Below are 81,116 nucleotides of genomic sequence, written 5' to 3'. Positions count from 1 at the left end.
ATTGGGTGCGAGGATAACCGGCCCGGTTCGGGCCCGGTGCTCAGCCGCGGCCGGCCATCCGCTTGAGCCCGAGCCATTGCTGGGCCCAGAAGCCGCGCCCGTAGTCGCGCACGCGGCCGTCCGCGTCGGGCTCGACCTGGTCGCGGATGCCGGTGGGATCGAAGCGGTGCTCGAAGTTGGCGGTGCCCAGCAGCACGTCCCACCAGGGCAGGAGCACGCCGAAGTTGTGGCCGCCCATCGATCCGCTGCCGCGGCGCTCGTGGCCCAGCCCGATGCTGTGGTGCGGGCGGTGGAAGCGCGGGCTCACCCACAGCCGCTCGCCCCAGCGCCCGAACGCCAGCCGCAGGTTGGCGTGCTGAAGGCTCTCGGACAGCTGGGTGAGCGCCACCAGCGCGACGAACTGGCCCGGCGCCACGCCGATGACCTGGGCCACCAGCACCAGGATGCTGTCGCGCAGCAGGTCGTCCAGCAGGTGGTTGCGGTTGTCGCTCCACATGGTCATCTGCCGCTGCGAGTGGTGCAGCGAGTGCAGGTTCCACCACCACTTCAGGCCGTGCTGGCCGCGGTGGATCCAGTAGTCGACGAAGTCGAAGACCACCAGGTACAGCATGAAGCTGAGGAACGGATGGTCGGCCACGCCCGCCACGTACTGGTCGATGTGCACCGTGCCGAAGCCGTGCACCCGCAGCCAGCCGAACATGTCGTCGAAGAGCGGCTCGACGCTGAAGAACAGCGCGACGCGGAACAGCCCCAGGCGGTGCAGCAGCGTATAGAGCACGTCGGTGCGGATGCTCGCGGCGTCCACCACCGGTTCGACCGGCCGCCAGCGCTGCAGCGGGCCGATGATGGCCAGCATCACCGCGATCTGCATCAGGCCCACGAGCAGCCAGCCCGTGGCCGTATAGCCGTCCTCGAGGAAATTCCCGAAGCCGAAGGAGAACATGATCGGCTGGATGGCCGTCTCGTACAGCCATTGCTGCGCGGCGGCGAACAGGTCCTGGATCCACTGCATGGTCGTCTCTACTACTACTTCCCCCCGCGCAGGATCCACGCCCGGTACGTGGGGTGGTCGCGCAGGGTCGCAAAACAGAATCCCCGGGCCTTCAGGCCGGTGACGAGGGGTTCGAGCACCTCGGGCGCCCACGGTTCCTTGCGCGACCAGATGCCGAGGTGGGCGACGAGGATGTCGCCCGGCTTGATGTCGCGCAGCGCCTTTTGCAGCAGCTGCTTGTTGCTCGCCGCTTCGCTGGGCAGCTCGTCGCCGAGGAAGCCGGCCGGCGCCCAGCCCACGTGCATGTAGCCGCAAGCCCGCGCCGCTGCGAGCAGCTTGGGCGAGGTCTTGCCGCCGGGCGCGCGGAACAGCGGCAGCGGCGGCTTGCCGGTGAGTTCCTCGATGCGCAGCGCGGCGCGCTCGATTTCGCGGCAGTATTCGCCGGCCGTCCAGGTGACCGTCTTGCCCGCATCCGGACCGGAAGTCGCGCGCACGCGAAAGCGCGCCGGCTTGCCGGGCTCGTCGGCCATCCAGTAGGTGTGGTGGAAGGTGTGCGAGGCGAACTCGTGGCCTTCGGTGGCGCGGGCGCGCCACCACTCGCCCCAGTCGCGGCTGAGGCTGCCGTCGCCCGTCTTCGTCTTCTCGTTGGCGGCGAAGAAGGTCACCTTCACGTCGTGCTTCTTCAGCACCTCGGCGACCAGCTTCGCCACGCCCATGTGCCCCGTGTCGAAGGTGAGGTACACGGGCTTGTCGCAGGCGGGCTGCGCCATCGCCGCCGGGAGCGCGGCAAGGAGGGCGAGCGCGACCAGGCGTGCGGCCATGCGCTCAGAACCTCGGGGCGTGGTCGAGGGTCCAGACGCCGTGCGGCGACTTGCCCACCTTGACCTCCTTCACCACCTTCTTCGTTTCGGTGTCGATGATGGTCAGGCGCCTGGCCCAGCGCGAGGTGGTGAGCAGGTAGCGGCCGCCCTGCAGCACTTCCATGCAGTCGGGGCCGCCCGGCGCCGCATAGTTGTCGACCACCTGCAGCGTCTGCAGGTCGATCTTGCTGATGGTGTTGGCGACGCGGTTGCTCAGGTAGACGTGGCGCTTGTCCCCCGCCGCGCGGAAGGCATGGGCGCCGGCGCCGGTCTTGATCTTGCGCACGCTGCGCGGCCCGTCGCCGCCGACGTCGAAGACTTCCACGGAGTCGCTGCCAGTGAGCCCGACCAGCACCGTCTTGTCGTCGGGCAGCACGAAGATGTCGGCCGGCATCGGGCCGGTCTTGATCCGCCAGCGGATTTCCTGCCGTGCGAGATCCACCGCGACCAGTTCGTCGCTGTCCTGCATCGTCACGTAGGCCACCGTGCTGCGGCTGTCGATGTAGATGTGGCTGGGCGTCTTGCCCGTGGAGATGCGCCTGGCGAGGATCAGGTTGCTGCCGTCCCAGCGGTAGATGTCCACGTGCTGCAGCCGGTTGCCGGCCGTCACCAGCCACTTCATGTCCGGCGAGAAGCGCAGGTGGTAGGGGTCGACCACGCCGCGGACCGTCTTCTGGACCTGGGCGGTGCGCGGATCGATGAAGGTCAGCGAGTCGGCCAGCGCGTTGGCGACGATGATCGACTTCTCGTCCGGCGTCATGTAGAGGTGGTGGGGCTCTTTTCCGGTCGGGATGCGCTGGACCTCGCGCCAGCTGGCCGGGTCGATCACGCTGACGTCGGCATCCAGGGAATTGAGGACGAAGACCGGCGCACCCTGCCCGAAAGCGAGGACAGGGGCCACCAACAGGGCCGCGGCGAGGGACCGCCGGCACAGGGGAAGTAGGTTCACGAGAGAGAAAAGTCGGGCTGCCAGGCGTCACAACGCGCCAGGCAGGCCGGTGGAGGACCCGGCGGCCGCTATTTTCCGCGATCCGCAGCCATTCCTAGCTCATCCGCAGAAAGCCATCGCCATTCCCCCTGACGCAATTCACGGGGAAGCTCCAGCCGGCCGATGCGCGAGCGGTGCAATCCGGTCACCCGGTTGCCGACCGCGGCCAGCATCCGTTTCACTTGGTGGTACTTGCCTTCCGTGAGGGTCAGGGCCAGCGAATGGCTGCCGGTCTGGACGCAGGCGGCAGCACGCACCGGCTTGGGATCGTCGACCAGCACCACGCCCTCCAGCAGCCGGCGGACCTGGCGCTCGTCCACCGGATCGGCCGTCTCCACCTGGTATTCCTTGGGCACGTGGTGCTTCGGGGAACTCATCCGGTGAATGAACACGCCGTCGTCGCTCAGGACGAGCAGGCCGGTGGTGTCCTGGTCGAGGCGGCCGATCGCCTGCACGCCGGGCGTGCTGCCCTTGTTCGGTCGCTGCCGCAAGGGCGCGGGCAGCAATGTGTAAATGCTCGGCCACGCCGAGGGCTTCTGCGATGTCTCGTAGCCGGCAGGCTTGTGGAGGATGACGTAGGCCTTGGCGTGATAGGTCCAGGGCTTGCCTTCGACGGTGAACGCGAGTTCGTCGGGATCGAATTCCGCGAAGGGATCGTCGACGCGCGAGCCTGCAACGCTCACCAGTCCGTGCTCGACCAGGCCGAGGCAGACGCGGCGCGGGCCGAAGCCCTGGCTGTAAAGAATCTCTTGCAACTGCATGGGGCGGGCGAGTATCCCATGCAGGGATTGTGATTACGATGGCGCTCCCTCACGGATCGGGAGCAGCGATGCGGGACCTCCTCGGGCGCCTTCTTGCGGCGCTGGCCCTGGTGATGGCTTCAACCTTCGCCGGCGCGCAGACCGCCGGCGCGCCGGGTCCCGATCCCCTGTCGATCGTCAGCAACGGCCGCGCGGTCGCCAGCGTGATCGTGGCCGACGATGCGGGCGAGCAGGAGAAGCTCGCGGCGGCGGACCTGGTGAAGTACGTGGAGATGATGAGCGGCGCACGGCTGCCGGTCCACGTCGCCGTGCGTGGCGCCGCCCTTCCGGCCGGTCCCGCCATCGTGCTCGGCAAGGCAGCGCTGGCACAGGACGCCAGTCTGGCGGGCCGGCTGCGCGCCGCGGCCAGGCAGAAGCCGGTCGTGCAGGCCGACGCGATCGTGTTGCGCCGTAGCGGCGAGCGCCTGTACGTCGCCGGCAACAGCGACAGTGCGCACTACTTCGCGGTGTCGCGCCTGCTGCAGGCCTGGGGCTGCCGCTGGTACCTGCCGACGCCTTTCGGCGAAGTGGTGCCGGAACAGCGCGACCTGTCGGTCGGAACGCTCGACCTCGCCTACGGATCGCCCTTCGAGATCCGCAACTTCTGGCTGGCCTGGCTCGGCGATCCGACCGGCAGCCAGGACTTCAGGCGGCGCAACTTCGCCAGCACCGCCACCCTGCCCGGCGCCGGTCACACGCTGGCGAAGTACACGAAGAGCCTCGTGCCGCCCGGCAAGTCGGCGCTGAACGTGCCGCTGTCCGATCCGGCCACGGCCGCCGAGGTGGCGCGCCACCTGGAGGCGGACTACGCCAAGGGCGTGCCCGGCATCACGCTGGGCATCGAGGACGGGATCTACCGCAGCGACTCGGAAAGCGACGCGGCGCTGCAGGCCGGCATCTTCGACAAGTACATGCTGGCGCCGTCGCAGACCGATGCGGTGATCACGCTGTACAACAACGTGGCGCGCATCCTTCGCGAGAAGTACCCCGCCAGCCCGACACTGATCGGCGGCCTCGCTTACTCGAACGTCACGCTGCCACCGCAGCGCGTGACGAAGATCGAGCCGCACGTGGCGATGTGGCTGGCGCCCATCGACATCGATCCCAACCATGGCATGGACCATGCCGACTCGCCGCCGCGGCAGGAGTACAAGGCGATGATGTACCGCTGGGCCGAGCTGCTCGGCGGCCGGCTCGCGATCTACGACTACGACCAGGGGCAACTGGTGTGGCGCGACCTGCCGAATCCGTCGCACCATGTGTTCCGCCAGGACGTGCAGCACTACCGCAAGGCCGGCATCCTCGGCGTCGGCACGGAAAGCCGCGGCGCGTTCGCCACGACCTTCCTGAACCTGTTCTTCCGGCTGCAGCTGTTGTGGGATCCGGATGCGGACGTCGACGCCATGCTGGCGGAGTTCTATCCCAAGTTCTACGGTCCCGCCGCCGCGCCCATGGCGGCGTACTGGACGGCGATCTACAACGCCTGGCGCGACACGCTCGCGACCGAACACGAACACTACGTCGCGCCGGTGATCTACACGCCCGAGCTCATCGATGAGCTGCGGCGTCACCTCGCCGCCGGCATGCAGGCCATCGAGCCCTTGAAGGCGAAGGCCGCGCCCAGCCGCAACGAAAAGCTCTACCTGGAAAGGATGGAGTTCACGCGGCTGTCGTTCGCCGTGATCGAGAACTATCTCGCGATGGTGCGCGCGGCGGCCCGCGAGGCGGACTATGCAGCGGCAGTGGCCGCGGGAGAACGCACCCTCCTGGCACGCGAGCAGCTCACCGCGCTGAGCCCGATCTTCACCACTTACAAGAGGATGGGCGAGAAGGGTTACGCCTGGCTGCCGGGCGAAGTGCAGCAGATGCGCGAGCTGGCCGCGTTGACCGACGGAACACGCGGGAAGCTGGTGACGCGTCTTCCCCTGGCCTGGTCGTTCCGGCGCGATGCACACGACACCGGCCTCGCGCGCGGATGGGCATACACGCGCGCGGACCTGTCGCAGTGGCAGGCGAACGGCGCGCGCATGTCGCTCGCGGCGCGCAAGGACTATCCCGATGCGTGGGAACTGTTGCGCACCGACGTCTACGCGCAGGGCGAGGGCATCCGCCATGCGGACGGCCAGAGCTTCAACGGTTTCCTGTGGTACCAGACCGAAGTCGAACTCACCGCCGAGCAGGCCGCGAGCGGCCTGCACATCCATTTCCCCGGCGTGTTCAATGGACTGTGGCTCTATGTGAACGGCTACCTCGTTGCCACGCGAACGGCGCAGGAACCCTGGTGGAAGACGGACTACCGCTTCGAGTGGGACGTCGATCTCGCCGGACAACTGAAGAGCGGCCGCAATCTCGTGGTCCTGCGCGCGGTGAACGTGCACCACTTCGGTGGCATGTTCCGTCGTCCCTTCCTCTATCGCGCGGTCACGCGCTGATGCGCTGATGCGCTGATGCGCTGATGCGCTGACGAGCAGCGCGAATCTTGTTTAGATAGTTCCCCTAGATGAGCCCCTTTTTTCGGGGGGCGGATCAAGAATGCTCACCACTGAGCAATCGACTCTTGATCGCGGGAATTCCTAATGTCCAGTCGGCGCTCGCAGCAGGAAGACGACCTGCACTTCCGTGTGCTTCGTCAGCTGCAGGACAAACCGGACGCTTCGGAGCGCGAACTGGCGGCGATGCTCGGGGTGAGCAACGGCAAGCTGCATTACTGCATGAAGGCGCTGATGGAGAAGGGGCTCGTGAAGCTGGGGAACTTCGCGCGATCGAAGCATCACCTCGGCTACGCCTATCTCCTGACGCCGGCGGGCATCGCGCAGAAGGGACGCATGACGGCCAGCTTCCTCAAGCGGAAGATGGCCGAGTACGAAACCCTTCGGGCGGAGATCACCGCGCTGCAGTCGGAGATGGCCCGCGAAGACGGGTCACAGGCTCGACGACGGACTCCATGGAACTCGGAGGAAGCAGGACATGGACCTGAATGAAAAGACCGCCATGACCGCGTACGAGGAAGTGCGCGAGCGCCTCCGGACGGAGCCTCGCAACTGGCTCGTCACCGGCGTGGCCGGATTCATCGGCTCGAACCTGCTCGAGGCCCTGCTGCGGCTGGACCAGCGCGTGGTCGGCATCGACAACTTCTCGACCGGCCTGAAGCGCAACCTCGAGGAGATCCGCGACCTCGTGACGCCGGAGCAATGGGCGCGCTTCACCTTCCATGAAGGCGACATCCGCCGCCTGGACGACTGCCGGCGCGCCTGCGAAGGCGTGGACCACGTGCTGCAGCAGGCCGCGCTCGGCTCCGTGCCGCGCTCGCTGGAGGACCCCGTCACCACCAATGCCTCCAACATCGACGGCTTCCTGAACATGCTGGTGGCCGCGCGCGACAACCGGGTCCGCAGCTTCACCTATGCGGCGAGCAGTTCCACCTACGGCGACCATCCTGCCCTCCCGAAGGTGGAGGACCGCATCGGCAAGCCGCTATCGCCGTACGCGGTGACGAAGTACGTCAACGAGTTGTACGCCGAGGTATTCGCACGCAGCTACCGCTTCGACAGCATCGGCCTGCGCTACTTCAACGTGTTCGGCCGGCGGCAGGACCCCGACTCCGCCTACGCGGCGGTCATCCCCAAGTGGACGGCAGCCCTGCTCGCCGGCGAGACGGTGATCATCAACGGCGACGGCGAGACCAGCCGCGACTTCTGCTACGTCGACAACGCCGTGCAGGCCAACCTGCTCGCGGCGGTCGCGACGGACCCGCAGGCGCTGAACCAGGTCTACAACGTCGCGGTAGGCGACCGCACGACGCTGAACACCCTGTTCGGGTTGCTGCGCGAGAACCTGGCGCCGAGCGGCGTCGCGGCGGACACCCGCCCCGAGTTCCGCGATTTCCGGGCCGGCGACGTGCGCCACAGCCAGGCGGACATCGACAAGGCCCGTCGCCTGCTGCGCTACGAGCCCACGCACCGCATCGCGGAAGGCGTCGCCGAGGCCATGCCCTGGTACGTTCGCTCCCTCGGCGTGGCCGCGCAATGACTTCATGGCGGCCACGTTCCCCACCCGCACTGCAGGGCTTCGCATGCCGCTGATGGCCCAGCTGCGCGCACGTGTGTGGCCGGTGGGCGCCGATGCCGACCGCTCCTTCCTGCACGCGTCGGCGATCTATTTCGCGTCGAACGTCCTCAGTGCGGCCATCCCTTTCGTGCTGCTGCCGGTCCTGACACGCCACCTGAGCCCGAGCGAGTACGGAGAAGCGGCGATGTTCCAGACGCTCGTCTGGGGCGCGGGAGCGCTCGTGGGACTCGGCACTGCCGGGGCGGTCAGCCGGAAATACTTCGACAAGGGCACCACCGACGACGTCCTGCGGCAATTCGTCGCGTCCTGCCTCCAGATCCTCCTGGCCAGCGGCGCCTTCTTCTTCCTGCTCGCGATCTTGCTCAAGGACCGCATCTCCGGCTGGCTCGGGCTCGACGCAGCGTGGGTGCCGTGGGCGGTCGTCGTCGCGATCCTCGCGGTACCGGTGCAGCTGCGATTGGGCCAGTGGGAGATGCGGCGCAAGCCCCACCAGTACGGGGCCATGCAGAACTCGCAAAGCCTTCTCAACATCACGCTTTCACTGTTCCTGGTGGTCGTGCTCCTGAAGGGTGCGGACGGCCGCGTCATGGCGCAGATCGTGACCACGGGGACCATCGGAGCCGCGGCGCTGCTCCTGCTGCATCGCGACCGGCTGCTGTCGATCGCGAGCTGGCGGCCGGGGTACATCAGGGAAGCTCTCGCATTCGGCGTCCCCATGGTGCCCCACCTCCTGGCTTCGTTCGCGATGGCAGCCGCCGACCGGCTGCTCGTGGCCAAGGAGCTCGGGCTCGAAGAGGCCGGCGTCTACATGGTTGCCGTGCAGATCGCCGCCGCCCTGCTGATGGTCTTCGATGCCGCTGCCCGCTCGTTCACGCCCTGGTTGTTCGAGCAGCTGAGCGCGGGCGATGCGGCAGCCCACCGCAACGTCGTCCGCCGGACCTACATGGTGCTCGGGTTCATGCTTGCCGCAGGCCTGGCGATGGTCGCCGCGGGGCCGACCTTCGTCGAGCTCGTCGCAGGCACACGCTACCGCCGCGCGGGAGAAGTGATCGGCTGGCTCGCGATGGGCCAGGTGTTCTTCGGCATGTACCTGGTCTTCAACGCCTTCATCGTGTACCAGAGAAGGACGGGCACCCTTTCCTCGATCACCATCGCCAGCGGCGCAGTGGGCATCGTGCTGCTCGTTCTGGGGATCCGCATCCTGGGACTGCATGGGGCAGCCATCGCGTTCTGCACCACCATGGCACTCCGGGCCGCGTGGACATGGTGGGCTGCGCAGAAGTGTCAACCAATGCCCTGGCTGGGCTCACAGGACAAGAATCATGTTTGACGACAAGACCCTCCTCGTGACCGGCGGTACCGGCTCGTTCGGCAACACCTTCGTGCCGATGACCCTGGCCAGGTTCAACCCCCGCAAGATCATCGTGTTCTCGCGCGACGAGATGAAGCAGTGGGAGATGGCGAAGAAGTTCCAGGGCGACCCGCGGGTGCGCTTCTTCATCGGGGACGTGCGCGACAAGGACAGGCTGTACCGGGCGCTCGACGGCGTCGACTACGTGGTGCATGCGGCCGCGACCAAGATCGTTCCGACCGCCGAATACAACCCGTTCGAATGCATCAAGACGAACGTGCTCGGCGCGATGAACCTGATCGACGCGTGCATCGACCACCGCGTCAAGCGCGTCGTGGCCCTCTCCACCGACAAGGCGAGCTGCCCGGTCAACCTCTACGGAGCGAGCAAGCTCGCTTCGGACAAGCTGTTCGTCGCCGGCAACTCGTACTCGGGCGACCACGACAGCCGCTTTTCGGTCGTGCGCTACGGCAACGTGATGGGCTCCCGTGGCTCGGTGATCCCGTTCTTCCTTTCGCAACTGGAAGCGGGAGTCCTGCCCATCACGGATGCGCGCATGACGCGCTTCATGATCTCGCTCGAACAGGGCGTCGAGCTCGTCTGGCACGCCTTCGAGGACATGGAAGGGGGCGAGATCTACGTCAAGAAGATCCCGTCCATGAAGATCACGGACCTGGCGCGCGCCGTGGCGCCCCGGGCGGAGCACAAGATCGTCGGGATCCGGCCGGGCGAGAAGCTTCACGAGCAGATGATCAGCGCCGAGGACTCCCACTACACCTACGAGTACGCCGAGCACTACAAGATCCTGCCCGGCATCAACGGATGGGCGGAAACGCAGGAGCGCATCAAGGACGGGAAGAAGGTGGCGGAAGGATTCGTCTACTCCAGCGACACCAACACCGAATGGATGACGAGCCGCGACCTCCAGTCCTGGATGGAACGCAACATGCAGAAGATCGGGAGCATCTGATGAACCCGATCCCGTACGGACGCCAGGAGATCACGCGGGACGACGTCGAGGCCGTCACGGCCGTCCTGCAGTCCGACTTCCTGACCCAGGGGCCCATGGTCCCCGCGTTCGAGCAGGCCCTCACCCGGCATACCGGCGCCCGCCATGCCCTTGCCGTGAACAGCGCGACTTCGGCCCTGCACATCGCGTGCCTCGCACTGGAGCTGGGTCCCGGGGACCGGCTCTGGACCAGCCCGGTGACCTTCCTGGCATCCGCCAATTGCGGCCTGTACTGCGGCGCCGAGGTGGATTTCGTCGACATCGATCCCGACACGTACAACCTCTCGCCGGTCGCACTCGCGCACAAGCTGCAGCGCGCCGCGAAGGAAGGCAAGCTGCCCAGGATCGTCGTCGCGGTGCACCTGGCGGGCCAGTCCTGCGACATGAAAGCCATCCGCGAGCTGTCGCGGCAATACGGCTTCAAGGTGATCGAGGATGCCTCGCACGCGATCGGAGGGAAGTACGAAGGCCGGCCGGTCGGCGACTGCCGGTACAGCGACATCGCGGTGTTCAGCTTCCATCCGGTGAAGATCGTCACGACTGCGGAGGGCGGCGCGGCGCTCACCAACTCGGACGAACTCGCCGCGAGGATGGCGCTGCTGCGCAGCCACGGCATGACCCGGGACCCCGGACAGATGGAGCGTGCGCCGGAGGGGCCCTGGTACTACGAACAGGTCGCGCTCGGCTTCAATTACCGCATGACGGACCTGCAGGCGGCGCTGGGCGTCAGCCAGATGCAGCGGCTCGAGGCGTACGTCGCGCGTCGGCAGGCCATCGCGGCCCGTTACGGGCGGCTGCTGGCCGGGCTGCCGCTCCGGACACCCCGGCTCGACGAGAACGCGTACTCCGCATTCCACCTTTACGTCGTCCGGCTGGAGGTTTCCAGGACCAGGCGCAGCCAGCGCGAGCTGTTCGAGTTCATGCGCGCCAGCGGGATCGGCGTGAACCTGCACTACATCCCCATCTACCGGCAGCCTTTCTATGCGCGCATGGGGTTCGACCGCGGCGCCTTCGCCGAAGCCGAGCGCTACTACGCGGAAGCCATGAGCCTGCCGATGTTCCCCCTTCTGCGCGACGAAGAGATCGACTTCGTGGCGGCGACCCTGAAGGAAGCGCTGGGATGACGAACATCGCCATCATCCCGGCCAGGGGCGGCAGCAAGCGGATCCCGCGCAAGAACGTCCTGGAGTTCGCCGGCCAGCCGATGATCGCGTACGCGATTTCCGCGGCGCGCTCCTCCGGGCTGTTCCAGCACGTCGTCGTCTCCACGGACGACGACCAGATCGCCGAGACCGCGCTGCGCTACGGAGCGGAGGTTCCGTTCTCGCGGCCGGCGGAACTGGCGGACGATCACACGCCGACCGTGCCGGTGATCGCGCACGCCGTTGCGGCTTGCGCGGCACTCGGGTGGGACTTCGGGAACGTCTGCTGCATCTATCCAGCCGTCCCCTTCCTGCAGACGGACGACATGACGGCTGCCCTGAACCTGCTCGAAAAGAGCGCGGCCGACTACAGCTTCCCCGTCGCGGAGTTCCCGTCTGCCCCGCAACGTGCACTGTCCCGGGCGGGCGACGGCACGCTTTCACCGTTGTCCCCCGGAAACGAGCTGACGCGCACGCAGGACCTTCCGAAGGCCTATCACGACGCCGGCCAGTTCTATTGGGGCCGCAAGTCCGCCTGGCTGACGAATCCGCGGATCCATAGCGCGGGCGTCGGCCACGTGATTCCGTCCTGGCGAGTGGTCGACATCGACACCCCGGACGACTGGCGGCGCGCCGAGGTCATCCACCGCGCACTTTTTTCCCGCAGCAACCAACGAGGAAGCGAGAAATGAACGAGCAGCAGAACTTCTGGGCGCGCGACTATGCGCAGCAGTACATCGAGAAGAACAGCCGTTTCGAAGCCGACTTCGGCGTCGAGGCCTGGCGGCAGATGCTCGCGCAGGCCGCCGACGTGAAGTCCTACCTCGAATGCGGACCCAACATCGGCCGCAACATCGATTTCCTCCAGCAGGTCCTGCCGCAAGCCCGCAAGAGCATCGTCGAGATCTCGGCGCCGGCGTTCGACTTCGTCACCCGGAAGCATGCGTTCGAGCATGCGTTCAACGGATCGATCGAGGAGTCGGCGCTTCCCCAGGGCGCCTTCGACCTCGTCTACACCATCGGCGTGCTGATCCACGTCCACCCGGACAACCTGCTGCGGGTGATGAAGAAGATGTTCGACTACTCGTCGCGCTACGTCCTCTTCGGGGAGTACTTCAACCGGACGCCCGTCATGATCGAGTACCAGGGCCAGCAGGACAGGTTGTTCAAGAGGGACTTCGGGAAACTGTTCATCGAGAACTTCCCCGTTCGGGTCGTCGACTACGGCTTCCTGTGGGGACACCTCTACGACCAGGCGGGCTTCGACGACATCACCTGGTGGCTGTTCGAGAAGAACGGCACGGCCTGAGCATCGCCAGAGGCCGCGCGGGACCATGACCATGAAAACGCTGGCGATCAGGGTTGACGCTTCGTCCCGGATCGGGACGGGCCACGTCATGCGCTGCCTCACGCTCGCCGACCGGCTCCGCGGCCGTGCCGAATGCGTGTTCGTCACCCGCGAGCGCCGGGGGAATCTTGCAGACCTCATGCGGCAGCGCGGACACGGCGTGGTCTGCCTGCCGCCGACGCCTTCCGAAGACAACGGGGAGCGCGCGGGACACTCTGGATGGCTCGGTGTGGATTGGGAGACGGACGCGCAGGACACCCTGGCAGCGCTGGCTCCGGTCGTCGCGGACTGGCTCGTCGTCGACCACTATGGGCTCGACGGCCGATGGGAAACCGCGGTAGCGGGCGGACGTCTCCGCGTCATGGCCATCGACGATCTCGCGGACCGACCGCACGCGGCACGGATCCTCCTCGACCAGGGCCCGGGGCGCAACGCGGCCGACTACGCGGCACTGGTGCCGGGCGACTGCACCGTGCTCGCGGGGCCCGAGTACGCCCTGATCGGTCCCCGTTTCAGCGCTCTCCGACCGGCGAGCCTGCAGCGGCGTGGGCAGGCAGCCCTCCGGCAGATCATGGTTTCCCTCGGCGGCGTCGATGCCACGGACGTGACTTCGAAGGTTCTCCGTGTCCTCCGGACATGCGCCCTGCCGCCGGATATCGGCATCGTCGTCGTGCTGGGACCGCATGCCCCCTGGATCGATGCGGTACGTGCGGAGGCCGGGCGCATGCCGTGGCTCACGGAGGTTCGCGTCAACGTCGCCGACATGGCCGCACTGATGTCCGAAAGCGATGTCGCGATCGGCGCGGCCGGGACGACCGCGCTCGAGCGCTGCTGCCTCGGACTGCCCGCGCTGACCGTGGTGCTCGCGGAGAACCAGCGACGCGGTGCGGAGGCGCTCGCGGCCACAGGGGCGATCCTGCCAGTGGATCTCGACAAGCTGCCGGAAGACCTGCCCGGGAAGTTGAAGCTCCTGCAGGACCCCGAGAGGCGCCACGACGTCGCGATCGCGGCCCGTGATATCGCGGACGGCGAGGGTGCGTCCCGGGTTGCGGAGGTCCTGCTCGATGCGTGAACCGTCCGAGTCCATGGCCAGGCGCATGCGCGAAGAGGATCTCCCGCAGGTCCTCGCGTGGCGGAATGCACCCGACGTCCGCCGGTTCATGCTGAGCCAGCATCTCATCTCGCCGGAGGAGCATCGCGCCTGGTTCGAGCGGATCCAGCGCGAAGGAACGCGGGAACTGCTGATCGTGGAATCGGGCGAGCGGCCCATCGGGTTTGCCCAGTTTTCCGCGCGCAGTGCCGGCGGCATCTCGGAATGGGGTTTCTATGCCGCGCCCGATGCTCCCAAGGGAAGTGGCCGGCTCCTTGGCACCGCAGCGCTGCGGCACGCGTTCGAGACCCTGGATCTGCACAAGGTCTGCGGACAGGCCTTCGCATTCAACGAGGCCTCCATCCACATGCACCGGACGCTCGGCTTCGCGCAGGAAGGCGTGCTGCGGGAGCAGTGCCTCCTGGAAGGCAGGCATCACGACCTGCTGTGTTTCGGGCTACTCAAGCGGGAATGGATTCCTCGATGAACGGAGCCGGCATGCATTCCATCCAGATCGCGGGACGGACCATCGGCGCCGGTGCCCCGCCCTATGTCATCGCCGAGCTTTCGGCGAACCACAACGGCTCGCTGGAGACCGCGATGCGGCTGATCACCGAAGCGAGCCGGGCCGGCGCCGATGCGGTCAAGTTGCAGACCTACAAGCCGGACACCATCACGCTCAATTGCGATGCGCCGGAGTTCCGCATCCAGGGAGGCCTCTGGGACGGCCGCACCCTTTACAACCTGTACGAGCAGGCACACATGCCGTGGGAGTGGCATGCCCCCTTGTTCGAACATGCACGCGCCAGCGGGATCACGGTCTTCAGCACGCCGTTCGACAAGACGGCGGTCGACCTGCTCGAGGACCTGGAGGCCCCCGCGTACAAGATCGCATCGTTCGAGGCGGTGGACCTGCCCCTGATCCAATACGTGGCTGCCACGCGCAAGCCGATGATCATCTCGACCGGCATGGCCGATGCGGACGAGATCCAGGAGGCGATCGACGCCGCGCGTTCGGGCGGCTGCACGCAACTCGCCGTGCTGCATTGCGTCAGCGGGTACCCGGCACCTGCTTCCGACTACAACCTGAGCACCATCCCCGACATGATCGGCCGGTACGGCCTGGTGACGGGCCTGTCGGACCACACGCTCGACAACACGACGGCGATCGCCGGCGTGGCGCTGGGCGCCGCAATCATCGAGAAGCATTTCACCCTCGATCGCAATGGCGGCGGTCCCGACGACAGTTTCTCCCTGGAACCTCCCGGATTGCTGGAGCTGTGCCGCGGCGCGCGCACGGCCTGGGAGGCATTGGGCAAGGTGGACTACGGCCGCAAGTCGAGCGAACAGGGGAACGTGCAGTTCCGCCGCTCCCTGTACTTCGTGCGGGACGCGGCCGCCGGCCAGACCGTCACGCCGGAGATGGTCAGGAGCATCCGCCCGGGATTCGGCCTGGCACCCAAGTACCTGGACGAAGTGCTGGGCGCGACCCTGCGCGTGGACGTGGCTCGCGGTACGGCCGTACGTCGCGAGCACCTGGAGCGATGACAGAAATGCAAGCGGACGACCATCGCGTTCTCATCGTCGGCTGCGGCAACATTGCCGGCGGTTTCGACGCAGCGCGCAATGCCGATGCGGAGCCGCTCACCCACGCGGGTGCGTTCGTCCGGGAGCCAGGCTTCCGTCTCGTGGCGTGCGTCGACCCCGACGAGGACAGGCGATCGGCTTTCCAGCGCCGCTGGAAAGTGGAGGAGGCATTCGCCGACGTCGCCTCCCTCGGCGACCGAACCGGGGCGTTCGACGTCATCAGCATCTGCTCGCCGACCGGCATGCACGGCGGGCACCTCGAGGCGGCCCTCGCGCTTCGCCCCCGGCTCGTGTTCTGCGAGAAGCCGGTGACTCCGTCGCTGGCAGAGACCCGCCATTGGGTGGAACGGTTCGAGCAAGCCGGCATCCACCTGGCGGTCAACCACACCCGCCGCTGGGCACCGGACGTCGCAAGACTGCGCGTCGAGCTGCAGAGCGGCAAATGGGGCAGTGTCCGTTCCGCGCACGGCACGTACGGAAAAGGCGTCCTCAACAACGGCAGCCATCTGATCGACCTGCTGCAGTTTCTCCTGGGTCCGCTGAGGCTCGTCGGCGCCGGCGCGCCCCTGTGGGATTTCTGGGAGACCGACCCCACGGTGCCGGCCTTGCTGGCGGCGGGTGAGGTGCCCGTGCAGCTCGCGGTGTCGAATGCCCGCGACTACTCGCTCTTCGAGGCGCACCTGGTCACCGAACGTGGCGTGATCAGCATGGAAGACGGTGGCCTCGCGTGGCGGATCCGCCATCCTGTCCCCAGCCCGCATTTCTCCGGATACACGGGGCTCGACCGGGGCGTGGATCTGCCGGGTGAGTACCGGCAGGCCATGCGATCGGCCGCGATCAACATCCGTGAATGCCTGCGGACGGGTGCGCCGCTCCATAGCACCGGGCGCACGGCCGCGGACGCCCAGCGTCTATGCGAACAGATCAGCGCCGCCGCGGCGCAGTCAGTTTCAGGAAACCGGTAGGAGTCCCATGGACCATCAACTTGCGATCTTCGGCGGAGCCCCTGCCATTGCACGCCCCCTCCAGCCCTTCAGGAGCCTGGGGGAGGACGAGGTCGATGCGGCCGCGCGCGTGATCCGCAGTGGCGTGCTGTCCGCGTACATCGGCGCTCCCGGCGAGGGATTCCTCGGGGGCAAGGAAGTCCGCGCCTTCGAGCAGCAGGCGGCCTCGTATTTCGGGGTGAAGCACGCGATCGGCGTGAACTCCTGGACGTCCGGCCTCATCGCGGCCGTGGGCGCCATCGGCATCGAGCCGGGCGATGAGGTCATCACGACACCGTGGACCATGGCGGCCACGGCTACGGCGATCCTGCACTTCAACGGCATCCCGGTGTTCGCGGACATCGATCCGGAGTCTTTCAACATCGATCCCTCCAGCGTGGAGCGGCTGATCACCCCCCGCACGCGCGCCGTGATGGCGGTGGACATCTTCGGCCAGTCCGCGGACATGGAAGCCCTGCGGGCGATCTGCCGGCGGCACGGCCTCAAGCTGTTGTGCGACACGGCACAGGCCCCCGGCGCGAAGTACTTCGGCGAGTACGCGGGGACGCTCGCCGACATCGGCGGCTTCAGCCTGAATTACCACAAGCACATCCACTGCGGGGAAGGCGGCATCCTCGTGACGAACGACGACGCCCTCGCCCATCGCCTGCGCTTGCTGCGCAATCACGCGGAAGCCGTGATCCAGAGCGACGACCCCGCGGAGCTGTCGAACATGGTGGGCTACAACTTCCGCATGGGCGAGATCGAGGCGGCGATCGCGTCCACGCAGCTGCGCAAGCTGGCCAAACGCGTCGAAGGCCGACAGGCGATCGCCCGTCTCCTGGATGCCGGCCTCGGCGATCTGCAGGGACTTGCCACGCCGCGCGTCAGCGAGGGCTGCACCCACGCCTACTACGTCTACGGCATGAAGGTCGATGTTCCGGCACTCGGGGTGTCCCGGGATCGCATCGTCGCCGCGTTGCGCGCCGAAGGCGTGCCGGGCATCGTGAACGGCTACCAGAACCTGCACCTGCTGCCGATGTTCAGGCACAAGATCGCCTATGGCACGCGCGGGTTCCCGTGGAATTCTCCGTACTGCACTTCGGACGTGAACTACGGGCCGGGCCTTTGTCCGGTCGCCGAGGATCTGCACTCCAGCCGATTCCTCGGCCTCAACCTGTGCATGTTCGAGTACCCGCCGGAGGACGTGGAGCTCCTGGTCGCCGCGTTCCGCAAGGTGTGGAGCAACCTCGACCAGGTGCGGCAAGGCTGAAAGCCATGGCAGCGCAAACCATCGGCCCCCTCGCGCAAGACTTGCCACTGCAAGGCGAGCTGGTGGAAATCCGTGCGTTCGGTCCGGAGGACCTCACTCCGGAATACGTCGGCTGGTTGAACGACCCCGAGGTGGTGCGGTACAGCAACCAGCGGTTCCGCCGCCATGACGCCCGCAGCTGCGCCGCCTACCTCGAAAGCTTTCCCGGCACCGGCAACCTGTTCCTGAGCGTGCGCCGCAAGGATGGCCGCCACGCGATCGGAACCATGACCGTCTATCACGCGAGCCACCACGGGACGGCCGACGTCGGCATCCTCATCGGCGACCGGAATGCCTGGGGGCGGGGCTACGGCCAGGACGCCTGGAACACCGTGGTGCACTGGCTCGCAAGGCATCCGGCCGTCCGGAAGGTCACGGCGGGCACGGTGGCCTGCAACGCAGGGATGCTCAAGTTGATGGAGCGCTCCGGGATGAAAAGGGAGGCCGTGCGCGAACGGCAGGAACTCATCGATGGCGAGCCCGTGGACATCGTCTACTTCGCGAAGCACCGTGATGACTGAGGCCCAAGCCCCGTTCGCTGCCGTCTGCCACGATGCCGGCGCGGCCAACCAGGTCATCGCGTGGATTCGATCCGCCGGCGCGGGCGACGCCGTGCGACCGGTGATGCGCGGGCCTGCCGAACGCCTGTGGCGCGTCGCCTTTCCGGATCGGGCGCTCGTCGACGATGTCGAGTCCGCGCTCGAAGAGGTCGCCCTGCTCGTCAGCGGCACCGGCTGGGGGAGCGAGCTCGAACATGAAGCGCGCGTGCTGGCACGGGCCAGGGGAGTCCGCAGCATCGCGGTCCTGGACCACTGGGTCAACTACGGTCAGCGCTTCGAACGCGGCGGCACGCAGGTCCTGCCCGACGAATTCTGGGTCTTCGACGAGCATGCGTACCGGCTCGCACGGGAGACCTTTCCCGGCGGCGCGATCCGCCGCATGCCCAATCGCTATCTCGAGGACCAGGTGCGCGCCATCGGCCCGGTACCGGCACACGGCGCCGAATGCCTTTACTTGCTCGAACCGATGCGCACCGACTGGGGCCGCGGCGTGCCCGGTGAATTCCAGGCGCTCGACTATTTCGTCGAGAAGCTCCCGTCGTTGAAACTGCCGCCGGAGACCGTCATCCGGTTGCGCCCGCACCCCTCCGAATCCGCATCGAAGTACGCAGACTGGATCCGGCAGCATCCCGATCTGCGGCTTGCCGTCGACGATGCCGGCTCGCTCGCAGACTCCCTCTCGCGCTCGGCGTGGGTCGTGGGCTGCGAGTCCTTCGGCCTGGTGGTCGCCCTGGCTTCGAACAGGCGGGTCCAGTGCGCGCTCCCGCCCTGGGCACCCCCGTGCCGCCTTCCGCACGAAGGCCTGGTGCATCTCTCCCGGCTCGCAGGAACACCATGAAGTACTGCAAACGCTGCCTTCAACCGGACACTCGCCCGAACACGCGCTTCAGCGACGCGGGCGTGTGCCCGGCGTGCGAATATTTCGACAAGCTCGCCGACGTGGACTGGCAGGAGCGCTCAGAGATCCTGGAAGACCTGTTGCAGACCTTCCCCCGGCGCGGTGGCCAGGGCTTCGACTGCATCATCGGCGTCAGCGGCGGCAAGGACAGCACGCGCCAGGCGCTTTGGGTACGCGACAAGCTGGGGCTCAAGCCGCTGCTGGCGTGCCTCAGCTATCCGCCGGAGCAGGTCACCGAGCGCGGAGTGAACAACCTGTCGAACCTGATCAACCTCGGGTTCGACGTCGTGATCTCCGCGCCGGCACCCGCCACCTGGCGTCGCCTGATGCGGGAATCGTTCCTGCGTTTCACGAACTGGGCCAGGTCCACGGAGCTCGCGCTCTTCAGCTCCGTCCCGCAACTGGCGATCCAGTATGGAATCCCGCTGATCCTCTGGGGCGAGAACCCCGGCCTGCAGCTCGGCGACCTCAAGACCCTGGGACGCACCGGTTACGACGGCAACAACCTGCGGTACATGAACACCTTGTCCGGAGGCGCCCTGGACTGGATGCTCGAGGCCGGCATCGCCCCCAGCGATCTCCTCCCCTACCGGTACCCGACGCCGGAAGAGTTCGATGCCCATCGCCTGCAGATCGTCTACCTCGGATGGTTCCTGGGGGACTGGTCGCTCGCGAACAACGCGATGTACTCCGTCGCCAGCGGGCTCGAGATCCGGGACGACCACGTCGGCAACACGGGCGACCTCATGGGAGTGACCTCCCTGGACGAGGACTGGGTCACGCTCAACCAGATGATCAAGTACTACAAGTTCGGATTCGGTCGCGTCACCGACTACGTGAACGAGGAAATCCGCCTTGGAAAGCTGACACGCGGCGAAGGCATCGAACTCGTTTCGCGCTACGACGACGCGTGCTCGCCGGACTACATCGCCAGCTTCTGCGAATACATCGGGCTGTCGGTCGACGAGTTCTGGACCCAGGTGCGCAAGTCGACGAACCGTGAACTGTTCGAAGTCCCGGAGAACGGCAGGATCAGGCGCAAGTTCCAGGTGGGGGTCGGCCTGTGACGCGACTCACCATCGGCATCGTGGACTACGGCGTCGGCAATCTCGCCTCGGTTCGTCATGCCCTGCGCTCCATGGGATACAGAAGCCGTTCCAGCAGCGACCGCGAGATCCTCGCCGCATCCGACCTCCTGCTGCTGCCCGGCGTGGGCGCGTTCCCGGCAGCGATGCAGGCGCTGCACGCGATGAAGCTCGTCGACTTCATCCGGCAGCAGGCCGGCGCGGGGAAGCCGGTCCTCGGCATCTGCCTCGGCATGCAGCTGCTCGCGGAAAGTTCGACGGAGTGGCAATCCACCGCCGGCATCGGCCTGATCCCGGGGGAAGTGCTTCACCTGAGCCACGCAGACTGGCATATCGGATGGAACACGCTCGAGGTCACGAGCGACGATCCCATGTTCCGGGTCGCCGACAGGCGCGCGATGTACTTCAACCACTCGTACGCGTTCCATCCGCCGTCCGAGTACCGCGTGGCCGTCGCCCGCATCGGCAGCCGGAACGACCCCTTCACGGTTGCAGTGCGCCGCAAGAACGTCGTCGGGCTCCAGTTCCACCCGGAAAAGAGCCAGGCCGACGGCCGCATCCTCCTGTCCAACGTGATCGAGGGCCTGTGCCATGCTTAGGAAGCGAGTCGTGGGTGTGGTCACGGTGCGCGGCGGATGGGCGGTGCAGTCGTTCGGCTACGGGCGCTACCTGCCGGTCGGCCGGCCGGAGGTCGTCGCCGAGAACCTCGACCGCTGGGGCGCGGACGAGATCCTGCTTCAGTGCATCGATCGTTCCACCGGCAACGCCGGGCCGGATCTCGCGTTGCTCGGGCGCGTCGCGAACATGGGCCTCGGCACCCCGCTCATTCTTGCGGGGGGCATACGCGACGAGGCGGATGGCGTCAGCTGCATCCACGCCGGCGCCGACCGTGTGTGCGTGGACGCCCTCCTGCACGAACGGCCCGAGGGAGCAAGCGAGCTTTCCGGTCGTCTCGGCGCGCAAGCCGTGATCGCCGCCCTGCCCTTGTCCATCGAACCGGGCGGCATCCGATGGTTCGACTACCGGAACCGGAAGAGCGGTCCGATCGGCGAACGCGTTCTGCAGCTGTTGCGCGACAAGATCCTGTCGGAGGCCCTGGTCATCGACTGGAAGAACGAAGGAACGCACGGCGGCTTCGACATGGGCCTCCTGTCGCAACCCGAGCTCGCGGGCATTCCGCTGATTGCATTCGGTGGATTGGCCGATCCCGCGGCGATGCGCGCCGCGCTGGAGCACCCGCAGACGGTAGCGGCCGGCGTGGGGAATGCGCTCAACTATCGTGAGCACGCCATGCGGCTGCTCAAGCAGGAGCTCGGGGGCGTCGCGGTCCGCTCGCCGTCCTCCCAGCCGGGAGCTGCCTGAGATGCTGCGAATCTGCAATCGTTGCCTGTATCCCGAAAGCCATCCGCTCGGCTTGGTTCTCGACGAAGAGGGGATCTGCTCGGGGTGCCGGATCCACGAGGAGAAGGACCGCCTCGACTGGAAAGCCCGCTGGAACAAGCTTCGCGAGATCGTCGCCCCCTATCGGAGCGCCAGCGGCAGGACGTACGACTGCATCGTCCCGGTGACGGGCGCGAACGACTCGTACTTCATCGTCCACCTGGTCAAGAAGAAGCTGGGATTGAACCCCCTTCTCGTGACCTACAACAAGTACTTCAACACGCCGCTGGGGATCCGGAACCTGGCGAACCTGCGGATCCGCTTCGACTGCGACATCCTCACGCAGAACGTCGACCCGCGATCGGTGAAGAAGATCACCCGCACCACGCTTCGCCAGTTCGGAAGCATCTACTGGCCGTGCCTTGCGGGCCAGACGGTGTTTCCCGTGCAGACGGCCGTCAGGCTGCGCGTTCCATTGATCATCTGGGGCGCGCACCAGGGCCTGGAACAGGTGGGGATGTTCTCGCACGAACACGAGGCCGAGATGACCCGCCGCTACCGGAAGGATCATGACCTTCTCGGACACGAGGCGGACGACCTGCTGTCGATCTTCGACACCCTCGGCGAAGACGACGTCTGGCAGTACCGCTACCCGGACGACGCGGACCTGCAGGCCGCGAACGTTCGCGGGATCTATCTCGGCAACTTCGTGCGCTGGGACCCGAAGGCCCAGCACGAACTCATGATGGACGACTACGGCTACCGGACGGCCGGATTCCCGAGGACGTTCGACTGCTACGACCATGTGGATTGCTTCAACTTCATGGGCCTGCACGACACGCTGAAGCTGTGCAAGCACGGCTACTCCAAGGTGCTGGACCACGCCTGCAGGGAGATCCGGCATGGCCGGCTGACGCGCGCCCAGGGGCTCGCGCTGGTGCGAAAGCACGAACGGGCCGCGACACCTCATGTGGACCTGTTCTGCGACTGGCTTGGCGTGGACAGGCGCAGCCTCGACTTCATCCTGGACCAGCACAGGAACGCCAGGTTCTGGAAACGCTCCGCGCCCGATGCGTGGGAGTTCGAAGGCATCAGCGCCCTGGCGATGGAAGCGGGCGCCCGGGGCAGCGAGGAGGTGGCACGCCGCTGCGCCTTCACCGCGACGGACCCGCCCGGGGACCGGGAGACCTACGTCACCGTCGGAAAGGGATATCCGTGAGCGACCTATCCCCTGTCCTGGGTTCGGAAGAAATCATCGAGCCGGTCACCAATCTGGATCGGTACGGCTTCTCGCATGTGCTCGCCGCGTATGCAGGCCTGAAGCAACCGCGGCGCCCCTTCTGCTCGTGGATCCATGGCTGGATCTGGTGGGACGAACTGGTGAAGCCCGAGGATCTGCTGGGTCCGCGGAACATGCCCCGCGACCTGTCGATCGTGGTGGGCTCCTCGCAGCAGGTGGACATGATGCGTGCCGCGGGATACACCAACGTCCTCGCGGGCGGGGTGCCGCTGATCTACGTGCCCGCGCAGCACGTCCGGAGGAGGCCGGACACCCTCCTCGCCTTCCTCGCTCACTCGGCGGAAGCGGAAAGGTTCGACGTTCTCCACGGCGACTACCTGGACCATCTCGCATCCATCCGGCACCATTTCGAGCGCGTCTACGTCTCGGTCTTCGCCCTCGACAGGAACGACAAGCTCAACGCCGAGATCACGCGCAGGGGACTGTTCGTTCTCGACGGAGCGAATCCGGCAGACCGCAATTCGATGCGGAGGACCCGCAGGTGCCTGGAGTACTTCGGGCACGTCTCGACCAACACGATGGGCAGCCACGTCGCGTATGCATTGGCGGCTGGATGCAGGACCTCCATCTGGTCCCCGATCTTCAGGTACGACTACGACGTGCTGGCGAAGTCGGCACACGGGCTGAGCCGGGACTATGTGGACCGGATGTCCCTCGTCCACGACGAGCCGTACCTGAGGAATCGGTTTCCGGGGCTGTTCGACACACCGCCGCTATCCGGATATCTCGATCCGGCGCTCGGCTCCGAGCTGCTCGGCGCGCGCCACCTCCTCACGCCGGACGAGGTGATGCAGGCGGCGGGTTGGACGATGGGTGTGCAATTGAGCGGCTATCTCGCAGGCGCCGTGCGGCGCTCCCACCGTCAATTGCGTTCGCTGTTCGCGCCGGGGGCGCCATCCGGAACCCGGAGGTGCGGATGACCGGCCAGATGTTGCGAGAGGAGCTTTCGCCTGCTCACGCGAGTGGCACATCCAGCCACGGTCGGTCCGGACGCCCGGCGCGCACCGGTCTCGTCTGCATCCTGCTCCCCGATCTGCGTGGGGGCGGGGCCGAACGGCTGCACGTCAACCTGGCAAACGACTGGGTCGCCAGGGGCCTGGACGTGCAGTTTGCCGTGATGTGCAATCGCGGCGACCTTCATGGAGCCATGGACCCCGGGATCGGGGTCCACGACCTTCGGGTTTCGCGCCTCAGGTCGCTCCTGTTTCCGCTGGCGCGTTACCTGCGGCGCACGCAGCCATCGGTCACCCTGGCAGCCATGTGGCCGCTGACCTGCGTCGCCATTGCCGCGTGGCGGCTCGCGGGGCGGCCGGGTCGCCTTGTCGTCAGCGACCACTCGCAGCTGAGCATCTCCGCGGTCAGGGAGATGAACGTGCCACGGTGGCTCCTGCGGCAAACCATGCGGCACACCTATCCGCACGCCACCGGGGTGATCGCTGTCTCGAACGGCGTGAAGCAGGACTTGTGCGCCATCGCCGGCCTGGACCCGGCGATCGTGCGGGTGATCTACAACCCCACCGCCGTGGGGATCCCGAACGCAAGAGGTGACGCCGATGCCCGAATCCGGTTGTGGGGGCGGGACGGTGGCAACAACATCCTGTCCGTAGGAACCCTCAAGCGCCAAAAGGACCACGCGACGCTCATCGATGCCTTTGCGCGGCTACCGGCCGGGCTCGATGCCAGGCTGACGATCCTCGGCGAAGGTCATCTGCGCCCGGACCTCGAGAAGCAGATTCGCAGCCTGGACCTTGGCGATCGTGTTCGCCTCCCGGGGTTCGTGCTCGACCCGTATCCCTGGTACCAGACCGCGGACTTGTTCGTTCTCTCGTCGCGGTGGGAAGGCTTCGGCAACGTCCTCGTGGAAGCGCTCGAATGCGGCGTTCCCGTCGTCAGCACGGATTGCCAGAGCGGGCCGGCGGAGATCCTCGACGGCGGCCGGTTCGGCAGGCTGGTGCCCGTGCAGGATCCCGCCGCCATGGCCGCCGCGATGTGTTCCAGCTTTGCCGGGAAACACGATACCGGCCTGTTGCGCAGGCGGGCGCAGGACTTCTCGGTGGCAGCGATCTCCGATGAGTACCTCCATTACCTGGATCTGAAGCCATCGATCACCGAGGAGACGCCGAATGTCTAGCCTGAGAAGAACACGCAGCTGGCAATACCTCATGAAGATGGCGCGCCCCTTCGGCGGGCTCATGCCGCAGCGCCTGTATTCGCACCTGTGGTTCCAGGGACGCTTCAGGACGAAGGTGCACGGAGTCGAGTTCGCGATGCACCACACCGGACTCGCGCTGGAAAACGAAGTGTTCTGGCGCCGCACTTTCGAGCACGAGCGCGCCACGGTCGCGCTGATCCTGCCCTATCTGCGCAACACGCAGTACATGTTCGACATCGGCGCGAACACCGGCTTCTTCTCCCTGCTGGCGAAAGCCGCGAATCCCGCCGCGCGCGTGGTGGCGGTCGAACCCTCGCTACCCAACTTCCAGGCGCTGGAGAATAACATCCAGCTCAATGCGTTCGACATCTCCGCCGTCCGCGCCGCGGTGACGGCCACGAAAGGAGAGGTCACGCTGTACGACTTCCCGACCATCTCGTACTCGGCCAGCCTGGATGACGGATGGCGAGCAGGCGCGCAGCCGAACAAGGTGCAGGGCGTGACGCTCGACGCATTGGCTGCCGACTACGGCGCGACGGGACAGCGCGTGCTGGTGAAGGTGGACGTCGAGGGCCACGAGGTCCAGGTGCTGGAGGGCGCGCGTCAACTGATCGCGTGGCGCCCGACCTTCCTCATCGAGATCATCCGCGACCATATCGCCCGCGGCGTTACCCGGCTGCTGCCGCCGGACCAGTTCCGCTACGACTTCATCGACGAAGCGTCGATGAGCACGAAGGACGTGACCGGTGACGCGCTCGCTGGAGGAACCCTGCCTTTCGGCAACTACCTGATCCGGCCGATGGATGCAGGAAGCGGGCCGTCGTAGGCCCGTCGAGCACGTCGCAGCTTCACCGGACATCAACGTCGCCGGATCGCATTGCATCCATGGTCGAACAGCACAACCGTCGTCGAGCCGCCGATACGCGTTCGGTGTTTCCCCCAGAACGGAGGATGCCCTTTTTCGCAGGCGCGGATGCAGAATGCTCACCCCTGAGCAAAGAGCACCTCATCAAGATGAAGTCGCTGATGCAACTCGTGCTCGTCCATGCGCGGCAGCCTGCGCCGCGTGCCCGCGACGACATCCACGCGATCTGCGTGCCGTCGGGCAAACGCGATCCCACGTCCCCCCGTCACTCCTGCGCGCGCATCGACCATGCGCACGTCCAACCATGAGCACCACGGAAGCATCGACCCATCGCATCTGTCCGCTCTGCGGCGGCGGGGGGCGCCGCACGGCGTTTCCGTTCGCGACCCGCTTCAACGGGCGGGAGTTCTCGTATGTCGCGTGCGCGCAGTGCTCATGCGTGTACGTCGATCCCGTTCCCGATGCCGAGACCTTCTCGCGCATGTACGCGAAGGCGCACTACCACGATGCGCACTATGCCGACGCGGACCAGGCCGCGTACCTGGACTCCGCGCGCATGTTGCGTGGCCTGCTGCCCCCGGGCGCACGCGTTCTCGACTACGGGTGCGGGACGGGCGCCTTCCTGCAAGCCGTGCGGACCGTCGGGCTCGAGCCCTTCGGCGTCGAGTTCGACCACGAAGCGGCGCAGGCGGCGAGCCGGCGCTCGCAATGCGAAGTGCAGACGGTCGACGCGTTCTGGGCCGGCCAGGCTTCGGGCTTCGATGCAATCCATCTCGGTGACGTGCTCGAGCACCTCCCCGACCCTGGAGCCGTGCTGCGGCAACTGCTCGCCCGGCTGCGACCCGGTGGCGTGCTGTTCGCCGAAGGTCCGCTGGAGGTGAATCCCAGCCCGGTCTACTGGTGCGCAACCGTGTTCGGCTGGGCCAAGCGGCTCGCGCGGCCCGGCTTCATGGCGTCGCATCCACCGACCCACCTGTACCGGGCGAACGGCAGGCAGCAGCTCGCCTTCTTCCACCGGGTGGAACCCCGCCTGGCCTTGCGCCACTGGGAACTCTACGAAACGGGATGGCCGTATGCACGCGGCGGGCGGATGCAACGCACGATCGCGGGCGCCGCCGTCGCGTTCAGCGGCCTGCGGCGATCGCTGTTCGGCAATCGCTTCCGCGGGCTGTTCCTCTTCGACCCGGCCCGGCAGGTCCAGCCAGCTGCGGTCGCCGAGCCCATCGAGGAGGTTCAACGCGCATGAGCTCGGTGCTCTACGTCACCTACGACGGCCTGCTGGAGCCGCTGGGGCAAAGTCAGGTACTGGCGTACCTCGCGCTGTTGGCGTCGGAGCACCGCATCCACGTGATGTCCTTCGAGAAGAAGGCCGACAGCAGCGATGCGGGGAAAGTGCGCGCGCTGCGCGGCAGGCTGCACGAGCTCGGCATCGGCTGGACGCCATTGCGTTACCACAAGACCCCCAGCGCACCGGCCACGGCCTTCGACATCGCGGTCGGCATGCTGGTGGGCAGCTGGCTGGCCCTGCGCAACCGCGTCACGATCGTCCATGCCCGCTCCTACGTACCGGCCCTGATCGCGATGCCGATCCGCTTCCTCGCCGGTGCGAAGCTGCTGTTCGACATGCGCGGATTCTGGGCCGACGAGCGCGTCGATGGCCGCCTGTGGCTGGCTTCGGGGGCGCTGTACCGCATCACCAAGCGGCTGGAACGCTCCTTCCTGCGCGCCGCCGACCACATCGTCACGCTCACGCGGGCGTCGGCCCGCGAGCTCGAGCGCTTCCCGGTGCTGCGCCAATGGCCCAGGCCGATCACGGTGATCCCCACCTGCGCCGACCTGGCGCGCTTCCGTCCGTCCGCAGGGCGCGCGGACGACGGCTTCGTCTTCGGCTACGTGGGGTCGGTCGGGACGTGGTACCTGTTCGAGGAAACGCTGCTGTTCTTCAAGGCCCTGCTGCGGCGCCGGCCCGATGCCCGTTTCCTGGTCGTGAACCGCAACGAGCACGCGCCGATCCGGTCGATGGCGGACCGGCTCGGCATCCCCCGCGAAACGATCGAACTCGTTTCCGCGGCCCACGCGGACGTGCCCCGTTTCGTGCAGCGCATGCATCTCGGCGCCGCCCTGATCCGGCCCTCGTATTCGAAGATCGCCAGCGCTCCGACGAAGCTGGCCGAGTACCTCGGCTGCGGCGTTCCCTGCCTGGGCAACGCCGGCGTCGGCGACGTGCAGGAGATCCTCGAGCAGGAGCAGGTGGGCGTGGTCATGCGGGGTTTCTCGGCGGCCGACATCGACGCAGCCGTCGATGCGAGCCTGCTGCTCATGGCCGACCCCGCGCTCGGCGCCCGCTGCGCCGCCGTGGCGCGCAGGCTGTTCTCCCTCGACGAAGGCGTGGCCTCGTACCGCGCGATCTACCGCTCGCTTTCCACCGAACTGCCGCAGGGCCAGCCGCATGAACACAGAAGCTAGCAACATCGACCGCGAGACGGTGGCCTCGTTCGGCAGCGAGTGGTCCCGCTTCGACCAGTCGCGGCTGCGGGGCGAAGAACTGCAGTCGCTGTTCGACACCTACTTCGACATCTTTCCGTGGGGCACGCTGCCAGCTTCGCCGGAAGGCTTCGACATGGGCTGCGGTTCGGGGCGGTGGGCCGCGCTGGTGGCCGGGCGCGTGGGACGCCTGCACTGCGTGGATCCTTCGGCCGAAGCGCTCGCCGTCGCCGAAAGGCGGCTGGCCGCCACGCCCAACGTGCACCTGGTGCACGCCTCCACCGACACGGTGCCGCTGGAAGCGGCCAGCCAGGACTTCGGCTACTCGCTGGGCGTGCTGCACCATATCCCCGACACGGCGGCTGCACTGAAGGCCTGCACCCGCCTGCTCAAGCCGGGCGCGCCCTTCCTGCTTTACCTGTACTACCGTTTCGACAACCGTCCGTTGTGGTTCCGCGCGCTGTGGCGCGCTTCGGACCTGCTGCGCGGCGGCATCAGCCGCCTGCCCGAGCGGCTCAAGTTCGCCGCCACCGACGCACTCGCGGCCTTCGTGTACTGGCCACTGGCGCGGCTCGCCGGTCTCGTGGAGAAACTGGGCGGCCGCCCCGCTGCGCTGCCGCTGTCGTTCTACCGGAACACGTCGTTCTACACGATGCGCACCGACAGCCGCGACCGCTTCGGCACGCCGCTGGAACGGCGCTTCACCCGCGAGGAGATCCGTTCGATGATGGAAGGCGCGGGCCTGCGCGGCGTCCGCTTTTCGCAGGGCGAGCCCTATTGGGTTGCCGTGGGAGTGAAAGCCGCATGAGCCGCTCCATGCTCGTGCTGTGCCCCTATCCCGAGGGCGTCGCGGCAGGCCAGCGCCTGAAGTACGAGCAGTATTTCGACGACTGGCGCGCGCGCGGCTGGACCATCGACGTGTCGCCTTTCATGGACATGGGGACCTGGAAGGTCGCCTACCAGCCGGGACGCGTCGGCGCCAAGGCGCTGGGCGTGCTGCGCGGCCACCTGCGCCGCCTGCGGGACCTGGCGCGCGTGCGCCGCTACGACCTGGTCTACGTGTTCATGTGGGTGACGCCCCTGGGCACCTCGTGGATGGAGCGCCTGGTACGGCGGCTTGCGCGCCACGTCGTCTACGACGTCGAGGACAACGTCGTCGTCGGCCAGGCCCTGCCGCGCGGCTACAACCCCAACGCGCTTGCCAGCCTGCTGAAGGGCCCGCACAAGGCCCGCTTCCTCATCCGCAACGCGGACCACGTGATCGCATCGTCGGCTTTCCTGCGCGACTACTGCCTGCAGGAGCTCGGCGCCCGGGCGTGCACCTACGTGTCGTCGTCGGTGGACACGTCGCGCTTCGTCCCCCGCACCCAGGCCGCGGGCGGGCGCAAGGTGACGATCGGCTGGACCGGCACTTTCTCCTCGCGCGTCTACCTCGACGCGCTGCGCGGCGTGTTCCAGGAACTGGCCCGCCGCGTGGACTACCGGTTGCGCGTCATCGGCAATTTCGAGTACGAGCTGCCTGGCGTCGACCTCGAGGTCGTCCAGTGGAGCAAGGAAAAGGAAGTCGAAGACCTCCAGGGGATCGACATCGGCGTCTATCCCCTGCCGCGCGACGAGTGGGTCATGGGCAAGAGCGGCCTGAAGGCGATCCAGTACATGGCCTTCGGGCTGCCCACGGTGGCCACCGAGGCCGGCATGACGCCGCTGATCATCCGTCACGAGGAAAACGGCCTGCTGGTGCGCACGGATGCCGAATGGGTCGATGCGCTGCAGCGGCTGGTGCTCGATTCCGCGCTGCGCGAAAGCCTCGGCGGCAAGGCACGCGAGGACGCCGAACGCAAGTATTCGATCCGCGCCATCAGCTCCGACTACCGGGGCGTGCTGGACCAGGTTTTGGGAAAGGAACTGAGCGATGGAAGGCAAGAAGATCTACATGGCGGGCTCCGGCGGGATGCTCGGTGAGGCGTTCCAGAAGCTGTTCGCCAGCGAGAACACGCTGCGGTGCACCGACAAGGACGTCAATGCCGACTGGCTGTCGTTCCTGGACTTCCGGGATGGCGCGGCCTACGCGCGTGACGTCGAGGCGTTCCGGCCGGACTACCTGTTCCACCTGGGCGCGCACACCAGCCTCGAGTACTGCGAGGAGAACCCCGACGACGCCTATGCCACCAACACCCTGCCGGTGGAAGATGCGGTGAGGATCGCCAACCGGCTGGACATCCCGCTGCTGTACATCTCGACCGCGGGGATCTTCGACGGCCGCCAGGACACCTACGACGACTGGGACCAGCCGAATCCGCTCGGCCACTACGCGCGTTCGAAGTACATGGGCGAGCTGTACGTGAGCCAGAACTGCCGGCGCTACCTGGTGTGCCGCGCCGGCTGGATGATGGGCGCGGGGCCGGACAAGGACAAGAAATTCATCCAGAAGCTGATGGCGCAGGTCCGCGCCGGCAAGTCCACGCTCCACGTGGTCGACGACAAGCTGGGAACGCCGACCTACACCCACGACTTCGCGCGCAACACGATGCTGCTGCTGGATCGCGAGCTCTGGGGCGTGTACAACATGGTGTGCGGCGGCATCACCGGCCGGCTCGAAGTCGCGCGCGAACTCGTGCGCCTGCTCGGGCTGGAACGGCAGATCGAAGTGGCCGCCGTGAGTTCGGCGCACTTCGCCGAGGAGTACTTCGCGGCCCGTCCCCCGTCCGAGCGGCTGATCACGAAGAAGCTGGACCTGCGCGGCGCCAACGTGATGCGCGACTGGAAGACGTGCCTCGAGGAGTACCTGCAGGACTACTACCGTGGCTACCTGCGCTGATCCGCCACGCACACCCCATTCGCCCAAGGAAGTACCGGCATGATGGTCTATTGGTCCTTCGTCCTGATCCCGACGCTGCTGTCGCTGTCGGAGACGATGCGGCGCAACCGGGGCGGGACGTCCGCCCTGCTCGCGCTGATCTTCGTTTTCCTGTTCTTCTTCATGGGGCTGCGGGACACGGCCGGCGACTATCCGACCTATGTGAACCTGTACGAGCTGCTCTCCGGCGCCGACCTGGAGACGTCCCTGAGCAGCGTGGAGCCGCTCTACGGCCTGCTGAACTGGCTCTCGTCCCAGCTGGGGCTCGGGCTCTACGGCGTCAACTCGATCTGCGCGCTGGTGTTCCTGTACTGCCTGGCACGGGTGGCGTCGACGGAGAGGCTGCCGCTGCTGCTGACCACGCTGGCCATCCCGTACTTCGTGATCGTCGTCGGCATGGGCTACACGCGCCAGGGCGTCGCCGCGGCGCTGGTGATGCTCAGCATCGTGTACTTGCGGCAGAACCGCGTGCTGCTCGCCTGCGTCGCCATCCTGGCCGGTACCGGCTTCCACTATTCCGCGTTCGCGGCGATGGCGCTCCCGCTGTTCGTGCGGACGCGCAACCAGACCGGCCTGCGGTGGTTCGTCTCGCGCCTGGCGGTGGTCGGCATCATCGCCGTTTCGGCCCAGAGCTTCCTCAGCGACCGGATCGACACCTACGTCGCCAGCTACATCGAAATCGACCGGTATGAATCCGGCGGCGCATTCCTGCGTTCGCTGGTGACCGCCGCCGCCGGCCTCGCGTTCTTCGCGTGGCGCAAGGAGTTCAAGAACCTCTATTCCGACTACGTGCTGTGGCGGCCGTTCGCCCTCGTGGCACTGGTCTGCCCGCCGCTGTCCTTCTTCGCCAGCACGCCCGTGGACCGCATGGGCCTGTACCTGCTGCCATTCCAGATCGTCACCTTCTCGCGCCTGCCGGTCGTGGTCAATGGCGGCCGCAGCGCCCTGGCCGCGAAAACGCTGATCCTCTGCGGCTACCTGCTGTACTTCTACACCTGGCTGCACCTCGGGGCGTACGCCGGGGAACTCTGGCTGCCGTATCGGTGGATCTTCTCCTGAGCAAGGCGAACACCATGGCCCCCCACCGCGTACAGCGAATCGCCGACGACCTGCGTTCCCCGACGCTGACGTCGATGCTCGACCTGAGCCGCTGGGTCGCCGCCGCCATGGTGTTCGTCGCCCATCTCCGGAATCCGCTGTTCCTCGGTTACGGCGATGTGCAGCCGGCGGACCGGACGTGGGCGGTCCAGCTCTGGTACTTCGTGACCGGCTGGCACGCGGAAGCCGTGACGGTGTTCTTCGTCCTGAGCGGCCTGCTCGTCGGCGCAGCCGGCTGCGGGCGCGTCGCGGCCGGCCAGTTCCAGCCCTGGAACTACGCCGTCGACCGTGTCACGCGGCTGTACCTGCCCTTCCTGCCGGCGCTCATGCTGACTTATGTCCTGGACCTGGCGGGGAGCACCTGGTTCCAGGCGGTGGGTTTCTGGGACCACACCCATCCGATGCTGGTGCAAAAGGTCAACGCCCCGGCTTTCGCGTCGATGCTGTCCGGCGACACGCTCCTCGGCAACGCCCTGATGCTGCAGCACTACGTCGTGACGCCGCTGGGCAGCAACCAGCCGCTGTGGACGATCTCGGCGGAATTCTGGTTCTACGTGGTGTTCCTGCTCGCGGTGCTCGCCTTCACGCTCGCGCGAGGCACCGCCGGCTGGCTTCTTGCGGTGGTGGCCCTGGGCGCCGCGTTCGCGCTGCTCGGGCCGAAGTTCGTCGTGCTTCTCGGGCTCTGGTGCATCGGCGTGGCGATCGCCTTCATCCCGCCGGCGCGCTGGCAGAAGCTGCCGCTCGCGATCGGCACGTTCGTCGTGCTGCTGGCCGTCATCCGCACCGGGCAGGCCGCATTCGACGGCAATCCCTTCCTGCGCGAGGCCAAGAACTACGCCGTGGCGTTTTCCTTCGCCTATCTCATCCTGTGCGTGCGCGGGCGCAGGTTTCCCTTGCTGGAACGCGCGGCCCGGCTGAACGAGTTCATGGCCGGTTTTTCCTACAGCCTGTACCTGCTGCACTTCCCGCTGATGCTCTTCGTGCTCGCCGCGCTGCACGCGAGCGGCCTCTTCCCCGAAATCGCCACCGGTTTCAGGCCGACCAGCGCCACGGGCATGGCCGTGTACGTGCTGACGATCATGACGGTGTACTTGCTGGCATGGTCCTTCGCGCAGTTCACGGAGCGCCTCACCCCCAAGGCCCGGCACTTGCTGAAGTCGGCCCTCCCTCTCCGCGGCATGAAGGCGAGGTGAACGGCCATGTGCGGCATCACCGGCCTCTGGAGCACGCGCCACGACGGGGAGGCGGACCTGGCCGCGACCGTCGCCCGCATGACGTCGGCCCTGGACCATCGCGGCCCGGACGACCGCGGACACTGGACCGATGCCGACCGCGGCATCGCGCTGGGGCATACGCGCCTGTCGATCATCGATCTCTCCGCCGCGGGGCATCAACCGATGCACTCGGCGGGACAGCGATTCGTGCTGGTGTTCAACGGAGAGGTCTACAACCACGCCGAACTGCGCGCCGCGTTGGACAAGGAAGGCGGCGCGCCGTCCTGGCGCGGGCACTCGGACACGGAAACGCTGCTGGCGTGCATGGAACGCTGGGGCCTGGAAAAGACGCTGCAACGCAGCGTCGGGATGTTCGCACTGGCGGCGTGGGACCGGCGCGAACGGTGCCTGCACCTCGCGCGCGATCGCTTTGGGGAAAAGCCCCTGTACTACGGCTGGGCCGATGGCGCCTTCGTCTTCGGCTCCGAACTGAAGGCGCTGCGCCAGCACCATGGACTCGGCCGCAGGGTGAGCCTCGACGCTCTCGCGGACTACCTGCGCTTCATGTACGTGCCGGCGCCGCGCTCGATCTACGAAGGCGTGTACAAGCTGGAGCCGGGCTGCCTGCTCACGCTGCGCGGGCATCCGCCCGCGCAGCCGCCCGCCATGGCGCCGGCGGCACCGGCAACGCACGGATCGCTGTCCGTGTCGCGGTGGTGGTCGCTGGCCGACACGATCCAGCACGCCGATTCCCTCGCTCCGCTGGACGACGTCGCGGCCATCGACCTGCTGGAACGGCAGCTGTGCGAATCCGTGAAGATGCAATCGCTGGCGGACGTCCCGCTCGGGGCGTTCCTCAGCGGCGGCGTGGATTCGTCGGCGATCGTCGCGCTCATGCAGAAGCAGAGCAGCCGGCGCGTGCAGACCTTCACGGTGGGATTCGAGGAAGATGGCTACGACGAATCGCTGCACGCCCGTGCGGTCGCGAGCCACCTCGGCACCGACCACCACGAACTGCGGGTCACGTCGGCCGAGGCCCGCGGCGTCATACCGCACCTGCCGCGCATGTACGACGAGCCGTTCGCCGACTCGTCGCAGATCCCGACGCACCTCGTGTGCCGCGCCGCCCGTTCGCAGGTGACCGTGGCCCTCTCCGGAGACGCCGGCGACGAGCTGTTCGGCGGCTACAACCGCTACCTCTGGGCACCGCGCATCTGGTCCAAGGTCGGCCGCCTTCCGCATCCCGCGCGCCAGGTGCTCGCCACCTCGATGCGCCTGGCGGCCAGCCTCGGCGAGCATCCGATGGCGCGCTTCGCCACGCCGGCGCGCTCGCGGGAGAAGCTGCACAAGCTGGGCACGGCGATGCATGGCGTGCGCAGCGTCGATGGGCTCTACGACAACCTCGTGAGCTGCTGGCCGCAGCCCGGTGCCGTCCTGGCGCAGGTTCCGCCCGGACCGCCGCGCGCGACCGGGCCGATTCCACGCAACGTGGCTGGCGACGCCCGTGCACGGATGATGTACTGGGACACGATCGGCTACCTCCCCGACGACATCCTGTGCAAGGTCGACCGGGCCGCGATGGCGATCGGCCTGGAGACGCGCGTCCCCTTCCTCGACCACCGCGTGGCCGAACTCGCCTGGCGGCTTCCGCAGCACATGAAGATCCGTGGCGGCGAAACCAAGTGGGCCTTGCGCCAGGTGCTGTATCGCCACGTGCCGCGCGCGCTGATCGAGCGGCCCAAGAGCGGATTCGCGATCCCTCTCGCCGCCTGGCTGCGCGGGCCCCTGCGAAACTGGGCCGAAGACCTGCTGGACACGCAGTCCCTGCGCGCCGGCGGCTACTTTCAACCGCAGGGGGTGCGCTCCGCATGGCAGGAACACCTGAGCGGCAGCCGCGACTGGAGCCAACGCCTCTGGTGCATCCTGATGTTCCAGGCGTGGAGCGCGGCCGACGCCTCTCCTGGGGGAAGTGCTTGAACGTCCTGCTGTTCGCCAACACCGAGTGGTACCTGTACAACTTCCGGCGCTCGCTCGCGCAGGCGCTGCGGGACGCCGGTCACGAGGTGCTTCTGGTCTCGCCGCCCGGGCCCTACGGCGAAAAGTTGCGCGCCCTCGGCTTCCGCTGGGAAGCGGCGCCGATGGTGCGGCGCAGCCTCAATCCCTGGCGCGAGCTGGTGCTCGTCGACTGGCTGCGGCGGCTGTGCCGCAGCGAGCAGATCGACCTGGTGCACGGATTCACCATCAAATGCGCGGTCTATGGTTCCCTGGCCGCGCGGCTGGCGGGCGTGCCCGCGCGGGTCAACGCGGTGGCGGGCATGGGTTACGTGTTCACGAGCGGCGACCTGAAGGCGCGCATGCTGCGGCCGGTGGTGCGCGGCCTGATGCGGCTGGCCCTCGACGGCGAGGGCGCGCGGCTGATCCTGCAGAATCCGGACGACGTGGCGCTGTTCGAAAGCGCCGAACTGGTCCGGCCGCACAGGATCCGCCTGATCCCGGGATCGGGTGTCGATTGCCAGCGCTTCGCGCCGTCCACGCAGGAGCCACCGCCCGCGGCGCGGCCGGACAAGCTGCGGGTCGTCCTGCCCGCGCGGCTGCTGTGGGACAAGGGCATCGCGGAATACGTGGAAGCGTCACGGCAGTTGCGTTCGCAGGGCCGCGCGATCGAGTTCCTGCTGGCCGGCACGCCGGACGCCGGCAATCCCGCGGCGGTGCCCGAAGAAACCATCCGCGGCTGGATCGACGAAGGCGCGATCCGGTGGCTGGGTCAGGTGGACGATATGCCCGCCTTGTTCCGCTCGGTGGACGTGGTGGTCCTTCCCAGCTACCGCGAAGGGCTGCCCAAGGGATTGATCGAAGCGGGCGCCTGCGGCGTGCCGCTGGTCACGACCGACGTGCCCGGTTGCCGCGAGGTGGTCCGCCACGGCGTCGACGGACTGCTGGTGCGCGCCCGGGACGCCGAAGCGCTCGCGCGTGCGATCGCCACCCTGCACGACGACACCAACCTGCGCCGCCGCCTCGCGGCCGCCGCGCGCCAGCGTGCGACGTCGGACTTCGACGAGCGCAAGATCATCGCCGCCACCCTGTCGGTCTATCGCGAGCTGACGGCCGCGCCCCTCGATCTCGTCACCAGCCAGAAGCAACCTTGAGCTACGAATTCATCCCCGTCGGCGAATGCGAGATGTGCGGCTCGCGGCACCACAAGGTCCTGGGACTGCGGATGAACCGCAGCCAGGGACGGCACCCGCGGCGCGTCTCCGGCGTCGGCGTCACGCTGAAGAAGTGCCTCCAGTGCGAGCTGATCTTCGCCGACCCGCGGCCGAAACCCACGGAGATCTCCGAGCACTACGGCGTGCCGCCCGAGAGCTACTGGACCCGCCCGGGCCACTGGGACACGCCGCCGGAGTATTTCGCGCGCGAGATCGCCGAAGCCAAGCGGCTGCTGCGCTTCACGCCCGGGATGACGGCACTCGACATCGGCGCGGGCCTGGGCAAGGCCATGGTGGCCATGCAGCGCGCCGGCTTCGACGTGCACGGCATCGAACCTTCCGAGCCGTTCCGCCGGCACACCATCGCGAACGCGGGGATCGCTCCGGAGCGGCTGCAACTCGCCGGCATCGAGGACGCGCAGTACGCGCCGGCGAGCTTCGACTTCATCACCTTCGGCGCGGTGCTCGAGCATCTGCAGGAGCCGGGCCGCGCGATCGAAAAGGTGATGCACTGGCTGAAACCCGGCGGAGTGGTCCAGGCCGAAGTGCCTTCGTCGCGGCACCTGGTCGCCAAGCTGATCAACGCCTTCTATGCGCTCAACGGCCTGAACTACGTCACCAACCTCAGTCCGATGCACTCGCCGTATCACCTCTACGAGTTCAGCATCGAGTCGTTCCGGCAGCATGCGCGGCGCTTCGACTACGAGGTGGTCGAACACCGGCACGAAGTCTGTTCGATCTACAACGTGCCGCGCGTCCTGCACCCGCTGCTGCGAAGCTACATGGCGCGCACGGGCACCGGCATGCAGCTCACGGTGTGGCTGCAGCGCCGGCGCGACAAGACCTAGCGGAAGTCTTCTTCCGCGATGATGTCGATGATCCCGCCCTGATACCCGCGCGTGCGCATGTAGGTCCCGATTTCCGCGGCGATGTGCCAGGCCATGTTCAGCAGGACCGGCGTGTCGGACGGCACGAAGTCGTCATCGGACAGGATCGGGATGCGCGTGCCGGGGACGTAGTGGCCCACCTTGATCGAAGCGGGCTTCTCGTAGACCGCCGCGACGTCCCTCTCCGTCAGGCCCAGCATCTTGATCGGGATGGCCGACCGGCCGGGAAACGCCTTGCCCTTGAGCGGGCCGTTGCGGCGCACGGCCTCCTGGATCCGCGCGCCCTTGTTCGCCTTCCACCGGTCGATCCCCTGCGCCAGCGCCACGAGCCCTTCCCCGTAGCCGCCCTCCCGCGCGCGCAGTTCTTCCGCGGCGTCCGCTTCCGTTCCCAGGTCGGCCGCGGTCATGAACACCCGGATGTTGCCGCCGTACCGATGCGGGAACTCCGCCTTCGCCACCCGCATGCCGAGCGAGGCCGCGATGAACTCGAACGACCGGAAACTGTAGGTCCGGGGGTGCTCGTGATAGAAGGTGTCGAACTGGTTGCGCGCCACGATGGCGCCCAGATAGTGGTTCTCGACCACGATCAGGGTGCCCGGTGCCGAAAGGATCTTGAGGGAACGGATGACCGCTTCGAGGTCCTCGATGTGCGCGAAGACGTTCGTGAAAGTGATCACGTCGGGTTGACCGTGCCTTTCCACGAAGGCGCGTGCCACGTCCTCGGTCAGGAAATCGTTCACCACGTCGTGGCCGCCGGCGACCGCGTCCGCGGCCGCGCCCGTGGGCTCGACGCCGAACGAGCGAGCCCCGCGCTGCGCGAAGAAGCCCAGCAGGCTGCCGTCGTTGCAGCCCACGTCCAGCACCTTCCGGCCCTGGAGCGATCCTGCCAGGCGCTCGGTGGCCTCCACGAGCTGGCGCATGCCATTGAGCACGTCCGCCGTATGCCGTGAGCGATAATGGTAGGTGGAGGGGAACAGTTCGGTCTTGGGGATCTGGTAGTGCTGGTGCGCGGTGCAGCAGCGCTCGCAGAAAAGGATCTCGATCGGATACTCCCTGCATACCCGCGGGTCTCCGATCGCAACGAGGTCGTCGCAAAGCGGATGCCGTCCCAGGTCAAGCACCTTGGAAAGCTGCTTACTTCCGCACACTTCGCAGTGGTGGATCTCGATCAGGTTGTCGTTCATCTGCTGCAATCTTCCCTGTTCACAATCATGGGTGCCTATTTCTACGTGTTCCTGACCATCGGCCTGACCGTGTACGGCCAGATGGCGATCAAGGCACGGGCGTTGGAGTTGTCGCGCGCCGCTCAGGGCAAGGAATTCCTCTACGCCATGTTCCTCGATCCGTGGGTGCTGAGCGGCCTCGCGGCGGCGCTGGCGGCCAGCGCGACATGGATGCTGGCGGTGCGCACCGCGAATCTTTCGGCCATCTACCCGGTCATGGCGCTGACCTTCGTGATCATACCGGTCCTCGCCGTCGTGACTTTCGGCGAACGGCTGGCGCCGGTGCAGATGCTCGGCATTGCACTGATCGTGGTCGGCGTCGCCCTGGCTGCGGGCCGCGCCTAGCGGCCGGTCCTCCTCAAACGCCCTCCGCCGAGAGGACGCGCAGCCAGTCCCCATCCGGCTCCGCGGCGGCCCGGGCCCGCAGGGCCTGCACCTGGGCCTCGAGCCCGGCACGGTCTCCAGCCTGCAGGCGGCCGGTCCGCACGCGCGCGTCGGCGAGCAACTCCTGCACGGCACAGGCGGTGTCCGCATCGAAGACGCTCGCCGGGGTGGCCGCAAGCATCGTGCGTTGCCGGGCCTTCACCAGACCGTCGCACTCCCCGGCCAGCCGCGCCGTCTCCAGGAGATCCGACAGCGACTCCTGGGTCGCACGCACAGCCATCGCAGCGACGAAGGCGTCGAGTTGCCGGCGCACGGGACGGTCCGTGCGGATGTTCCAATCCGCGTCTCCTGAAACCTGCGAATCGCCAACACGGATCGTCCCCGGCTCGGTGCTGAAATCGATCGCGAGCCTGCCGCCGACCGTGATCAGCCGCTGGCGCGCGCCCGTCTGCCGCCCAATCAGCACCTCGCAGAGGGTGGCGCCAGCTCGCAGGCGCAGCTCCACCCCGCGGCCACCGCGTTCCACGACGCAGCGCTCCACCGAGACCGGTTGCCTTCCCAGCACGGCCACGAGGATGCCCCACACGTGCGGCACGACGTCCATGGCGATGCCGATCCCCCGGTCGTGGTCTTTCTGCTCCCCGTAGCGCACCTCGCCGGCCGGGTCGGTCCAGACGAGGCGAAGCGTGGCAGGCCGCGGGGCGCCGGCCCGCACGAGCCGTGCAAAGTGGTCCAGGTAGGAGCAATGCAGGTAAGTCAGCGCCGGCATCAGCGCAACACCGGCATGTTCGGCCGCGGCCAGCAGCGATCGCGCCGCTGCCGCATCCGTCGCGGCGGGTTTCTCCACCAGCACCGGCACCCCGGCGGAGAGCAGCGTCCGGGCCGTGTCCACGTGGCTCATGGCGGCATTCACGACGACGGCCCCCGCCGGCTTGCCGGCGGCCAGCAGCGCGTCCAGGTCCGGAAGCACCGTGACGGATCGTCCGCAGGCATCCGTCATCGCGGCCACGCGCTCCCCGCCATGCCGCGAAACCACCGCAAGCCGGCACGACAGGGGCATCCGTGCCAGCACCGAGAGGTACACGCGGGCCCAGCGGCCACCGCCGACGACTGCCAGGACCGGGGTTTCCCGCATCGCGCGCCGACCGTGCTAGCGGTGCGGACGGAGCAGCGCCGGGTCCTGCGCGCGCTGCGCGTAGGCATCGATCTGCTGCTGGCTGAAGGCTTCCATGTCGCCATGGTCCTGGAACGCCCGGTACCACTCGCCCGTCCAGCCGACGGCTTCGTCCACGGCCAGGCTCGTGCGCCAGCCCAGCGCCTGCGCGGCGAGGCGGCTGTCGATGGAAAGGAAGCGGCTCTCGTGCATCTGGCGGGCGCCCTCCTCCACCGTCCAGAGCCGGTCCGCGCCGAGGGAGGCGGCGAACGTCTGGGCCACTTCGAGCACGGTCCGTACCGGCTCGCGCGGCGGAGCGAAGTTCATGGACGGGATCGTTGCCCCGCCGGCGACGGTGTGCTGCAGGTACAGCAGGTAGCCATACAGAGGATCGAGCACGTGCTGCCACGGGCGCACGGCGCCCGGACTGCGCATGACCACCGGCTGGCCGGACTCGTAGGCCCGCCAGAGGTCGGGGAGGAGGCGATTGGCGGCCCAGTCGCCCCCGCCGATCACATTGCCGGCGCGGGCGGTCACCACGGGCACGCCGAGCCGGTCGAAGAAGCTGCGCCGGTACGCCGAGGCGAGGATCTCGGTGGCCGCCTTGGAGGCGGAATACGGGTCGTAGCCGCCCAGCGCCGCATCCTCCGCGAAGTCCACGCCCGCCTCGCGGTTCTCGTACACCTTGTCGCTGGTCACGACGAGCACTCCGCGCAGGCCCTGGATCCCCCGCAGCGCCTCCAGCAAGTGAACCGTGCCCATCACGTTGGAGCCGATCGTTCCGACGGGGTCGGCATACCCCTCGCTCACCAGCGCCTGGGCGGCCATGTGGATCACGAGCTCCGGGCGGCTCTCGTCGACGACGCGCCGGAGCTGGTCCGCATCGCGGATGTCGCAGAGCTGCGAGTGGACGGGGTTGGCGTTGCCCAGCAGGTTGAAGAGGCCAGGACCGGGCTGCGACGCAAGGGACACGCCGGTGACGTGCGCGCCGAGCCGGGCGAGCAGCAGCCCCATCCATGCGCCCTTGAACCCGGTGTGTCCCGTCAGGAGGACACGCCTGCCGCGCCAGGCCTTCGCGTCCAGCCGGACCTGCGGCGCGCTCACCATCGCTTCCAGGGCGCGCGGCCGGATTCCCAAAGCTGTTCCAGCTGCCTGCGATCGCGCAGCGTGTCCATGGGCTGCCAGAAACCGTCGTGGATGAAGGCACCGAGCTTGCCGTTGGCGGCCAGCGTTTCCAGCGGCTCCTGTTCCCAGACCGTCTGGTCTCCGGTGATGAGGTCCAGCACCGGCGGGTTCAGGACGAAGAATCCGCCGTTGATGTGGCCGTCGCCGCCGACCGGCTTCTCGCTGAATTTCGTGACGCGACCGTCCTCGATGATCGTGGCGCCGAATCGCGCCGGGGGCCGCACCGCCGTGAGCGTTGCCTCGCAGCGCTTTTCGCGGTGGTAGGCGACCAGCCGGCCGATGTCCACGTCGGCCAGGCCGTCGCCATAGGTCATGCAGAACGGCTGGTCGGGCTTGAGGTATTCCCGGACCCGCTTCAGGCGCCCGCCCGTCATGGTCGTGTCGCCCGTATCGATGATGGTGACCTTCCAGTCCTCCGACGATTCGTTGAGATACCGCACCTCGTTGCGCGCGATGTCGATGCACAGGTTGCTGGTGTGCTGCCGGTAGTTGACGAAGTACTCGATGATGGAGCTGACCTTGTAGCCGCCGCAGATCACGAAGTCCTTGAAGCCGAAGCTCGCATAGAGCTTCATGATGTGCCACAGGATCGGCTGGGACCCGATCGTCACCATCGGCTTGGGAATGCGGTCCGTTTCCTCGGCCAGCCGCGTCCCCAGTCCTCCAGCCAGAAGAACCACCTGCATCGAATTCATAGTGCGCGTCCCATTGCGTAGTACTGTGCCCCCAGCGGCAGCCGTCCCAGGGCCTTGTCGAGCGTCCGGAAGAAACCGCTTGCGAAGGGCGTGAAGAGAATGTTCCTGGAAGTCACCTGCGACATGCCGGCTTCCTGAAGCAGCCTGCGCAGCTTCGGGGCGGGCAGCAGCACCGCGTCGGCATCGATCTCGCTGCGGGCCACCACGTAGCGCGTCGCCGGATTCCAGGGGTTGTGCTCGAACACCACGGCGATGCCGCCGGGCCGCAGGATCCGGCGCATCTCGCGCGCGAACGCCGGCCACTGCGGCGGTGGAACGTGGTGCATCACGCAGATCGCGGTGGCGACGTCGAAACTCGCATCGTCGAAGGGCAGGCGATGGCCATCGTACGCGCGGTACTCGACCTCCGGGTTCGCCTGGCGCGCCAGCGGCAACACCTCGTCGGCGACCTCGACGCCGACGACCTCGAAGCCGGCCTGGCGCAAGTCCGGATGGATGTAGCCATGCCCGCAGCCGATATCGAGCAGCCGCGGCGACGGCAGCTGCGGCAGGGCGGCCCCGACGATGTCCCGCAGGTAGCCTGCCTTCACCCTGGTGTAGAAGTCCAGCCCCTGTCCCGCGAACGCGATCGTCTGCTCGATCTGCCCGCGATAGGTTTCCCTGGTCTCATTGAAATCCACGCGGCGCCTCCTCCCGATACTGGCCACCCGAAACATCCAGGTTCACCGCCCTTTCGACGATCACCGTCGGGCGCGTGCGAACCTGGTCGTAGATGCGTGCGATGTACTCGCCGATGACGCCGAGGAACAAGCCGTTGAGGCTGATGCCGAACAGGATCAGGATGGTGGTGGTGGCGTAGCCCACGGGCCATCTCTCCGGATGCAGCAGCCGCCCGACCAGGAACACCGCGGAGAGCGTCGCGGTCAGCAGCGCCACGGCCAGGCCGATGTAGGTCGCGAGCTTCAGCGGCAGCGTGGAGTGGGCGAAGACGCCCTGCAGCGCGAGCTTCAGCAACTGGCGGGCGGGGAACTTGCTCTCGCCGAACTCGCGCCGCGCGGTGCGCTCGTACGGCACCGCGCCCTGGTTGCGCGCGAGTTCGGAGATCAGGCCCCGCATGTAAGGCTGCGCATCGTCCACGAGCGCGAGCTGGTTCAGGACGCTGCGGTCCACCAGCCGGAAATCCCCCGCGTTCATCTGGTGCGGGGTCTCCGAGATGCTGTCGAGGAACCTGTAATAGGCGTTGCGTGCCCGCGCCCGCAGCGGGCTTTCCTGGCGTCGCGCGCGCACCCCGACCACGACGTCGTGCCCCTCGCGCCAGAGACGGATGAAATCGTGGAAGAGCTGCGGCGGATCCTCCAGGTCGCAGTCGATCTGGATGGCCGCGTCTCCGCGGGCGAAGCGGTAGCCGGCCATGATGGACCGGTTGAAACCGAAGTTGCGCGCGAAGCGGATGACCTTCACCCGCGGATCGGCCTGGGCGATTTCCCGCAGCAGGTCGAAGGTGCGGTCTGTGCTGTGGTTGTCGGTGAAGACGATCTCGAAGGACAGGTCGTCCCTGGGCTCGAGTTCCGCGCGGATGGCTTCGTAGGCGCGGCGGACGTTGGCCTCCTCGTTGTAGACCGGCACCACGATGGAGATGAGCGTCCCGCCCTCTCCGGCGCCGCCGTCGCCCATCACCGGAAATTGCCTGTCCATCCCGGAAGTCCCGCTGTGCAGCCTCTGTTCATCCTCGCGCGATGGATTATTGCGGGGCATGTGCCAGCCCCCCTGCCGTGGCCCGCGCGCAACCTGCGATGTCGTCAGGCCGCAGCGGCTTCATCAACACCTGCAAGCGCGGCTGCGCATAACCGCCGGCGCCCGGCGCAGTCTCCCACGAGCCGACCACCTGGTAATCACGCCCGACGTCCAGTCCGAAGGGAGCCAGCACCTCGCCGGTCACGCTGCGCGGGCCCCGGGGCTCCGTCAGCAGCCAGGCCCGCGCGAGGTCCTTGCAAGGCACGTGCCGCAAGTGGGCTTGCGTGAAGGGCGCACTGCCCGGCCAGCCGCCGACGATCCACGGGTGCCCGACGTTCATGGCGCGCAGTGCGTAGAGCAGACCGGGGGATTGCCCGGTCAGGTCGATGACCGGCGTTCCTGGCGTGAATCCGGCCTGCCTGGCCCCGGAAAGCGCGCGTTCGACATACCGGGCATTGTCTTGCGACAACACCAAACGGGATCCGGGTGCGCCGAACTCCACCGGCGTGCGGTTCGTCCACAGCGGCTCGGGTTGGCGATAGGGCGCCAACAGCGCCGAATAGATCACCAGCGCCACGATCGCCTGGGTCCCCAGGGCCAGCGGCACGAGGGTCGCCCAGCGGTCCCCGGCCAGCGTGGGGACGAGCAGCACCACACCCGCCATCGCCCAGAAGAGGCCGGCAGCGCCGGCCGCCTGCCAGTAGTTGCCATTGGTACCGAACGCGTACACGTGCGGCAGCACCAGGAACAGGATCGCGAGGGCCCAGTCGCCGCGACGGAGCGTGCCCAGCAAGTTGCCGGGCGCCACCACGGCCAGGCCGATCGCGGCGAAGGCGACGGCCGCGATCAGCAGGTCCTTGTAGACGCCCAGCCGCGGATCGGGAAGCCGCACGCCAGACACCAGCAGCAGCACCGCGGCCAGCAGCATCGCGCACGCAACCAGCCCGAAGGGCCGGGCCGGCCGCCACCGCTGCAGGCACAAGCCGGCGACGCACAGGGCGGGGGCCGCGACGGCGAGAAGTGCCTTTTCGCGTGCATTCAGCTGGAAGCGGTCCAGGCGCAGGATGTTCTGCACGGTGTGGCCGCCTTGCAGGTGCGCAAGATATTCCATGCCCACCCCCAGGCGCCGCGCGAACGCACCGAGCGAACCGTCGATGGCCAGGGCACTCAGCACCACCAGGGCGGCCGCCACGATTCCGGTCACGATCAGCATGCGCCAATTCATCTTGCCGGCGGCGAACAGGTACACGGGAGCGCACACGGCCAGTGCCGCTGCCGTGCTGGGCTTGCCCATGAAGGTCAGCCAACCGCCGATGGCCACCAGCAGCCAGCCCGCGACGCTGGTCCGGTGCAGTTCGCGATCCGCCAGCAGCAAGCCCGAGACCGTGAGCAGCAAGGCCTGCTGCGCGAGGCTGTTGTAGCTCGGACTGGGCAGCCAGTTGTCGACCAGCAGCAGCGCGCCGCTGGCGAAGCCGAACGACAACGCCACCCGCAGCCGCGAGTCGATGGCACCGCGGGCGGATCTGCCCAGCGTCAGCGCCACCACCAGCCAGGCCAGCGCGAAGGTGACGAGGATGTTGGCCTGCCGCAGTGCGGCGATGTCGCCCTGAAGCAGCCGGTAGATGGGGTGGTAGACGAATCCGAACAGGTGGACGGAGACGTCGTAGAGGAATGGATTGGCGATCCAGACGAGGTAGTACGCCTCGTCCGTCAGGTCCACGCCGTAGTGGCTGTACTTCAGCAGCCAGGCGAGGAGCGCGATGGATCCCGCCGCGCACGACACGGGGAACAGCAGGCGACTCGTCGACGTGGATGCGGGGACACCCCGGGTCGGATCTACTTGCTGCACGCCACTTGCCTCTTAGCCAATCAGCGCCGGATTGTACTGGAGCAACTCGGCAATGGACAGTGAGCGCCCGCACGGCGCGCCGGCGGCGCACGATGAAAAAGGCCGCCGGCTCTTCGAGCGGGCGGCCTTGAGGAAGATGGTGGAGCTGGCGGGAATTGAACCCGCGTCCGCAAGCCTTCTCCGAGCAGTTCTACATGTTTAGCGGTCTGATTTGGTTCTCGCCGCCCCGATCGCGCAGTCGCACGCTACCGGGTCAGCCAGTGCCCTTGGATCTCGCTCCTGCCCAAGGCACCCGGACAGAAGCCAGCCAATGTAATTACCCTTGCAGCTAGGACCTTGCGACCCTAACCCAGCCCATCGGCCAACTGTTGCAAGGCTCACCGGCAATTAAGCGGCGAGGGCGAAACGTTCGTCGTTCGCAGTTAGTTTGTTTCAGCTGGATTTACGAGGTACTCTGACCCTCGACATGCCCTGCTGCGTGTCCGAACCCACGTCGAAACCAGTGCAGCCCCAGGAAGACGTATCTTAAGCCACGCGGTCGGACTTCAAGGGCTTCCGTCCAGCAACCTGCACCGTCGGGCGGGATATATAGTGGCCGGCATGGCTGTGCTTCCGACCGACGAAGTCCTCGATGAGCCCAGCTCATGCATGCCACACACCCGATCGTTGACGCTGGCCGTCGTTTGCGCCGTGCTTTTGTCCGCCGCGTTCTCGGCGCACGGCCAAGGCGAGGCGGACGGGACGCGCATGTCCGCCCCCAAGCCCGGGGCGGCGTCGCTCGACCCCATGGATCCGGACAACTGGGAAATCGGCCCGATCATGAATGGGCAGATGCGCTCGTGGAACATGCCGCTGCATCCGTCGCGGCATCCGGAGGGATGGGCGATCGAATTTCCCTATCCCAGCCAGAACATCGGCTCCGTCCACTACGTGACGATGCCCACTGGCTCGCTGTCGGGCAAATCGCGCATCGTCATGGAGTACCGCGTCGAGACACAAGACGCCCGGCTGGTGCCCCGGTGGTTTCCCGACAAGCGTGGGACCATGACGCTGTATTTTCAGCGCGCTGGAGATGACTGGAGCAGGGATTTCGAGGCGTATCGGTGGTACGCGGCGGCGATGACGCACGAGCCCCAGCCTGGCGCCGCAGCCATCGAAGCGCGGCTGGACCGAGGATGGATCTCGATGACGGGCATCGCTTGCGAACGCAACCGCACGGGTTTCGACGCGGCCCTGGCCGAAGCCTGGCGCGTGGGCTTCGTGCTGGGAGGTGGGGACGGTCTCGGACACGGCGCTTACGCCACCGGTCCGTTCCGCCTCATCGTGACGTCTTTCCGGATCGAGTGAACGGCACGGGGCCAGGACCTAAGCCGCCTGCCGCACCCGCTCCAGCAACTTCAGCAACGCCAGCGGCGTATCGATCTGCACATCCGCCCCCCACTCCTTCACGTCCGTGCTGCCGAGGTAGCCGTACGTCGCTGCCACCGTGCCCATCCCCGCCGCCTTCCCGGCCTGCATGTCCCGCAGGTCATCGCCGACGTAGAGGCATTCGATCGGCTGCACGCCCACCTGCCGCGCCGCCTCCAGCAGCGGCTCCGGGTGCGGCTTGGCATGCGGGGTGGAATCGCCGCCCACCACGGCCCTGGCCGTCGCGAACAGCGGCATCGCCTTCGTCAGCGGCGCCGTGAAGCGCATCGACTTGTTCGTCACCACGCCCCAGGCGACGCCGCGCTCTTCCAGCAGGGCGATCAGCTGCGCCACCCCTTCGAACACGTAGGTGCGCTGCGTCATGCAGCTCTCGTAGTTGCGGAAGAACTCCTCGCGCATCGCCGGGAAGTCCGGGTGTTCGGGCGTGATGCCGAAGGCGATGCCCAGCATTCCGCGCGCGCCCGCGCCGGCCATGGGCCGGTAATTTTCCAGCGGCAGCGAAGGCATGCCGCGGTCGGTGCGCATCTTGTCGGCCGCGGCGCCGAGGTCCGGCGCGCTGTCGATGAGGGTGCCGTCCAGGTCGAACAGCACGGCCTTGATGTCGTGGGCGATCATCCGATCCTGCGGGCCGCAGCCAGGTAGTTGACGCTCGTGTTGCCCGAGAGCCAGTAGCGCTTCGTGAGCGGGTTGTATTCCATCCCCTCGGTCTTCAGCAGGTCCAGCCGCGTCATGCGGCACCAGGATGCGAGCTCGCTGGGCTTGATGAACTTCAGGTATTCGTGCGTGCCGCGCGGCAGCATGTTCAGCACGTACTCCGCGCCGACGATGGCGAAGAGGAAGGACTTCGGGTTGCGGTTGATGGTGGAGAAGAACACCCAGCCGCCCGGCTTGACCAGCGTGGCGCAGGCCTCCACCACCGATTCCGGCCGGGGCACGTGTTCGAGCATCTCCATGCAGGTCACGACGTCGAAGCCCTGCGGCTCTTCGGCCGCCAGCGCCTCGGCGCTGCTCTCGCGGTATTCGACGTCGGGCGTGCCGGCCTCCAGCGCATGCAGCTGCGCGACGCGCAGCGCCTTCTTCGCCAGGTCGATGCCGAGGACCTTCGCGCCCTTGCGCGCCATCGAGTCGGCCAGGATGCCGCCGCCGCAGCCGATGTCCACCACGCGCTTGCCGGCCAGCCCGCCGGCGAGGTTGTCGATCCAGGCGAGCCGCAGCGGGTTGATCTGGTGCAGCGGCCCGAACTCGCTGTCCGGGTCCCACCAGCGGTGGGCCTGCTCCGAGAACTTCGCGAGTTCCGCGGGATCGGCGTTCAGGGTTTCGTTCATGGCTGGGGCAGATTGTGGACGCAGCTCAGCGTGACGGAATGAAAAAAGGCCCCGCCAGGCGGGGCCTTTCGTGCACGATTTCTCGTGTCCGTATCGATCAGCGGTTGGCGCGCGTGCCGACCACTTCGATTTCCACGCGGCGGTTCTTCGCGCGGCCTTCGGCGGTCTTGTTGTCGGCCACGGGCTGCTTCTCGCCCTTGCCTTCGGTGTACACGCGGTTCTTCTCGATGCCCTTGGAGACCAGGTAGGCCTTCACGGCTTCGGCGCGCTTGACCGACAGCTTCTGGTTGTAGCCGTCGTTGCCGACGGAGTCGGTGTGGCCGACGGCGATGATCACTTCGAGGTTGATGCCCTGGATCTTGGAGACCAGGTCATCCAGCTTCGCGCGGCCTTCGGGCTTCAGGATGGCCTTGTCGAAGTCGAAGAAGGCGTCGGCGGCGTAGGTCACCTTGGTGGCGGCGGGCGGCTGGGGCGCGGCGGGAGCCGGGGCCGGAGCCGGGGCCGGACGCACGGCGGGCGCCGGAGCGACGATCACCGGGGCCGCAACGGCAGCAGCGCGGACCAGGGCGCCATCACAGCCGACGGCGGCCGTGGCGGGGGTCCAGTTGGCATCGCGCCAGCACAGTTCGTTGGTGCCGTTGCGCCAGACGTATTGGCCGGTGCCGTTCTGCCAGTTGTCGACCTGCGTACCGCCATTGGCGGCAATCACGCGGCCACCCGCGGGCGCGGCGGTGGTCACACCCATGCTTCCGCAGCCGGCCAGCAGCGCAGTCGAGGCAAACATCAGCGCCACTTTGTTCAGTTTCTTCATGGTTCTCCTCTTGGGGAAAAGTTTCGCAGCTGCGCTGCGCCAAAACTACGTCCTTAGTGACCAATTCACCAGTTACGTCCGGGGCATTGTGCCATAGCGAGTTACACAATCAACGGCTCTGCCAGCGGGGGTTCGTAGGACGAAACCGCAAAGCCACCTTCCGTTGCCCTGACGCGACATGACGGCAAAACCTTAAAATCTCGGGTTTCGTGCCGCCCCGCCGTATCCAATGACCTCCTTCGCCAAAGAAACCCTGCCTGTCAGCCTCGAGGAGGAGATGCGGCGCAGCTACCTCGATTACGCGATGAGCGTGATCGTCGGGCGCGCGCTGCCGGACGCGAGGGACGGCCTGAAGCCCGTCCACCGCCGCGTGCTGTTCGCGATGCACGAGCTGAACAACGACTGGAACCGGCCGTACAAGAAGTCGGCGCGTATCGTCGGCGACGTCATCGGCAAGTACCACCCGCACGGCGACCAGTCGGTCTACGACACGATCGTCCGCCTGGCGCAGGACTTCTCGATGCGCCACATGCTGGTGGACGGCCAGGGCAACTTCGGCTCGGTCGACGGCGACAACGCCGCCGCCATGCGGTACACGGAAATCCGCCTGGCCAAGATCGCGCACGAGATGCTGGCCGACATCGACAAGGAAACGGTCGATTTCGGGCCCAATTACGACGGTTCGGAGAAGGAACCGCTGGTCCTGCCGTCCAAGCTGCCCAACCTGCTGGTCAACGGCTCGGGCGGCATCGCGGTGGGCATGGCCACCAACATCCCGCCGCACAACCTCAACGAGATCGTCGACGCCTGCCTGCACCTGCTGCGCAACCCCGAGGCGAGCATCGACGAGCTGATGGAGATCGTGCCGGCCCCCGACTTCCCCACGGGCGGCATCATCTACGGCATCTCCGGCGTCAAGGAGGGCTACCGCACCGGCCGCGGCCGCGTCGTGATGCGCGCCAAGTGCCACTTCGAGGAGATCGACCGCGGCCAGCGCACCGCGATCATCGTCGACGAGATCCCCTACCAGGTCAACAAGAAGACGCTGCAGGAACGGATGGCCGAACTGGTGCACGAGAAGAAGCTCGAGGGCATCAGCCACATCCAGGACGAGAGCGACAAGTCCGGCATGCGGCTCGTGATCGAGCTCAAGCGCGGCGAGGTGCCGGAAGTCGTCCTGAACAACCTGTACAAGCAGACCCAGCTGCAGGACACCTTCGGCATGAACATGGTGGCGCTGATCGACGGCCAGCCCCGCCTGTGCAACCTGAAGGACCTGGTGGAGGTCTTCCTGCAGCACCGCCGCGAGGTGGTCACGCGCAGGACGGTGTTCAACCTGCGCAAGGCCCGCGAGCGCGGCCACGTGCTGGAAGGCCTGGCCGTCGCCCTGGCCAACATCGACGAGTTCATCCGCATCATCCGCGAGTCGCCCACCCCGCCGGTGGCGAAGTCCGAGCTGATGGCGCGCGCCTGGGATTCCTCGATGGTGCGCGAAATGCTCACGCGCGCCCGTTCCGACGGCAGCGTGGTCAACGCCGACGACTACCGGCCCGAAGGGCTGGAGAAGCACTACGGCCTGGGCGGCGACGGCCTGTACCACCTCTCCGATACGCAGGCTTCCGAGATCCTGCAGATGCGCCTGCAGCGCCTTACCGGCCTGGAGCAGGACAAGATCGTCTCCGAGTACCGCGAGGTGATGTCGGAGATCGAGGACCTGCTGGACATCCTGGCCCGGCCGGAGCGCGTCTCCACGATCATCACGGAAGAACTCACCGCGGTGAAGCTGGAGTTCGCCACGACCAAGCTGGGCGCGCGCCGCAGCACGATCGAGCACAACGCGCAGGACCTGGCGACCGAGGACCTGATCACGCCCACCGACATGGTGGTGACGCTCTCGCATTCCGGCTACATCAAGAGCCAGCCGCTGTCGGAATACCGCGCGCAGAAGCGCGGCGGCCGCGGCAAGCAGGCCACGCAGACGAAGGAAGACGACTGGATCGACCAGCTCTTCATCGCCAACACGCACGACTACCTGCTGGCCTTCTCCAACCGCGGCCGCCTGTACTGGCTCAAGGTCTGGGAAGTGCCGGCGGGCTCGCGCGGTTCGCGTGGCCGGCCCATCGTCAACATGTTCCCGCTGCAGGAAGGCGAGAAGATCAACGTGGTGCTGCCGCTCACCGGCGAGTTCCGCAGCTTCCCCGCGGACCACTACGTCTTCATGGCGACGTCGATGGGCACCGTCAAGAAGACGGCCCTCGACGAGTTCAACAACCCGCGCAAGGGCGGCATCATCGCCGCCAACCTGGACGACAACGATTTCCTGATCGGCGCGGCGCTCACCGACGGCAAGCACGACGTCATGCTGTTCTCCGACGGCGGCAAGGCCGTGCGCTTCCACGAGGAAGACGTGCGTCCGCTGGGCCGCGTCTCGCGCGGCGTGCGCGGGATGTCGCTGGAAGCCGGCCAGAGCGTGATCGCCATGCTGGTGGCCGAGGACGAGACGCAGAGCGTGCTCACCGCCACCGAGAACGGCTACGGCAAGCGCACGCCCATCGGCGAGTACACCCGCCACGGCCGCGGCACCAAGGGCATGATCGCCATCCAGCAGAGCGAGCGCAACGGCAAGGTCGTGGCCGCCACGCTGGTGCACGCCGACGACGAGATCATGCTGATCACCGACCGCGGCGTGCTGGTGCGCACGCGCGTCTCGGAGATCCGCGAGCTCGGGCGCGCCACCCAGGGCGTGACCCTGATCGCGCTGGACGACGGGTCCAAGTTGAGCGGATTGCAGCGCATCGTGGAGAATGACGCCGGCGCTGGCGAGGGTGAGGACACCAACGGCAGCGAGACTCCCGCCTCCTGATGCCCAAGACCCTTTCCGAACTCCGCACCGGGATCGACCAGGTCGATCGCGAACTGCTGGCGCTGCTGAACCGGCGCGCCGCGCTGGCCAACGAGGTCGGCGAACTCAAGCGCGCCGAAGGCTCGCCCGTATTCCGCCCGGAACGCGAGGCGCAGGTCATCAACGGCCTGCAGGCCGCCAACCCCGGGCCGCTCAAGGCCGACAGCATCGCCAACATCTGGCGCGAGGTGATGTCCGCCTGCCGCGCCCTGGAGGCGCCGCAGCGCGTGGCCTACCTCGGCCCGGCCGGCACCTTCAGCGAGCAGGCCGCCGTGCAGTTCTTCGGCAGCAGCATCGAACGCGTGCCCTGCGGCAGCATCGACGAGGTCTTTCGCGCTACCGCCGCCGGCACCGCGGAATACGGCGTCGTTCCCGTCGAGAATTCGACGGAAGGCGTCGTCGCGCGATCGCTCGACCTGTTCCTCGGCTCGCCGCTGCACATCGTCGGCGAAACCAGCCTGCTGGTGCGCCACAACCTGCTGCGCCAGTCGAACTCGCTGCAAGGCATCGAAGTCGTGCTGGCCCACCCGCAGGCCCTGGCGCAGTGCCAGGGCTGGCTCAACAACTACCTGCCCGACGCCGAGCGCCGCGCGGTGTCCAGCAACGCGGAAGGCGCGCGGCTCGCCACCACCAATCCGGCCTGGGCCGGCATCGCGAGCGACCGCGCCGCCACCGAGTTCGGCCTGCACATCGCCGCGCACGCGATCCAGGACGACGCCTTCAACCGCACCCGCTTCGCGGTGGTGTGCCTGCCCCAGACCCTGGCCGCGCCCGAAGCCTCGGGCAAGGACTGCGTCAGCCTGATCGTCTCCGTGCCGAACCGCCCCGGCGCGGTGCACGACATCCTCGTGCCGCTGAAGCAGCACGGCGTCTCGATGACGCGCTTCGAGTCGCGCCCCGCGCGCTCGGGCCAGTGGGAATACTATTTCTACATCGACCTGCAGGGCCATCCCTCGCAGCCGCACGTCGCGGCGGCGCTGAAGGACCTGCAGTCCCTCTGTGCCTTCTACAAGGTATTGGGCACCTATCCGTTGGGCGAATAAAGAAGAAGATGGCGGCGATGTTTGAGCAACTGGGATTGATCGGGTGCGGCCTGATGGGCGGCTCGTTCGCCCTCGCCATGAAGCGCGCCGGCCTCGTGAAGCGGGTGGTGGGCTACAGCAAGTCGCCCTCCACCACCGAGCGCGCGCGCCAGATGGGCATCATCGACGTCGAGGCGCCTTCGGCGCTGCTGGCCGTGTCCGGCGCCGACCTCGTGCTGCTCGCCGTGCCGGTGTCGGCCACCGAAGCCACCTTCAAGGCGATCCGCCACCTGATCACCAACAACATGCTGATCATGGACGTCGGCTCCACCAAGCGCGACGTCGTCGACGCCGCCCGCAAGGTGCTGCGCGACCACATCGGCTCCTTCGTACCGGCGCACCCGATCACCGGCAAGGAAGTGTCGGGCGTGGAGCATACCGACCCCGAGCTGTACCGCGGCAAGCAGGTCGTCCTCACGCCGATCGACAAGACGCAGCCCGGCCACCTGAAGCGCGCGCAGGAACTGTGGGAGGGCCTCGGCTGCCACGTGCAGCAGATGGCCCCGGAGGCGCACGACGCCGCCTTCGCCGCCGTCAGCCACCTGCCGCACCTGCTCGCCTTCGCGCTGGTGCATGCGATCAGCTCGCAGCCGCAAGGCAAGGACTTCCTGTCGCTGGCGGGGCCGGGCTTCCGCGATTTCACGCGCATCGCCGCGAGCGACCCCAAGATGTGGCGCGACGTGATGCTGGCCAACCGCCTCGAACTGGTGGAACAGGCCAAGATGTTCCAGCGCAGCCTGCTCAACATGCTGCAGGAGGCGGAACAGGGCAACGGCGAGAAGCTCGAGGAGATGATCGCCCAGGCCAGCCTGGTCCGCACCCACTGGCGCATGGGCCAGAAGAAGTAGCGGGTCCCGCGTGTTCACCACCGCCTTCCTGGACCTCGCCCCGCTCGAGGAAGCTGGGGGCACCGTCGTGCTGCCCGGTTCCAAGAGCATCTCGAACCGCGTCCTGCTGCTGGCCGCGCTGTCGGCCGGCACGACCGTCGTCCACGACCTCCTCGATTCCGACGACACGCGGGTGATGCTCGATGCCTTGCGGGCGCTGGGTTGCTCCGTCGTCCACCAGGGTTCCGCGCTCGAGATCACCGGCATCGGCGGCAAGCAGGCCGCTGGTCATGCGCGGCTTTTCCTCGGCAACGCCGGCACCGCCATGCGCCCCCTCACCGCGGCCCTGGCGCTGATCGGCGGCGAGTTCGAGCTCTCCGGCGTCGCCCGCATGCACGAGCGGCCGATCGGCGACCTGGTCGACGCCCTGCGCCAGCTCGGCGCCCGCATCGACTACCTCGGCACCGAAGGCTATCCGCCGCTGAAGATCCATCCCGCGCCGGCGCTGACGCTGGACGCGCCGATCCCGGTGCGCGGCGACGTCTCCAGCCAGTTCCTCACGGCCCTCCTGATGGCCCTGCCGCTGGTGGCCACGCGCGACATCGTGATCGAAGTGGTCGGCGATCTGATCTCCAAGCCCTACATCGACATCACGCTCAACATGCTGCAGCGCTTCGGCATCGCCGTGAAGCGCGAAGGCTGGCAGCGGTTCACCATCCCGGCCGGCAGCCGGTACCGCTCGCCGGGCGAGATCCACGTCGAGGCCGATGCGTCCTCGGCCAGCTACTTCGTCGCGCTCGGCGCGATCGCCGGCGTCGACGGCCCGGTGCGCATCGAAGGCGTCGGCGCCAGCTCCATCCAGGGCGACATCCGCTTCGTCGACGCCGCCCGGCTCATGGGCGCCGACGTCACCAGCGGCCCCAACTGGCTGGAAGTCAGGCGCGGCGCCTGGCCGCTGAACGCGATCGACCTGGACTGCAACCACATCCCGGACGCGGCGATGACGCTCGCCGTGATGGCGCTGTTCGCGCGCGGCCAGTCCACGCTCCGCAACATCGCCAGCTGGCGCGTCAAGGAAACGGACCGCCTGGCCGCCATGGCCATCGAGCTGCGCAAGCTCGGCGCCGAGGTGGAGGAAGGCGCGGACTTCCTGCGCGTGAGCGCCCCCACGACCTGGCGCGCCGCGACGATCCACACCTACGACGACCACCGGATGGCGATGTGCTTCGCGCTCGCCGCCTTCAATCCGGCCGGCGTGCGGGTGCGCATCGAGGACCCCAAGTGCGTGGGCAAGACCTTCCCGGACTTCTTCGAGGCGTTGTTCTCCGCGTCGCACACCGCGCTGCCGCACGTGCCGGTGATCGCCGTCGACGGCCCCACCGCCTCCGGCAAGGGCACGCTGGCGTCGGAAGTGGCCCGCCGCCTGGGCTACCACTACCTGGATTCCGGTGCCCTGTACCGCATCGCCGGCCTGGCTGCCACCCGCGCCGGGCTGGCGCTGGACACCGCGCACGAACACACGATCGCGAAGATGGCCGAGACCCTGCCCATCGTGTTCACCGACGGCCGCGTCCTGCTGGACGGCCAGGACGTCACCGATGCGATCCGCACCGAGGAAGCCGGCATGAACGCCTCCAGGGTGTCCGCCCTGCCCGCGGTGCGCACGGCCCTGGTGGCCCTGCAGCAGGGTTTCCGCAAGCTGCCGGGGCTGGTCGCCGACGGCCGCGACATGGGCACGGTGATCTTCCCCGACGCGCCGCTGAAGGTCTACCTCACGGCCAGCGCCGCCCAGAGGGCGGACCGCCGCCATAAGCAATTGATTTCAAAAGGCATTTCGGCTAAACTCGCCGATCTTCGCGCGGACCTCGAGGCCCGCGATGCCCGCGACTCCGGTCGCGCCGTCGCGCCGCTCAAGCCCGCCGAAGATGCCCTGCTGCTGGATAACTCGGGCCAGACCGTCGAAGAGTCGGTCGCCCAGGTGCTCCGGTGGTGGGAGGAGAAGCAATCCTTCTCCGCCGACTGAAGGCCCCCGACACTCCCTCCGCGCAGCAGCGCACCGGTGGCGGGGTTCATCAACTCAACCCGCGGTTATCCGCAAACTCAATGTCTGAATCTTTTGCCGCCCTGTTCGAGGAATCGCTGCAACGCGCCGAAATGCGCGCCGGCGAGGTCATCACCGCCGAAGTCGTCCGCGTGGAGCACAGCCACGTCGTGGTCAACGCCGGCCTGAAGTCGGAAGCCTACATTCCGATCGGCGAATTCAAGAACGACCAGGGCGAACTCGAGGTGCAAGCGGGCGACTTCGTGTCCGTTGCCATCGACGCCATCGAAAACGGCTACGGCGACACCATCCTGTCGCGCGACAAGGCCAAGCGCCTCGCCTCCTGGATGTCCCTGGAGAAGGCGCTCGAGTCCGGCGAATTCGTCACCGGCACGACGACCGGCAAGGTCAAGGGCGGCCTGACCGTCCTGGTCAACGGCATCCGCGCCTTCCTGCCCGGCTCGCTGATCGACACCCGTCCCATCAAGGACCTGTCGCCCTACGAGAACAAGACCCTGGAATTCAAGGTCATCAAGCTGGACCGCAAGCGCAACAACGTGGTGCTGAGCCGCCGCGCCGTCGTCGAAGCCTCGATGGGCGAAGAGCGCGCCAAGCTGATGGAAACCCTGAAGGAAGGCTCCATCGTCCGCGGCGTGGTCAAGAACATCACCGAGTACGGTGCGTTCGTGGACCTCGGCGGCATCGACGGCCTGCTGCACATCACCGACATGGCCTGGCGCCGTGTCCGCCACCCGAGTGAAGTGGTCACCGCTGGCCAGGAAATCACCGCCAAGATCCTCAAGTTCGACACCGAGAAGAACCGCGTGTCCCTGGGCCTGAAGCAGATGGGCGACGATCCGTGGCTGGGCGTGTCCCGCCGCTACCCGCCGACCACCCGCATGTTCGGCAAGGTCACGAACATCGCCGACTACGGCGCGTTCGTCGAGCTCGAGCCCGGCATCGAAGGCCTGGTGCACGTCTCCGAAATGGACTGGACCAACAAGAACGTGGCCCCGTCCAAGGTCGTGTCCCTGGGCGACGAAGTCGAAGTCATGGTCCTCGAGATCGACGAGGACAAGCGCCGCATCAGCCTGGGCATGAAGCAGTGCAAGGCCAACCCCTGGCAGGAATTCGCGCAGAACACCAAGCGCGGCGACCGCGTCAAGGGCCCGATCAAGTCGATCACCGACTTCGGCGTGTTCGTGGGCCTGGCTGCCGGGATCGACGGCCTGGTGCACCTGTCCGACCTGTCCTGGAACGAAACCGGCGAGCAGGCCGTCCGCAACTACAAGAAGGGCCAGGAAGTCGACGCGATCGTGCTGGGCGTGGACGTCGACCGCGAGCGCATCTCCCTGGGCATCAAGCAGCTCGATGGCGACCCGTTCGCCACCTTCACCTCGGTGCACGACAAGGGCTCCTCGGTGACCGGCAAGGTCAAGACCGTCGACCCGAAGGGCGCCGAGATCGACCTGGGCAACGACATCATCGGCTACCTGCGTGCCTCCGAGATCAGCCGCGACCGCGTGGAAGACGCGCGCAACGTGCTGAAGGAAGGCGACGAAGTGACGGCCGTGGTCGTGAACGTCGACCGCAAGACCCGCAACATCCAGCTGTCCATCAAGCAGAAGGACATGATCGACGAGCAGGGCGCGATGGCCCAGCTGTCGCAGCAGTCCTCCCGCGAGCAGGCCGGTACCACCAGCCTGGGCGCGCTGCTGCGTGCGAAGCTGGACAACCAGGACAAGCAGTAAGTCGTTGAGCGTCGGGCGTTGGGTGTTGGGCGTGGAATTCCTCGCTGAACGCTGAACGCTCGACGCCGAACCCAACATGACCCGATCGGATCTCGTCGAAGAACTGGCTGCCCGCTTCAGCCAGCTCACCCACCGCGACGCGGAGTACGCCGTCAAGACCATCCTGGACGCGATGGGCGACGCCCTCGTGCGGGGGCACCGCATCGAGATCCGGGGCTTCGGCAGCTTCTCGATCAACCGGCGCCCGCCCCGCATGGGCCGCAATCCCCGTTCGGGCGAGAGCGTGCACATCCCGGAAAAGCGGGTTCCCCACTTCAAGCCGGGCAAGGCCCTGCGCGAGGCGGTGGACGAACGGACGGCGGAAATGGGGAACACCTGATACGTACAATTCCTCGCGACCGAGGAGCCCGATGAAATATCTTGCATGGCTGCTCAAGGCAGCCATTTTTTTTACCCTGTTCGCCTTCGCGCTGAACAACCAGCAGGACGCCACCGTGCACTTCTTCTTCGGCACGCGGTGGACGGCGCCGCTGGTGCTGGTGGTGCTGGCCGCGTTCGCGGCCGGCCTCGTCGCCGGCGCGCTGGGCATGGTGCCGCGCTGGTGGAAGCACCGCAAGGCGGCGCGCCCGGTTCCCGGCGCCGACGCCGAAGCGCACAGCACCCTCATCGGACAGGGCACGCCCCCCACGCATGGACTTTGACCTCACCTGGCTGCTCTGGGGCCTGCCGATCGCCTTCGCCCTGGGCTGGTTCGCCTCGCGGCTCGACCTGCGGCAGCTGCGCATCGAGAACCGCCTCGCGCCGAAGGCCTACTTCCGCGGCCTCAACTTCCTGCTGAACGAACAGCAGGACCAGGCGATCGACGCCTTCATCGAGGCCGTCCAGAACGACCCCGACACCTCCGAGCTGCACTTCGCGCTCGGCAACCTGTTCCGCCGCCGCGGCGAATACGAGCGCGCCGTGCGGGTGCACGAACACCTGATCTCCCGCGCCGACCTCTCCCGCGCCGACCGGCACCGCGCCCAGCATGCGCTGGCGCTCGACTTCCTGAAGGCCGGCCTGCTCGATCGCGCCGAGGAGGCGCTGCGCAAGCTCGAAGGCACCGCCTACGAAGAGCAGGCGCTGCTGGCCCTGCTCGCGATCTACGAACGCTCGCGCGACTGGGCGCAGGCCTGCGAGATCGCCCGCAAGCTCGATGCCGGCGCAGCCGCCGGCCAGTTCGCCGTCCGCCAGGCGCACTATCTCTGCGAACAGGCCGCCAAGGCCGCGCCCGCCGAAGCCGAACAGCTGCTGGAACAAGCCATGAAGGTGGCGCCGCGTTCGCCGCGTCCCCGCATGGAGCTCGCCGGCCTGCGCCTGCGCGCCGGCGATGCGCGCGAGGCCTTCCGCCTGCTGATGGAGCTCGCCGCGTCGAACGGGACGAGCCTCGGCCTGCTCGCCAGGCCGCTGGCCGAAGCCGCCACGGCGGCTGGCCGGCAGGCCGAAGCCATGCAGCTGCTGCGCGGCGCCTACGACCAGGCGCCCTCGCTGGACCTGCTGGAAGCGATCACGGCGATGGAGACCGACCCGGAAGCGGCGCGCGGCTGGTACGTGCAGCACCTCCAGCGCGAGCCTTCGCTGGTCGCCGCCGCCCGGTGGATGGCCGGCGAGAAGCTGGAGCACGAGCAGTTCCATCCCGACGTGCAGCGTGCGCTCGACCATGCGGCCCGCCCGCTCACCCGCTACCGCCGCGCCGCCTGCGGCTTCGAATCCAAGCAGCATTTCTGGCAATGTCCCGGCTGCCAGGCCTGGGACAGCTACCCCGCCCGCCGGGTCGAGGAACTATGACCACCCCCGAAGCGGCCTACGGCCGCCTCCCCCTCGAGGGGGCGCCCCCAGCGGCCCGGCAAAGCCGGATCCGCGGCGGCACGGAGAAAGACAGGAAGAACGCATGAGTACTCCATCCAAGCAACAACTCGCCAAGGCGCGCGTGCTGGTGGTCGGCGACGCGATGCTGGACCGCTACTGGCACGGCGCGGTGGAGCGCATCTCGCCCGAGGCGCCGGTTCCGGTCGTGAAGGTCTCGCGCGAGGAAGAGCGCATCGGCGCCGCCGCCAACGTGGCCTACAACGTCAGCACGCTCGGCGCGCAGGCCAGCTTCCTGGGCGTGGTCGGCGACGACGAGCCGGGCCACCGGCTCGAATCGCTGCTGCGGGAAACCGGCATCCGCGCGCACCTGAAGCGCGATGCGGGCCTGCGCACCACCGTCAAGCTGCGCGTCATCGGCCGCCAGCAGCAGCTGCTGCGCATGGACTTCGAGAACGAACCCGACCACGAAGTGCTCGCCATGCAGAGCGAGGCCTTCGGCGCGCTGCTGCCGCAGCAGGACGCGATCCTGTTCTCCGACTACGGCAAGGGCGGCCTGGCCCACATCCCCGCGATGATCGAGGCGGCGCGCAAGGCGAAGAAGCCCGTGCTGATCGACCCCAAGGGCTCCGACTACACGCGCTACCGCGGCGCCAGCGTGATCACGCCCAACCGCGCGGAACTGCAGGACGTCGTGGGCCGCTGGCACGGCGAGGACGACCTGAAGTCGCGCGCGCACAAGCTGCGGCAGGAACTCGGCCTCGACGCCCTGCTGGTCACGCGCAGCGAGGAAGGCATGACGCTGTTCGACGCGCAGGGCGAGCTGACCGTGAAGGCGCAGGCGCGCGAGGTGTTCGACGTCACCGGCGCCGGCGACACCGTGATCGCGACCCTGGCCACCATGGTGGCCGCGGGCCTGCCCGTGCGCGACGCCGTGCCGATCGCCAACCGCGCCGGCGGCATCGTGGTGGGCAAGTTCGGCACCGCCACCGTCTCTTACGAGGAACTGTTCCAATGACCCGCGTCGTCGTCACCGGAGCCGCCGGCTTCATCGGCAGCAACATCGTCAAGGGCCTCAACGCCCGCGGCATCGACAACATCGTCTGCGTCGACGACCTGACGCAGGGCGACAAGTTCCGCAACCTGGCCGACCTGAAGATCGACGACTACGTCGACGCCGACGAGTTCTACGGCATCTTCGCCGACGGCGGCTTCGGCAAGGTCGACGCCGTGTTCCACGAGGGCGCCTGCAGCGACACGATGGAGCAGGACGGCAAGTACATGATGGACAACAACTACGGCTTGTCCTGCGGCCTGTTCGAAGCCTGCCAGCAGCGCGGCACGCGGCTGCTGTACGCGTCCTCCGCCGCGGTCTACGGCGGCTCCGACAGCTTCCGCGAGGCGCCGGAATTCGAGCGCCCGCTGAACGTCTACGGCTACAGCAAGCTGCTGTTCGACCAGCGCCTGCGGCGCGAACTGGGCAAGGACTTCCAGAAGGGCACGACCGGCAAGTTCCGCCAGACCGTGGGCTTCCGCTACTTCAACGTCTACGGCCCGCGCGAGCAGCACAAGGGCCGCATGGCCAGCGTCGCCTTCCACCAGTTCAACCAGTTCCGCGAACAGGGCAAGGTCAAGCTGTTCGGCGAGTACGGCGGCTATGGCGCCGGCGAGCAGTCGCGCGACTTCGTGTTCGTCGACGACGTGGTGGCGGTGAACCTGTGGTTCTTCGACCATCCGGAGAAGTCCGGCGTGTACAACCTGGGCACCGGCCGCGCGCAGCCGTTCAACGACGTCGCGGTCGCCGTGATCAACACCCTCCAGGGCGGCGGCGTGCCGGACGCCAGGGCCGCGGTGGACCAGGGCCTGCTGGAATACGTGCCCTTCCCCGATGCGCTGCGCGGCAAGTACCAGTGCTACACGCAGGCCGACCTCACCGCGCTGCGCGAAGCCGGCTGCGACCACCGGTTCGCCGATGTGGCGACCGGCGTGGCGAAGTACATGCAGGAGCTCTCGGCGCGGGTCTGATTGTCATTGCGGGCTCGACCCGTAATCCATGGATCCCGGGTCGAGCCCGGGATGACATCCCTGGGGGCTAGGGTTCTCCCGCGTCAACTTTGGGCCGCGTTGCCCCGTTGTGGACAGGCGCGGCCCGCCGGGCCGGCTCCATCCCTGTCGAGGAAAACCCATGCTGAAGAAGATCCTGGCCATCCTGGCCATGCTGTACGCTGCGGCGGCTTTCGCCGCCGTCGACGTGAACACCGCCAAGGCGGCCGAGCTGGACGGCGTCAAGGGCATCGGCCCCGTGATGTCCAAGCGCATCCTGGACGAGCGCAAGAAGGGCAAGTTCAAGAGCTGGGAAGACCTGATCGCCCGCGTGAAGGGCCTGGGCGACAACAGCGCCGCCAAGCTGTCGGCCGAAGGCCTGACGGTCGATGGCACCGAATTCAAGGCGACCGCCGCCAAGAAGGAAGAGAAGAAGGACGCGAAGGCGGACGCCAAGGCCGACAAGAAGGAAGCCAAGGCCGAAGCGAAGAAGGACGCCAAGGAAGCCAAGGCCGAGGCCAAGGACGCCAAGAAGGAGGCGAAGGAAGCCAAGGCCGAAGCCAAGGATGCGAAGAAGGACGCCAAGGAAGCCAAGGCCGAAGCGAAGACCGCGACGGCCGCGAAGCCGGCGGCCAGCGCGAAGAAGTGACGTCTCCCCCGCGCAGGCGGGGGCCCAGAGCGTTGAAAGAAAGCGCCGCACCCGCGGCGCTTTTCCTTTTGGAAGCCCTGGATCCCCGCCTCCGCGGGGATGACGGTCAGTGCGCGGGCATGACGATCAACTGCCGAACCCCCCGCCCCCCGGCGTGTGCACCTCGAACACATCCCCCGGCTTCATCTCCGCCGAGCCGATGTGCGCGAGTTCCTCCACCCGCCCGTCGCTGCGCACCACGCGGTTGACACCCACCTGTCCCGGCTGTCCCCCCGCCATGCCGAACGCCGGGAACTTGCGCCCGTTCGACAGGATGCTGGCCGTCATGTCCTCCAGGAAACGCACGCGGCGGATGCCGCCATTGCCGCCCTTCCAGCGGCCGGCCCCGCCCGAGCCGTCCCGGATCTCGTAGCTTTCCAGCCGCACCGGGAAGCGGAACTCCAGCACCTCCGGATCGGTCAGGCGCGAATTGGTCATGTGCGTCTGCACGACGCTGGTGCCGTCGAAGCCGCCGCACAACCTGCCCTGCTCGTCGTACAGCCCGCCGGCACCGCTGCCGCCCGAGATCGTCTCGTAGTACTGGTAGCGGGCGTTGCCGAAGGTGAAGTTGTTCATCGTGCACTGGCCCGCCGCCATCACGCCCAGTGCGCCATACAGCGCGTTCGTCACGCAGGTCGACGTCTCCACGTTGCCCGCCACCACCGATGCCGGCGGGTCCGGGTTCAGCATGCAGCCTTCCGGCACGATCACCTTCAGCGGCTTCAGGCAGCCGGCGTTGAGCGGGATCTCGTCGTTCACCAGCGTGCGGAACACGTACAGCACCGCCGCCATGCACACCGCCCTGGGCGCGTTGAAGTTGTTCTGCTGCTGCGGCGAGGTGCCGGTGAAGTCGATCTCGGCGCTGCGCGACGCCGCGTCGACGCGAATCGCCACCTGGACCTGCGCGCCGTTGTCGAGCGGCAGGGTGAAGCGCCCGTCCTTCAGGCGGGTGATCACGCGCCGCACCGACTCCTCCGCGTTGTCCTGCACGTGCCGCATGTAGGCCTGCACGACGTCCAGCCCGAACTGCTCGACCATCTTGCGCAGTTCCTGCACGCCCTTCTCGTTGGCGGCGATCTGCGCCTTGAGGTCGCCCATGTTCTGCTCGGGATTGCGCGAGGGATGCTTCGCGCCCTTCAGCAGGGCGACCATTTCCGCCTCCCGCAGCACGCCGCGGTCGACCAGCTTGAAGTTGTCGATCTCGACGCCCTCTTCCTCGATATGCGTCGAGAAGGGCGGCATCGAACCCGGCGTGATGCCGCCGACGTCGGCATGGTGTCCGCGGGAGCCGACGTAGAACAAGGGACGCAGGCCCTCACCCCCGCCCTCTCCCGCAAGCGGGAGAGGGAGTCCTGCATTGCCCCCTCTCCCGCTTGCGGGAGAGGGTTGGGGTGAGGGCTGCAGATAGACCGGCGTAATCACCGTGATGTCCGGCAGGTGCGTTCCGCCGTGGTACGGGTCGTTCAGCACGTACACGTCGCCGGGCGCCATCGTCGCGCGGTTCTCGCGGACCACGGTCTTGATGCTCTCGCCCATGCTGCCCAGGTGCACGGGCATGTGCGGCGCGTTGGCGATCAGGTTGCCTTCGGCGTCGAACAGCGCGCACGAGAAGTCCAGCCGCTCCTTGATGTTCACCGAGTAGGCGGTGTTCTGCAGCTGCAGGCCCATCTGCTCGGCGATGTTCATGAACAGGTTGTTGAACACCTCCAGCAGCACCGGATCGACCTGCGTGCCCGCGGCGAACCTCACCGCGCGCGGCACCTTGCGATCGAGCACGATGTGGTCCAGGTCCGTGATGCGCGCTTCCCAGCCGGGCTCGACCACGGTGGTGGCGTTCTTCTCCGCGATGATCGCCGGCCCGGGGATCACGTCGCCGGGCCGCAGGTCCTCGCGCACGGCCAGCGCCGCTTCCTGCCACTGCCCGCCCGAATACATGCGCACCGTCTCGCGCCGCGGCAACTCGCGCGGAGCCTGCACTGCATGACGCGGTTCGGCGGGTGCATCCCCGGCCACGATCGCTTCCACCGACACCGCTTCCACGATCATCGGCTTGCCGGGCATGAGGAAGGAGAAGCGCTGGCGATACGCGGCCTCGAAGCCGGCGACGATCTCCTGCTGCGTGCCGAACGGCACCACCAGCGCGGAGTCGCTGCCCTGGTAGCGCACGTGCACGCGCCGGTGCACCTGCACCGCATGGCCGCCCACCTGCTGGCGCTGCAGCTCCGATCGCGCCGCCGCCGCGAGCGCGTCGAGCAACTGCTGCACCTGGGGCAATTGCCCGGGCGACAGCAGTGCCTCGACCGCCTGCTCCCTGATCACGTTTTGGTCCGCCAGCCCCATGCCGTAGGCGGACAGCACGCCCGCCAGCGGATGGATGAAGACGCGCGACATGCCCAGCGCATCCGCCACCAGGCAGGCATGCTGCCCGCCCGCGCCGCCGAAGCACTGCAGCGTGTAGCGGGTGACGTCGTAGCCGCGCGCCACCGAAATCTTCTTGATCGCGTTGGCCATCTGCTGCACGGCGATCGCGATGAATCCCTCGGCCACGTCTTCCGCGCTGCGGCCCGTGCGCCGCGCAAGCTCGCCGAACTGGCCGGTCACCGCCTCGACGCTCAGCGCCTCGTCGGCCCGCGGCCCGAACACCCGGGGGAAGTACTTCGGCTGGATCTTGCCGACCATCACGTTGGCGTCGGTCACCGCCAGCGGTCCGCCGCGCCGGTAGCTCGCCGGCCCGGGATTCGCGCCGGCGCTCTCGGGACCCACGCGGAAACGCGCGCCGTCGAACTCCAGGATCGAGCCGCCGCCCGCCGCCACCGTGTGGATGCTCATCATCGGCGCGCGCATGCGCACGCCCGCCACCTGCGTCTCGAACTCGCGCTCGAACTCGCCGGCGAAGTGCGACACGTCGGTCGACGTGCCGCCCATGTCGAAGCCGATCACCTTCTGGTGCCCCGCGAGCTGCGCGGTGCGCGCCATGCCCACGATGCCGCCCGCCGGCCCGGAGAGGATCGCGTCCTTGCCCTGGAAGGCATGCGCGTCGGCGAGCCCGCCGGAGGACTGCATGAAGAACAGCTTCACGCCCGGCATCTCCGCCGCGACCTGCTCGACGTAGCGCCGCAGGATCGGCGACAGGTAGGCATCGACGACCGTGGTGTCGCCGCGGCTCACCAGCTTCATCATCGGGCTGGTCTCGTGCGAGGTGCTGACCTGCGTGAACCCCGCCTCGCGCGCGAGGTCCCGCGCCCGCGCCTCGTGCGCGGTGAAACGATAGCCGTGCAGGAACACGATGGCGACGCTGCGCAGCCCGCGGCCGTGCGCGGCCTGCAGTTCGCGCCGCAGATGCTGCTCGTCGAGCGCCAGCAGCACCTCGCCCTGCGCGCCCACGCGCTCTTCGGCTTCGATCACTTCGCGGTACAGCAGCTCGGGCAGCTGGATGTGGCGATCGAACAGGCGCGGCCGGTTCTGGTAGGCGATCCGCAAGGCGTCACGGAAACCGCGCGTGGTGACCAGCAGCGTGGGTTCGCCCTTGCGCTCCAGCAGCGCGTTGGTGGCGACCGTCGTCCCCATCTTCACGCAGTCGACGCGCTCCGGCGTGATCGGCTCGCCCGCCTTCAATCCCAGCAGGTGTCGGATGCCCGCCACCGCGGCGTCGCGATACTGCTCGGGGTTCTCCGACAGCAGCTTGTGCGTCACCAGCGTGCCGTCGGGACGGCGGCCCACCACGTCGGTGAACGTACCGCCGCGGTCGATCCAGAACTGCCAGCGTTGTGACGGGGGACTCGGAGTTTGCTGTGCCATGGCGAGTCAATGTAGCTTCTTAACGCACCCCCGGGGAAAGCCCGGTGGAGCTGGCCTCGTCGTTGAACGTATGCTGGCCGCCATCCCTGCATTCTCCCCCGGAGCGACCATGCACTACCGCCTCGCCCTGCCCGTCCTGGCTGCCTGCTTCGCCGGCGGCGCCTTCGCCCAGACCAAGTGGGACCTGCCGGCCGCCTATCCGGCCGGCAACTTCCACACCGAGAACCTGCAGGCCTTCGCCAACGACGTGGAGAAGGCGTCCGGCGGCAAGCTGAAGATCCAGGTGCACGCCAATGCTTCCCTCTTCAAGGCCAACGAGATCAAGCGCGCGGTGCAGAGCGGCCAGGCCGCCATCGGCGAACTGCTGCTGGCGAACTTCGAGAACGAGAACCCGATCTACGGCGCGGACGGCATCCCCTTCCTGGCCAGCAGCTACCCCGAGGCGAAGAAGCTGGCCGCCGCGCAAAAACCGGTGCTCGATCGCCTGCTGGCCGCACAGGGCATGAAGCTGCTCTACACCGTGGCCTGGCCGCCGCAGGGCATCTACACGAACAAGGAGCTCACCTCGGTGGCCGACATGCGGGGTCTCAAGTGGCGCGCGTACAGCCCCGCGACGGCGAAGATCGCCGAGCTGGTCGGCGCGCAACCGGTCACCATCCAGGCCGCCGAACTGCCGCAGGCGCTGGCCACCGGCGTGGTCAACAGCTACATGAGCTCGGGGTCCACCGGCTACGACTCCAAGACCTACGAGAGCATCAAGTACTGGTACGACACGCAGGCCTGGCTGCCCAAGAACGCCATCATCGTGAACCAGAAGGCCTTCGACGCCCTCGACAAGCCCACGCAGGCAGCCGTGCTCAAAGCCGCGGCCGACGCCGAAAAGCGCGGCTGGGCGCTCTCGGAAGAAAAGAACGAGTGGTACAAGAAGGCGCTGACGGACAAGGGCATGAAGATCATGAAGCCCTCGACCAAGCTGGTGGCCGACATGAAGCAGGTCGGCACCATCATGCTGGCCGACTGGCAGAAGAAGGCCGGCGCCGACGGCACGGCGGTGATCGACGCCTTCCAGAAGAAGTAGCAGGCAACGCGCCTTGCGCCGCTTCCTGGATCGCCTCTACCTTGCATCGGGCGCCATCGGCGCCCTTTTCGTCCTCTGCATTTTCCTGCTGATGATCGGGCAGACGGTGCTGCGGCAGTTCGGCGTCGCCACCGGTGCGGTGAACGACGTCGTGGCCTGGTCCTGCGCCGCCGCCTCCTTCTTCGCGATGGCGCACGCCTTCAAGCACGGCGACTTCGTGCGCGTCACGCTGCTGCTGGAGCAGCTGTCGCCGCGTCCGCGCCACTGGCTGGAGATGGCCTGCCTCGCGATCGGCGCGCTGTGCGTCGGCTACCTCACCTGGTGGGCGATCAGGTTCACCTACGAGAGCTGGGCCTTCAAGGAGGTCGCGCAAGGCCTGCTGCCGATCCCGATCTGGATTCCGCAGGCGAGCTTCGCGATCGGATCGGTGCTCCTGTTCGTGGCCGTCGTCGACGAACTGGTGCGCGTGCTCCGCGGCCGGAAGCCGTCGTACGTGGAAGCCGTCGAGGAACGGCACGCGCGCGGCGACTACTCCTCGGACGTCTGATGGACACGCTCGTCGTCGGCGGACTGCTGCTGCTGGCGCTCATGCTGCTGCTCTCGGGCGGCGTGTGGATCGCGATGACGCTCGCGATCTGCGGCTGGATCGGCCAGGCGTTCTTCACCAACACCTCGCCGGGCGCCAACCTGTTCTCCTCCTTCTGGGAATCGAACGCATCCTGGGAGCTCGCCGCCCTGCCCCTGTTCATCTGGATGGGCGAGATCCTGTTCCGCAGCCGCCTGAGCGAGGACATGTTCGAAGGCCTGCGGCCCTGGCTCAATCGCGTGCCGGGCCGCCTGATGCACACCACCATCCTCGGTTGCGGCATCTTCGGCTCGGTGTCGGGTTCCTCGGCCGCCACCTGCGCGACGATCTCGAAGGTGGCCTTGCCCGAGCTCCTCAAGCGCGGCTACAGCGAGCAGCTGGCGCTCGGCTCGCTCGCCACCGCCGGCACGCTGGGCATCCTGATCCCGCCTTCGATCACGATGGTGGTGTACGCCGTGGCCGCCGACGCTTCCATCATCCGCATCTTCCTCGCCGGTTTCCTGCCCGGCCTGCTGCTGATGGTGCTGTTCTCCGGCTACATCGTCTGGTGGAGCCTGCGCAACCCGGATCAGGTGCCGGCCGCCGACCCGCCGACCACCTTCGCCGAGAAGATCCGCCGCTCCGGCAACCTCATCCCCTGCACGCTGCTGATCCTCTTCATCGTGTGGGTGCTGATCGCGGGCTGGGCCACGGCCACCGAATGCGCGGCCTACGGCGTGCTCGGGGCGCTGGTGATGGCAGGGTGGAGCAAGTCGCTGACCTGGGCCTCCTTCTGGGAGGGGCTCATGGGCGCGACGCGCAGCAGCTGCATGATCATGTTCATCCTGGCCGGCGCCGCCTTCCTCACCAAGACGATGGCCTTCACGGGCATCCCGCGCGTGCTGGCCGAGTGGGTGACGGCGCAGCAGTTCTCGCCCTACGCGCTGATCGCGATGCTGACGGTGATCTACCTGGTGCTGGGCACCGCGCTCGACGGCATCAGCATGATCGTGCTGACCAGCGCGGTGGTGCTGCCCATGATCCAGAAGGCCGGCTTCGACCTGATCTGGTTCGGCATCTTCATCGTGCTGCTGGTGGAGATCGCGGAAGTGACGCCGCCGGTGGGCTTCAACCTGTTCGTGCTGCAGAACATGACGGGGAAAGACAGTACGGTCATCGCGCGCGCGGCCATTCCCTTCTTCGCCTGCCTGGTCGTGTGCATCGTGCTCGTGACCCTGTTCCCGCAGATCGTGACGATCGTGCCGGACCTCGTGATGGGCAAGGAGAAGTAGCTCAGGCGGCTTCGCTGCGCTGCAGTTCCGCGGCGAGCGCGGCGATCGCATCGGCGATCCGGCACGCGCCGGCCCCGGCATCGCCTTCCACCGCGAGCAGGTGGTCCATGCCTTCCACCAGCAACAGCCGCGCATCGGGACGCGCTTCGTGCAGCAGCCGCGCGTGGCTCGGCGGCACCTGCCCGTCGGCGGCGCCATGGACGACGAGCACCGGCACAGGCAGATCCGCGAGGACCTCGGCCGGATCGAAGCGGAACCAGGAGACCAGGTAAGGCTGCACCGAAGGCCGGAACAGCAGCGTCAGCGCTTCGGGTGGATCCTCGACCAACTGCTCGGCCGCAAGGGCGTCCAGCGTGGCCAGCGCGGGGACTTCCAGCACTTCGGGAAGCTTGCCCTGCAGCTGTGTGCGCAGCAGGTCCGAAGCACGCTGGCCGGCACCGGAGATCGACACCACGGCCGCCGCCTGCGCCTCGCGTGCGGCCAGCGCCGCGATCAGGCCGCCTTCGCTGTGACCGGCGAGCAGCAGCGAGGTGAAGCGCGCGTCGTCACGCAACGGCGCCGCCAGCGCCAGCGCGTCGTCGACCATGTGCCGGAAGCGCAACTCGTCCTCGCGCAGGCCGGGATGCTCGCTGGCACCGACGCCGCGCTTGTCGTAACGCAGCGAGGCCAGTCCCTCGGCGGCCAGCGCCTGCGCCAGTCGCTTCATGAAACCGTCCGCGCCGGGCACCAGCGCGCTGTTGCCGTCGCGGTCGGTCGGGCCGGAGCCGGAGATCAGCAGTACGACGGGCCAGGGATCGCGCGTCTCCGGCAGGGCCAGCGTGCCGCTCAGCTTGCCGCCGGCCGTGATGATCTCGAAAGGCTCTTCGCGCATGTGTCGACGACTCTAGCAAGCGGAGGGCACCATCCCCGTCGGACGGCGCCGCCCGCGGGGCGAGGCCGAATCGGCGGGGAACAGGGCGCTCGTTGCGTCGTAGCGGTGTAGGGTGGGCAAGCTCTGCTTGCCCACCGTCGTCGTGCCGCGCATGGTGGGCAAGCAAGCTTGCCCACCCTACTACCTCTTGGCAGCCACGCCGCAGACCAACGTCCCCGGTTCGTTCGCCTGCATCGCCCGCAGGTTCTTCGCCTGCGCCACTTCCATGTCGCGCGGCAGCACCACGCCGTTCTTCACCGCCAGAACTTCCGCCATGATGCTCACCGCGATCTCCGCCGGCGTCTTGCTGCCGATGAAGACGCCGATCGGACCGCGCAGGCGCTGCAGGTCGGCGGCGGTGAGGCCGAAGTGCTCGATCATGCGCTGGTGGCGCGCCTCGTTGTTGCGGCGGCTGCCGATCGCGCCGACGTAGAAGGACTCCGTCTTCAGCGCTTCCAGCAGCGCGAGGTCGTCGAGTTTCGGATCGTGCGTCAGCGCGATCACGCAGCTGCGGCGATCCGGCCGGAAGGCGAGCACGACGTCGTCGGGCATGTCGCTCACCACGGCCGCCCCCGGCACGCTCCACGTGCCCCGGTATTCCTCGCGCGGATCGCACACCGTCACGGCGAAGCCGCTGAACAGCGCCATCGTCGCGAGGTATTCGGTGAGCTGGCCCGCGCCGATCAGCAGCATGCGGTATTCGGGCCCGAAGGTGTTCGCCAGCAGCTCGGGCGACAGCGTCAATTCCTGCGGCGACTCGGCTTCCGCGAGTGCGACCTCGCCGTCCGACAGGCGCACGGTGCGCCGCATCAGCCGGCCCGACTCCAGCGCGCGCACCAGTGCATCGAGCGCCTCCGCATCGGGGTCGTATTCCAGCAGCAGTTCCAGCGTGCCGCCGCAAGGCAGGCCGAAGCGGTGCGCTTCATCGGCCGTCACGCCGTATTTCACGAAGGACGGCGGGCCCGAGGGGATCTGGTGGCCCGGTTCCTTGCCGGAGTAGGCCTGCGTGTGGCGGTAGATCAGGTCGTCCTCGATGCAGCCGCCGGACACCGAACCGACGACCGCGCCGTCTTCCGCCAGCGCCATGATCGAGCCGATCGGCCGCGGCGACGAACCCCAGGTACGCACCACGGTCGCGAGCAGCGCGCGCTTGCCCGCCTGGCGCCAGTCGCGCAGGGTGCGCAGCACCATCACGTCCAGGTTTTCCATGCGTCCTCGTCCTTCGTGCGCGATTTCAGAAAGCGTAGGCGGCGCTCACGCCGACCAGCCAGGTGCGTCCGGGGGCCGGCTCGAAGAAGCGCTGGTTGCCCTCGTTGACGATCACCGAGCCTACATAGTTCCGGTCCGCCAGGTTGTCCACCCGCACGAATTCCCGGAAGGTCCAGTGGTCGCGCTTCTGCAGCAGCGCCACGCGCAAGTTGAACAGCGTGGCCGGGGGAGCGTAGTCGGTGTTGCGGTCGTCCACCGGGATGCGACCGACGTGCCTCATCTCCAGCGCGGTCTCCAGGCCCCAGGGACGGTGGCGCCAGGCCACTTCCGCATAGGCCGTGAAGCGCGGGATCCCCGGGATCCGGTTGCCCGCACGCACCGGAACCGCAGGGTTGGCGGCTGTGGGGCAAGGAGCGCCGGGACAGGTGCGGAAGGCCGAGCGATAGGTCGCATCCAGGTAGGTGAGCGCCGCGTACGTCGACCAGGATTCGGCGAACCGGCCTTCCAGCGCCGTCTCGAGGCCGCGCCGGCGCGAATTGCCGATGTTCTGGAAGGTGCTGCGGCCGCCGCTGTTGGTGAGCACGGCGATCTCGTCGGAGGTGTTGGCCTGGAACACCGCGGCATTCACGCGCCAGTCGCGCGCCGGTTCCGCCTTCACCCCCAGCTCGTATTGCCGGCTCTTCGCAGGCCGGAGGTTGAAATTGAGGCCCGGCGCATTGCCCGGCCGGTACGACAGCTCGTTGAAGGTCGGCGTCTCGAAGCCCTTGCCGGCAGAGGCATAGAGGTTCAGGCGATCGTTCAAGTGCCACACCGCACCGAGGATCGGCGTGGTCGCCGAATAGCGTGCCGAGCCGCTGTCGTCGCCGTTGCCCGCGGCGATGAAGCGGTCGCGCGAATCGAACTTCACGACGGAATGGCGCACACCCGCGGTGAGGCTGAAGCGCTCGCTGTCCCACACGCCCTGCGCGTACTGGTCGAAGCTGCGCACGCGGTTGTTCTCGTCGCGGCGCAGCGCGCCGAGCACGCCCTGCGCGGTCGGCGCCGCGGGCGAACCGAGGAAGTTGCGGAAGCCCTTGCGGTCCTCCTTCAGTTCGTCGGCCGTGACACCGGCGGTGAAGGTGAGCGGATGGCCGAAGGCCCGCGTCTTCGCGGTCCACTGCGCGTCGATGCCCTGGTAGTCGCGCTCCAGAGAGATCACGCCGCCCGGATGCGTCGCCGGCGCCTGCGTGCCCGTCGGGATCGCCTGGAACTGCTCCGTGCCGCGGTTGCCGCGCCAGGCGGTGACCTTGGCGGAATGCACTTCGTTGATGCGCTGCTCCAGAATCAGCCCGCCCTGCACCTGGTCCACCGACTTGCGCGTATTGAAGGCCAGCGCCGCCGGACTCGCCTGCCGCGGATTGGCCTGCCATTCCGCACGCGTCAGCCCCAGCGGATCCTGCACGTCGGGCATGTCGACCGCGTTGAGCACGAAGGTGAGCCGCGTGTGGTTCGACGCCTTGAACTTCACCTTGCCGATGAAGCCCCGCCGGTCGGCCGCGCTGTGGTCGCGGAAGCCGTCGGTGTGGAAGTTGGTCGCGCTCAGGTTCCAGTTCCAGGCGCCCTCCTCGCCGCTGAAGCGCACGTTCTGCCGCCGCACGCCGTCGCTGCCGAAGGCCGCGCCCGCTTCCACCACCTTCTGCGGCCCGCCGTCGGCGGTGAACAGGCTGATCACGCCGCCGGAGGAATTGCCGTAAAGCGCCGAGAAGGGGCCGCGCAGCACTTCCAGCCGGTCGCCGGAAGCCAGGTCGAAGTGCGAGACCTGGCCCTGACCGTCCGGTGCCGTGGCGGGGATGCCGTCGGTGAACAGGCGGATGCCGCGCACGCCGAAGGTGGAACGTGCGCCGAAGCCGCGCACCGAGATCTGCAGGTCCTGCGCGTAGTTCTGGCGGTTGAAGGCGACCACCCCCGGCACCCGCACCAGCGGCTCGGACAGGTTCACCTGGAGTTGCGCGTTGCGCAGCTGCTCGCCCTGGATCACGTCGACGGAAGCCGGCGTGTCGAAGGCGTCCTGCGCAACGCCGGGCGTGGGCGTCACCACGACCGGACGCAGGATGCGCTCGGGTTCGGCGGGCGCGGGCTGCGGCGTCTGCGCCGACGCTTGCACGGCGGCGATCGCCGCGGCGGCCAGCACGGACCGTTTCATTCTTTTCCCCCTCATCGCCCCTGCCGGGGCTGCGATCCCTAGCCTACCGCGATCGGCGCCGGACGACAGCGGGGAAACGCCCCTCATGGCGGGCCGCCCTGCGGCCGGCGGGCGGCGCCGCGCTGCGGGTCGTAGCCCCATAGCGCCAGCGCGAAAAAGGCGATCGCGCAGCCGGCCACCACCGCCAGACTCTCGCCCAGCGCGCGGCCGTACAGCGCGAAGCGCATCGCCTCCACGGCATGCGTGAACGGGTTGAAGCGCGCGATGGCGTGCACGATCCAGGCGCCCGACTCCTGCAGCTTCCACAACGGGTACAGCGCGGTGCTGAGGAAGAACATCGGGAAGATCACGAAGTTCATCGTGCCGGCGAAGTTCTCCAGCTGCTTGACGTACACCGACAGCACCAGGCCCAGCGCGCCGAGCATGACCGCCGCGAGCAGGAACACCGGCAGCGCCGCCGGCAGGTGGCGCCAGTCGAGGTCGATCCGGAACAGGAAGGCCGCCAGCAGGAAAGCCAGCATCTGCAGCAGCGACAGGGTCGCACCGCCCGCCAGCTTGCACAGGAGGATCCACCAGCGGGGCAAGGGGGCGGTGAGCAGCAGCCGCATCACGCCCATCTCGCGGTCGTAGACCATCGCGAGCGAACTCTGCATGCCGTTGAAGAGCGCCACCATGCCCAGCAGGCCGGGCACCAGGTACACGCTGTACGGGATGTAGGTCTCGTAGGGTTCGACGATCGCCATGCCGAACACGTTCTGGAAGCCGGCGGCGAACACCAGCAGCCAGAGCAGCGGCCGCACCAGCGCGGACATCAGCCGCCCGGGCTGGCGCGAGAAGCTGTGCAGCTCGCGCCCGGCAACGGCACGCAGCGCCCGCAGCGCGTGGGCCGGCCTCATGGGATGCGGCAGCCCGATTCGGGCGCGTCGTAGCCGAGCGTGTCCAGCACCGAGCGCGGATGCAGGAAGCCCTCGATCGGCGCCATGTCGGCGATGCCGCCGCCATGGGCGAGCAGCAGCGGCTGGCGCAGTTGCCCGTCCCAGGCGCGGTAGCTGAGGCGCTGGCCCTTGTAGCCGTCGACCGCGATGGCCCCCTGGCGCAGCGCCTGCAGCTGCTGCGCGACGGTCGACTTGTTGAAGGCGCCGGCGACTTCGGCGGCACTGCGTGCGGCCATCCAGGTCGCCCAGTCGTAGCTGCCCATGGGCCGCTGCGTCCGGCGCAGGAAGCGGCGCGAGAGCTGCGGCGCGCCGTAGCGCTCGTGGAACGGACTCCAGGCCTGCGCGACCAGGCCATTGCTTCCGAGCACCGGGCGGGGCAGCACGGTGCGGTAGGGCACCTCGCGCGCGAACTCGCCCTGCGCGTCGAGGACCACCACGGCGTCGTAGTCGCGATCGGACGTGAGCAGCCGCACGTTGCCGAGATCGCGCTCGCGCGGATCGTTCGAGAGCCGGAAAGCCTTCTCCGCGACCGGCCGCACGCCGAAGCGCTTCGCGCTGCGTTGCCAGGCCGAGATCAGCAGGCGGTCGGCCGGCGTCGGGCCGGTCAGCACCAGCGGGCGGATCCACTTGCGCGCAACCAGCAGCTGCGCGATGGCGTCCATCTGCATCGCGTGGCTGGGCAAGGTGTGCAGCAGGTGCGGAGCGCATTGCGCGGCGCGCAGGGCGTCCTCCGGCGCGGCGGCATTGAACAGGATCACGTCCTGGCCCGCGGCGGCCGCGGTGGCGGCGGCCACGCCGGCAGCCGGCAACTCCAGGATCACATGGCGCACGCCTTTGAGCACCAGCTGCTGCAGGGCTGCGGGGACGCCCGCCGCATCCGGCGCTTCGGACGTGAGCAGCCGCGTCGACGTCCAGCTCGCCATCTGCAGCTTGATCAGGCTGTCGTTCAGCGCGATCTGCGCGGCCGGCGCGGAACGCCCGGCCGGCGCGTCCGGAAAACCTTGCTGCAGGGCCTGCGCGTCGTAGCGCGCATCGTCGGCCTGCGACAGCAGGCCGAGCGAGAAGATGCGTTGCTGCGCGCGCACCGGCAGGGCCGCGGCCGCACCCGCCAGCAGCAGGGCACGGCGCCGCACGGAGGGGCTGAACGAGGCCTCAGTCATCGACCACCACGGAATGCGGGACCCGTCCGACCTTCAGGGTCTTCGTCGGCTTCAGGGTGGTGGTGTCCACGATCGTCAGGTCGTCGGACAGGCCATTGGTGACGTACAGGCGCTTGCCGTCGCGCGAAAGTCCCAGTCCCCACGCGCGGCGGCCCGCCAGCACGTAGGCCTTCACCTGTCGCGAGGCGACGTCGACGGCCGCCACGTGGTTGGCGCGGCCGAGCGCCACGAAGGCCGTCTTGCCGTCGGGCGCCAGGGCCATGCCGACCGGCGTGACGTCCTCCGGCCGCATGCCGGGCGGCCGCAGCGGGATCGTGGCCTGCACGGTGTGGTCGCCGGTGCGGATGATGCTCACGCTGCCTTCCAGCTCGTTGCTCACCCACAGCTCGCCGCCGGCGAGCAGGAAGCGGCGCGGCCGCTTGCCCACCGGGATGTTGTGCACGATCCTGCGACTGGCGACGTCGATCGCGTGCACCAGGCTTTCGACCTCCGAAGTCACGTACACCAGCTTGCCGTCGGCGCCGACCTTCACGCCTTCCGGTTCGCCGCCCACCTTCACCTCGAAGACCTTCTTGCGGCTCGCGAGGTCGAAGGCGGTGAGCGTCGAGTCCTCCTCGTTGGACACATAGAGCATGCGGCCGTCGGGGCTGAGGTCGAACATCTCCGGGTCTTCGCCGACGTCGAGGCGAGCGGCAACCTTCTTCGCGGCGATGTCCCAGACGAGGACGCGATGGTCGTCGCTGCAGGCCACCAGCAGCTGCCGGCGGTCGGGACTGAGCTGCATGTGGCGCGGGCGCTTGCACAGCGGCTGCGAGCCGGTCACTTCGCCCTTGGCCGCGTCGAGGATGGCCATGGCATTTTCCTTTTCGGATGAGACGAAGACCTGGCCGGTGTCCTTGGCCTTCGCCTCGGTGTGCAACGAAGTTGCCCACCCTACTAGGAGCCACGCGAGCACCGTAGGGTGGGCAAGCTTGCTTGCCCACCGTGCCATCTCAAACCACCGCATTCTTCGCTCCTCCGGTGATCCGCAGGAAAGCCCCCTGCAGGCCCTGCTCCCCCTGCGCTTCGCACAGGCTGGCAGGCGTGCCGTCGAACAGCACCTTGCCCTTGTGCAGCACCACCACGCGCTGCGCATGCTCCGCTTCGTCGACCAGGTGCGTCGCCCACAACACGCCCAGTCCCCGTTCCTCGCGCGAGCGCAGCACCTCCTGCAGCAGCTGTGCACGCGAAGCCGGATCGAGTCCCACCGTCGCTTCGTCCATCAGCAGGACCTTGGGCTCGTGCAGCAGCGCCCGCAGCAGTTCCACCTTGCGCCGGTTGCCACCCGACAACTCGCGCGCCAGCTGGCCTGCGGACCCGGCCAAGCCGAAGCGCTCCAGCAGCGCCTCGATGCGCGGCCGCGACACCGCCGCCGGCAGGCCGTGCAGGTCGGCGTGGAAGCGCAGGCTCGCGCGCACCGTGAGGTTCAGGTCCAGCGCCGGCTGCTGGAACACCACGCCCAGCCGCGACAGCGCCCGCACCGGGTCCCGCCGCATGTCCGCGCCCAGCACTTCCACCGTGCCGCTGTCGGCCACGAACAGGCCGGTGAGCAGCTGGAACAGCGTGGTCTTGCCCGCGCCATTGGGGCCGAGCAGCGCCACCATCTCGCCGGCCTGCACCTGCAGCGACACGGCGTCGAGCGCCTGCGTGCGTCCGTAGCGCTTGGACACGTCGCGGCAGGCGAGGACGCTTCCGTCGCTCATTCGGCGCGCGGCGCGACGATACCGATGCGCGCGAGCAGCTGCCGCTCGCGCGCGGTGACGTCGTGCACATAGCGGCCGTAGGCCGCGGTGTCGAGGTATTCGGGTTCCTGGTCGTAGCGCGCCAGTTCCCGCAGGTGCAGCGGATCGAACATCGCCGCCTTGAAGGCGTCGTGCAGCTTGCGCACGATGGCCGCCTCCGTTCCCGCCGGCACGCCGATGCCGTAGGGCGAGGTGTAGACGGCCTCGGGATAGCCCAGCTCGCGCATGGTGGGGACCTGCGGCCAGCGCTGGCTGCGCTGCGCGCTGAAGATCGCCAGCAGCCGGAGCCTGCCGTTCTCCACATAGGGCGCGAAGCCGGTGGAATTGACGCCCACCATCAGCGTCCGGCTCGCGACTGCCAGCATCTGGTCGGCGGTTCCCTTGTACGGCACGTGGATGTAGTGCACGCCTTCGCGCGAGAGCACGTCCTCCATCGCGAGATGCGCCGTGCTGCCGACGCCGGTCGAGCCGACCGTGAGCTTGCCGGGGTTCTCGCGGCCCCACGCGAGCAGGTCGGCGAAGCTGCGGAAGCCGCTATCCGCCGGCACCACGATGCCGAAGGTGACGCCGGAGATCTGGATGACCGGCGTGATGTCGCGCAGCGGATCCCAGGGGACCTTGCGCTGCAGCGGCGCCCGATACAGGGTGAGCGGCAGCTGGGCGATCGTGTAGCCGTCCGGGGCGGCCAGGCGCAGCGCCGGACCGACCATCGTGCCCGCCGCGCCGGGCCGGTTCTCCACGATGACGGGCTGTCCGAGCTGCCGCGCGGCGAGTTCCGCCAGGATGCGCATGGTGATGTCGGTCTGGCCGCCCGCCGGCCAGGGCACGATCAGCACGATGGGCCGCGCTGGATAGCTCGCGCCCTGCGCCAGCGCGAACGCCGGCAGCGCGACCAGGCCCGCCGACGCGCCGATCACCGCGCGGCGGGTCCAGGTCGGGCGTGACGGGTCCATGGCTCGTTCTTCAGCGCACCAGCAGCAGCAGCGCGACGACCACCACCGCGGCGAACACGCCCCACGCCCACCAGGGCATGTGCTTGCCGGTGTGCTCCTTCAGCGGATTGGCCGCGGACGGCGGCGGCAGCGCCGCCTCCGCGGCATAGGCCTGCGGGTGCCGGCGCTGCATCTCGTCGTCGAAGCGCTTGAAGAAGTCCTCCGCCATCGACTTCGCCACGCCGTCCACCAGCCGCTGCCCGACCTGCGCGATCTTGCCGCCCACCTGCGCCTGCGCCGTGTAGCCCAGCTCGCAGCCGCTGCCTTCCACCGGCGGCGAGAGGTTCACGCGCGCGTTGCCCTTGCCGAAGCCGGCCGCGCCACCCTGTCCCTCGAAATGCAGCGTGTAGCTGTTGGGCGGCTGCACGTCCATCAGCAGGATCTTGCCGGCGAAGCGCGCCGACACGGGGCCGATCTTCACGGCCATGCCGATGGCGTACTGGTTCTCCGCGGTGGCCTCGACCTTGTCGCAACCCGGGATGCACGTCTTGAGCACCTCCGGGTCGTTGAGCGCGTCCCAGGCCTGTTGTTGGGTGACCGCGAGGTGGCGGCTGCCTTGCATTTCCATGGTTCTTGTCTTCCGTTTTTTCGTTCTATCTGTCGAGCAGTTCGGCCAGGCTGGAGGCCAGGTCCTGCAGCCTGGCCAGGTTGTGCACGGCCAGCATGGCATGGGCGTGCCGGTGCAGCACTGCCGCGCCGCGCGCCAGCGGAGCATAGCCCTCGAAGCGCAACAGCGGGTTGAGCCACAGCAGCCTGCGACAGCGGTGCGTCAGCCAGTCGAGTTCGCGGGCGAGGTCCTCCGGCTCGCCGGTGTCGAGTCCGTCGCTGATGATGAGCACGAGCGTGCGGCGGCCCACCAGCCGGCGCGCATGCCGCTGGCGCAGGGTCGCGAGCGATTCGCCCAGGCGCGTGCCGCCGGCGAAGTCGTCGATGGCCGCGCTCGCCGCGGCGAGCATCGCGTCGGTGTCGGCAATGCGGAACGCGGGCGTGAGGTCGGTGAGGTGGGTGCCGAAGGCGAACACGTCGCGGCGGCGGTGCGCGCGCGTCGCCGCATGCAGGAAGGCGAGCAGCAGGCGGGCGTAGCGCTCCATCGAGCCGGACACGTCCACCAGCACCAGCACGGGCAGGGGCTCGCGCCTGCGCTGCATGCGCTCGAGCACCATCAGCTCGCCGCCGGTGTGCGCGGCGTGCCGCAGCGAGCGCGCCCAGTGCAACTGCGCGCCGCGCCCGCCGGGTCGCATGCGGCGCATCTCCACTTCGGGCACCGGCAGCGCGATGTCGCGCGCGAGCCGCTCGACCAGGTGGAATTCGCTGGACGAGAGCGCGTTGAAGTCGGCATGCTTCAGGCGCGCGAGGTCGCTCGCCGTCATCGCGGCGTCGAACTCCACGTCCTTGCCGGGCCGGGGTGGCGCGTCGCCGAAGGTCTTGCGCGGCGCCAGCGCCTCGCTCACGCGAGGCCTGCGCTTCGAAGGCGGCGCCTTGCCTTCGGCGGAGGGCAGCATCTGCGCAAGAAGCTTGTGCGCGACCTCGGGATCGCGGAAGAACGCATCGAACAGCTCGCGGAAGACCTCGCGCTCCTGCTCGCGGTTCACCAGCACCGCTTCCATCGCCGCGCCGAAATCGCCCTTGTCGACCACGCCCACGAGTTGCGCCGCCTCCTGCGCCAGCGCGATGCGCGCGCTGTCCACCCGCAGTCCGGCACGGCGCAGCGCGCGGCCGAAGCCGGCGATGTTGTCGGCGAGTTTTCCGGAGCGGACATCACCGAGGACGCTCATGTTCTCAGGCCGGTTCGGCTTCGGGTTTCAGCAGCTCGGTGGCCAGCTCCCGCGTGAGCGCGTTGACGTCGTCGCGCTGCTTGAACAGGATGCCGGCGGTGTCGGTCACCACTTCCGGATCGAGCGCCAGCGTGTCGAGCGCGACCAGGGCCTTGGCCCACTCCACGCTCTCGGCGATGCCGGGCGCGCGCTGGAAGGCGTTGGCGAAGGGCTGGCTGCGCAGCTTGCCGACGAAGGCGGCAACCTGGCGCGAGAGCGCGTCACTCGCCTCCGGGACGCGGGCGCGCACGATGGCCAGCTCGCGTTCGCGCCCGGGGTAGTCGAGCCAGTGATAAAGGCAGCGGCGCTTCACTGCGTCATTCAGTTCCCGCGTGCGGTTGCTGGTGAGGATCGTCACCGGCGTGGCGCGCGCCCGAATGGTGCCGATCTCGGGGATGCTCACCTGGTACTCGCCCAGGTATTCCAGCAGGAAGGCTTCGAAGGGTTCGTCGGCGCGGTCCACCTCGTCGATCAGCAGCACCGCGCCGGGCTCGGGCGCCTGCAAGGCCTGCAGCAGCGGCCGGCGGATCAGGTAGCGGTCCTGGTAGACCTCGCGCTCGATCTGGTCCGCGCTCTCCTTGCCTTCGGCGGCGCGCATGTGCAGCAGCTGCGCGGCGTAATTCCACTCGTACAGCGCCTCGCGCAGCTCCAGGCCGTCGTAGCACTGCAGCCGCAGCAGCGCGCGCTGCAGCGCCACCGCCAGCGCCTTGGCCAGTTCCGTCTTGCCGACACCGGGTTCGCCTTCCAGCAGCAGCGGACGCTGCAGCTTCAGGGCGAGGAAGACGGCAGTGGCGAGCCGGCGCTCGGCGAAGTAGCCGGCGGACTGGAGGGCCTGTTGCAGGGCGTCGATGGAAGTCATGGCGTGCATTTTCTCCCTCCCCCTTTGGGGGAGGGTTGGGGTGGGGGCACTGAGAGCCGA

Annotated in this window: 75 protein-coding genes and 1 other RNA gene; 49 read left to right on the top strand and 27 right to left on the bottom strand. The window is 68.0% G+C overall.

The window, feature by feature from the left end; genetic code table 11:
• Positions 1–40 precede the first annotated feature (40 nt).
• The 4 genes from VF522_RS01290 to VF522_RS01275 all read right to left on the bottom strand — a co-directional run bounded on the left by VF522_RS01290 (position 41) and on the right by VF522_RS01275 (position 3,600).
• A complete protein-coding gene (locus VF522_RS01290; RefSeq protein WP_330906393.1) occupies positions 41–1,012 on the bottom strand; it encodes a sterol desaturase family protein in 972 nt (323 codons plus the stop codon).
• 14 nt (positions 1,013–1,026) lie between these two features.
• On the bottom strand, positions 1,027–1,812 hold the full coding sequence (locus tag VF522_RS01285; protein ID WP_330906392.1) for a polysaccharide deacetylase family protein: 786 nt from the start codon (positions 1,810–1,812) through the stop codon (positions 1,027–1,029).
• Positions 1,813–1,816: 4 nt separating this feature from the next.
• Positions 1,817–2,800 (bottom strand): YncE family protein, encoded by a 984-nt coding sequence (locus VF522_RS01280; protein WP_330906391.1) that lies wholly within the window; start codon positions 2,798–2,800, stop codon positions 1,817–1,819.
• Positions 2,801–2,868: 68 nt separating this feature from the next.
• Positions 2,869–3,600, bottom strand: coding sequence for a 16S rRNA pseudouridine(516) synthase (locus VF522_RS01275; RefSeq protein WP_330906390.1), 732 nt, complete (start codon positions 3,598–3,600; stop codon positions 2,869–2,871).
• 68 nt (positions 3,601–3,668) lie between these two features.
• On the opposite strand from VF522_RS01275, the gene VF522_RS01270 reads away from it, so the two are divergent.
• The 33 genes from VF522_RS01270 to VF522_RS01110 all read left to right on the top strand — a co-directional run bounded on the left by VF522_RS01270 (position 3,669) and on the right by VF522_RS01110 (position 37,476).
• Positions 3,669–6,071: a DUF4838 domain-containing protein gene (locus VF522_RS01270; protein WP_330906389.1), complete on the top strand. Its 2,403-nt coding sequence runs from the start codon at positions 3,669–3,671 to the stop codon at positions 6,069–6,071.
• Positions 6,072–6,215: 144 nt separating this feature from the next.
• Positions 6,216–6,620 (top strand): MarR family EPS-associated transcriptional regulator, encoded by a 405-nt coding sequence (locus VF522_RS01265; protein WP_330906388.1) that lies wholly within the window; start codon positions 6,216–6,218, stop codon positions 6,618–6,620.
• Positions 6,607–7,668 (top strand): NAD-dependent epimerase/dehydratase family protein, encoded by a 1,062-nt coding sequence (locus tag VF522_RS01260; protein ID WP_414709415.1) that lies wholly within the window; start codon positions 6,607–6,609, stop codon positions 7,666–7,668. Before VF522_RS01265 ends, VF522_RS01260 begins: the two co-directional genes overlap by 14 nt.
• Before the next feature lie 4 nt (positions 7,669–7,672).
• Entirely contained in the window at positions 7,673–9,037 is a 1,365-nt protein-coding gene (locus VF522_RS01255; RefSeq protein WP_330906387.1) for a lipopolysaccharide biosynthesis protein, read from the top strand.
• On the top strand, positions 9,030–10,028 hold the full coding sequence (pseB, locus tag VF522_RS01250) for a UDP-N-acetylglucosamine 4,6-dehydratase (inverting) (protein ID WP_330906386.1): 999 nt from the start codon (positions 9,030–9,032) through the stop codon (positions 10,026–10,028). Before VF522_RS01255 ends, pseB begins: the two co-directional genes overlap by 8 nt.
• Entirely contained in the window at positions 10,028–11,191 is a 1,164-nt protein-coding gene (pseC, locus tag VF522_RS01245) for a UDP-4-amino-4,6-dideoxy-N-acetyl-beta-L-altrosamine transaminase (RefSeq protein ID WP_330906385.1), read from the top strand. Before pseB ends, pseC begins: the two co-directional genes overlap by 1 nt.
• Positions 11,188–11,901: a pseudaminic acid cytidylyltransferase gene (gene pseF / locus VF522_RS01240; protein WP_330906384.1), complete on the top strand. Its 714-nt coding sequence runs from the start codon at positions 11,188–11,190 to the stop codon at positions 11,899–11,901. The genes pseC and pseF overlap by 4 nt, the downstream gene beginning before the upstream one ends.
• Positions 11,898–12,518, top strand: coding sequence for a pseudaminic acid biosynthesis-associated methylase (locus VF522_RS01235; protein ID WP_330906383.1), 621 nt, complete (start codon positions 11,898–11,900; stop codon positions 12,516–12,518). Before pseF ends, VF522_RS01235 begins: the two co-directional genes overlap by 4 nt.
• 31 nt (positions 12,519–12,549) lie before the next feature.
• Positions 12,550–13,629, top strand: a complete 1,080-nt coding sequence (gene pseG, locus VF522_RS01230) for a UDP-2,4-diacetamido-2,4,6-trideoxy-beta-L-altropyranose hydrolase (protein WP_330906382.1) — start codon at positions 12,550–12,552, stop codon at positions 13,627–13,629.
• Positions 13,622–14,134: a UDP-4-amino-4,6-dideoxy-N-acetyl-beta-L-altrosamine N-acetyltransferase gene (gene pseH / locus VF522_RS01225; protein ID WP_330906381.1), complete on the top strand. Its 513-nt coding sequence runs from the start codon at positions 13,622–13,624 to the stop codon at positions 14,132–14,134. Before pseG ends, pseH begins: the two co-directional genes overlap by 8 nt.
• 11 nt (positions 14,135–14,145) lie before the next feature.
• On the top strand, positions 14,146–15,195 hold the full coding sequence (gene pseI, locus VF522_RS01220; protein ID WP_330906380.1) for a pseudaminic acid synthase: 1,050 nt from the start codon (positions 14,146–14,148) through the stop codon (positions 15,193–15,195).
• A 5-nt stretch (positions 15,196–15,200) separates the two neighbouring features.
• Positions 15,201–16,199 carry a Gfo/Idh/MocA family oxidoreductase gene (locus VF522_RS01215; RefSeq protein ID WP_330906379.1) on the top strand — a complete coding sequence of 333 codons (999 nt, stop codon included), beginning with the start codon at positions 15,201–15,203 and terminating at the stop codon, positions 16,197–16,199.
• Between the two features lie 7 nt (positions 16,200–16,206).
• Positions 16,207–17,490, top strand: a complete 1,284-nt coding sequence (locus tag VF522_RS01210) for a DegT/DnrJ/EryC1/StrS family aminotransferase (RefSeq protein ID WP_330906378.1) — start codon at positions 16,207–16,209, stop codon at positions 17,488–17,490.
• A 5-nt stretch (positions 17,491–17,495) separates the two neighbouring features.
• Positions 17,496–18,050 carry a GNAT family protein gene (locus VF522_RS01205; protein WP_330906377.1) on the top strand — a complete coding sequence of 185 codons (555 nt, stop codon included), beginning with the start codon at positions 17,496–17,498 and terminating at the stop codon, positions 18,048–18,050.
• Positions 18,043–18,927 (top strand): hypothetical protein, encoded by an 885-nt coding sequence (locus tag VF522_RS01200; RefSeq protein ID WP_330906376.1) that lies wholly within the window; start codon positions 18,043–18,045, stop codon positions 18,925–18,927. Before VF522_RS01205 ends, VF522_RS01200 begins: the two co-directional genes overlap by 8 nt.
• Positions 18,924–20,054 (top strand): N-acetyl sugar amidotransferase, encoded by a 1,131-nt coding sequence (locus VF522_RS01195; RefSeq protein WP_330906375.1) that lies wholly within the window; start codon positions 18,924–18,926, stop codon positions 20,052–20,054. The genes VF522_RS01200 and VF522_RS01195 overlap by 4 nt, the downstream gene beginning before the upstream one ends.
• Positions 20,051–20,671: an imidazole glycerol phosphate synthase subunit HisH gene (gene hisH / locus VF522_RS01190; protein WP_330906374.1), complete on the top strand. Its 621-nt coding sequence runs from the start codon at positions 20,051–20,053 to the stop codon at positions 20,669–20,671. Before VF522_RS01195 ends, hisH begins: the two co-directional genes overlap by 4 nt.
• A gap of 10 nt (positions 20,672–20,681) precedes the next feature.
• Positions 20,682–21,434 (top strand): HisA/HisF-related TIM barrel protein, encoded by a 753-nt coding sequence (locus VF522_RS01185; RefSeq protein ID WP_330906373.1) that lies wholly within the window; start codon positions 20,682–20,684, stop codon positions 21,432–21,434.
• 1 nt (position 21,435) lies between these two features.
• Positions 21,436–22,671, top strand: a complete 1,236-nt coding sequence (locus VF522_RS01180) for an N-acetyl sugar amidotransferase (protein ID WP_330906372.1) — start codon at positions 21,436–21,438, stop codon at positions 22,669–22,671.
• Positions 22,668–23,672, top strand: coding sequence for a hypothetical protein (locus VF522_RS01175; RefSeq protein ID WP_330906371.1), 1,005 nt, complete (start codon positions 22,668–22,670; stop codon positions 23,670–23,672). Before VF522_RS01180 ends, VF522_RS01175 begins: the two co-directional genes overlap by 4 nt.
• Positions 23,669–24,883 carry a glycosyltransferase gene (locus VF522_RS01170; protein WP_330906370.1) on the top strand — a complete coding sequence of 405 codons (1,215 nt, stop codon included), beginning with the start codon at positions 23,669–23,671 and terminating at the stop codon, positions 24,881–24,883. Before VF522_RS01175 ends, VF522_RS01170 begins: the two co-directional genes overlap by 4 nt.
• Complete coding sequence (locus tag VF522_RS01165; RefSeq protein WP_330906369.1) at positions 24,876–25,730, top strand: FkbM family methyltransferase; 855 nt, start codon at positions 24,876–24,878, stop codon at positions 25,728–25,730. The genes VF522_RS01170 and VF522_RS01165 overlap by 8 nt, the downstream gene beginning before the upstream one ends.
• A gap of 59 nt (positions 25,731–25,789) precedes the next feature.
• The gene (locus VF522_RS01160) at positions 25,790–26,077 is read left to right on the top strand and encodes a hypothetical protein (RefSeq protein ID WP_330906368.1); all 288 of its coding nucleotides are present in this window, start codon (positions 25,790–25,792) and stop codon (positions 26,075–26,077) included.
• Positions 26,074–27,015 carry a class I SAM-dependent methyltransferase gene (locus VF522_RS01155; protein ID WP_330906367.1) on the top strand — a complete coding sequence of 314 codons (942 nt, stop codon included), beginning with the start codon at positions 26,074–26,076 and terminating at the stop codon, positions 27,013–27,015. Before VF522_RS01160 ends, VF522_RS01155 begins: the two co-directional genes overlap by 4 nt.
• Positions 27,012–28,235 carry a glycosyltransferase gene (locus tag VF522_RS01150; protein WP_330906366.1) on the top strand — a complete coding sequence of 408 codons (1,224 nt, stop codon included), beginning with the start codon at positions 27,012–27,014 and terminating at the stop codon, positions 28,233–28,235. Before VF522_RS01155 ends, VF522_RS01150 begins: the two co-directional genes overlap by 4 nt.
• Complete coding sequence (locus VF522_RS01145) at positions 28,219–29,061, top strand: class I SAM-dependent methyltransferase (protein WP_330906365.1); 843 nt, start codon at positions 28,219–28,221, stop codon at positions 29,059–29,061. Before VF522_RS01150 ends, VF522_RS01145 begins: the two co-directional genes overlap by 17 nt.
• A complete protein-coding gene (locus tag VF522_RS01140) occupies positions 29,058–30,215 on the top strand; it encodes a glycosyltransferase family 4 protein (protein WP_330906364.1) in 1,158 nt (385 codons plus the stop codon). Before VF522_RS01145 ends, VF522_RS01140 begins: the two co-directional genes overlap by 4 nt.
• Positions 30,166–31,071, top strand: a complete 906-nt coding sequence (locus tag VF522_RS01135; RefSeq protein ID WP_330906363.1) for an SDR family oxidoreductase — start codon at positions 30,166–30,168, stop codon at positions 31,069–31,071. Before VF522_RS01140 ends, VF522_RS01135 begins: the two co-directional genes overlap by 50 nt.
• Positions 31,072–31,110: 39 nt before the next feature.
• Complete coding sequence (locus tag VF522_RS01130; protein ID WP_330906362.1) at positions 31,111–32,169, top strand: EpsG family protein; 1,059 nt, start codon at positions 31,111–31,113, stop codon at positions 32,167–32,169.
• Positions 32,170–32,183: 14 nt separating this feature from the next.
• Positions 32,184–33,401: an acyltransferase gene (locus tag VF522_RS01125; protein ID WP_330906361.1), complete on the top strand. Its 1,218-nt coding sequence runs from the start codon at positions 32,184–32,186 to the stop codon at positions 33,399–33,401.
• Positions 33,402–33,407: 6 nt separating this feature from the next.
• Positions 33,408–35,399: an asparagine synthase (glutamine-hydrolyzing) gene (gene asnB, locus VF522_RS01120; RefSeq protein ID WP_330906360.1), complete on the top strand. Its 1,992-nt coding sequence runs from the start codon at positions 33,408–33,410 to the stop codon at positions 35,397–35,399.
• Positions 35,396–36,568 carry a glycosyltransferase family 4 protein gene (locus tag VF522_RS01115; RefSeq protein WP_330906359.1) on the top strand — a complete coding sequence of 391 codons (1,173 nt, stop codon included), beginning with the start codon at positions 35,396–35,398 and terminating at the stop codon, positions 36,566–36,568. The genes asnB and VF522_RS01115 overlap by 4 nt, the downstream gene beginning before the upstream one ends.
• Positions 36,565–37,476 (top strand): class I SAM-dependent methyltransferase, encoded by a 912-nt coding sequence (locus tag VF522_RS01110; RefSeq protein ID WP_330906358.1) that lies wholly within the window; start codon positions 36,565–36,567, stop codon positions 37,474–37,476. Before VF522_RS01115 ends, VF522_RS01110 begins: the two co-directional genes overlap by 4 nt.
• Here VF522_RS01110 and VF522_RS01105 read toward each other — a convergent pair.
• Positions 37,473–38,699 carry a class I SAM-dependent methyltransferase gene (locus VF522_RS01105; RefSeq protein ID WP_330906357.1) on the bottom strand — a complete coding sequence of 409 codons (1,227 nt, stop codon included), beginning with the start codon at positions 38,697–38,699 and terminating at the stop codon, positions 37,473–37,475. The genes VF522_RS01110 and VF522_RS01105 overlap by 4 nt on opposite strands.
• Between VF522_RS01105 and VF522_RS01100 the strand changes: the two genes are divergently transcribed.
• Positions 38,673–39,083 carry a hypothetical protein gene (locus VF522_RS01100; RefSeq protein ID WP_330906356.1) on the top strand — a complete coding sequence of 137 codons (411 nt, stop codon included), beginning with the start codon at positions 38,673–38,675 and terminating at the stop codon, positions 39,081–39,083. The genes VF522_RS01105 and VF522_RS01100 overlap by 27 nt on opposite strands.
• Before the next feature lie 13 nt (positions 39,084–39,096).
• Here the strand turns inward: VF522_RS01100 and VF522_RS01095 are convergent, their stop codons facing one another.
• The 7 genes from VF522_RS01095 to ssrA form a co-directional block, all read right to left on the bottom strand.
• The gene (locus tag VF522_RS01095; RefSeq protein WP_330906355.1) at positions 39,097–40,257 is read right to left on the bottom strand and encodes a Gfo/Idh/MocA family oxidoreductase; all 1,161 of its coding nucleotides are present in this window, start codon (positions 40,255–40,257) and stop codon (positions 39,097–39,099) included.
• A gap of 15 nt (positions 40,258–40,272) precedes the next feature.
• A complete protein-coding gene (rfbG, locus tag VF522_RS01090) occupies positions 40,273–41,412 on the bottom strand; it encodes a CDP-glucose 4,6-dehydratase (RefSeq protein WP_330906354.1) in 1,140 nt (379 codons plus the stop codon).
• Positions 41,376–42,146, bottom strand: a complete 771-nt coding sequence (rfbF, locus tag VF522_RS01085; protein ID WP_330906353.1) for a glucose-1-phosphate cytidylyltransferase — start codon at positions 42,144–42,146, stop codon at positions 41,376–41,378. Before rfbF ends, rfbG begins: the two co-directional genes overlap by 37 nt.
• 5 nt (positions 42,147–42,151) lie before the next feature.
• A complete protein-coding gene (locus VF522_RS01080; protein ID WP_330906352.1) occupies positions 42,152–42,835 on the bottom strand; it encodes a class I SAM-dependent methyltransferase in 684 nt (227 codons plus the stop codon).
• On the bottom strand, positions 42,822–43,850 hold the full coding sequence (locus VF522_RS01075; RefSeq protein ID WP_330906351.1) for a glycosyltransferase family 2 protein: 1,029 nt from the start codon (positions 43,848–43,850) through the stop codon (positions 42,822–42,824). The genes VF522_RS01080 and VF522_RS01075 overlap by 14 nt, the downstream gene beginning before the upstream one ends.
• Before the next feature lie 46 nt (positions 43,851–43,896).
• Complete coding sequence (locus VF522_RS01070; RefSeq protein ID WP_330906350.1) at positions 43,897–45,738, bottom strand: hypothetical protein; 1,842 nt, start codon at positions 45,736–45,738, stop codon at positions 43,897–43,899.
• Positions 45,739–45,875: 137 nt separating this feature from the next.
• Positions 45,876–46,250: a transfer-messenger RNA gene (gene ssrA / locus VF522_RS01065) on the bottom strand.
• 88 nt (positions 46,251–46,338) lie between these two features.
• Between ssrA and VF522_RS01060 the strand changes: the two genes are divergently transcribed.
• Positions 46,339–47,085 carry a hypothetical protein gene (locus VF522_RS01060; protein ID WP_330906349.1) on the top strand — a complete coding sequence of 249 codons (747 nt, stop codon included), beginning with the start codon at positions 46,339–46,341 and terminating at the stop codon, positions 47,083–47,085.
• A gap of 18 nt (positions 47,086–47,103) precedes the next feature.
• Here VF522_RS01060 and gph read toward each other — a convergent pair whose 3' ends face one another.
• From gph to ompA, 3 genes are all read right to left on the bottom strand, one after another.
• The gene (gene gph / locus VF522_RS01055) at positions 47,104–47,781 is read right to left on the bottom strand and encodes a phosphoglycolate phosphatase (RefSeq protein ID WP_330906348.1); all 678 of its coding nucleotides are present in this window, start codon (positions 47,779–47,781) and stop codon (positions 47,104–47,106) included.
• Positions 47,778–48,491 (bottom strand): bifunctional 2-polyprenyl-6-hydroxyphenol methylase/3-demethylubiquinol 3-O-methyltransferase UbiG, encoded by a 714-nt coding sequence (gene ubiG, locus VF522_RS01050; protein WP_330906347.1) that lies wholly within the window; start codon positions 48,489–48,491, stop codon positions 47,778–47,780. The genes gph and ubiG overlap by 4 nt, the downstream gene beginning before the upstream one ends.
• Before the next feature lie 97 nt (positions 48,492–48,588).
• Positions 48,589–49,302 carry an outer membrane protein OmpA gene (gene ompA / locus VF522_RS01045; RefSeq protein WP_330906346.1) on the bottom strand — a complete coding sequence of 238 codons (714 nt, stop codon included), beginning with the start codon at positions 49,300–49,302 and terminating at the stop codon, positions 48,589–48,591.
• A 229-nt stretch (positions 49,303–49,531) separates the two neighbouring features.
• Here ompA and gyrA point away from each other — a divergent pair, with 229 nt between their 5' ends.
• The 11 genes from gyrA (at position 49,532) to VF522_RS00990 (ending at position 62,442) form a co-directional block, all read left to right on the top strand.
• A complete protein-coding gene (gene gyrA / locus VF522_RS01040; RefSeq protein WP_330906345.1) occupies positions 49,532–52,165 on the top strand; it encodes a DNA gyrase subunit A in 2,634 nt (877 codons plus the stop codon).
• Entirely contained in the window at positions 52,165–53,247 is a 1,083-nt protein-coding gene (gene pheA / locus VF522_RS01035; RefSeq protein WP_330906344.1) for a prephenate dehydratase, read from the top strand. The genes gyrA and pheA overlap by 1 nt, the downstream gene beginning before the upstream one ends.
• Positions 53,248–53,264: 17 nt before the next feature.
• Entirely contained in the window at positions 53,265–54,134 is an 870-nt protein-coding gene (locus VF522_RS01030; RefSeq protein WP_330906343.1) for a prephenate dehydrogenase, read from the top strand.
• Positions 54,135–54,144: 10 nt separating this feature from the next.
• On the top strand, positions 54,145–56,136 hold the full coding sequence (locus VF522_RS01025; protein WP_330906342.1) for a bifunctional 3-phosphoshikimate 1-carboxyvinyltransferase/cytidylate kinase: 1,992 nt from the start codon (positions 54,145–54,147) through the stop codon (positions 56,134–56,136).
• An 80-nt stretch (positions 56,137–56,216) separates the two neighbouring features.
• Complete coding sequence (rpsA, locus tag VF522_RS01020) at positions 56,217–57,905, top strand: 30S ribosomal protein S1 (RefSeq protein WP_330906341.1); 1,689 nt, start codon at positions 56,217–56,219, stop codon at positions 57,903–57,905.
• 76 nt (positions 57,906–57,981) lie between these two features.
• Positions 57,982–58,284 (top strand): integration host factor subunit beta, encoded by a 303-nt coding sequence (locus VF522_RS01015; RefSeq protein ID WP_330906340.1) that lies wholly within the window; start codon positions 57,982–57,984, stop codon positions 58,282–58,284.
• A gap of 31 nt (positions 58,285–58,315) precedes the next feature.
• A complete protein-coding gene (locus VF522_RS01010; RefSeq protein WP_330906339.1) occupies positions 58,316–58,606 on the top strand; it encodes a LapA family protein in 291 nt (96 codons plus the stop codon).
• Positions 58,596–59,732, top strand: a complete 1,137-nt coding sequence (gene lapB / locus VF522_RS01005; RefSeq protein WP_330906338.1) for a lipopolysaccharide assembly protein LapB — start codon at positions 58,596–58,598, stop codon at positions 59,730–59,732. Before VF522_RS01010 ends, lapB begins: the two co-directional genes overlap by 11 nt.
• Before the next feature lie 103 nt (positions 59,733–59,835).
• Positions 59,836–60,768 carry a D-glycero-beta-D-manno-heptose-7-phosphate kinase gene (gene rfaE1 / locus VF522_RS01000; protein WP_330906337.1) on the top strand — a complete coding sequence of 311 codons (933 nt, stop codon included), beginning with the start codon at positions 59,836–59,838 and terminating at the stop codon, positions 60,766–60,768.
• The gene (rfaD, locus tag VF522_RS00995) at positions 60,765–61,775 is read left to right on the top strand and encodes an ADP-glyceromanno-heptose 6-epimerase (protein WP_330906336.1); all 1,011 of its coding nucleotides are present in this window, start codon (positions 60,765–60,767) and stop codon (positions 61,773–61,775) included. Before rfaE1 ends, rfaD begins: the two co-directional genes overlap by 4 nt.
• Positions 61,776–61,935: 160 nt before the next feature.
• The gene (locus VF522_RS00990) at positions 61,936–62,442 is read left to right on the top strand and encodes a helix-hairpin-helix domain-containing protein (RefSeq protein WP_330906335.1); all 507 of its coding nucleotides are present in this window, start codon (positions 61,936–61,938) and stop codon (positions 62,440–62,442) included.
• Between the two features lie 126 nt (positions 62,443–62,568).
• Here the strand turns inward: VF522_RS00990 and VF522_RS00985 are convergent, their stop codons facing one another.
• Positions 62,569–66,279, bottom strand: a complete 3,711-nt coding sequence (locus tag VF522_RS00985; RefSeq protein ID WP_330906334.1) for a hydantoinase B/oxoprolinase family protein — start codon at positions 66,277–66,279, stop codon at positions 62,569–62,571.
• 109 nt (positions 66,280–66,388) lie between these two features.
• Between VF522_RS00985 and VF522_RS00980 the strand changes: the two genes are divergently transcribed.
• Genes VF522_RS00980 through VF522_RS00970 form a run of 3 tightly spaced genes read left to right on the top strand, consistent with a single transcriptional unit; the run spans position 66,389 to position 69,214 of the window.
• Positions 66,389–67,357, top strand: coding sequence for a TRAP transporter substrate-binding protein (locus tag VF522_RS00980; protein ID WP_330906333.1), 969 nt, complete (start codon positions 66,389–66,391; stop codon positions 67,355–67,357).
• Positions 67,358–67,370: 13 nt separating this feature from the next.
• Positions 67,371–67,904, top strand: coding sequence for a TRAP transporter small permease (locus VF522_RS00975; protein ID WP_330906332.1), 534 nt, complete (start codon positions 67,371–67,373; stop codon positions 67,902–67,904).
• Positions 67,904–69,214: a TRAP transporter large permease subunit gene (locus VF522_RS00970; protein ID WP_330906331.1), complete on the top strand. Its 1,311-nt coding sequence runs from the start codon at positions 67,904–67,906 to the stop codon at positions 69,212–69,214. Before VF522_RS00975 ends, VF522_RS00970 begins: the two co-directional genes overlap by 1 nt.
• Before the next feature lies 1 nt (position 69,215).
• Here VF522_RS00970 and VF522_RS00965 read toward each other — a convergent pair whose 3' ends face one another.
• From VF522_RS00965 to VF522_RS00915, 11 genes are all read right to left on the bottom strand, one after another.
• Positions 69,216–70,085 (bottom strand): alpha/beta hydrolase, encoded by an 870-nt coding sequence (locus VF522_RS00965; RefSeq protein WP_330906330.1) that lies wholly within the window; start codon positions 70,083–70,085, stop codon positions 69,216–69,218.
• Between the two features lie 180 nt (positions 70,086–70,265).
• Entirely contained in the window at positions 70,266–71,333 is a 1,068-nt protein-coding gene (locus tag VF522_RS00960; RefSeq protein WP_330906329.1) for an XdhC family protein, read from the bottom strand.
• A gap of 25 nt (positions 71,334–71,358) precedes the next feature.
• A complete protein-coding gene (locus VF522_RS00955; RefSeq protein WP_330906328.1) occupies positions 71,359–73,515 on the bottom strand; it encodes a TonB-dependent receptor in 2,157 nt (718 codons plus the stop codon).
• Positions 73,516–73,598: 83 nt separating this feature from the next.
• Positions 73,599–74,411, bottom strand: coding sequence for an ABC transporter permease (locus VF522_RS00950; RefSeq protein ID WP_330906327.1), 813 nt, complete (start codon positions 74,409–74,411; stop codon positions 73,599–73,601).
• Positions 74,408–75,610: a branched-chain amino acid ABC transporter substrate-binding protein gene (locus VF522_RS00945; RefSeq protein WP_330906326.1), complete on the bottom strand. Its 1,203-nt coding sequence runs from the start codon at positions 75,608–75,610 to the stop codon at positions 74,408–74,410. The genes VF522_RS00950 and VF522_RS00945 overlap by 4 nt, the downstream gene beginning before the upstream one ends.
• Positions 75,603–76,616 carry a PQQ-dependent catabolism-associated beta-propeller protein gene (locus tag VF522_RS00940; RefSeq protein ID WP_414709410.1) on the bottom strand — a complete coding sequence of 338 codons (1,014 nt, stop codon included), beginning with the start codon at positions 76,614–76,616 and terminating at the stop codon, positions 75,603–75,605. The genes VF522_RS00945 and VF522_RS00940 overlap by 8 nt, the downstream gene beginning before the upstream one ends.
• On the bottom strand, positions 76,603–77,352 hold the full coding sequence (locus VF522_RS00935; protein ID WP_330906324.1) for an ABC transporter ATP-binding protein: 750 nt from the start codon (positions 77,350–77,352) through the stop codon (positions 76,603–76,605). Before VF522_RS00935 ends, VF522_RS00940 begins: the two co-directional genes overlap by 14 nt.
• On the bottom strand, positions 77,349–78,344 hold the full coding sequence (locus tag VF522_RS00930) for a tripartite tricarboxylate transporter substrate binding protein (RefSeq protein WP_330906323.1): 996 nt from the start codon (positions 78,342–78,344) through the stop codon (positions 77,349–77,351). Before VF522_RS00930 ends, VF522_RS00935 begins: the two co-directional genes overlap by 4 nt.
• A gap of 10 nt (positions 78,345–78,354) precedes the next feature.
• Positions 78,355–78,951, bottom strand: coding sequence for a carbon monoxide dehydrogenase subunit G (locus VF522_RS00925; RefSeq protein ID WP_330906322.1), 597 nt, complete (start codon positions 78,949–78,951; stop codon positions 78,355–78,357).
• Positions 78,952–78,976: 25 nt separating this feature from the next.
• On the bottom strand, positions 78,977–80,158 hold the full coding sequence (locus VF522_RS00920) for a vWA domain-containing protein (protein ID WP_330906321.1): 1,182 nt from the start codon (positions 80,156–80,158) through the stop codon (positions 78,977–78,979).
• A 4-nt stretch (positions 80,159–80,162) separates the two neighbouring features.
• The gene (locus tag VF522_RS00915; RefSeq protein ID WP_414709409.1) at positions 80,163–81,065 is read right to left on the bottom strand and encodes an AAA family ATPase; all 903 of its coding nucleotides are present in this window, start codon (positions 81,063–81,065) and stop codon (positions 80,163–80,165) included.
• Positions 81,066–81,116 lie beyond the last annotated feature (51 nt).

Origin of the sequence: Ramlibacter sp. (assembly GCF_036383835.1) — a bacterium.
Classification (GTDB): Bacteria; Pseudomonadota; Gammaproteobacteria; order Burkholderiales; family Burkholderiaceae_C; genus Ramlibacter.
This window is presented reverse-complemented; position numbering and strand designations above follow the sequence as displayed.

What these genes read in the sequence shown, in the direction of transcription:
- ubiG (WP_330906347.1), bottom strand. Translation starts at nt 48,491, where the DNA reads ATGAACGAAACCCTGAACGCCGATCCCGCGGAACTCGCGAAGTTCTCG.
- VF522_RS01135 (WP_330906363.1), top strand. Translation starts at nt 30,166, where the DNA reads ATGGAAGGCAAGAAGATCTACATGGCGGGCTCCGGCGGGATGCTCGGT.
- rfaE1 (WP_330906337.1), top strand. Translation starts at nt 59,836, where the DNA reads ATGAGTACTCCATCCAAGCAACAACTCGCCAAGGCGCGCGTGCTGGTG.
- gyrA (WP_330906345.1), top strand. Translation starts at nt 49,532, where the DNA reads ATGACCTCCTTCGCCAAAGAAACCCTGCCTGTCAGCCTCGAGGAGGAG.
- VF522_RS01155 (WP_330906367.1), top strand. Translation starts at nt 26,074, where the DNA reads ATGAGCACCACGGAAGCATCGACCCATCGCATCTGTCCGCTCTGCGGC.
- VF522_RS01145 (WP_330906365.1), top strand. Translation starts at nt 28,219, where the DNA reads ATGAACACAGAAGCTAGCAACATCGACCGCGAGACGGTGGCCTCGTTC.
- VF522_RS01290 (WP_330906393.1), bottom strand. Translation starts at nt 1,012, where the DNA reads ATGCAGTGGATCCAGGACCTGTTCGCCGCCGCGCAGCAATGGCTGTAC.
- VF522_RS01265 (WP_330906388.1), top strand. Translation starts at nt 6,216, where the DNA reads ATGTCCAGTCGGCGCTCGCAGCAGGAAGACGACCTGCACTTCCGTGTG.
- VF522_RS01095 (WP_330906355.1), bottom strand. Translation starts at nt 40,257, where the DNA reads ATGCGGGAAACCCCGGTCCTGGCAGTCGTCGGCGGTGGCCGCTGGGCC.
- pseI (WP_330906380.1), top strand. Translation starts at nt 14,146, where the DNA reads ATGCATTCCATCCAGATCGCGGGACGGACCATCGGCGCCGGTGCCCCG.
- VF522_RS00920 (WP_330906321.1), bottom strand. Translation starts at nt 80,158, where the DNA reads ATGAGCGTCCTCGGTGATGTCCGCTCCGGAAAACTCGCCGACAACATC.
- VF522_RS01170 (WP_330906370.1), top strand. Translation starts at nt 23,669, where the DNA reads ATGACCGGCCAGATGTTGCGAGAGGAGCTTTCGCCTGCTCACGCGAGT.
- VF522_RS00950 (WP_330906327.1), bottom strand. Translation starts at nt 74,411, where the DNA reads ATGAGGCCGGCCCACGCGCTGCGGGCGCTGCGTGCCGTTGCCGGGCGC.
- VF522_RS00985 (WP_330906334.1), bottom strand. Translation starts at nt 66,279, where the DNA reads ATGGCACAGCAAACTCCGAGTCCCCCGTCACAACGCTGGCAGTTCTGG.
- VF522_RS00935 (WP_330906324.1), bottom strand. Translation starts at nt 77,352, where the DNA reads ATGAGCGACGGAAGCGTCCTCGCCTGCCGCGACGTGTCCAAGCGCTAC.
- VF522_RS01255 (WP_330906387.1), top strand. Translation starts at nt 7,673, where the DNA reads ATGGCGGCCACGTTCCCCACCCGCACTGCAGGGCTTCGCATGCCGCTG.
- VF522_RS01010 (WP_330906339.1), top strand. Translation starts at nt 58,316, where the DNA reads ATGAAATATCTTGCATGGCTGCTCAAGGCAGCCATTTTTTTTACCCTG.
- VF522_RS01205 (WP_330906377.1), top strand. Translation starts at nt 17,496, where the DNA reads ATGGCAGCGCAAACCATCGGCCCCCTCGCGCAAGACTTGCCACTGCAA.
- VF522_RS01125 (WP_330906361.1), top strand. Translation starts at nt 32,184, where the DNA reads ATGGCCCCCCACCGCGTACAGCGAATCGCCGACGACCTGCGTTCCCCG.
- asnB (WP_330906360.1), top strand. Translation starts at nt 33,408, where the DNA reads ATGTGCGGCATCACCGGCCTCTGGAGCACGCGCCACGACGGGGAGGCG.
- VF522_RS00945 (WP_330906326.1), bottom strand. Translation starts at nt 75,610, where the DNA reads ATGACTGAGGCCTCGTTCAGCCCCTCCGTGCGGCGCCGTGCCCTGCTG.
- VF522_RS01270 (WP_330906389.1), top strand. Translation starts at nt 3,669, where the DNA reads ATGCGGGACCTCCTCGGGCGCCTTCTTGCGGCGCTGGCCCTGGTGATG.
- pseB (WP_330906386.1), top strand. Translation starts at nt 9,030, where the DNA reads ATGTTTGACGACAAGACCCTCCTCGTGACCGGCGGTACCGGCTCGTTC.
- rfaD (WP_330906336.1), top strand. Translation starts at nt 60,765, where the DNA reads ATGACCCGCGTCGTCGTCACCGGAGCCGCCGGCTTCATCGGCAGCAAC.
- VF522_RS01215 (WP_330906379.1), top strand. Translation starts at nt 15,201, where the DNA reads ATGCAAGCGGACGACCATCGCGTTCTCATCGTCGGCTGCGGCAACATT.
- VF522_RS00915 (WP_414709409.1), bottom strand. Translation starts at nt 81,065, where the DNA reads ATGCACGCCATGACTTCCATCGACGCCCTGCAACAGGCCCTCCAGTCC.
- VF522_RS01140 (WP_330906364.1), top strand. Translation starts at nt 29,058, where the DNA reads ATGAGCCGCTCCATGCTCGTGCTGTGCCCCTATCCCGAGGGCGTCGCG.
- VF522_RS00965 (WP_330906330.1), bottom strand. Translation starts at nt 70,085, where the DNA reads ATGCGCGAAGAGCCTTTCGAGATCATCACGGCCGGCGGCAAGCTGAGC.
- pseF (WP_330906384.1), top strand. Translation starts at nt 11,188, where the DNA reads ATGACGAACATCGCCATCATCCCGGCCAGGGGCGGCAGCAAGCGGATC.
- VF522_RS01160 (WP_330906368.1), top strand. Translation starts at nt 25,790, where the DNA reads ATGGTCGAACAGCACAACCGTCGTCGAGCCGCCGATACGCGTTCGGTG.
- pseG (WP_330906382.1), top strand. Translation starts at nt 12,550, where the DNA reads ATGAAAACGCTGGCGATCAGGGTTGACGCTTCGTCCCGGATCGGGACG.
- VF522_RS00940 (WP_414709410.1), bottom strand. Translation starts at nt 76,616, where the DNA reads ATGCGGTGGTTTGAGATGGCACGGTGGGCAAGCAAGCTTGCCCACCCT.
- pseH (WP_330906381.1), top strand. Translation starts at nt 13,622, where the DNA reads ATGCGTGAACCGTCCGAGTCCATGGCCAGGCGCATGCGCGAAGAGGAT.
- VF522_RS01285 (WP_330906392.1), bottom strand. Translation starts at nt 1,812, where the DNA reads ATGGCCGCACGCCTGGTCGCGCTCGCCCTCCTTGCCGCGCTCCCGGCG.
- VF522_RS01275 (WP_330906390.1), bottom strand. Translation starts at nt 3,600, where the DNA reads ATGCAGTTGCAAGAGATTCTTTACAGCCAGGGCTTCGGCCCGCGCCGC.
- VF522_RS00970 (WP_330906331.1), top strand. Translation starts at nt 67,904, where the DNA reads ATGGACACGCTCGTCGTCGGCGGACTGCTGCTGCTGGCGCTCATGCTG.
- VF522_RS01165 (WP_330906369.1), top strand. Translation starts at nt 24,876, where the DNA reads ATGTCTAGCCTGAGAAGAACACGCAGCTGGCAATACCTCATGAAGATG.
- VF522_RS01180 (WP_330906372.1), top strand. Translation starts at nt 21,436, where the DNA reads ATGCTGCGAATCTGCAATCGTTGCCTGTATCCCGAAAGCCATCCGCTC.
- VF522_RS00955 (WP_330906328.1), bottom strand. Translation starts at nt 73,515, where the DNA reads ATGAAACGGTCCGTGCTGGCCGCCGCGGCGATCGCCGCCGTGCAAGCG.
- pheA (WP_330906344.1), top strand. Translation starts at nt 52,165, where the DNA reads ATGCCCAAGACCCTTTCCGAACTCCGCACCGGGATCGACCAGGTCGAT.
- VF522_RS01105 (WP_330906357.1), bottom strand. Translation starts at nt 38,699, where the DNA reads ATGAACGACAACCTGATCGAGATCCACCACTGCGAAGTGTGCGGAAGT.
- VF522_RS01200 (WP_330906376.1), top strand. Translation starts at nt 18,043, where the DNA reads ATGACTGAGGCCCAAGCCCCGTTCGCTGCCGTCTGCCACGATGCCGGC.
- VF522_RS01235 (WP_330906383.1), top strand. Translation starts at nt 11,898, where the DNA reads ATGAACGAGCAGCAGAACTTCTGGGCGCGCGACTATGCGCAGCAGTAC.
- rfbF (WP_330906353.1), bottom strand. Translation starts at nt 42,146, where the DNA reads ATGCAGGTGGTTCTTCTGGCTGGAGGACTGGGGACGCGGCTGGCCGAG.
- VF522_RS01150 (WP_330906366.1), top strand. Translation starts at nt 27,012, where the DNA reads ATGAGCTCGGTGCTCTACGTCACCTACGACGGCCTGCTGGAGCCGCTG.
- lapB (WP_330906338.1), top strand. Translation starts at nt 58,596, where the DNA reads ATGGACTTTGACCTCACCTGGCTGCTCTGGGGCCTGCCGATCGCCTTC.
- VF522_RS00980 (WP_330906333.1), top strand. Translation starts at nt 66,389, where the DNA reads ATGCACTACCGCCTCGCCCTGCCCGTCCTGGCTGCCTGCTTCGCCGGC.
- VF522_RS01130 (WP_330906362.1), top strand. Translation starts at nt 31,111, where the DNA reads ATGATGGTCTATTGGTCCTTCGTCCTGATCCCGACGCTGCTGTCGCTG.
- VF522_RS01075 (WP_330906351.1), bottom strand. Translation starts at nt 43,850, where the DNA reads ATGGACAGGCAATTTCCGGTGATGGGCGACGGCGGCGCCGGAGAGGGC.
- rpsA (WP_330906341.1), top strand. Translation starts at nt 56,217, where the DNA reads ATGTCTGAATCTTTTGCCGCCCTGTTCGAGGAATCGCTGCAACGCGCC.
- VF522_RS01210 (WP_330906378.1), top strand. Translation starts at nt 16,207, where the DNA reads ATGGACCATCAACTTGCGATCTTCGGCGGAGCCCCTGCCATTGCACGC.
- VF522_RS00925 (WP_330906322.1), bottom strand. Translation starts at nt 78,951, where the DNA reads ATGGAAATGCAAGGCAGCCGCCACCTCGCGGTCACCCAACAACAGGCC.
- gph (WP_330906348.1), bottom strand. Translation starts at nt 47,781, where the DNA reads ATGATCGCCCACGACATCAAGGCCGTGCTGTTCGACCTGGACGGCACC.
- VF522_RS01195 (WP_330906375.1), top strand. Translation starts at nt 18,924, where the DNA reads ATGAAGTACTGCAAACGCTGCCTTCAACCGGACACTCGCCCGAACACG.
- VF522_RS01015 (WP_330906340.1), top strand. Translation starts at nt 57,982, where the DNA reads ATGACCCGATCGGATCTCGTCGAAGAACTGGCTGCCCGCTTCAGCCAG.
- VF522_RS00930 (WP_330906323.1), bottom strand. Translation starts at nt 78,344, where the DNA reads ATGGACCCGTCACGCCCGACCTGGACCCGCCGCGCGGTGATCGGCGCG.
- pseC (WP_330906385.1), top strand. Translation starts at nt 10,028, where the DNA reads ATGAACCCGATCCCGTACGGACGCCAGGAGATCACGCGGGACGACGTC.
- VF522_RS00990 (WP_330906335.1), top strand. Translation starts at nt 61,936, where the DNA reads ATGCTGAAGAAGATCCTGGCCATCCTGGCCATGCTGTACGCTGCGGCG.
- VF522_RS00960 (WP_330906329.1), bottom strand. Translation starts at nt 71,333, where the DNA reads ATGGAAAACCTGGACGTGATGGTGCTGCGCACCCTGCGCGACTGGCGC.
- ompA (WP_330906346.1), bottom strand. Translation starts at nt 49,302, where the DNA reads ATGAAGAAACTGAACAAAGTGGCGCTGATGTTTGCCTCGACTGCGCTG.
- VF522_RS01030 (WP_330906343.1), top strand. Translation starts at nt 53,265, where the DNA reads ATGTTTGAGCAACTGGGATTGATCGGGTGCGGCCTGATGGGCGGCTCG.
- VF522_RS01260 (WP_414709415.1), top strand. Translation starts at nt 6,607, where the DNA reads ATGGACCTGAATGAAAAGACCGCCATGACCGCGTACGAGGAAGTGCGC.
- VF522_RS01060 (WP_330906349.1), top strand. Translation starts at nt 46,339, where the DNA reads ATGGCTGTGCTTCCGACCGACGAAGTCCTCGATGAGCCCAGCTCATGC.